Source organism: Streptomyces sp. NPDC041108, from assembly GCF_055592645.1.
On record NZ_JBVIYK010000019.1, the window covers coordinates 56,359 to 155,636 of the forward strand.

94 protein-coding genes (1 of these 94 running past the window's edge) are annotated in these 99,278 nt (G+C 71.5%); 48 read left to right on the plus strand and 46 right to left on the minus strand.

The genetic code is table 11. The annotated features are described in order from the left end of the window. Together ACZ6BB_RS35835 and ACZ6BB_RS35840 are read right to left on the minus strand one after the other, a co-directional pair. Positions 1-973, minus strand: the 5' portion of a protein-coding gene (locus tag ACZ6BB_RS35835) for an isopenicillin N synthase family dioxygenase (protein ID WP_471619307.1). 23 nt of this gene lie to the left of the window's left edge; 973 of the gene's 996 nt are visible here — the first part of the coding sequence; its start codon is at positions 971-973; its stop codon lies off the left edge, out of view. Further along, entirely contained in the window at positions 945-1,427 is a 483-nt protein-coding gene (locus tag ACZ6BB_RS35840; protein ID WP_471619308.1) for a nucleoside deaminase, read from the minus strand. The genes ACZ6BB_RS35835 and ACZ6BB_RS35840 overlap by 29 nt, the downstream gene beginning before the upstream one ends. Positions 1,428-1,676: 249 nt before the next feature. Here ACZ6BB_RS35840 and ACZ6BB_RS35845 point away from each other — a divergent pair, with 249 nt between their 5' ends. Continuing rightward, positions 1,677-2,885 carry a sensor histidine kinase gene (locus ACZ6BB_RS35845; protein ID WP_471619309.1) on the plus strand — a complete coding sequence of 403 codons (1,209 nt, stop codon included), beginning with the start codon at positions 1,677-1,679 and terminating at the stop codon, positions 2,883-2,885. Positions 2,886-3,033: 148 nt separating this feature from the next. After that, on the plus strand, positions 3,034-3,411 hold the full coding sequence (locus ACZ6BB_RS35850) for an SH3 domain-containing protein (protein ID WP_471619310.1): 378 nt from the start codon (positions 3,034-3,036) through the stop codon (positions 3,409-3,411). Between the two features lie 130 nt (positions 3,412-3,541). On the opposite strand, the gene ACZ6BB_RS35855 is transcribed toward ACZ6BB_RS35850, so the two are convergent. Beyond that, positions 3,542-3,844, minus strand: a complete 303-nt coding sequence (locus tag ACZ6BB_RS35855) for a hypothetical protein (protein WP_471619311.1) — start codon at positions 3,842-3,844, stop codon at positions 3,542-3,544. 214 nt (positions 3,845-4,058) lie between these two features. On the opposite strand from ACZ6BB_RS35855, the gene ACZ6BB_RS35860 reads away from it, so the two are divergent. Beyond that, positions 4,059-5,219 (plus strand): sensor histidine kinase, encoded by a 1,161-nt coding sequence (locus ACZ6BB_RS35860; protein ID WP_471619312.1) that lies wholly within the window; start codon positions 4,059-4,061, stop codon positions 5,217-5,219. Beyond that, on the plus strand, positions 5,216-5,899 hold the full coding sequence (locus tag ACZ6BB_RS35865; protein WP_471619313.1) for a response regulator: 684 nt from the start codon (positions 5,216-5,218) through the stop codon (positions 5,897-5,899). The genes ACZ6BB_RS35860 and ACZ6BB_RS35865 overlap by 4 nt, the downstream gene beginning before the upstream one ends. A 47-nt stretch (positions 5,900-5,946) precedes the next feature. Here ACZ6BB_RS35865 and ACZ6BB_RS35870 read toward each other — a convergent pair whose 3' ends face one another. The 11 genes from ACZ6BB_RS35870 to ACZ6BB_RS35920 form a co-directional block, all read right to left on the minus strand. Further along, a complete protein-coding gene (locus ACZ6BB_RS35870; protein WP_471619314.1) occupies positions 5,947-6,372 on the minus strand; it encodes a gas vesicle protein K in 426 nt (141 codons plus the stop codon). Beyond that, the gene (locus ACZ6BB_RS35875) at positions 6,347-6,634 is read right to left on the minus strand and encodes a gas vesicle protein (protein ID WP_471619315.1); all 288 of its coding nucleotides are present in this window, start codon (positions 6,632-6,634) and stop codon (positions 6,347-6,349) included. Before ACZ6BB_RS35875 ends, ACZ6BB_RS35870 begins: the two co-directional genes overlap by 26 nt. 2 nt (positions 6,635-6,636) lie before the next feature. Further along, positions 6,637-7,152, minus strand: coding sequence for a gas vesicle protein (locus tag ACZ6BB_RS35880; RefSeq protein WP_471619316.1), 516 nt, complete (start codon positions 7,150-7,152; stop codon positions 6,637-6,639). After that, positions 7,149-8,291 (minus strand): SRPBCC family protein, encoded by a 1,143-nt coding sequence (locus ACZ6BB_RS35885; RefSeq protein WP_471619317.1) that lies wholly within the window; start codon positions 8,289-8,291, stop codon positions 7,149-7,151. Before ACZ6BB_RS35885 ends, ACZ6BB_RS35880 begins: the two co-directional genes overlap by 4 nt. Further along, complete coding sequence (locus ACZ6BB_RS35890) at positions 8,284-9,015, minus strand: ABC transporter substrate-binding protein (RefSeq protein WP_471619318.1); 732 nt, start codon at positions 9,013-9,015, stop codon at positions 8,284-8,286. The genes ACZ6BB_RS35885 and ACZ6BB_RS35890 overlap by 8 nt, the downstream gene beginning before the upstream one ends. Next, a complete protein-coding gene (locus ACZ6BB_RS35895; RefSeq protein WP_471619319.1) occupies positions 9,012-9,275 on the minus strand; it encodes a gas vesicle protein GvpG in 264 nt (87 codons plus the stop codon). The genes ACZ6BB_RS35890 and ACZ6BB_RS35895 overlap by 4 nt, the downstream gene beginning before the upstream one ends. Positions 9,276-9,296: 21 nt before the next feature. After that, positions 9,297-10,010: a GvpL/GvpF family gas vesicle protein gene (locus tag ACZ6BB_RS35900; protein WP_471619320.1), complete on the minus strand. Its 714-nt coding sequence runs from the start codon at positions 10,008-10,010 to the stop codon at positions 9,297-9,299. A gap of 8 nt (positions 10,011-10,018) precedes the next feature. Continuing rightward, positions 10,019-10,471, minus strand: a complete 453-nt coding sequence (locus ACZ6BB_RS35905) for a gas vesicle structural protein GvpA (protein WP_471619391.1) — start codon at positions 10,469-10,471, stop codon at positions 10,019-10,021. Between the two features lie 121 nt (positions 10,472-10,592). After that, positions 10,593-10,919, minus strand: a complete 327-nt coding sequence (locus ACZ6BB_RS35910) for a gas vesicle protein GvpO (RefSeq protein WP_415923805.1) — start codon at positions 10,917-10,919, stop codon at positions 10,593-10,595. Between the two features lie 77 nt (positions 10,920-10,996). Beyond that, a complete protein-coding gene (locus ACZ6BB_RS35915; protein WP_471619321.1) occupies positions 10,997-11,731 on the minus strand; it encodes a MerR family transcriptional regulator in 735 nt (244 codons plus the stop codon). A 49-nt stretch (positions 11,732-11,780) separates the two neighbouring features. Beyond that, positions 11,781-12,188, minus strand: a complete 408-nt coding sequence (locus ACZ6BB_RS35920) for a PLD nuclease N-terminal domain-containing protein (protein ID WP_471619322.1) — start codon at positions 12,186-12,188, stop codon at positions 11,781-11,783. Positions 12,189-12,281: 93 nt separating this feature from the next. Between ACZ6BB_RS35920 and ACZ6BB_RS35925 the strand changes: the two genes are divergently transcribed. Beyond that, entirely contained in the window at positions 12,282-13,739 is a 1,458-nt protein-coding gene (locus tag ACZ6BB_RS35925; RefSeq protein ID WP_471619323.1) for a menaquinone biosynthesis decarboxylase, read from the plus strand. After that, positions 13,736-14,638, plus strand: coding sequence for a menaquinone biosynthesis prenyltransferase MqnP (mqnP, locus tag ACZ6BB_RS35930; protein ID WP_471619324.1), 903 nt, complete (start codon positions 13,736-13,738; stop codon positions 14,636-14,638). Before ACZ6BB_RS35925 ends, mqnP begins: the two co-directional genes overlap by 4 nt. Before the next feature lie 220 nt (positions 14,639-14,858). Here the strand turns inward: mqnP and ACZ6BB_RS35935 are convergent, their stop codons facing one another. Continuing rightward, on the minus strand, positions 14,859-15,482 hold the full coding sequence (locus ACZ6BB_RS35935) for a rhomboid family intramembrane serine protease (RefSeq protein ID WP_471619325.1): 624 nt from the start codon (positions 15,480-15,482) through the stop codon (positions 14,859-14,861). A gap of 91 nt (positions 15,483-15,573) precedes the next feature. Between ACZ6BB_RS35935 and ACZ6BB_RS35940 the strand changes: the two genes are divergently transcribed. The 6 genes from ACZ6BB_RS35940 (at position 15,574) to ACZ6BB_RS35965 (ending at position 20,020) form a co-directional block, all read left to right on the plus strand. Then, on the plus strand, positions 15,574-16,272 hold the full coding sequence (locus ACZ6BB_RS35940) for a UbiX family flavin prenyltransferase (RefSeq protein ID WP_471619326.1): 699 nt from the start codon (positions 15,574-15,576) through the stop codon (positions 16,270-16,272). Positions 16,273-16,366: 94 nt separating this feature from the next. After that, positions 16,367-16,825: an Lrp/AsnC family transcriptional regulator gene (locus ACZ6BB_RS35945; protein WP_471619327.1), complete on the plus strand. Its 459-nt coding sequence runs from the start codon at positions 16,367-16,369 to the stop codon at positions 16,823-16,825. 84 nt (positions 16,826-16,909) lie between these two features. Beyond that, the gene (gene mqnE, locus ACZ6BB_RS35950) at positions 16,910-18,073 is read left to right on the plus strand and encodes an aminofutalosine synthase MqnE (RefSeq protein ID WP_471619328.1); all 1,164 of its coding nucleotides are present in this window, start codon (positions 16,910-16,912) and stop codon (positions 18,071-18,073) included. Positions 18,074-18,290: 217 nt separating this feature from the next. Further along, positions 18,291-18,815 carry a GNAT family N-acetyltransferase gene (locus ACZ6BB_RS35955; RefSeq protein WP_471619329.1) on the plus strand — a complete coding sequence of 175 codons (525 nt, stop codon included), beginning with the start codon at positions 18,291-18,293 and terminating at the stop codon, positions 18,813-18,815. Between the two features lie 112 nt (positions 18,816-18,927). After that, positions 18,928-19,323: a DUF4229 domain-containing protein gene (locus ACZ6BB_RS35960; protein WP_471619330.1), complete on the plus strand. Its 396-nt coding sequence runs from the start codon at positions 18,928-18,930 to the stop codon at positions 19,321-19,323. A 37-nt stretch (positions 19,324-19,360) separates the two neighbouring features. After that, on the plus strand, positions 19,361-20,020 hold the full coding sequence (locus ACZ6BB_RS35965; RefSeq protein WP_471619331.1) for a TetR/AcrR family transcriptional regulator: 660 nt from the start codon (positions 19,361-19,363) through the stop codon (positions 20,018-20,020). 202 nt (positions 20,021-20,222) lie between these two features. Here the strand turns inward: ACZ6BB_RS35965 and ACZ6BB_RS35970 are convergent, their stop codons facing one another. Further along, a complete protein-coding gene (locus ACZ6BB_RS35970) occupies positions 20,223-21,365 on the minus strand; it encodes a MaoC family dehydratase (protein WP_471619332.1) in 1,143 nt (380 codons plus the stop codon). 293 nt (positions 21,366-21,658) lie between these two features. On the opposite strand from ACZ6BB_RS35970, the gene ACZ6BB_RS35975 reads away from it, so the two are divergent. Continuing rightward, the gene (locus ACZ6BB_RS35975) at positions 21,659-23,617 is read left to right on the plus strand and encodes an AMP-dependent synthetase/ligase (protein WP_471619333.1); all 1,959 of its coding nucleotides are present in this window, start codon (positions 21,659-21,661) and stop codon (positions 23,615-23,617) included. 31 nt (positions 23,618-23,648) lie between these two features. Here the strand turns inward: ACZ6BB_RS35975 and ACZ6BB_RS35980 are convergent, their stop codons facing one another. Then, complete coding sequence (locus ACZ6BB_RS35980) at positions 23,649-24,152, minus strand: hypothetical protein (RefSeq protein WP_471619334.1); 504 nt, start codon at positions 24,150-24,152, stop codon at positions 23,649-23,651. A gap of 106 nt (positions 24,153-24,258) precedes the next feature. On the opposite strand from ACZ6BB_RS35980, the gene ACZ6BB_RS35985 reads away from it, so the two are divergent. Together ACZ6BB_RS35985 and ACZ6BB_RS35990 are read left to right on the plus strand one after the other, a co-directional pair. Next, positions 24,259-24,750 carry a hypothetical protein gene (locus ACZ6BB_RS35985; RefSeq protein WP_471619335.1) on the plus strand — a complete coding sequence of 164 codons (492 nt, stop codon included), beginning with the start codon at positions 24,259-24,261 and terminating at the stop codon, positions 24,748-24,750. A 282-nt stretch (positions 24,751-25,032) separates the two neighbouring features. After that, a complete protein-coding gene (locus ACZ6BB_RS35990) occupies positions 25,033-25,554 on the plus strand; it encodes a DUF4115 domain-containing protein (RefSeq protein WP_471619336.1) in 522 nt (173 codons plus the stop codon). Positions 25,555-25,669: 115 nt separating this feature from the next. Here the strand turns inward: ACZ6BB_RS35990 and ACZ6BB_RS35995 are convergent, their stop codons facing one another. After that, on the minus strand, positions 25,670-25,873 hold the full coding sequence (locus tag ACZ6BB_RS35995) for a cold-shock protein (RefSeq protein ID WP_007490911.1): 204 nt from the start codon (positions 25,871-25,873) through the stop codon (positions 25,670-25,672). A 378-nt stretch (positions 25,874-26,251) separates the two neighbouring features. Here ACZ6BB_RS35995 and ACZ6BB_RS36000 point away from each other — a divergent pair, with 378 nt between their 5' ends. The 5 genes from ACZ6BB_RS36000 (at position 26,252) to ACZ6BB_RS36020 (ending at position 31,687) form a co-directional block, all read left to right on the plus strand. After that, a complete protein-coding gene (locus ACZ6BB_RS36000; protein WP_471619337.1) occupies positions 26,252-27,097 on the plus strand; it encodes a menaquinone biosynthetic enzyme MqnA/MqnD family protein in 846 nt (281 codons plus the stop codon). Positions 27,098-27,305: 208 nt separating this feature from the next. Then, positions 27,306-29,039: a serine/threonine-protein kinase gene (locus ACZ6BB_RS36005; protein ID WP_471619338.1), complete on the plus strand. Its 1,734-nt coding sequence runs from the start codon at positions 27,306-27,308 to the stop codon at positions 29,037-29,039. 96 nt (positions 29,040-29,135) lie between these two features. After that, positions 29,136-29,918 (plus strand): prepilin peptidase, encoded by a 783-nt coding sequence (locus tag ACZ6BB_RS36010; RefSeq protein ID WP_471619339.1) that lies wholly within the window; start codon positions 29,136-29,138, stop codon positions 29,916-29,918. 112 nt (positions 29,919-30,030) lie between these two features. Beyond that, the gene (gene mqnC, locus ACZ6BB_RS36015; RefSeq protein WP_471619340.1) at positions 30,031-31,230 is read left to right on the plus strand and encodes a cyclic dehypoxanthinyl futalosine synthase; all 1,200 of its coding nucleotides are present in this window, start codon (positions 30,031-30,033) and stop codon (positions 31,228-31,230) included. Positions 31,231-31,237: 7 nt separating this feature from the next. After that, entirely contained in the window at positions 31,238-31,687 is a 450-nt protein-coding gene (locus ACZ6BB_RS36020; protein WP_471619341.1) for an imidazolonepropionase-like domain-containing protein, read from the plus strand. Positions 31,688-31,708: 21 nt separating this feature from the next. Here the strand turns inward: ACZ6BB_RS36020 and ACZ6BB_RS36025 are convergent, their stop codons facing one another. Next, a complete protein-coding gene (locus ACZ6BB_RS36025) occupies positions 31,709-32,752 on the minus strand; it encodes a chitinase (RefSeq protein ID WP_471619392.1) in 1,044 nt (347 codons plus the stop codon). A 382-nt stretch (positions 32,753-33,134) separates the two neighbouring features. Between ACZ6BB_RS36025 and ACZ6BB_RS36030 the strand changes: the two genes are divergently transcribed. Continuing rightward, positions 33,135-33,833 carry a demethylmenaquinone methyltransferase gene (locus ACZ6BB_RS36030; RefSeq protein ID WP_471619342.1) on the plus strand — a complete coding sequence of 233 codons (699 nt, stop codon included), beginning with the start codon at positions 33,135-33,137 and terminating at the stop codon, positions 33,831-33,833. A gap of 197 nt (positions 33,834-34,030) precedes the next feature. Continuing rightward, a complete protein-coding gene (locus tag ACZ6BB_RS36035; RefSeq protein ID WP_471619343.1) occupies positions 34,031-35,941 on the plus strand; it encodes a zinc-ribbon domain-containing protein in 1,911 nt (636 codons plus the stop codon). 81 nt (positions 35,942-36,022) lie between these two features. On the opposite strand, the gene ACZ6BB_RS36040 is transcribed toward ACZ6BB_RS36035, so the two are convergent. Both ACZ6BB_RS36040 and ACZ6BB_RS36045 read right to left on the minus strand, forming a co-directional pair. Beyond that, the gene (locus ACZ6BB_RS36040; RefSeq protein ID WP_013001520.1) at positions 36,023-36,346 is read right to left on the minus strand and encodes a PASTA domain-containing protein; all 324 of its coding nucleotides are present in this window, start codon (positions 36,344-36,346) and stop codon (positions 36,023-36,025) included. 219 nt (positions 36,347-36,565) lie between these two features. Next, positions 36,566-37,072: a GNAT family N-acetyltransferase gene (locus ACZ6BB_RS36045; protein ID WP_471619344.1), complete on the minus strand. Its 507-nt coding sequence runs from the start codon at positions 37,070-37,072 to the stop codon at positions 36,566-36,568. A gap of 146 nt (positions 37,073-37,218) precedes the next feature. On the opposite strand from ACZ6BB_RS36045, the gene ACZ6BB_RS36050 reads away from it, so the two are divergent. Further along, entirely contained in the window at positions 37,219-38,511 is a 1,293-nt protein-coding gene (locus ACZ6BB_RS36050) for a geranylgeranyl reductase family protein (protein ID WP_471619345.1), read from the plus strand. 351 nt (positions 38,512-38,862) lie between these two features. On the opposite strand, the gene ACZ6BB_RS36055 is transcribed toward ACZ6BB_RS36050, so the two are convergent. Beyond that, positions 38,863-39,699: a C40 family peptidase gene (locus tag ACZ6BB_RS36055; RefSeq protein ID WP_471619346.1), complete on the minus strand. Its 837-nt coding sequence runs from the start codon at positions 39,697-39,699 to the stop codon at positions 38,863-38,865. A gap of 719 nt (positions 39,700-40,418) precedes the next feature. On the opposite strand from ACZ6BB_RS36055, the gene ACZ6BB_RS36060 reads away from it, so the two are divergent. From ACZ6BB_RS36060 to recQ, 15 genes are all read left to right on the plus strand, one after another. Further along, positions 40,419-40,778 carry an NADH-quinone oxidoreductase subunit A gene (locus ACZ6BB_RS36060; RefSeq protein ID WP_005476348.1) on the plus strand — a complete coding sequence of 120 codons (360 nt, stop codon included), beginning with the start codon at positions 40,419-40,421 and terminating at the stop codon, positions 40,776-40,778. 15 nt (positions 40,779-40,793) lie between these two features. Beyond that, positions 40,794-41,348, plus strand: a complete 555-nt coding sequence (locus tag ACZ6BB_RS36065) for a NuoB/complex I 20 kDa subunit family protein (RefSeq protein WP_007383964.1) — start codon at positions 40,794-40,796, stop codon at positions 41,346-41,348. Beyond that, on the plus strand, positions 41,345-42,106 hold the full coding sequence (locus ACZ6BB_RS36070; RefSeq protein ID WP_471619347.1) for an NADH-quinone oxidoreductase subunit C: 762 nt from the start codon (positions 41,345-41,347) through the stop codon (positions 42,104-42,106). Before ACZ6BB_RS36065 ends, ACZ6BB_RS36070 begins: the two co-directional genes overlap by 4 nt. Then, on the plus strand, positions 42,103-43,425 hold the full coding sequence (locus ACZ6BB_RS36075; RefSeq protein WP_471619348.1) for an NADH-quinone oxidoreductase subunit D: 1,323 nt from the start codon (positions 42,103-42,105) through the stop codon (positions 43,423-43,425). Before ACZ6BB_RS36070 ends, ACZ6BB_RS36075 begins: the two co-directional genes overlap by 4 nt. Before the next feature lie 29 nt (positions 43,426-43,454). Next, positions 43,455-44,285, plus strand: coding sequence for an NADH-quinone oxidoreductase subunit NuoE (gene nuoE, locus ACZ6BB_RS36080; protein ID WP_471619393.1), 831 nt, complete (start codon positions 43,455-43,457; stop codon positions 44,283-44,285). Beyond that, entirely contained in the window at positions 44,285-45,640 is a 1,356-nt protein-coding gene (gene nuoF / locus ACZ6BB_RS36085) for an NADH-quinone oxidoreductase subunit NuoF (protein ID WP_471619349.1), read from the plus strand. Before nuoE ends, nuoF begins: the two co-directional genes overlap by 1 nt. Next, on the plus strand, positions 45,637-48,141 hold the full coding sequence (locus ACZ6BB_RS36090) for an NADH-quinone oxidoreductase subunit G (RefSeq protein ID WP_471619350.1): 2,505 nt from the start codon (positions 45,637-45,639) through the stop codon (positions 48,139-48,141). The genes nuoF and ACZ6BB_RS36090 overlap by 4 nt, the downstream gene beginning before the upstream one ends. Continuing rightward, complete coding sequence (nuoH, locus tag ACZ6BB_RS36095) at positions 48,138-49,502, plus strand: NADH-quinone oxidoreductase subunit NuoH (RefSeq protein ID WP_471619351.1); 1,365 nt, start codon at positions 48,138-48,140, stop codon at positions 49,500-49,502. Before ACZ6BB_RS36090 ends, nuoH begins: the two co-directional genes overlap by 4 nt. Continuing rightward, a complete protein-coding gene (gene nuoI / locus ACZ6BB_RS36100) occupies positions 49,495-50,097 on the plus strand; it encodes an NADH-quinone oxidoreductase subunit NuoI (protein ID WP_471619352.1) in 603 nt (200 codons plus the stop codon). The genes nuoH and nuoI overlap by 8 nt, the downstream gene beginning before the upstream one ends. After that, on the plus strand, positions 50,094-50,930 hold the full coding sequence (locus tag ACZ6BB_RS36105) for an NADH-quinone oxidoreductase subunit J (RefSeq protein WP_471619353.1): 837 nt from the start codon (positions 50,094-50,096) through the stop codon (positions 50,928-50,930). Before nuoI ends, ACZ6BB_RS36105 begins: the two co-directional genes overlap by 4 nt. Further along, positions 50,927-51,226, plus strand: coding sequence for an NADH-quinone oxidoreductase subunit NuoK (gene nuoK, locus ACZ6BB_RS36110; protein ID WP_005481399.1), 300 nt, complete (start codon positions 50,927-50,929; stop codon positions 51,224-51,226). Before ACZ6BB_RS36105 ends, nuoK begins: the two co-directional genes overlap by 4 nt. Positions 51,227-51,241: 15 nt before the next feature. Beyond that, the gene (gene nuoL, locus ACZ6BB_RS36115) at positions 51,242-53,137 is read left to right on the plus strand and encodes an NADH-quinone oxidoreductase subunit L (RefSeq protein ID WP_471619354.1); all 1,896 of its coding nucleotides are present in this window, start codon (positions 51,242-51,244) and stop codon (positions 53,135-53,137) included. Positions 53,138-53,142: 5 nt separating this feature from the next. Next, complete coding sequence (locus tag ACZ6BB_RS36120) at positions 53,143-54,714, plus strand: NADH-quinone oxidoreductase subunit M (RefSeq protein ID WP_471619355.1); 1,572 nt, start codon at positions 53,143-53,145, stop codon at positions 54,712-54,714. After that, complete coding sequence (nuoN, locus tag ACZ6BB_RS36125) at positions 54,711-56,360, plus strand: NADH-quinone oxidoreductase subunit NuoN (protein ID WP_471619356.1); 1,650 nt, start codon at positions 54,711-54,713, stop codon at positions 56,358-56,360. The genes ACZ6BB_RS36120 and nuoN overlap by 4 nt, the downstream gene beginning before the upstream one ends. Positions 56,361-56,621: 261 nt before the next feature. Then, positions 56,622-58,673 (plus strand): DNA helicase RecQ, encoded by a 2,052-nt coding sequence (gene recQ / locus ACZ6BB_RS36130; RefSeq protein ID WP_471619357.1) that lies wholly within the window; start codon positions 56,622-56,624, stop codon positions 58,671-58,673. Between the two features lie 40 nt (positions 58,674-58,713). On the opposite strand, the gene ACZ6BB_RS36135 is transcribed toward recQ, so the two are convergent. The 9 genes from ACZ6BB_RS36135 to fahA all read right to left on the minus strand — a co-directional run bounded on the left by ACZ6BB_RS36135 (position 58,714) and on the right by fahA (position 70,161). After that, the gene (locus ACZ6BB_RS36135; RefSeq protein ID WP_471619358.1) at positions 58,714-59,232 is read right to left on the minus strand and encodes a hypothetical protein; all 519 of its coding nucleotides are present in this window, start codon (positions 59,230-59,232) and stop codon (positions 58,714-58,716) included. Between the two features lie 119 nt (positions 59,233-59,351). Next, positions 59,352-60,077: a Crp/Fnr family transcriptional regulator gene (locus ACZ6BB_RS36140; RefSeq protein ID WP_471619359.1), complete on the minus strand. Its 726-nt coding sequence runs from the start codon at positions 60,075-60,077 to the stop codon at positions 59,352-59,354. Positions 60,078-61,372: 1,295 nt separating this feature from the next. Further along, on the minus strand, positions 61,373-64,225 hold the full coding sequence (locus ACZ6BB_RS36145) for a fumarate reductase/succinate dehydrogenase flavoprotein subunit (protein ID WP_471619360.1): 2,853 nt from the start codon (positions 64,223-64,225) through the stop codon (positions 61,373-61,375). A 35-nt stretch (positions 64,226-64,260) separates the two neighbouring features. Next, positions 64,261-65,112 carry an ABC transporter ATP-binding protein gene (locus tag ACZ6BB_RS36150; protein ID WP_471619361.1) on the minus strand — a complete coding sequence of 284 codons (852 nt, stop codon included), beginning with the start codon at positions 65,110-65,112 and terminating at the stop codon, positions 64,261-64,263. Then, positions 65,096-66,043 carry an ABC transporter permease gene (locus tag ACZ6BB_RS36155; RefSeq protein WP_471619362.1) on the minus strand — a complete coding sequence of 316 codons (948 nt, stop codon included), beginning with the start codon at positions 66,041-66,043 and terminating at the stop codon, positions 65,096-65,098. The genes ACZ6BB_RS36150 and ACZ6BB_RS36155 overlap by 17 nt, the downstream gene beginning before the upstream one ends. After that, positions 66,040-67,392 (minus strand): ABC transporter substrate-binding protein, encoded by a 1,353-nt coding sequence (locus ACZ6BB_RS36160; protein WP_471619363.1) that lies wholly within the window; start codon positions 67,390-67,392, stop codon positions 66,040-66,042. Before ACZ6BB_RS36160 ends, ACZ6BB_RS36155 begins: the two co-directional genes overlap by 4 nt. 27 nt (positions 67,393-67,419) lie before the next feature. Further along, the gene (locus ACZ6BB_RS36165) at positions 67,420-67,647 is read right to left on the minus strand and encodes a 4Fe-4S dicluster domain-containing protein (RefSeq protein WP_010986276.1); all 228 of its coding nucleotides are present in this window, start codon (positions 67,645-67,647) and stop codon (positions 67,420-67,422) included. Between the two features lie 34 nt (positions 67,648-67,681). After that, on the minus strand, positions 67,682-68,485 hold the full coding sequence (locus ACZ6BB_RS36170; protein WP_471619364.1) for a GntR family transcriptional regulator: 804 nt from the start codon (positions 68,483-68,485) through the stop codon (positions 67,682-67,684). A gap of 431 nt (positions 68,486-68,916) precedes the next feature. After that, entirely contained in the window at positions 68,917-70,161 is a 1,245-nt protein-coding gene (fahA, locus tag ACZ6BB_RS36175; RefSeq protein ID WP_471619365.1) for a fumarylacetoacetase, read from the minus strand. 521 nt (positions 70,162-70,682) lie between these two features. On the opposite strand from fahA, the gene ACZ6BB_RS36180 reads away from it, so the two are divergent. Next, the gene (locus ACZ6BB_RS36180) at positions 70,683-71,489 is read left to right on the plus strand and encodes an HAD family hydrolase (protein ID WP_471619366.1); all 807 of its coding nucleotides are present in this window, start codon (positions 70,683-70,685) and stop codon (positions 71,487-71,489) included. Between the two features lie 63 nt (positions 71,490-71,552). Here ACZ6BB_RS36180 and ACZ6BB_RS36185 read toward each other — a convergent pair whose 3' ends face one another. Next, positions 71,553-72,305 (minus strand): LysM peptidoglycan-binding domain-containing protein, encoded by a 753-nt coding sequence (locus tag ACZ6BB_RS36185; protein WP_471619367.1) that lies wholly within the window; start codon positions 72,303-72,305, stop codon positions 71,553-71,555. Positions 72,306-73,237: 932 nt separating this feature from the next. On the opposite strand from ACZ6BB_RS36185, the gene ACZ6BB_RS36190 reads away from it, so the two are divergent. The 4 genes from ACZ6BB_RS36190 to ACZ6BB_RS36205 all read left to right on the plus strand — a co-directional run bounded on the left by ACZ6BB_RS36190 (position 73,238) and on the right by ACZ6BB_RS36205 (position 78,425). Continuing rightward, complete coding sequence (locus tag ACZ6BB_RS36190; protein WP_471619368.1) at positions 73,238-74,248, plus strand: polyprenyl synthetase family protein; 1,011 nt, start codon at positions 73,238-73,240, stop codon at positions 74,246-74,248. Positions 74,249-75,019: 771 nt separating this feature from the next. Next, a complete protein-coding gene (locus ACZ6BB_RS36195; protein WP_471619369.1) occupies positions 75,020-76,393 on the plus strand; it encodes a LolA family protein in 1,374 nt (457 codons plus the stop codon). 69 nt (positions 76,394-76,462) lie between these two features. Continuing rightward, positions 76,463-77,470: an ABC transporter ATP-binding protein gene (locus ACZ6BB_RS36200; RefSeq protein WP_471619370.1), complete on the plus strand. Its 1,008-nt coding sequence runs from the start codon at positions 76,463-76,465 to the stop codon at positions 77,468-77,470. Beyond that, on the plus strand, positions 77,457-78,425 hold the full coding sequence (locus ACZ6BB_RS36205; protein ID WP_471619371.1) for an ABC transporter permease: 969 nt from the start codon (positions 77,457-77,459) through the stop codon (positions 78,423-78,425). Before ACZ6BB_RS36200 ends, ACZ6BB_RS36205 begins: the two co-directional genes overlap by 14 nt. A 7-nt stretch (positions 78,426-78,432) precedes the next feature. Here ACZ6BB_RS36205 and ACZ6BB_RS36210 read toward each other — a convergent pair whose 3' ends face one another. The 11 genes from ACZ6BB_RS36210 to ACZ6BB_RS36260 form a co-directional block, all read right to left on the minus strand. Beyond that, positions 78,433-79,035, minus strand: a complete 603-nt coding sequence (locus ACZ6BB_RS36210; RefSeq protein WP_471619372.1) for a flavodoxin family protein — start codon at positions 79,033-79,035, stop codon at positions 78,433-78,435. A 205-nt stretch (positions 79,036-79,240) separates the two neighbouring features. Continuing rightward, positions 79,241-80,434, minus strand: a complete 1,194-nt coding sequence (locus ACZ6BB_RS36215; protein ID WP_471619373.1) for an amidase family protein — start codon at positions 80,432-80,434, stop codon at positions 79,241-79,243. Between the two features lie 776 nt (positions 80,435-81,210). Beyond that, positions 81,211-81,597 (minus strand): DUF4913 domain-containing protein, encoded by a 387-nt coding sequence (locus ACZ6BB_RS36220; protein WP_471619374.1) that lies wholly within the window; start codon positions 81,595-81,597, stop codon positions 81,211-81,213. Beyond that, a complete protein-coding gene (locus tag ACZ6BB_RS36225; protein WP_471619375.1) occupies positions 81,594-83,348 on the minus strand; it encodes a type IV secretory system conjugative DNA transfer family protein in 1,755 nt (584 codons plus the stop codon). Before ACZ6BB_RS36225 ends, ACZ6BB_RS36220 begins: the two co-directional genes overlap by 4 nt. 151 nt (positions 83,349-83,499) lie before the next feature. Next, positions 83,500-84,978 (minus strand): ATP/GTP-binding protein, encoded by a 1,479-nt coding sequence (locus ACZ6BB_RS36230; protein ID WP_471619376.1) that lies wholly within the window; start codon positions 84,976-84,978, stop codon positions 83,500-83,502. Then, positions 84,975-86,468, minus strand: coding sequence for an SCO6880 family protein (locus ACZ6BB_RS36235; RefSeq protein WP_471619377.1), 1,494 nt, complete (start codon positions 86,466-86,468; stop codon positions 84,975-84,977). The genes ACZ6BB_RS36230 and ACZ6BB_RS36235 overlap by 4 nt, the downstream gene beginning before the upstream one ends. A 113-nt stretch (positions 86,469-86,581) precedes the next feature. Next, on the minus strand, positions 86,582-87,772 hold the full coding sequence (locus tag ACZ6BB_RS36240; protein WP_471619378.1) for a hypothetical protein: 1,191 nt from the start codon (positions 87,770-87,772) through the stop codon (positions 86,582-86,584). Position 87,773: 1 nt separating this feature from the next. Beyond that, positions 87,774-88,562, minus strand: coding sequence for a DUF8175 domain-containg protein (locus ACZ6BB_RS36245; RefSeq protein WP_471619379.1), 789 nt, complete (start codon positions 88,560-88,562; stop codon positions 87,774-87,776). A gap of 31 nt (positions 88,563-88,593) precedes the next feature. Beyond that, on the minus strand, positions 88,594-88,890 hold the full coding sequence (locus ACZ6BB_RS36250; RefSeq protein WP_005481354.1) for a hypothetical protein: 297 nt from the start codon (positions 88,888-88,890) through the stop codon (positions 88,594-88,596). Positions 88,891-89,385: 495 nt separating this feature from the next. Next, positions 89,386-89,646, minus strand: coding sequence for a hypothetical protein (locus ACZ6BB_RS36255; protein WP_318814202.1), 261 nt, complete (start codon positions 89,644-89,646; stop codon positions 89,386-89,388). Then, entirely contained in the window at positions 89,643-90,191 is a 549-nt protein-coding gene (locus ACZ6BB_RS36260; RefSeq protein ID WP_471619380.1) for a DUF6668 family protein, read from the minus strand. The genes ACZ6BB_RS36255 and ACZ6BB_RS36260 overlap by 4 nt, the downstream gene beginning before the upstream one ends. Positions 90,192-90,467: 276 nt before the next feature. Between ACZ6BB_RS36260 and ACZ6BB_RS36265 the strand changes: the two genes are divergently transcribed. The 4 genes from ACZ6BB_RS36265 to ACZ6BB_RS36280 all read left to right on the plus strand — a co-directional run bounded on the left by ACZ6BB_RS36265 (position 90,468) and on the right by ACZ6BB_RS36280 (position 95,439). Beyond that, positions 90,468-91,502: a peptidoglycan DD-metalloendopeptidase family protein gene (locus tag ACZ6BB_RS36265; protein ID WP_471619381.1), complete on the plus strand. Its 1,035-nt coding sequence runs from the start codon at positions 90,468-90,470 to the stop codon at positions 91,500-91,502. A gap of 104 nt (positions 91,503-91,606) precedes the next feature. Continuing rightward, the gene (locus tag ACZ6BB_RS36270) at positions 91,607-92,386 is read left to right on the plus strand and encodes a hypothetical protein (protein ID WP_471619382.1); all 780 of its coding nucleotides are present in this window, start codon (positions 91,607-91,609) and stop codon (positions 92,384-92,386) included. Positions 92,387-92,393: 7 nt separating this feature from the next. Next, positions 92,394-94,676 (plus strand): hypothetical protein, encoded by a 2,283-nt coding sequence (locus ACZ6BB_RS36275; protein ID WP_471619383.1) that lies wholly within the window; start codon positions 92,394-92,396, stop codon positions 94,674-94,676. Beyond that, a complete protein-coding gene (locus ACZ6BB_RS36280; protein WP_471619384.1) occupies positions 94,666-95,439 on the plus strand; it encodes a hypothetical protein in 774 nt (257 codons plus the stop codon). The genes ACZ6BB_RS36275 and ACZ6BB_RS36280 overlap by 11 nt, the downstream gene beginning before the upstream one ends. A gap of 142 nt (positions 95,440-95,581) precedes the next feature. Here the strand turns inward: ACZ6BB_RS36280 and ACZ6BB_RS36285 are convergent, their stop codons facing one another. The 3 genes from ACZ6BB_RS36285 to ACZ6BB_RS36295 all read right to left on the minus strand — a co-directional run bounded on the left by ACZ6BB_RS36285 (position 95,582) and on the right by ACZ6BB_RS36295 (position 98,621). Next, the gene (locus ACZ6BB_RS36285) at positions 95,582-96,535 is read right to left on the minus strand and encodes a M28 family metallopeptidase (protein ID WP_471619385.1); all 954 of its coding nucleotides are present in this window, start codon (positions 96,533-96,535) and stop codon (positions 95,582-95,584) included. 118 nt (positions 96,536-96,653) lie between these two features. Further along, positions 96,654-97,613 (minus strand): EamA family transporter RarD, encoded by a 960-nt coding sequence (gene rarD / locus ACZ6BB_RS36290; protein ID WP_471619386.1) that lies wholly within the window; start codon positions 97,611-97,613, stop codon positions 96,654-96,656. A gap of 153 nt (positions 97,614-97,766) precedes the next feature. Continuing rightward, complete coding sequence (locus tag ACZ6BB_RS36295; protein WP_471619387.1) at positions 97,767-98,621, minus strand: SDR family oxidoreductase; 855 nt, start codon at positions 98,619-98,621, stop codon at positions 97,767-97,769. A gap of 144 nt (positions 98,622-98,765) precedes the next feature. Between ACZ6BB_RS36295 and ACZ6BB_RS36300 the strand changes: the two genes are divergently transcribed. Further along, complete coding sequence (locus ACZ6BB_RS36300) at positions 98,766-99,122, plus strand: winged helix-turn-helix transcriptional regulator (protein WP_471619394.1); 357 nt, start codon at positions 98,766-98,768, stop codon at positions 99,120-99,122. Positions 99,123-99,278: the final 156 nt, after the last annotated feature.

Consider the following 99,278-nt stretch of genomic DNA (forward strand, 5'->3'; position numbering starts at 1 on the left):
GCTGCGCCCGCAGATGGACGTGCGAATCCACCGGCGGGTGCGCCACCCGCCCGATCGGCGGCGGCACGGACTCGACGATCGTGCCCGGGGTGCACTCGCCGAAGTAGACCAGCGACATCAGCTCCTCGGTGGGTTCGTCGGCCGGGGGCGGCAGCACCCGGTGGCGCCCGGAGCGCCAGCGGTCCCCGGTCCAACGGGCCAGCAGATCACCGACGTTGATGGTGAAGGCGGCGGGGTCGTACGGGGCGTCCTCCCAGCCGCCCTCGTCCGTGAACACCTGGAGACCGCCCTTCCCGGCCTGCCGGTCGAGGATCGTGACCGTGCCGAAGTCGGTGTGCGGGCCGATGCGGAACTGGCCCGGCGCCGGGTCGCCGATGACGTCCGTGCCCGGGTACCAGTTGATGTTGAAGCCGTAGGTGGGGTGGCTCATGTGCCGGGAGAAGAAGTCCGGCTCCAGACCGAGCGCCTCGCCGAGGAGCGTGAGCAGCAGGTTCTCCAGCTCGCCCATCCGCGCCAGGTACTCCTCGCAGAGCGCCCGCAGTTCCGGCACCTCCGCCGGCCAGACGTTCGGCGCGTACCACTCGGCGTTCACGGCCGGGTCGTCGAACGGCTCGTGCGTCGCGAACGTCAGCGACTCCTTGAGGTCCGGCGGGGTCTCCGTCCCCTCCGCGTACCCGTTCGCCTCGGCCCCCGGCCCGAGCCAGCCCCGCCCCCCGACCTTCACCTCGTACGCCCGCTTGGCCTCGACGGGCAGCACGAAGAAGGCCCGGGCGGCCTCGCGGATACGCCTCCGGAGCGACGGATCGACCCCATGACCGGTCACGAGCAGGAAACCGGCGGTCTGGAGCGCCTCGTCGACGGTACGGGCGATGCCGGCGCGGGCCTCGGGGCCGCCGTCGAGCCAGGGGCGCAGATCGATGGTGGGGATGCGGGGCGTTCTGGGCCTACTCACCGATGTCACCGATGTCCTCATTCCACAGTGCCGGGTTGTTCTCGACGAAGTCACGCATCAGGGACACACACTCAGGGTCGTCCAGCACCAGGACCTCCACGCCGTGCTCGGCGAGCCAGTCGTGCCCGCCGTGGAAGGTCGTGGCCTCCCCGACCACCACCCGCGAGATCCCGAACTGCCGCACCAGGCCGGAGCAGTACCAGCACGGCGAGAGCGTCGTCACCATCGTCGTACCGCGATACGTCCGCTGCCTCCCCGCCGCGCGGAACGCGGCCGTCTCGGCGTGCATGGAGGGATCGTCGTCCTGGACGCGCCGATTGCGACCGCGCCCGAGGAGGCTGCCGTCCGGCCCGTAGAGCGCGGCCCCGATGGGGATGCCGCCCTCGGCGAGCCCGGCACGCGCCTCCTCGACGGCGGTGGCGAGCCATGCGCGTGCCTGTGCGCCGGACTGAGTCGGTGACTGCGGCTGGTCCATGAGCCCACTCTGCCCTCGAATCGGCGGGGCTACGACTGTGGCCCGCGCCGTCGCCCGAGCCGGGCCTGTCTGGGACACTCCGGCACAGCGCTGCGCGAGGGGCCGCAGCCGGCCGGAAGGGCCGTTCGCTCTCGCCCCGGACATGGGTTGAACCACGCCCGAGACGAGGGCGATCGCCGACGTACCACCAGGGGTGTGGCTGTGGTTGAGAACCGGGGGGAGCGATCGCTCCGGACCCAGGCTCGGACGATGTCCGCGCAGCACCCGTGGAGCACAGCGGTGCGCAGGGTCTTCCCGCAGGTGGCGGACACCGTCTACGCGGTGGTGTCGGTCTGGATCTCCAGCACCATGCTGCACAACTGGCCCGACCCGCACGGTTACTGGCGGCCCGTCGACGCATGGGCGTATGCCCTGATCGCCCTGGTCTACCTCCCGCTGGCCGTGCGCCGCCGGGCTCCCCTGACCGTGCTGGTCGGTACGGCGTCCTGCACGCTGTGCTATTTCACCCTGGGCTACTACCACGTGGTCGTCGTCTGCGGACTGGGTCTCGCGTTCTACACCGTCGCGGCTCTGTGCCCGCGCAGGACCGTGGCGAAGTGCGCGGCCGTGTCGCTGCTCGTGCTGCTGTGGGGCACGCGGCTCGCCGAGCCCGGCATCGGCCCGCTCAGCGTCGTCTTCGTGACCGTGATGGTCGCCGTGCTGTGGGTGACCGGCGACCGGGCCCGGCGGCTCGCGGAGCGCGGCGAGCGACTCGCCGTGCTCACCGAGCAACTGCGACTGGAGCAGGAGGAGAAGGCTCAGCGGGCCGTCATCGCCGAGCGCATGAAGATAGCCCGTGAACTGCACGACGTGATCGCCCACCACGTGTCCGTGATCTCCGTCCAGACCGGCCTGGCCGGATACGTCTTCACCTCCGATCCGCGGACCGCCCGCAAGGCTCTCGACACCATCGCGGGCAGCGCCCACGAGGCGATGGCGGAAATGCGCCGCATGCTTGTCGTGCTCAGGGAAGGGCTGGAACGCGTCGAGGAAGGGGAGGGCGCGGGAGACTACAACGCGCCGCCCGGACTCGGGCGGCTGGACCGGTTGGCCCGGCGCGTCAGAGCCGCGGGCGTCCCCGTCGACGTCCGGATCACGGGCACTCCGTTCACGCTGCCGCCAGGCGTCGACCTGTGCGTCTACCGGGTCATCCAGGAAGCCCTCACCAACGTCATGAAACACGCGTCGGCCGCGAACGCGAGCGTCACGGTGCACTACGACGAAGCCACGGTCCGCGTCCGTGTCACCGACGACGGACAGGAGCCGGTGCCGACCGGTACCACCGCGGGGCCCGCCGCCCATGGCTTGATCGGCATGCGCGAGCGGGCCGGCATCTACGGCGGGACGGTGACCGCCGGCCCCGGCCCGCGGGGCGGGTTCGAAGTGGGACTGACCATTCCGGTGCCCGGCGGCAGGTGAGGAGGGGCGACCGCGGCTACCGCGAGGGTTTACCCGGAGCCAACCCTTGGGTTGACGTGCACAGGCCGGGGCTCCGCGTAACTTCCTGCAGGTCCATGACCGAGTCGCCCGCACCTGGCGGGACGTACCGACATCGCAGGAGAACCCGATGAGATCTTCACGCACGCAGGCAGCCGTCGTCGCGACCGGAGCCGCCGCGATCCTCGCCGCCGGAATGGCCTTCGCACCCGCGGCCGGCGCCGACGCGTTCCGATGCGGATCCTTCGGGAGCGACTCGCGGGCGATGTGCGCATACGTGCAGAGCGCGCCCAACGGGCTGACGGTGCGCACCGGCCCCAGCTCCCAGGCCTCCCCGCTGTACACCCTCGCCAACGGCACCAAGGTCGAGGTCGACTGCTGGACCACCGGCAGCTCCGTGAACGGCTACAACATCTGGGCCAAGCTCTACTCGCCCAGCGGATCCCGGTACGTCAGCGACTTCTACCTGTCGACGGGACACATCCAGAGCTACGTGAACCACTGCTGACACGCCCAAAACCGGCCCGGCGGCCCGTCCTCACCCCCGGGGAGGACGGGCCGCCGAGTGTCCGGCGCCGTGCCGTCGTGGCCGGCCGAGCGTCAGTGAACTCCTGCGCCCGGGTGAACCGGATGAGAGGTCACCACTGGTCGATCCAGCGGTGGGTCATCGTGCCGCTGCCGCAGCGGGCGTACTTCGTTTCGCGAACGCTGCTGATCTCGGAGTAGTAGTTGTGGCCGCCGCACCGGACGCCGACGCGCCAGTCCCTGCCGCCGGAGCACCAGCCGGACGCGCGGTAGTCGCCGAGCCTCGTGGTCGAGCAGGACATGGCTTGGGCGGCGGTCTCGCCGCCGGAGGCCGCGGAGGCGGCGGGGGCGAGTGCGAGCCCGCCACCGAGAGCGACCGCCGCAGTGGTGAGGGCGAGGGTTCTACGTATCTTCATGAGTTCCGGTTCCCCTTCTCGGAAGCGAGGCCGACGGTCAGCCGGCTCGTCGTGGTGCTGGTCCAGGACGCTACGGGCGGGCCACTCACGGCGTCGTCCCACGCCGGGTGGAACTCCGGGTCGACGCAGGGCGGTAGACGCGCGGTTCCTGCAACTTGCCCTGTACCGCAGAAGGTTGACGCCGCGTCGACGGGCGCGGCGCTACGCTGCGGCGATGCGGATCCGGGCGCCTCGCGCCTCAGTCGTCGACGTGCTCATCGCCATGGCGTTGGCCGGCGTGGCCCTGCTGCTCGGACAGGAGGCCGTGAGCCAGGGGAAGGACCCGCTCGACGAATCCGGCTACACCTTGGTGCTCCTGGTCCATCTGCCGCTCACGGTCCGCAGCCGGGCACCGGTCGCCGTCTGCTGTCTGGTGCATCTCATCTGGTGCGCGTACGTCACCGCCGGCTACTGGCCCGTGGTGGGCTCCTACGGCCCCATGCTCGCCGTCTACACGGTGGCCTCACTGCGGCACCCCCGCGTCTCCGTGCCCTGCGCGGCGCTGATGAGCGCCACCTGGGTCTACGCGGGCGTGGTGAGCCACTCCGACTCGATGGCGTCCGTGGTCGGGCAGGCCGTCGTCTACCCCACGATGCTCTGGCGGTTCGGCCTCGTCGCCCGCAGACTGGACGGACTCGCCCGCCGACTGCGTCAGGAGCAGGCGCAGCGCGCCCGGCGGGAGGTCGCCGAGGAGCGCGGCCGTATCGCCCGCGAACTGCACGACGTGGTCGCCCACCACATGTCGGTGATCTCCGTGCAGAGCGGTCTCGCCCGGTTCGTCTTCGACTCCGACCGGGACACCGCGCGCACCGCGCTCGACACCATCGACGCCACCGGCAGGGAGGGGCTGGAGGAACTGCGGCGCATGCTGACGGTGCTGCGGGCTTCCGACGACGGGGCGCCGACCGCGCCGATGCCCGGCCTGGCCCGCCTCGGCGAGATGGCTGAGCGCATCCGGGCCGGCGGCACCCCCGTGACGCTGCGGATCGAGGGCACCCCGCGCCCGCTGGCCCCCGGCGTCGAACTGTGCGCGTACCGGGTCGTCCAGGAAGCGCTGACCAACGTACTGAAACACGCTCCGGGGGCGAGCGCGCAGGTGGAACTCTCCTACCGGCCGCACGAGGTGACCGTTTCGGTCACGGACGACGGACAGGGGGCGGTTCCGGACAAGCCTCCTGCGGTTGGCGGGAATGGCTTGATCGGTATGCGGGAGCGGGCCAAGCTCTACGGCGGGACGATCAGTATCGGCCCGGGGGATGACGGGGGGTTCGCCGTGCGGTTGAGCCTGCCGACTTCCCCGCAGGCCGTACGCCGGGAGGACGACACCGCGGAATGACCGGACGACGCGATACCAGGGTGCTCGTCGTCGACGACCAGTTCCTCATCCGTGCCGGCCTGGTGGGGCTGCTGCACGCCGCGCCCGGCGTCGAGGTCGTCGGGGAGGCGGCGGACGGCGCGGAGGCCGTCGAGGTGGCGGCACGAACCCGGCCCGACGTGATCCTGATGGACATCCGAATGCCCGGCATGAACGGCATCCAGGCCACCGAACACATCCTCGCCCAGGCCCCCGATCCAGCGCCCAGGGTCCTGGTGCTGACCACCTTCGACCTCGACGAGTACGTGTACGGGGCGCTGCGGGCCGGGGCGTCGGGGTTTCTGCTCAAGGACTCGGGGCCCGAGCGGCTGCTCGCCGCGGTGGCCGCGGTCGGCGGCGGCGACGCGCTGTTCGCGCCCAGCGTCACGCGGCGACTGGTCGAGGCGTTCGCCCGGCAGGGCGGGGCCGTCGGCGCCGGTGAACAGCCGCCCGACCTGGCGGCCCTGACCTCGCGTGAGGTCGAGGTCCTGAAACTCATCGCGCGGGGCCTGTCCAACCTGGAGATCGCCGACCGGCTCTACATCAGTGAGGCGACCGTGAAGACGCACCTCAACCGCACCATGACCAAGCTGGCACTGGGCAGCAGGGCCCAGGCGGTCGTGGTCGCGTACGAGACGGGGTTGGTGACGCCCGGTGGCTGAGGGCGGCTTCGCGCTTTCGTGTCCTCGCGTTTTCGTGCCTTCGCGGATCAGGGCGGCGGGAGGAGGGGGCCCAGGGGGCCGAGGTCGAGGTTGAGGTCGTCCAGGGTGAGGCCGTAGCGGTCGCAGAGCTCGGTCATCCGGTCGTGCAGGACCATCAGGGTCATGCCGAGCCGTTCCTCCTGGTCCTCGGTGAGGCCGCCCCGGTCGACGCGGTGCAGGGCCTGGCGTTCCATCAGCTGGCGGAGCAGTTCCACGATGGTGAGGACCAGACGGACGAGGTCCCGCTCGACCGTGTCGGGGTCGGTGCGCAGCCGCCGGGCGACGGTTCCCGTGCCGGCCCGGCCGGTGGGCGGCGGGGGGAGGTCGTCCGGCCGCGCGGGGAGCAGCGAGAACGCGCGGCTCGCGGCGTCGGCGACCTCGCCGAGACGGTCGGTGCGGGGGCCGCCGTCAGACCGGGGGTCCGGGACTGTCATCGGTGCCGTCTCCCTCCAGGGGCGTCCGCTCGGGCAGGTCCAGCGCCCACTGCTCGTCCATCTGTTCGCGTACGGCGACGATCACTGCCCGCAGCGACACTCGCACCAGGTCGATGTCCGCCACGCTGAGGACGAGGTCCCCGGTGAGGACCACACCGCCGCTCAGGAGCCGGTCGAGGAGGTCGATCAGCGCGACCTGCCGCCCGCTGATGGGGCGGTCGTCGTCGCCGTACACGGCGTGGCCGTCGGGGTCGCCGTACATGCTCAGGACCGGTCCTCGTCGGTGTCGTCGCCCTCGTCGCTCACCGGTCCGCGCCGCTTGCGCGGGGGCTCGGCCGGGCGGCTCTCGGTACGGCTCACCTTGCGGCCCGTACCGCGACGCTCGGCGGATCCGGCCGGTCGCGGCTTCCTCGCGGGCAGCTCAGGCGGCGCCTCGACCCGTTCGCGCAGCTCCTTCACCTCGGCGCGCAGGCGCTCGTTCTCGTCGGCGAGCGAGCGCCGGCCGTCGGAGCGGGACGCGCGGGAGGAGAGAGCGGGGTCGTGCTCCCACCAGTCGATGCCGATCTCCTTGGCCTTGTCGACGGAGGCCACGAGGAGGCGCAGTTTGATGGTGAGCAGCTCGATGTCGAGCAGGTTGATCTTGATGTCGCCGACGATCACGATGCCCTTGTCGAGCACACGTTCGAGGATGTCGGCGAGGTTCGCGCTGGAGCCCTGACCGCCGCCGTACGGGTACGGGCTCCGCGTCGGCGAGGGAACGGGGGAGTCGGACGGGGTCACGACTGGCTCGACCTCCTCGACCTCACCGGTTCCTCCTCGTCGTCCTCGCCCTCAGCCTCCTCGTCCCGCTCCTCGTCCTCGTCCTCGTAGTCGGCTGTGGCCTCGTCGTCGTCCTCCCACTCGTCTTCCTCGTCCTCGTCCTCCGCCCGGGGTTCCTCGTCCTCCGCCCGGGGTTCCTCGTCCTCGTCGTCCTGATCGTCGTCGTACCGGTCCTCGACGTCCTCGACGTCCTCGTCGTCCTCGTCGTACCGGTCCTCCGCGTCGTCCTCGTCCTGCTCCTGGACCTCTCCGTCACGGATCTCTCCGCGCCAGCCACCGGTGGCCTCGCCGCGCATCATGACGAACGTGCGGTACAGCTTGAGGTCGAGGCGGGCACGGCGGCCCTGGGCCCGGAAGAGTCCGCCCGTCTTCTCGAAGAGCCCCTGGGGGAAGTACTCCAGGACGAGCAGCACCTTGGTGAGGTTGTCCCCCAGGGGATGGAAGGTGACGACGCCCCTCGTGGTGCCCTTGTCGCCTTCGGAGGTCCAGGCGATGCGTTCGTCGGGTACCTGCTCCGTGATGGTGGCGCGCCAGTGCCGGTTCGACTTCGCGACCTTGACGTGCCACTGGGTGCTGGCCTCGTCCTTCTGCTCGACGCCGATCACACCCTTGGCGAACCGCTGGAACTCCTCGAACTGCGTCCACTGGTCGTACGCCTCGCGCACCGGAACGCCCACATCGATGTCCTCGATGATGGTGTGCCCCTTGCCGCTGCCGCCCGAGGGATCCTTGCCGTGGCCCTTGGTGAGGGCCTCCTTGGCCTTCTCGGTGACGTCCCCGGCCTTCTCGCCGACGCTGTCCTTCGCCTTGCCCGTGACACCCTTCGCCTTGTCGACCAGCGCGTCCTTGGCGTGGGACGCGGTCGACCTCACCGCTCCCGCGCTCATGTCGCCCAGTTTGCGCGCGCCCGTGCCCAGGCCGTGGCCCATGCCCTGGAGCATCACCGAGAGCCGGGCCTGGATGTAGTCCTCCAGCTCCTCCTTCAGCCGGCTCGTGCCCGCGTTGCCGTTCGGGTGCCCGTTCCCACCGGCGTCCTCGTCCGTCCTGCTGAGGGTGCCGGTACCAGCCGAGCCGCCTTTCGCCGTTCTGCCCTCAGCCATCGTCCTGCCTCCTCGACCGTGAGCCGCTGCCGCTCTTGGAGCGGCTCGCGGCGGCGGTCTTCTTCGTCGCGCGCGGTGCGCTCTTGCGCGTCGTGGACCCGCCGCGCTGAGTCGTCGAACGTCCGCCGCTCCTGCGAGCGGTGGTGGTGCCGCCGGACCTCTTGGCCGGCCGCTTCCGGCCCTCGCCGCCCTTCTCGTCCGCTTCGCCCTTCTCGTCCGCTTCGGCCTTCTCGTTCGCTTCGGCCTTCTCGTCCTCTCCGTCGTCCTGTTCGTCGGCCTGTCCTTCGTCCCGGCCCTCGTCGGGGCCGTTCCCCTCGTCCTCCTCGTCGCGGTCGCCGTCGTCGGCCTCGTCGTCGGCCTCGTCGTCGGCCTCTGCGTCGGCCTCGGCCTCGGCGTCCGCGTCCGCATCCGCTTCGTCCTGTGGGCCGTTCCCCTCGGCCCGCTCCCGCAGGCCCGCGGTGCGTTCATGCAGGGTTCCGGCCAGGCTGTCGGCCTTCGACGACAGCACGGAGGTCGCCGCGGCCTTGCCCGCGCCCGTCAGTTCGGTGCGGATCTGCCGGGTGAGGTCGCCGAGGAACGGGGCGTCGATCGCCTTGCCCAGCTGTCCGGGTCTGACCTGGGAGCCGGCCAGCAGCCCGCCCAGGCCGAGGGCGAGTTTGGCCTTCTTCGTCCGCCCCAGCAGATATCCGCCGAGGACGGCGGCGCCGATCGTGGCGTTGTTCATGACTGTGCCTCTCTCTGCTGGAGCCGGTAGGCGCTGATCTCCTCCAGCCGGTGCAGCAACTCCTCCTCGCGCCGCGCGAACTCCTCCTCACCGATCTGCCCCTCGCCCCGCGCGCGCTCCAGCCGCACCAGCTCCTCCTGGACGGGGGCCGGGTCGTAGTACTCGTCCTCGGCGACCTGCCGCACCTTGTCGACCACCCATCCGACGCCCCGCACGGGAGCGAACGGCAAGGTCAGAATGGTTCCGACCAGTCCCACCACAGCGCCTCCTCAGGTAATGCGTCAGACGAAGCTGTACGGCGGCAGCGGTCCGCGCAGCCGCAGCTCCACCCCCTCTCCCAGGGCCTCGGCCAGCTCCCCGCCGGCCTCGGCGAACTCCTCGGACCGCTCTCCGTCCACCAGGAAGGAGGCGTTCACGAAGTACTGCTGGGAGGGCGGCGAGAGCTGCTCGGCCCGGGCGTACGGCCGCAGCGCGGCGAGGGCCTCCTCGCCCAGCGCCTGTTGCCGGGCCTGCACCTCCCCGGCCACGAGTTCGCCGAGGGCGAGGCGGTCCTCGTACGTACCGCCGCCCTCGCGGATCGTCTCGTTCAGCTCACGGGCCTGCGGGGACTCCGTCAGGATGGCGCGCAGGAGGGTGTCCTCGTCCGCCACGCCCTTGACGTTGAACTCCGCGCACCCGGTGAGTTCGTCCAGGCGCCGGGAGTACGCCTCGGCCCGCTCCTGGAGCAGCGCCTCGACGGCGGACTCGTCCTCGGCGACGAACCCGAAGCTCAGCGGGAGGATGGCGCCGTCGGACCAGAGCTGTTCCTGGACCTCGTGATGGGCCTCCACGTCCCGGCGGCTCACCGAGAGCACCTCGGGGGCCTCGCTGACGACGGCGCTCAGGCCGGCGCTGCTGACGGCCCGCAGCTCGGCGGGGTCCTCGCCGACGCCCTTGACGTCGTCCAGGCCCAGCGGATGCGCCTGCTTGGTGATGGCGTAGACGTACACCGACATCGGCTCGCTCACTCCTCACGCTCTCGGGAGGAACGGCGGCTCGCGCCCCGCTCGGAGCGCACGCGCTGCCTCTCGCGGCCGGACTCGCGGTCCTCGTCTTCCCCGCGCCCCTTGTGGAGCGAGTCGGTGACGGCCTCGACCGCGCCCGTCAGGGCGCCCTTGCTCTTGCCCTTGGCGCCGGACTCGGTGGCGTCCCCGACGATGTCCGTCAGCTGGGAGGGGGCCTTGCGTCCCGCCTCCAGGTCCAGCCGGTTGCACGCCTCGGCGAAGCGCAGGTACGTGTCGACGCTGGCCACCACGACCCGGGCGTCGATCTTCAGGATCTCGATGCCCACCAGGGACACCCGTACGAACGCGTCGATGACCAGGCCCCGGTCGAGGACCAGTTCCAGCACGTCGTAGAGGTTCCCGGAGCCACCGCCGCGGGCGGCACCGGCGCCGCCCTCGCTCTGCGGCACCACAGTCACGATCTGTTCCCTTCCGGTACGGGAAGCCGTACGCCGGAGGGCTTCGGGCCGCGGCCGTGTCGAGGGCCACCGGTTTCCGCGAGGCGGTGTCAGCGGTGGCCGCGACCTCGGCGGCTCAGCGGGAGCCCCGGTCGACCTGTGCGCGCGTGTACCGCCGCCCGCGTTCGTACGCCAGCAGCTTGCCCGCGGGATCCAGGGCGACCCGGTAGGCGGCCATCACACTGGTCGTCTGCGGGACGCGCTCCAGCTCCAGGACCTCGACCTGCGCCTCCCAGCCCTCCTCGGTCGGCTTCAGCGCGGAAACGGACTCGGGAGCGCGGCCCAGCAGCTCGGCGAGCTGCTCGATCGCGTTCCGCATGGCTTCGGGCGCGGAGACGCGCTCCTCGGCGGGCTCCGACTGCCGCGACGAGGAACGGCGCTTCTCCGACTCCCGACCGTTCATCACTGTCACCTGCTTCTCCGTATACCCATCATTGCCCCTTTAAGCGGCATATGTGAATTTCTAGGGAACGGATGCCTTCAGCCGGAGGTCACGCCGTCGGGCGGCGTGAGATACGTGTGCAGGTGGCCCGCCCCCTCCAGCATCGCCGCCGTACGGGCGGTCAGCGTCGCGTGACGGGTCGTGACCGCGGTGCGGAGGGCCTCGGTGCCGCCCTCGTCGCGGAGGTCCTCCAGGACGGGGCGGATCTGGTCCAGGAGGTAGTGGTTGCGGCGCAGGGCGAGGATGAAACGGGCGTCGCGCACCTCGTCGGGGGCGTAGTGGCGGTAGCCGGTGCCGTACTCCCGGCGGGGCGCGAGGAGACCGGCGGCCTCCCAGACGCGGAGCGTCGAGGTGCGGACCCCGAGCAGGGCCGCGACCTCCCCGATCAGCAGGTCGGTGGCGGGGACGTCCTCCTCCGGCGGCTCCCCGGCCAGCGTCCGCAGCGCCTCAGCGGTCGCCCGTAGCGCCACCCGCTCCGCGTGCAGCGCCGCGTGCGCCTCGTCCACCAGCGCCAGCGCCCCCGGCACGTCCCCCTCGTGCACGGTCCGCATGATCCGGGTGGCCGCCACCGCCCCGTAGCCCTTCGACAGGGCCCGGTACGTCAGCAGGGCCCGCCGGTGCGCGTCCCCGAAGACCCGGTACCCCGACTCCGTGCGCGGGACGGGCGGAAGCACCCCGGCCGCCTCGTAGTTGCGGATCTGCTGGGTGGAGACGCCGGACAGGCGCGCGAGGTCGACGGGGCGCAGGCGGGGCGGGTGACGCCGGTGCGGCACGGGGGCTTCCTCGTCGTACGCCGGTCCTCGTCGTCCTCTTCCCCGGACGTCAGTCCTCGCTGTCCTTCTTGTCCCGCTTCTCGCCCTTCTCCTGCTCCTGGCGCCTCAACTCCTCCTCGCGGCGGCGGAGGTCGGCCTCCCAGCTCTTGAGGAGGGACTCGTCCTTCTTGTTGTCCTCGGCGAGGGACTTCAGGAACTCGGGGTTGTCGTCGGGGGCGACGTACTCGGTGCGATGGTTGCGCTGCCACTCGGAGGGCGTGCGCCCGCCCCCGGGGACGCCCCGCAGTTTTCCGGCGACGAGCCAGGCGATGGGGCCGACGATCCAGAAGAGCAGGATGATGAAGACCCAGGCGATCTTCGGCAGGTGCTTCGCCTCGTCCTCGGGGGTGTTGAGGCAGTCGATGAAGGCGTAGATCGTCAGCGCCAGCGGCACGAGGTACATCAACACCCTGAGCATGGAACAGCCCCCTGGAAGCGGTGGTGGTGACTCGGGGCGGTGCTCGGGGCCCCGTGACGGGGTCAGGGTAGCCCCTCGGGGATACTTGACCCCATGGCTTACGACGATCTTCGCTCCCTGCTCCGCGCACTGGAGCGCGAGGGCGATCTCAAGCGCATCAAGGCCGAAGTCGACCCCTACCTGGAGGTCGGGGAGATCGTCGACCGGGTCAACAAGGCCGGCGGCCCCGCCCTGCTGTTCGAGAACGTGAAGGGCTCCTCGATGCCCCTCGCGATGAACGTCTTCGGCACCGACCGCCGCCTGCTGAAGGCCCTCGGCCTGAAGTCGTACGGCGAGATCAGCGAGAAGATCGGCGGTCTGCTCAAGCCCGAGCTGCCGCAGGGCTTCGTGGGTGTGCGCGAGGCGTTCGGGAAGCTCGGCGCGATGACGCACGTCCCGCCGAAGAAGGTGAAGGCGGACAGCGCGCCCGTGCAGGAGGTGGTCCTCCAGGGCGACGACGTCGATCTGGACCAGTTGCCCGCGCTGTTCACCTGGCCCAAGGACGGCGGCTCCTTCTTCAACCTCGGCCTCACCCACACCAAGCACCCCGAGACCGGCATCCGCAACCTCGGCCTCTACCGCCTCCAGCGCCACGACAGGCGCACCATCGGCATGCACTGGCAGATCCACAAGGACAGCCGCAACCACTACCAGGTGGCCGCCAGGCGCGGCGAGCGCCTGCCGGTCGCCATCGCCTTCGGCTGTCCGCCCGCCGTGACGTACGCCTCCACGGCCCCGCTCCCCGGGGACATCGACGAGTACCTGTTCGCCGGGTTCGTCTCGGGCAAGCGGATCGAGATGGTCGACTGCAAGACCGTGCCGCTGCAGGTGCCGGCGCAGGCGGAGGTCGTGATCGAGGGCTGGCTGGAGCCCGGCGAGATGCTTCCCGAGGGTCCGTTCGGCGACCACACCGGCTTCTACACCCCGCAGGAACCGTTCCCCGCACTGAAGATCGACTGTGTGACGATGCGGAAGCGGCCGCTGCTGCAGTCGATCGTCGTGGGCCGTCCGCCTACGGAGGACGGGCCGCTCGGCCGCGCGACGGAACGCTTCTTCCTGCCCCTGCTGAAGATCATCGTCCCGGACATCGTGGACTACCACCTCCCCGAGGCGGGCGGCTTCCACAACTGCGCGATCATCTCGATCGACAAGAAGTACCCCAAGCACGCGCAGAAGGTCATGCACGCGATCTGGGGCGCCCACATGATGTCCCTGACCAAACTGATCGTGGTCGTCGACTCCGACTGCGACGTCCACGACCTCCACGAGGTCGCCTGGCGCGCCCTCGGCAACACGGACTACTCCCGCGACCTCTCGATCGTCGAAGGCCCGGTGGACCATCTGGACCATGCCTCCTACCAGCAGTTCTGGGGCGGCAAGGCAGGCATCGACGCGACGAAGAAGTGGATCGAGGAGGGCTACACACGGGACGGGGGCTGGCCCGACATGGTCGAGTCGGACCCGGCCACGGCGGCGCTCGTCGACCGCCGCTGGAAGGAGTACGGCCTGTGACCAGCGCCTCCGCCGCGATCCCGCAGCCGGGCCGCACCAAGGCCTTCCTGCGCCTGGTGATGATCGAGCACTCGATCTTCGCGCTGCCCTTCGCGTACATCGCCGCGCTCACCGCCATGTTCCGGCTGGACGGCAACATCCACTGGGTGCGGCTGCTCCTGGTCACCGTCTGCATGGTGGGCCTGCGCACCTTCGCGATGGCGGTCAACCGGATCATCGACCGGGAGATCGACGCCCGTAACCCGCGTACGGCGCACCGCGAACTGGTGACCGGGGCGATGTCGGTCAGGCACGCGTGGACCGGCGCCCTGATCGCGGTCGTGATCTTCCTCGGCTCGGCGGCGCTGCTCAACCCGCTCTGCCTCGCCCTGGCCCCCGTCGCCGTGATCCCGATGGTGGTCTATCCCTACGGGAAGCGTTTCACGAACTACCCGCAGGCCATCCTCGGTCTCGCCCAGGCCATGGGGCCCATCGGCGGCTGGCTCGCCATCACGGGGGAGTGGTCGTGGGAGGCGGTCGTCCTCGGTCTGGCGGTCGGCATCTGGATCGGGGGCTTCGACCTCATCTACGCCTGCCAGGACATCGACTCCGACCGCGAGTCCGGCGTGCTGTCGGTGCCGGCCCGCTTCGGCGTCCCGGCGGCGATCTGGGCGGCGCGGGTCTGTCACGCGCTGACGACGGCCCTGTTCGTCTGGTACGCGGTCCTCACCGAAGCGGGCGCGTTCCTGTGGCTGGGCCTGGCGATCGTGGCGGGCGCGTTCGTGTACGAGCACTCGATCGTGCGCCCGCACGACCTGTCCCGCCTGAACCGGGCGTTCTTCTCCGTCAACGGGTTCATCGGCATTGCCCTGTTCGGGTGCGCGCTGCTGGATCTCCTGGTTCGGGGTCTGACCGTGTAGCTACGGTGCGGCCTGCCATCGAGAGCAGGACCCCAGGGAGACAGGCGTGACCGTCTCGGGCATCGACCGCCTGCACTCGCAGCTCAGCAGACCGGAGGAGCAGCTTCCGCCGGGCTGGGCGCCGGTGAGCGATGCGGTGGTCCCCACCTGACCGTCGGTGCTCCCCTCGGCGAGCCCACGATCGCCACCGGCCGTCTCCCCGTGGACCCGGAGGCGCGCCCTACGCGTCGAGCCCCCTGCGGGGTTCGCGCCGCCGGAACAGGAACGCCGCCACCACTCCCGTCACCAACCCGATCAGATGCCCCTGCCAGCTGATGCCCGTCTCGGTCGGCGCGACCCCCGCCAGGATCGACCCGCCCCAGACGGCCGCGACGAGGACCCCTACCGCCACCCCCATCAGCCGCCGCTCGACGAACCCGCTGACGACCAGGAACCCGAAGAGCCCGAAGACCACGCCGGACGCCCCCGCCGTGTTCGTGTTGTCCGGGGATATCAGCCAGACACCCAGCCCGTCCGCGACGATGATCAGCGCGCAGACGGCGGCGAAGCGCCGCAGCCCCCCGAGCGCCGAGAGGAACCCCAGGACCAGCAGCGGCACGCTGTTCGCCGCGACATGGGCGAAGCCGAAGTGGATGAACGACGCGGGCACGACATCGGCCAGCTCGGGCACCGAGCGCGGGACGATCCCGAAGTCGTCCAGCGCGTGACCCGTCGCCACGTCGATCACTTCGAGCAGCCACAGCAGCGCCACCCAGCCCACCATCAGCCTGGCCGCGGCCTTCGCCCGGTCCCCGCGCGACCACTCCCGCTCGGGACTCAGCGCCCCACGCACTCCACCCGCCATGTCCAACCCCCGACTCGACTCGTCCCTCCAGGAAAACGGTCATGCCCCCTTGACCGGTTCCCGCCCCGCGACGCCGGATAGGCTCGGGGTCGTGAACCCAGTCAAGCCAGGAGAGACGCCGCGTACGCCTTGGATCGTAGGGGTGTCCGGCGCATCCGGCACCCCATACGCCGCGGCGGTGCTGCGCGCGCTCCTCGCCGCGGGCGAGAGCGTCGACCTCGTGGTGTCCCGGGCCTCGCGGCTCACCCTGCTCGACGAGACGGGTATCTCCTTCCGGGACGCCCACTGGCGTGACGACCTGCGGGAATGGCTGGCCCGCGGTGCCGACGGCAAGCCCGGCACGTTCGCCGTGCACCTCGACGGCGAGCGCGTGCGGTACTGGAGCGCCGGGGACCTGGCCGCCGGACCGTCCTCGGGCTCGTACCCCGTCAAGGGGATGCTGATCGTGCCCGCGTCGACCGCGTGCGTCGCCGGCGTGGCCCTGGGGCTCTCCAAGGACCTGCTGCAACGGGCGGCGAGCGTGACGCTCAAGGAGGGCCGGCGCCTGGTGGTCGCCGTACGCGAGACCCCGTTGAACGGGCAGACCCTGCGGCACCTGGTGACCCTGGACGAGGCGGGCGCGACCGTACTGCCCGCGTCCCCGGCCTTCTACGCGGGAGCCACGCACATCCAGGACCTGGTGGACTTCGTCGCCGGACGGGTGCTGGACGCGGCGGGCGTCCCCCACACCCTGTACCGGCGCTGGGAGGGCGAGGTGGGCGGCGCGCGCCCCGCGCACACGACCACCTGAGCGCCCCGCACGCTCAACCCTCGCGACGCACGACCCCGTACGACCTCACGCATCACTCACCACGCAAACTCTTCAGCGGAAGGCAACCGATCGTATGGACGCGGTGGACAGGCAGCTCATCCAGGCCCTGAGGGAGAACGGCCGGGCCTCCTACGCGGAGCTGGGACGCCTCGTCGGTCTGTCGGGACCCAGTGTCACCGACCGCATCAACCGGCTGGAGGCGGCCGGGGTCATCACCGGCTATCGCGCCACCGTCAACTCGGCCTCCCTCGGCCTCGGCGTGACCGCGCTCATCGGCATCTCCCTCTCCGACGCGGCCGACCACGAGGACGTGGCGACGCGCCTGCGGGACCTGGCCGAGATCGAGGACTGCTGGTTCATCGCGGGCGACGACTCCTTCATGCTCAAGGTGCGCGCCCCCGACGTGGACGGCCTGGAGAAGACCATCCGCCGGCTCTCCGGCACCAAGGGCGTCTCCCGGACCCGTACGACGATCGTGCTCTCCACGAAGTGGGAGAACCGGGTGGGTGAGCTGCCCGAGGAGGAGCAGTAGGGCGGTGGACGTAGGGTTGACGAGGCCCTCGCATCAGGCAGTGGCCAACGGATGGCAGCAGGTCGGTCGGTGAAAGGTGTGGGCATGGACGTCGGGCTCAAGCGCGAGCTGGAGGAGAAGGTCCGCTCCGGCGAGCGGCTGACCCGCGAGGACGGCATCGCGCTGTACGAGTCGGACGACCTGGCCTGGCTGGGCGGTCTGGCGCACGAGGTGCGGACGCGGAAGAACGGCGACGTCGTCCACTTCAACGTCAACCGCCACCTCAACATGACCAACGTGTGCACGGCGTCGTGCGCGTACTGCTCCTTCCAGCGCAAGCCGGGGGAGAAGGACGCGTACACGATGCGCATCGAGGAGGCGGTGAAGCTCGCCAAGGCGATGGAGGGCGAGAACCTCACCGAGCTGCACATCGTCAACGGGCTGCACCCGAACCTGCCGTGGCGCTACTACCCGCGCTCCCTCAAGGAGCTGAAGGCCGCCCTCCCGAACGTCTCGCTGAAAGCCTTCACGGCCACGGAGATCCACCACTTCGAGACGATCAGCGGCCTCACGGCCTCGGAGATCCTCGACGAGCTGATCGACGCGGGCCTGGAGTCGTTGACGGGTGGCGGCGCGGAGATCTTCGACTGGGAGGTCCGGCAGCACATCGTCGACCACCGCACCCACTGGGAGGACTGGTCGCGGATCCACCGCCTGGCGCACGAGAAGGGGCTCAAGACCCCCTGCACCATGCTCTACGGCCACATCGAGGAGCCGCGCCACCGGGTGGACCACGTCCTGCGCCTGCGTGAACTGCAGGACGAGACCGGCGGTTTCCAGGTCTTCATCCCCCTGCGCTACCAGCACGACTTCGTCGACATGCAGGACGGCAAGGTCCGCAACCGTCTCCAGGCCCGTACCCAGATGGCGACCGGCGCGGAGGCGCTGAAGACCTTCGCGGTGTCGCGGCTGCTGTTCGACAACGTCCCCCACGTCAAGGTCTTCTGGGTCATGCACGGCGTCCAGACGGCCCAGCTGGCGCTGCAGCACGGCGCCGACGACATGGACGGCTCGGTCGTCGAGTACAAGATCACCCACGACGCGGACAACTACGGCACGCCGAACAAGCTGACCCGCGAGGATCTGCTGGACCTCATCCGCGACGCGGGCTTCCACCCGGTGGAACGGAACACGAGGTACGAGGTGATCCGCGAGTACGACGGCCCCGACCCGGCGCGGAGGGAGTCCCCGCAGCCGATGCGGGTCTGAGGAGCCGGCCGCCCAAGGGCCTACGCCCCTTCAGGGCCGAAGAAGCACGGGGCGCAGCCCCTGCTTCTCCGGGGACGGTGGGGAGCTGCGCGACCAGCCCCCACCGGACCCGCGGCCGGGGTTCGTAGAGGCGCAGCCCCTGGAGGAGGGGACGGGCCGGGTCGGCGGGGGCGAATCCCTCTTGAGGCGAGTCGCACGTAATGGCTACGGTCACCCCATGCCCCTTACGTTCCACCTGGACCCACCCCTCACCCCCACCCTCCACGAGAACATCCTCACCCTCTGGTCGGACGTCTCCAACGCCGGCGGAGCCGTGGGCTTCGTCCCCCCGGTCACCCCGGATGACATCCGCCCGGAACTCCGCAAGCACCTCACCGCCATGGCGGACGGCAGACACCGCCTCCTCCTCGGCCTCGACGACCACGGCACCCCCGCCGCCACCGCGTTCTTCGCCTTCAACACCCACCGCCTGATGACCCACTGGGTCTGGCTCTACACGGTGATGGTCCACCCCGCCCACCAGGGCAGGGGCCACGGCCGCGCCCTCATGGCGGCGGCCGAGTCCGCGGCCCGCGGCTTCGACGGCATAGACGCCGTCCGCCTCGGCTGCCGGGGCGGCCACGGCCTGGAGCACTTCTACGCCTCCTGCGGCTACAAGGAGGTCGGCCGGGTCCCCGGCGCCATCCGCGTCGCCCCCGGGGACCACCGCGACGACATCACGATGCTCCTGTCCCTGACCTGACCCCCGACAACCCCCGTGCAAGATCGCACGCCGACCGTGCTTCACTGGAAGGCGCCTTCGGCAGACGCGCCCCTCGGCAACGTCCGGAACGGAAACGGAAGAGTGGATTGAGATGCTCCGCTACACACTGATGCGCCTCGGTATCTTCGCGGGCTGCTTCGTGGTCGTCTGGGGCCTCGTCTACTTCGGCGTCGCGCCGCGCGGCCTCGGCGCCTCCAACGGCATGTGGATGATCATCCTCGCCCTGCTCGTCTCCGCGCCGATCAGCTTCGTCGCCCTGCGCAAGGAGCGCGACCGGGCCTCCGAGCGGATCGCCCCGCGCCTCGACCGCTCCATCGACCGCGTCAAGTCCAACCTCGCCGCCAACCGCAGCCAGGAGGACGAGGCCGACGACGAGGCGCGGACGCCGGTGGCGGCCGAGGGGACGAAGACGGACGACGCCGTCGGGAGCACCGAGGCGGCCGAGACCGCCAAGACCGCCGAGCCGACGTCGAGCCAGGCTTCGTAGAGTCCGTCCCCGCCGCCGGAACCGTACGCTTGCCCGCATGGGTGCTGTGAAGAGCAAACGGATGCCCCGCGCGGTGCGGGAACAGCAGATGCTGGACGCGGCGGTGCGGACCTTCGGGCAGCGCGGCTACCGGGCCGCGTCGATGGACGAGATCGCCGAACTGGCGGGCGTGTCCAAGCCGTTGGTGTATCTGTACCTGAACTCCAAGGAAGACCTCTTCACCGCCTGCATCCGCCGCGAGGTCACGGCGCTCACCACCGCCGTACGCGCCGGCGTCGATCCCGAGCTGCCCGCCGACCGTCAACTCTGGGAAGGGCTGCGCGCGTTCTTCACGCACACCGCGCGCAACCCGGACGCCTGGGCCGTGCTGCATCTGCAGGCGCGTACGCACGGGGAGCCGTTCGCCGCCGAAGTGGCGGCGATGCGGGAGGAGATGGTGGCGTTCGTGACCGGGCTGATCCTGGTCGCGGCCCGGGAGGCCCGGCGTGATCCCTCGCTGCCCGAGCGGGAGGTGGCGGGTCTCGCCGAGGGCCTCGTGGGCGCCGCCGAGGCCCTGGCGGCCTGGGCCAACGCGACTCCCGGCATCACCGCCCGCCAGGCCGCCGCGACCCTGATGAACTTCGCGTGGGCGGGTCTGGGCGACCTCATGGAAGGCCGCCCTTGGGCTCCGCCGCCCGCTGAGGAGTCCGGGGAGTAGCGACTGTCGTCAGCCGCGGGCCCGGTGGGGGCTGTTCGCGCAGTTCCCCGCGCCCCTGAAGACCGGGCCCCTGCGGCCCTGCGAGCGACGGCTTCGCGGGTCCGGACGCGACCGGCCTCGCGGGTCTGGAAGGCGGCGGCCTGCGGGCCCGTAAAGCACGGGGCGCAGCCCCTGCTTTCGTTCGAGCGATGTTCACGTGTGCTCAGACGACGAGCGGGTGGACGTGGCCGCTCACATGGACCCTCGGCCGGACCCGCTGTCCGCCCGGCTCCGAGGTGTCGCCGCCGCGCAGCTCGAAGCCGCCCCAGGTCCGTCCGTCGGCCGCGTACGTCACCGTGCCCGGCAGCGGTACCGGGGCCCGGAACTCCGCGCGGACCAGGGTCGCCGGGGGCGCGCCGTGCTCGGCGAGGCAGCGGGCCACGGTCCACATGCCGTGGGCGATGGCCCGGGGGAACCCGAACAGGCGGGCACCGAGCGGATGCAGATGGATCGGGTTGCGGTCCCCGGACACCGCCCCGTACCGCCGCCCGACATCCCCGCCCAACCGCCACTCGACCACTCCGGGCAACACCGGCTCCCCCTCCGGCTCCCCCTCACGAGCGACCCCCGTTCCCTCGCGTCCGGCCCCCGTCCCGTCTCGGTCGGCCGGCGCCCGTCCGGTCCCGCCGATCCGGGCCGCCCCGCTCGCGTCACCGGGAGCCTGTTCCGTCTCCCCGGTCGGCGCCGGCCCGCCCGCGCCGGTGGACGCCTCTTCCGCCCCGTCGGTCCGCGCCGGCCCCCTCCCGGTGGTCGCCGCCTGTCCCAGCCCGTCCCCCCGTCCGTGCCGGGCGAGATACGTGCTCCGGGACTCCCACGCGACCCCCACCCCCACCCCGAAGCCGCCCTCCGCCTCGTTCCCGTCGCGTACCTCGGTCACCACCGTCGCCTCGGTGCCCCGGCGGTGGGGCGACAGCCCGTCGACGTACACGGTGATCTCGTACTCCCCGGTGGCGGGCAGACGTCGGCGTCGGGTGATCTCGATCGACGTGTGCACGAGGCCGAGGAGGGGCAGCGGGAAGGCGCGGCCGGACATGATCCGCATGGCCAGCGGAAAGCCGAGGACGTGCGGGTACGTCAGCGGGACGGCGTCCTCCCCGGTGGGGAACCCGCAGACGCGCTCGTACGCGGCGAGACGGGCGAGGTCGATCCGGACGCCGCGAAGGACGAGCCGGGGGAACCCGCCGGGAGGCATGGCCGGGGGGCCCGCGCCCGCGAGCCCGCGGCTCTTGCGCGGCGAGAGGAGGGCGCCCCTGGCGAGGGCGGGGCCGAGGGCCGGTGGGGCGGCGAGGACGTGCGTCGGCTGCATCGAACGGTCTCCCCTTCCTCGCGCCGGGCTCCACTCCCCGCGCCGGACCCGCTTCTTACTGAAACATCAGGTTACCTGAGGTAAGGGCTGGGCGGACCTCTCCGTGCCCCCAGGACATGAGCGACCCTCAGGTAACTTGGCGCGCCCTTGACCTGCGCATGAGCCGTGCACCGGCGGTCGGCGACACTGCACATCCCCGGCCCCGTTCCATCTCCGGACCATCGCTACACTCACACGCACCTCACACACCAACCCCGTACGATCCGGGCACAACGAACGCCCAGGAGCCGCCCGTGTCCAGCCTCGAACACACCGAACCCGCGCCGGTGGAGCCCGAGTTGAAGCGGCTGGACGGCACGGTGCGAGAGGCGTACGTACCCGCGCTCGCCGAGTCGGCGGCCTACGGATCGCTCGCGGACATCCCGTTCGACAACGCGACCCACGCGCCCGACTCGGTCGTCCTCAGCCGCAAGCGCGGCGGTGGGGCGGCGGAGGGGAACGCGGACGGGGACCCGGGCCGGGAGCGGGGCGCCGACGCGGGCGAGGGCGAGTGGCGGGACGTGACGGCGGCCGAGTTCGCCGCCGAGGTGCTGGCGCTCGCGAAGGGCCTGATCGCCGAGGGCCTGATGCCGGGCGACCGTATCGCGATCATGGCGCGGACGACGTACGAGTGGACGCTGCTGGACTTCGCGGCCTGGGCGGCGGGCCTGGTGACGGTCCCCGTCTACCCGACCTCCTCCGTCTTCCAGACCCGCTGGATCCTCCAGGACTCGGGCGCGGTGGCGCTGGCCGTGGAGACGGCGGGCCAGGCCGCCGCCCTCGGCCCCGAACTGGACCGCATACCCGACCTGCGCCACATGTGGGTCTTCGAGAAGGGCCACCTGGGCCGGCTGGCCGAGCTGGGCCGGGACGTGTCCGACCAGGAAGTCGCCGTACGGCGCGGGGTGCTGGGCCCCGACACCCTCGCGACCCTCATCTACACCTCGGGCACGACCGGCCGCCCCAAGGGGTGCGCCCTCACCCACGGCAACTTCTGCGCCGAGGTCGACAACGCCATCGACCTCCTCTACCCGATCTTCCGTGCGAAGACGGACGAGGAGGCATCCACCCTCCTCTTCCTCCCCCTCGCCCATGTGTTCGGCCGCATGGTGGCGATCGGCTGCATGCGCGCGAGGGTGCGCCTCGGCCACTCGCCGAGCTTCCGCACGGAGGACCTCCTCGCCGACCTCAAGTCCTTCCGTCCGACCTTCCTCCTGGTCATCCCCTACGTCCTGGAGAAGGTCTTCAATACCGCCCGCGCCTCCGCCGAACGCATGGGCCGCGCCTCCTCGTACGACAGGGCCGCCGCCGTGGCCCGCCGTTACGGCGAGGCCCTGGAGGCCGAGCAGCACGGCACCGGCCCCGGCCCCTCCGCCTTCCTCAGAACGGCCCGTACCTTCTACGACCCCCTGGTCTACCGCCGCATCCGCAAGGCGCTGGGCGGCAGGGTCCGTTACGTCATCTGCGGGGGCAGCCCCCTCGGCCGCCGCCTGGCCGCCTTCTACGCCGGCGCGGGCATCGACGTCTTCGAGGGCTACGGCATGACGGAGACGACGGCGGCCGTGTCGGTCACCCCGCCCAACCTGCCCCGCCTGGGGACGGTCGGCCGCCCCCTCCCCGGCACGCGGATCCGGATAGCCGCCGACGGCGAGATCCTCCTGCACGGCGGCCAGATCTTCCGCGGCTACTGGGACCCCCAGGCGGGCGGAGTCGTCCCCGCCGGCCCCGACGGCTGGTTCGCCACCGGGGACATCGGGCGGCTCGACGACGAGGGGTACCTCACGATCACCGGCCGCAAGAAGGAGATCCTCGTCACCGACAGCGGCAAGAACGTGGCCCCGGCCCCGCTGGAGAACTGGCTCCGCTCCCATCCCCTGATCGCCCACGCCATGGTCATCGGCGACCGCCGCCCCTACGTCACCGCCCTGCTGACGCTGGACCCCGAGGGCATCACCCACTGGGCCCTGATGAACGCCAAACAGGACATCCCCCTCGACCACCTCGCCACCGACCCGGACCTGCGAGCCGTCCTGCAGCGCGCGGTGGACGAGGCCAACCGCCTCGTCTCGCGACCCGAGTCCATCCGCAGGTTCACGATCGTCCCCGGTGGCTTCACGGAGGAGGCGGGCCACCTCACCCCGTCGATGAAGCTGCGGCGGGAGGTCGTGGAACGGTCGTTCGCGACCGAGATCGAGGGGCTGTACGAGAAGTAGTCCGCGGGGCCGCGGCACCCGCGGGAAGGCGTTACCGCCCGGCGGCCGGATCACCCTCCCCCAGCCCGACCCACCAGTACCCGTCGTCCCTGACCAGCAGCAACTCCTGCTTCTGGCCGGTCCTGTCGTACGTGAGCCGGACGGGATTGAAGTAGTCCACGACCCCTTCCAGCACCGTGACGTCGACATGCCCGCGGGCGCCCTCGCCGAACTCCCGGACCTGGTCGTAGGCGGCGCCCCGCGTCCCGTCGTACGCGGGCCCGGCCAGCTCCATCAGCCCCTCCACGTCACCGGCCTTGAGCCGCTGCACATACGCCCGCACGACGGTGTCGACGTCCTCGGCGGTCTCCCGGACATCGGGGTACCTCGACCTCTCCGCCCGCACGGTGACATCGACGGCGGGCGAGGAGGCGAGCGAGTACGGCGCCCGGAACCAGTTCCCCCACACGACCGCCCCGACCCCGAGCACGACGACCAGCCCTCCGCAGCCCAGCAGCACGCCCCGCTTCCGCACCGACCCCTTGACCGATCCCACGACCGACCCCACCCCGTTCCGTTGACTGCGCTCCCTGGTCCTCCGGCGAATTCTCCAGCTCAACAGCCTGTTGTACATAGTGATACTGGCGATACCGTGCGGTCACATGGACCGAAGACGCCCGACACAGCTGCTGTCCTCGAAGTGGGGCAGGATCTCCACGGCCGTCATGCTCCTGGCCGTAGGGCTGTGGGGCTGGTCCGCCGTCCGGACCTTCAGGACGCTGGGGGAGAACGATGCCTTGGCGGAAGATCTGTACTCCTGCGCACTGGCCGTCAGCGTCGTCGCCTTCCTGTTCGGCTGCCTCCACGAGCGGCACCTGCGGTGGCGGCGGGGAGAGGCCGAAGCCCTGGACGTACGGCAGGTGCTGAACGGCATGCGGTCCCTGACGGCCTCCGCCAACGGCAGGGTCGCCCTGGTGTTCGCCGCCCTCGGCATGGCCGGGTGGACCTACGCGTGGGTGTTCGTGCGGTGGCTGGACCGGGACATGCCCCTCGTCCCGCCCGGTGACGACGGAGGGCTGTTCGTCGCCGCCGGGACACTCGCCTGCGCGGCGGCGGGGATCTTCGCCGCCACGCACTTCAAGGAACGCCGCTGACGGGCCGGGGCGAGGGCGGGACCGCGGAACGAACCTTCGTTTTCGGAGCGGCACAGGCCGCCGAGGTGGTGCAGGCGTCCCTCACCGCCCTCCTCAAGGCCACGGGCCTCGGACCGGACCTGGGGCGGGGCGTCCGGCTGCGGCGGGTGCTGGAGGAGCTGCGGGACCGCCGCCCCGGGGACGGCCCGCCCCCGCACCGATTCCCCGGCCCCGTTCGGGAACGCCCCCTCGTCCCGCGCCGTCATAAAGTGCGCGGTGTCACACCGGGGGAGGCTGACAGCAGTGGAGTCGGGGACGGATCTGCCGCGGCGTAGCGGCGCCCACACCGCCGAACGCGGACTCGGCACGGGAGGCGGGGACACGGACCGCCCCCCGCGCCCGCGCGGGCCGGTCGCGGTTGTTGTCGCCCTGGTCATCGTGGGCGTGCTCGTCGCAGCCGGGGTGTACGTGGCCGACCGGGACGGGACGACCGGTTCCGCGGCGTCCCCGGCCCACGGGCCGACCTCCTCGGCGGCCGACGGGTCCCCGGGCGGCGCCGGCGCGCGGGACGGCGCGAACGAGGTCACGGTCCGCGTCACCGCGGAGAACGGCCGGAGCTGGGTCTCGGCGAAGGACTCGGCCGGCGAGCTGCTCCACGAGGGACTGCTCCAGCAGGGGGAGACCAAGACCTTCTCCGCCGAGGAGTCGATCGATCTGGTCCTCGGCGAGGCGAGCGCCCTCCGTCTCGTCGTGAACGGGAAGAAGATCGACAGGGGCTTCGCCTCCGGCAAGGTGACCCGTCTGACCTACACGAAGGACGACTGACTCCCCGCGAACCCGGAAGCGCCGGCGCCGGGGAAAAAGGCAGGAGCCCCTGCGCCGAAAGGCAAGGGGCTCCTTGGGTACTGCTCTCAGACGTCGTCAGAGGGGCATCCCTCGATCAGACGGGCGTGACGTTCTCCGCCTGCGGGCCCTTCGGGCCCTGCGTCACGTCGAAGGAGACCTGCTGGTTCTCCTCCAGCGAACGGAAGCCGTTCGCGTTGATGGCGGAGTAGTGGACGAATACGTCCGGGCCGCCACCTTCCTGGGCGATGAAGCCAAAGCCCTTTTCGGCGTTGAACCACTTCACGGTTCCGGTAGCCATAAGCCCTCCTTGGGCCCAAAGGGTTGCCCTGCTCCAGAACCCTGCAAGTGTGAAAACAAGATGCCGCACAACTGCATACGTCTGAAAAGACGAGAGCCCGCGGTTACATGCTCCGCAGGCTCTGTACTGCAAGGGAAACCAAACTGCAACTTGCGGCGAGCCTAGCACGCAGGCAGGGGAATGCAATAGAGGGCAAGATCACGTCACCCGGATGTTTGATCGGCTCGACTCGCGGGTTGACGCGTAGCCCCTTCCGCACCACCGGCCCCGCCCGCGACACGCCGCCGAAAGCGTTGACACGGGGTGTACATCCGGTGTCGGGAGCGCCTCCCGGCCCCCGGAGCCCGCACCGTACCCCATGAGGGCTAGCCTCGCGATGTGGACAATTCTCGCAACCGGCCGCGCGTCGGCCACATCCAGTTCCTGAACTGCCTGCCCCTGTACTGGGGGCTCGCGAGAACGGGCACGCTCCTCGACTTCGAGCTGACCAAGGACACCCCCGAGAAGCTCAGCGAGCAGCTGGTGCGCGGCGACCTCGACATCGGGCCCATCACGCTCGTGGAGTTCCTGCGCAACGCGGACGACCTGGTCGCCTTCCCCGACATCGCCGTCGGCTGCGACGGGCCGGTGATGTCCTGCGTCATCGTCTCCCAGGTACCCCTCGACCGCCTGGACGGCGCACGCGTCGCGCTGGGCTCCACCTCCCGCACCTCCGTACGCCTGGCGCAGCTGCTGCTGGCCGAGAGCGTCGGCGTACAGCCGTCGTACTACACCTGCCCCCCCGACCTCCCGCTGATGATGCAGGAGGCGGAGGCGGCGGTGCTGATCGGGGACGCGGCGCTGCGGGCCAACCTGCTCGACGGGCCGAACTTCGGTCTGGAGGTGCACGACCTCGGCGCCATGTGGAAGGAGTGGACGGGGCTGCCGTTCGTCTTCGCGGTGTGGGCGGCGCGGCGGGACTACCTGGAGCGGGAGCCCGAGGTCACCCGCAAGGTGCACGAGGCGTTCCTGGCCTCCCGTGACCTGTCCCTGACCGAGGTGGCGAAGGTCGCCGAGCAGGCCGCCCGCTGGGAGGCCTTCGACGAGCGGGTCCTGGAGCGGTACTTCACCACCCTGGACTTCCGCTTCGGCGGGCCCCAGCTGAGCGCGGTCGCCGAGTTCGCGCGGCGGGTCGGCCCCACCACGGGATTTCCGGCGGACGTGAAGGTCGACCTGCTTTCCTGAACATTTCCCCCGGAGTTCCCGGCGAAGTTCCGGGAATTTCGTTTGACGAATTCCACGGTCTGTGGCACCGCCCGCCGACCGGCCGCCGCCGCTCGCATTCCCATTCGGGCGTACGGCACTACGCTGCTGGGAGTCGTGCGTCGTGGAGAGTTCGTACGGGGGAACGTACGGGGTGACGCGCGGGAGACGTACGGGGGAGGTGCCGCCCATGCAACCGCTCGATGCCGGCGAGCCCACGGTCGTGGGGCCCTACCGGCTGCTCGGCCGGCTCGGGTCCGGCGGGATGGGCCGTGTCTATCTGGGGCGCAGCGCGGGCGGCCGTACCGTCGCCGTCAAGATCGTGCATCCGCACTTCGCCCTGGACGAGGAGTTCCGTGCCCGCTTCCGGCGCGAGGTCGACGCGGCCCGCCGCGTGGGCGGCTCCTGGACGGCCCCGGTCCTGGACGCGGACCCGGAGGCGTCCGTCCCGTGGGTGGCGACGGGCTACGCGGCCGGCCCGTCCCTCGCGGCGGCGATCGCGGACGGCGGGCACCTGCCGCCGCACTCGGTACGGGTCCTGGGCGCGGGCCTGGCGGAAGCGCTCTCGGCGGTGCACGCCCTGGGCCTGGTCCACCGCGACGTGAAGCCGTCGAACGTGCTGCTGACGGTGGACGGCCCCCTCCTCATCGACTTCGGCATCGCCCGTGCCACGGACGGCACGGCCTCGCTCACCTCGACGGGCGTGTCCATCGGCTCCCCCGGCTACATGTCCCCCGAGCAGATCCTCGGCAAGGGCATCAGCGGCGCGGCGGACGTCTTCTCCCTCGGCGCGGTCCTCGCGTACGCCGCGACCGGGCAGTCCCCGTTTCCCGGCGACTCGTCCGCCGCCCTCCTCTACAAGGTCGTCCACGAGCCGCCGCGGCTGGACGGTCTGGAGGGCGATCTGCGCGACCTGGTCGAGCGCTGCCTGGCCAAGGAGCCCGCGGCCCGCCCGGGCCCCGACGAGATCGCCCGCACCCTGGCCCCCCAGGGCGCGGCCCGTCTGGTGTCGGCGGGCTGGCTGCCGGGGCCGCTGGTGGAACAGGTCGGCCGCAGCGCCGTGCAGTTGCTGAACCTGGAGGCGGCGGCGGAGGAGATCCCGTCCGGGCCGGTGGGGTTCAGCAGCCCGTCGGTGGGGGCGGCCGGGACGGGCGCGTCGGTGGCGGGGAGTCCGACCGGCGGGGCGAAGGCCGACGCGGCCGCCGCGAGCGGGGTGTTCGGGCCGCCGCCGGTGATGTCGTCACACCAGGCGCCGCCCGTGACGCATGTACCGGGGCAGCGGGCCGACGCCTCGGTGGCGGACACGACGCCACCGACGCCCGGCAAGCTGTCGCTGAGTGTGGCGGCCGCGTCCACGACCGCCGCGAACGGGCGCGGCCGGAGGGTGAGTTGCTCGGTCGCCCTGGCGATCGCGGGAGCGTTCGCGCTGGTGAGCGTGGGGACACTGTTCGGGCTCGGAATACTGAAGGGCGAGGACGAGAAGGGCGACGCGGCCGGCAAGGCGCCGTCGGCCGAGGTCAGTCCGAGCGAAGGGGGCCGGCACAGCGAGGCGCCGGGGGACGCGCCCGGCGAGCTGCCCGGGACCTACGTGGGCACCTGGGAGGGCGACGGCTACGCCCTCTCCGGCAGCCTCCCCGCCGGCACCTTCACGGTCACCCTCGAACAGGCCGCGGTGGGCGAGGCGTTGGGCACGTTCCGCTCCGTCGACCTCCTCGGCGGCACCTGCGACGACAAGCTCGTCCTCAAGAAGGTCACCAAGAAGAACATCGTCGCCACGAGCATCGCCGACACCAGGAACAACCCCGGCACCTGCACGAGGAACACCCACGAGATCACGCTCACCCCGGTCGGCAAGGAACTCGACTACACCTCGACCAACGCGGACGCGGGCAAGCCGACGGCCCGGTTGGCGAAGGTGGAGTAGCGCGGCGCGGGCGGGCGGGGCCCGAGGACGGGCGGGGGCGGCAGGGGCGAGAACACCCCGGTTCACCCCGACCTCGCCCCCTCGTAGGCTGCCTCCGTGGATCCGGACCCCTGGCTGATCGCACTCACCCTGGCCGCCACCCTCTGGGGCGCGGCCGCAGGCACCCTGCTCCCCCGCCCCGCCTACCGCTTCACGGCCGACGAGGACACCCCCTGGCACCGCGCGTGCCCCGCCGGCCACCACATCACCGGCACGGCGGGCGGCTGGCTGGGCCCCGCACGCTGCACAACCGTCGCCACAGCCCCACCCCCCGCAGCCCCACCGCCCACCTGCGCCTACGGCCCCCGCACCCCCGCCGTCGCCACCGCGACCGCCCTCGTCTGCGCCACCCTCGCCCTGGCCACCGGCTTCCGCCCCGAACTCGCCGTATGGCTGCTCCTCGCCCCCGTGGGCGTCCTGCTCGCCCTCGTGGACCTCGGCGCGCAGCGCCTCCCCGACCCGCTGACGCTCCCTTTCGCGGGCCTGGCCCTCACCCTTCTGGGCGGGGTCGCGTTCGTCCCCGAGCACGCGGGGGAGTGGCGGACGGCTGCCTACGGCGCCCTCGCCCTCGGCGGCTTCTACTTCCTCTTCTTCCTCATCAGACCCGTCGCCCTCGGCTTCGGCGACGTGAAGCTGGCCCTGGGCCTCGGCGCCGTCCTCGGCTGGTACGGCTGGGGCGCGCTGTACCTCGGCACGTTCGCCGGCGCGCTCATCGGCAGCGCGTACACCCTGGTCCTGGCGGTCCGGGGCCGCGCGGTGCGCGGGCAGCTGGTGGCCCTGGGGCCGTTCATGATCGCCGGTGCGTACGTCGCGCTGCTGCTGGAGGCGTACGCGGCCTGAACAGGCCCCTGCTCCCCGGTCGTCCACAGGCGGACGGGCTGACGTCGGGTGATGCCCGGCCCTGGCGTAGGCTGGCTCGGTCCGTTCAACCCTTACGAAAGGGACGCTCCCGGTGACCGAGAAGGCCGACCTCCAGTCCGTTCTCGACCGTGCCGCCGCGGGTGGGCGGATCACACCAGAGGAGGCGCTCGACCTCTACCGCGACGCCCCGCTGCACGCGCTCGGCGCCGCCGCCGACGCCGTCCGCCGGCGGCGGTACGCGGGCACGGAGCACATCGCGACGTACATCATCGAGCGGAACATCAACTACACGAACGTCTGCGTCACGGCGTGCAAGTTCTGCGCGTTCTACGCCCCGCCGAAGGCCAAGGACAAGGGCTGGACGCGCGACCTCGACGACATCCTGCGCCGCTGCGCGGAGACCGTCGAGCTGGGCGGCACCCAGATCATGTTCCAGGGCGGACACCACCCGGACTACGGGGTGGAGTACTACGAGACGCACTTCGCCGCCATCAAGAAGGCCTTCCCGCAGCTGGTCATCCACTCCCTCGGCGCGTCCGAGGTCGAGCACATGGCCCGGATCTCGAAGGTGGGCGTCGAGGAGGCGATCACGCGGATCCACGCGGCCGGTCTCGACTCCTTCGCCGGTGCCGGCGCGGAGCTGCTCCCCGAGCGCCCCCGCAAGGCCATCGCCCCGCTGAAGGAGAGCGGCGAGCGCTGGCTGGAGATCATGGAGATCGCCCACGGGCTGGGCGTCGAGTCCACGTCCACGATGCTCATGGGCACCGGTGAGACCAACGCCGAGCGCATCGAGCACCTGCGGATGATCCGTGACGTACAGGACCGGACGGGCGGCTTCCGGGCCTTCATCCCGTACACCTACCAGCCCGAGAACAACCACCTCAAGGGCCGTACGCAGGCCACGCTCTTCGAATACCTGCGCATGATCGCCATCGCCCGGCTGTTCATGGACAACATCGCCCACATCCAGGGCTCCTGGCTCACCACCGGCAAGGAGGTCGGCCAGCTCTCCCTGCACTACGGCGCGGACGACCTCGGCTCGATCATGCTGGAGGAGAACGTGGTCTCCTCCGCCGGTGCCAAGCACCGCTCCAACCGCATGGAGATCATCGACCTGATCCGCAAGGCCGGCCGTGTCCCGGCCCAGCGGACCACGACCTACGAGCACATCGTCGTCCACGAGGACCCGGCGAACGACCCGGTCGACGAGCGCGTCATGTCCCACATCTCGTCCACGGCCATCGAGGGCGGCACGGCCCACCCCGAGCTGAAGCTGCTGAACGCCAACTAGGGCTCCTGTGCTGACGATTCACGCCGCCGACGAGGTGCGGCGCACCTGGGACGACCCGGAGCCGATCAAGGACGGTGCCGTGGTGGTGGACGGCGACCGGGTCCGGGCCGTGGGGCCGTCGGATGCCGTCCGGCAGCGGTTCCCGGACGCCCGGGTGCGGCAGTGGCCCGGCGTCCTCGGGCCCGGCCGGGTGCACGAGGGCCCGCTCCCGGACGCCCCGTCACCCCGCGAACGCGTCCACGCGGTACTGAAGTCGGGCGCGACGGCGGTCCTGGAGGAGCACGCGGGCACCCCGGAACTCCGTTCGGCCGCCGAGCGCAACCACGTGGTCGTACTGGCCCGCCCGGAGCCGTCGGCGATCGTCGAGCTGGGCCGGGCGGACCTGGTGGCCTTCGACGACTCCGGCAGCTGCGTGGCCACGGTCTGCGCGGGGCGCCTGGTCCACCGTCGCCGCTGACCGGCACCGCCGCTCCCGCGGTCAGCGGCGCGGGGAGAACGCCTCCCCGAACGCCCCGTCCGCCTGATCGACCCCACTGCAGTCGACCAGCGCGTCACGTGCCCCGCCCCCGCACTCCCGGTCCCGGAACGTCGCCCACATCGACACCCAGGCCACCCCCTTCTCCTCCGCGAACTCCCGCACCTGCGCCGCGTCCTCCAGGGTGAACGTCTCGTTGTCGACGTCGTTGACGCCGAGCATCGAGGTCAGCGCCAGTGCCCCCCACGCCGTCGACGCGCTCGTGCCGAAGACCGCGCGCAGCTGCCTGTGCGCCGACTCGGCCGCCCGCCGTGCGTAGTCGCCCATGTCACCGTCGTACGAACTGGCGTAGTTCATGGTCATGATGTTGACCGTGGTGACCTCCACGGCCTCGGCGGCGGCCGAGTCGAGCAGGGCCACGCCGTGGTCGTCGAGGCCGGACGGCATGACGGGGAGGGTGAAGGTGACGGAGAGGCCGGGGCGGTCCCGCTGGAGCAGCGCGATCGCCTCGGAGCGCAGGCCGACGGAGGCGGTGTCCTTCAGCGCGTCGCCCTCGACGTCGAAGTCGGCCGCGGTCGAGCCGGCCGCGTCCAGGGCCGCGCCGTACGCCTCGGCCAGCCCGGACGCGCTGTCGCAGACCTCGGCCAGCTCCGGCCCGGAGGCGCCGCCGAAGGAGACCCGCACCGACGCCCCGGAGGCGGTGAGCGCCGCGATCCGGGACCTGACCGCCGGGTCGTCGACGGCCTTCGTCCCGTTCCACGCGGGCGTGCACGCGTCGCCGTCGGCGATCACGAACGCCAGGTTGTAGGCGGCGGCCGACCCGGCGCCGTCGAGGACGGAGGCGTCGGTGGCGCTCACGTACGGCGCGTACTCCGTGGACGTACCGGGCGCCGCCGCCGTGGCCGACCGGGGGGCCGACGGGCCGGTGGCCGAACTCGCCGAGCCACCGGGCGCGGACGCGGACCCGTCGGTCCTCGCGGTGCAACCCGCGCAGGCCAGGACCGCCAGACAGAGCAGTCCGACGGCCGTTCTCAGGGAATTCCTCACGGTGCTCACGAGGGAAAGGAAGCACACCCGACCGTGCTTCGTACGTGCTTCCTGGGAATTGCGGAACCGAAGCCAGGTCACGGAACGGTGACCGGCAAAGGGTTTGTCGATCGGGCAAACGTGGCCTTACCGGCTCCATGTGCAGCGCTGAAAGCAAACACCTTCGGCTTCGCAGTCGTTCATGGATTCTCCGAGAAAGCGGACGGGCCGAGGTGTCTCCCCCGGGCATCCCGCAGGAGATGCCGGGAATTGCCCGAACAATGACCGTCCCATGTCCAGAAGAACGCAGGACGAGTCCGTCGACGAAAACCTCGCCCCTCGAGAGCGTGCGACAGGGCCGGGTGCCGTGTGGGTGTCCCTCCCTTACTGCCACAATGGGCCCGTGACCCGCGCATCCCTGGACAAGCAGCCGCACGAAGTCGCCTCGATGTTCGACCGAGTGGCGAAACGGTACGACCTGACCAACGACGTGCTGTCCCTCGGGCAGGACCGGCGCTGGCGCAAGGAGGTCGCGCAGGCGGTCGACGCCCGCCCCGCCCAGAGGATCCTGGACCTCGCGGCCGGCACGGGCACCTCGTCCCAGCCCTTCGCGCGGACCGGCGCGTACGTGGTCCCGTGCGACTTCTCCCTCGGCATGCTCCGGGTCGGCAAGGAGCGCACCCCCTGGCTGCCGTTCACCGCGGGCGACGCCACGAGGCTGCCGTTCAAGGACGACACCTTCGACGCGGTGACCATCTCCTTCGGCCTGCGGAACGTGCAGGACACCGACACCGCGCTGCGCGAGCTGTACCGGGTGACCAAGCCCGGCGGGCGCGTGGTGATCTGCGAGTTCTCCCACCCGACCTGGACACCGTTCCGGACCGTCTACACCGAGTACCTGATGCGCGCGCTGCCGCCGGTGGCCCGCGCGGTGTCCTCCAACCCGGACGCGTACGTCTACCTCGCCGAGTCCATCCGCGCCTGGCCCGACCAGGCGGGCCTCGCCGAGCGGCTCCGCAAGGCCGGCTGGGACAAGGTGGCGTGGCGCAACCTGTCGGGCGGGATCGTCGCCCTGCACCGGGGGTTCAAGGCCCTCTCCTAGGGCCGCGAGAGCGCCCGCCACGCCCCGGTTCACCCGTACGAGGGATGGCCGCGAGGTAATCCTGTTGACGGGAACCGGTCAACAGAAACTACCGTCCGTTGATACGTCGGCACGCGCCGGTGATGTCCCCCGACGCACCGGCGCTCCTCCGGCCACGGCGCATCACGGCCCGAGTTCTCTGGATGACGGAGCGTTCCATGACGTCCTACTGCCCGCACTGCGGAACACCCGGCCCCGACGAGGCGCGCTTCTGCATGAAGTGCGGACGGGAACGCCCGCCGGTCCCGGCGGCGGCGCCCGGCACGGGCACCGGGGCGACTCCGGCACCACCGGCCGCCCCGCCGGCGGTTCCCCCGCCGGCGGGTCCGCCCTCGGCTCCGCCGGGCGCACCACCCCTCGGCCCACCGCCGCCTCCGCCCGAGTACGCCCCCGTCCCCGCCCGGCCCTCGCCCGTCGGCGCCTTCCTCGGCCGGGCCTTCCGCGGCGACTGGGCAGGTTCGGCTCTGGCCGCGCTCTGGCCGGTCGGGCTCCTCCTGGTCACGGCCGTCGCCCTGGCCGTCCCGTCGTACGGCCAGGGCGACGGCCGGAGCGAGGAGGACTTCGTCGGCTTCGGCGACCGTCTCGCCCTCGCCCTCGCGAGCCTTCTCCAGGGCCTCGGCGGCGGCTTCACGATCTCCGAGTCCGGTGGCGGCGACTACTCGGGCGAGTACCGCTCCGCCGAGGGCGCCCTCGCCGTGTCCCTGGTCCCGCTCACGGTGACCGCCCTCTTCGTCGGGGCCCTCTTCATCGGCGTACGGATGCTCCGTACGCGACTGGCGACACGGGGCGCGTACGCGAGCGCATTCGGGGGTGTGCCGGGAGGCACGTACGCCGGCGGGTACGGCGGCACGCACACCGGTGGGTACGGCGGCACGTACGCCGGGATGCCCGGGGCGGCGCCCGGTGGCAGCCGTACCGCCGGGCTCGAAGCGGCCGTGCGGGTCACCCTGCTGGTGACGGCCGCCGTTCTGGTGCTCGCGCTGTTCGGGCAGCCCGAGATCGCGGTCGTCGAGGTCTCGACGTCGGTGTGGCGCGCGGTCCTCGGCGCGCTGCTGCTCACCGCCGCCGTCTCGGCCGGTCTGCTGCAGCGCGACGACCTGGCCGCCTGGCTGGCCGTCCGCCCCGGCCCCCGGGCCCTGTTCCGGGCGACCGGGACGGCCGTACGGGCCATGGCGATCGTCCTCGTCCTCTGCTCGCTCGTCGCGTTCGTCGTCCTCGCGGCGAACGACGAGTGGCAGGCCGAGTGGGACGAGGAACTCAGCCCGCTCCTGCTCGTCCTGCTCGTCCTGCCCAATCTCGCCGTCCACCTCCTCGGCCTCTCCTGGGGCGCGTCCGTCCAGGCCGAGGCGGGCCGTACGAGCCTCGGGGACGACTCGTCGTTCGGCAGCGACTCCTCCGGGGACTACGGGCTCGTCGAGTCCAGCCCGTACGGCGGTGGCTACGAGCACCGGGCGTTCGGGCTCTCCGAACTGGGCGACGCCGTCAACTCCTGGGCGGTCGTGGGCGCGTTGACGCTCGGCGTGGTCTGCGCCCTGACCCTCGGGATCGTCGCGGCCCGCCGCTCCTCGGGCCGCGGCGAGCAACTCCTCGCCGCCGGTGTCTTCTTCGGCCTCTTCCTCCTGCTCGCCGGGGTCAGCGGCTTCGGCATGGAGGCGTCCGGTGCCGCCACGACCGAGTTCAGCAGCGAGTTCTCGGCCGCGGGACAGGTGGACGTCGGCCTCGACCTCGCCGAGGCGCTTCTCTTCGGTCTCCTGTGGATCTTCGGCGCGGCCTTCCTCGCGCCCTATCTGATCCAGATGGCGGGAGCGCGCACGGCGGTCATCGCCCCACCGATCCCGGCCATGCCCAGCGGCGGCCCCGCGGCCCACGGGGTCCCGCACCAGCCCTCCGTGCCGGCCCCGGTCACGGCGGCGTACGAGCCCCCGCTCGTCGAACTCGGACACCATCAGCAGCCGGCCGCGGCCCCGGCCGGGCCCCGCGGCCGGGCCCTCGTCTGGATCGTCACGATCGTCGCGGCCCTCGTGATCGGCGGGGGAGGCGCGGCGGCGATCCTGCTCTGGCAGAGGTAAGAGGGGCCCGGAGGGAAGTGGCGGCGACCCGCACCCGACAGGGGCGCGGACGCGCCCCGGGCCCCGGAGGCGCGCTCCGGGCTACCGGCGAGCCGCGAAGGGATCCCCGGGCTCGTCCAGCGCCCTGCGCAACCCCGGCGGCGGCCCGCCATGGCGCGGTTCGCGCACCCCGCCGCCGTCGTCGCCCGACTCGAACCACACGGTCACCGCGGCCCCGCGCGGCACCTTCACGCCCGGCGGCGGGTACTGCCGTACGACGTGGTCCACGGCGGCGAGTCGGAGGTCGGGCCGGTCGGGCGCGACGAGGGTCAGCCCGTCCGCCTCGGCCGTCTCGCGCGCGTCCACGGCCATCAGGCCGACGAACCGTGGCACACGCACTTCGAATGACTTGGGTGTTATGCGCACAGATGTTCACCCCCAGCGGTACCGGCAGGGTAGCCGCCGAGCGGGTCCGACCGGAAGCACTGCGTGGCAATCTGCGGAAAATTGCTACTCTGGGTGACGAGTTGACGAAATCCCGAACGAGCGGTTCCCGAACGAGCGGCTCCCGATCGGGCGGTTCCCGATCGGGCGGTTCCCGAACGGACGGCCCCTCGAACGGGGCGCCTCCGCGCAGGGCGCCCCTCACAACGCCAGCCGGTAGCAGTGCCCCTTCTGCTGGGTGACCGGTGTCGTGTACGTCTCCGCCAGCTCCATGCCCAGTCGCCGGGCCACCGCTATCGACCGCTCGTTGCGGGCGTTGACCATGGCGACGACGCTGCCGACGCCCGCCGCCCGCACCCGCTCCAGGGTCTGCGTGGCGGCGGCGGTCACATACCCCTTGCCCCAGTGGTCCCGCGCGAGCCGCCAGCCGATCTCGATCTCCCCGGTCGGGCCCCACTCCCGGGGCCACGGCTGGGCGCCGGTGAAACCGATGGCCCGGCCCTCCTCGTCGAGCATCGTCCACAGGCAGAAGCCGTGTTCGGCGTCGTGGCGGCGCTGGCGGGCGGTGAGCTCCTCGTAGACGGACAGCTCGGCGGACCGGCCGCCGTGGAACTCCATGACGTCGGGATCGTCGAAGATCCGGTGCCAGGCGAAGGCGTCCTCGTCGGTGGGGACGCGCAGCCGTACGTCGGGCAGAGCTCTGTTCACAGGGGCAGCCCTTCAGCCGATGATCAGTACCGCTGAATAGACTGCCCATGTCCGACGCCTGTCGGCACATGTTTTCTGGCCGTCCGCCTCCGCGGACGTCCAGCAGGCTTTGCTCCGCACCGTCTACTTCTTGGGGAGAACCCGTCGTGACCGAGCCCCAGCCCCTTACCGAACACACCGCCGATGTGATCGTCGTCGGGGCCGGGCCAGCCGGTTCCACCACCGCGTACTACCTGGCCAAGGCCGGCCTGGACGTGCTGCTCCTGGAGAAGACCAGCTTCCCGAGGGAGAAGGTCTGCGGCGACGGCCTCACCCCGCGCGCCACCAAGCAGCTGGTGTCGATGGGCATCGACATCTCCGAGGAGGCCGGCTGGCTCCGCAACAAGGGGCTGCGGATCATCGGCGGCGGCGTCCGCCTCCAGCTCGACTGGCCGGATCTCGCCTCCTACCCGGACTACGGACTGGTCCGCAAGCGCGACGACTTCGACGAGCAGCTCGCCCGCCAGGCGCAGAAGGCGGGTGCCCGGCTGTACGAGCGCTGCAACGTGGGCGCGCCCATCGTCGACGACCGCACCGGCCGGATCACCGGCGTGCACGCCAAGCTCGGCGAGGAGAAGCGGGAAGTCACCTTCCACGCCCCTCTGGTGGTCGCGGCCGACGGCAACTCCACCCGCCTCTCCCTCGCCATGGGTCTGCACCGCCGCGAGGACCGTCCGATGGGCGTCGCCGTCCGCACGTACTTCACCTCCCCGCGCCACGACGACGACTACCTGGAGTCCTGGCTGGAACTGTGGGACAAGCGCGGGCCGGGCGAGGACCGTCTCCTCCCCGGTTACGGCTGGATCTTCGGCATGGGCGACGGCACGTCCAACGTCGGTCTGGGCGTCCTCAACACCTCCGCCGCCTTCAAGGAGCTGGACTGGCGCGACGTGCTGAAGGCCTGGTGCGCGTCCATGCCCGAGGAGTGGGGCTACACCCCCGACAACATGACCGGGCCCATCCGCGGCGCCGCCCTCCCGATGGCCTTCAACCGCCAGCCCCACTACACCAAGGGCCTGCTGCTGGTCGGCGACGCCGGGGGCATGGTGAACCCGTTCAACGGCGAAGGCATCGCCTACGCCATGGAGTCCGGGCAGATCGCCGCCGACGTCATCGTCCAGGCACACGCCCGCGCCACCCCCGGGCAGCGCGAACTCGCCCTCCAGCGCTACCCGCAGGTCCTCAAGGACACCTTCGGCGGCTACTACACGATGGGCCGCGCCTTCGTGAAGCTCATCGGCAACCCGAAGATCATGAAGCTCGCGACCCAGCGGGGTCTCACCCACCCGCTCCTGATGAAGTTCACCCTGAAGATGCTGGCCAACCTCACCGACCCCACCGGCGGTGACGCGATGGACCGCATCATCAACGGCCTGAGCAAGGTGGCCCCGAAGGCGTGACGACCGGTCTGTCCTGACTGGTCGGTCCTGACCGGTCTGTCCTGACCGGGGTGTTCCGGCCCGGGTTGCAGCGCCTGCCGGGGTTGCGTTGAATCGTCCGCCGGGCCGGCATCGTCCGCCGGGCCGGCAACGCCTGCCGAGGTGTGAGGTGTACCGGCCCCGGAGGCGGGAACCCGTCAGGCGCGACGACAGGGCCCCGTGGCGGCCGGAGCCGTCCCGCACCCCCGTGCGGGTCGGCGGCGGCCCTGTGGGGCTCCTGGGGCCTTTCCGGGGGCAGCCCGGAGGGCCGCTTCCCCTCGGGGAGAGCGGCCCTCTCGAAAAGTGTCTGGGCGACCGCGCGCGGGCGTGGCCTCAGAGCACGCGCACCGCACCCGTCGCCGGGTAGCCGGAAAGGTCCTGGATGACGACGCCCTTGGAGGGGTTCGCCGCGTCCAGGTACTGGCCGTTCCCGATGTAGACACCCACGTGGTACGCGGAGCCCTTGGCGCCCCAGTACAGGATGTCGCCGACCTGCAGGTTGGACAGCGAGACCTCGGTGCCCTGCATCGACTGGTCCTGGGAGACCCGGGGGAGGTCCACGCCGACCTGCTTGAAGGCGGCCTGCACCAGCGAGGAGCAGTCCCACGCGTTGGGGCCGGTGGCGCCCATCACGTACGCGTCGCCGAGCTGCGCCTTCAGGAAGCCGATGACCGTGCCGACGCTGCCGGTGGCGGCCGTCGTCGTCGTGGTCGTGGTCGTCGCCGAGTTGGTGGTGAGGGTGGTCCGCTCGCTGTCACGCGCGGCACGCTCGGCCTCGGCCTTGCGCTCGGCCTCGGCGGCGGCCTTCTTGCGGGCCTCTTCCTTCTTCGCCTTGACCAGGTCCTTCTCGGCCTGCTTGGCAGCCTGTTCGGCGGCCGTGTCACGCTCGGCCTGCAGCTGGTAGTCGGCCGCCATCGCCTGCGTGGCGTCCGCGGACTGCGCGGCCTGCGTGGCCAGGCCGGCCGTGAGGGTGGGCAGTTCGAGCGTCTGCGTCACCGGCTCCGCCGCGAAAGCCGACGTGGACGCGCCGGCCACTGCCACGGTGCTGAGAACGCCACCGGCGACTCCGGCGCGCATCGCGATCGAGGACGCGTTGCGGCGGGGTTTCCGGTGGCTGCGTATGTGAGCGGTGTGGGACATGGGTACAAGCGGTACCAGCGACTCCTCCATACCTTCAAGAAACGTGTGCTGCGCCACAGTTGTTCAACGGAGTCCCCAAATTCCCTGTGCGTCACTCTTTATTGACGCCGTAACGGGCATAGCGGACACGGCTCACCATGCCTGTGATCATGCGCTTTCGTGAATACGTCCGAATTGCCCTGTGCTTACCATCGATCGCAGCGAGTGGCCAAGGCTCGTTGATTTGATCTTACTGTGATGTGGCGCAGGTCACAGAACTGTCGCCCGCCGACGCGGCGTCCCGCGCGGGAGGGTCCGTCCCCGGGTGCTCGTGAACGCGTGCACGCGTCCACATCCGCGCACCGGACTCCCTCCGGGGTGTGAACGCCGCGCACTACCAAGCGGCCCCCGTCCAGCACCAATTTGCATGCAGCGGAAATCTCTTGATATGGAGACGACCCTCGTGACCAGCGGTAACGAACGAAAATGTCACTTCTGGTGATCAGTCTGGCGCTTCCAGTATGAAGATCGACGGCCGTCCGACTTCATGATCCATCGTCAGGTGGTGGAGATCACAAACTCGGTGCTGCACTCCGTGTCGCAGATCACAGACCCGCAGGCATAGGATGCGGGGCAGTTGGGCTTGTGACCTGCTTCACATGTTCGCGATCTTCGTCGGGACGGGCGGAGTTCGTGGGACGGGTGGGGCCGGTGAACAGGGCCGACGCAATCCGCCAGCAGTCAGTGCCGACTGAGAGGAGCGAGGAGCGGTGAACGCCTATGCGCCCATCCTCGTACTGGGAGCCCTCGGGGCAGGCTTTGCGATCTTCTCCGTGATCATGGCCTCGCTGATCGGCCCGAAGCGCTACAACCGGGCCAAGCTCGAGGCTTACGAGTGCGGGATCGAGCCCACCCCCACGCCGGCCGGCGGAGGGCGTTTCCCCATCAAGTACTACCTGACGGCGATGCTCTTCATCGTCTTCGACATCGAGATCGTCTTCCTCTACCCCTGGGCCGTCACCTTCGACGCCCTGGGTGTTTTCGGGCTCGTGGAGATGCTGCTCTTCGTGCTCACCGTCTTCGTCGCCTACGCGTACGTCTGGCGCCGCGGCGGCCTGGAATGGGACTGAGGGGCCTTTAAGACCATGGGACTCGAAGAAAAACTGCCGAGCGGTTTCCTGCTGACCACCGTCGAGCAGGCCGCGGGCTGGGTACGCAAGGCGTCCGTCTTCCCCGCCACCTTCGGCCTCGCCTGTTGTGCCATCGAGATGATGACCACGGGCGCGGGACGCTACGACCTGGCGCGCTTCGGAATGGAGGTGTTCCGGGGGTCGCCGCGCCAGGCGGACCTGATGATCGTGGCCGGCCGGGTCAGCCAGAAGATGGCGCCGGTGCTGCGGCAGGTCTACGACCAGATGCCCAATCCCAAGTGGGTGATCTCCATGGGGGTCTGCGCGTCGTCGGGCGGCATGTTCAACAACTACGCGATCGTCCAGGGCGTCGACCACATCGTCCCCGTCGACATCTACCTGCCGGGCTGCCCGCCGCGGCCCGAGATGCTGATGGACGCGATCCTCAAGCTCCACCAGAAGATCCAGTCGTCCAAGCTCGGCGTGAACGCCGAGGAAGCGGCCCGCGAGGCGGAGGAAGCGGCACTCAAGGCGCTCCCCACCATCGAGATGAAGGGGCTGCTGCGATGAGCGACGCGAACGGCAAGAACGGCGCGGACGGGTCGAACGGGGTGAACCCCGAGAAGGACCTCGCCGCCTCCAACCTCCCCGGCCAGCGTGGCGACGGCGGTGAGGAGATCCGCGTTCAGCGCGGGATGTTCGGCGCGAACAACGGCGGCGACACCTCCGGCTACGGCGGCCTGGTCCGCTCCGTCCGGCTGCCCGGCCCGGCGAACCGCCCCTACGGCGGCTGGTTCGACGAGGTCGCCGACGAGCTGGAGGGCGCCCTGGAGGAACAGGGCCTGGTCCCCGAGAACGTGATCGACAAGACGGTCGTCGACCGCGACGAGATCACCTTCCACATCGAGCGCGAGCACCTGCCGCGCGTCGCCCGGACCCTGCGCGACGACCCGGCCCTGCGCTTCGAGCTGTGCACCGGTGTCTCCGGCGTCCACTACCCCGGCGACAAGGGCCGCGAGCTGCACGCCGTCTACCACCTGCGCTCGATCACCCACAACCGGCTGATCCGCCTGGAGGTCTCGGCCCCCGACGCCGACCCGCACATCCCGACGCTCGTCCCCGTCTATCCCACCAACGACTGGCACGAGCGCGAGACGTACGACTTCTTCGGCATCGTCTTCGACGGCCACCCCGCGCTGACGCGGATCATGATGCCGGACGACTGGCAGGGCTTCCCGCAGCGCAAGGACTATCCCCTCGGCGGCATCCCCGTCGAGTACAAGGGCGCCCAGATCCCGGCTCCGGACCAGCGGAGGTCGTACTCATGAGCACGTCGCACGCAACTCCGCGCGAGACCACCGAGGGCACCGTCTACACGGTCACCGGCGGCGACTGGGACGAGGTCGCCCAGACCGCGGCCCGGTCCGACGACGAACGCATCATCGTCAACATGGGTCCCCAGCACCCGTCCACCCACGGTGTGCTCCGGCTCATCCTGGAGATCGACGGCGAGACCGTCACCGAGGCCCGCTGCGGCATCGGCTACCTCCACACCGGCATCGAGAAGAATCTCGAATACCGCACGTGGACCCAGGGCACCACGTTCGTGACGCGCATGGACTACCTGACGCCGTTCTTCAACGAGACGGCGTACTGCCTCGCGGTCGAGAAGCTCCTCGGCATCGAGGACCAGATCCCCGACCGCGCCACGATCATCCGCGTGCTCCTGATGGAACTGAACCGGCTCTCCTCCCACCTGGTGTGCATCGCCACCGGCGGCATGGAGCTGGGCGCCACCACGATCATGATCTACGGCTTCCGTGATCGTGAACTCATTCTCGACATCTACGAGCTGATCACCGGCCTGCGCATGAACCACGCGTACATCCGGCCGGGCGGACTCGCCCAGGACCTGCCGCCCGGCGCGGTGGACCAGATCCGCGAGTTCGTGAAGAAGATGGAGAAGAACCTTCCCGAGTACGACAAGCTCGCCACCGGGAACCCCATCTTCAAGGCCCGTATGCAGGACGTCGGCTATCTGGACCTGTCCGGCTGCATGGCCCTCGGCGCCACCGGCCCGATCCTGCGCTCCGCCGGCCTCCCGCACGACCTGCGCAAGGCCCAGCCGTACTGCGGGTACGAGACGTACGACTTCGACGTCCCGACCGCCGACTCCTGCGACTCCTACGGCCGCTTCCTGATCCGGCTCGAAGAGATGCGCCAGTCCCTCAGGATCGTCGAGCAGTGCCTGGACCGGCTGCAGCCCGGCCCGGTCATGGTCGGCGACAAGAAGATCGCCTGGCCCGCCCAGCTCGCCCTCGGACCGGACGGACTCGGCAACTCCCTGGACCACATCAAGAAGATCATGGGCACCTCCATGGAGGCCCTCATCCACCACTTCAAGCTGGTGACCGAGGGCTTCCGCGTCCCGCCGGGACAGGCGTACGCGGCCGTCGAGTCGCCCAAGGGCGAACTCGGGGTGCACGTCGTCTCCGACGGCGGCACCCGCCCCTTCCGGGTCCACTACCGGGACCCGTCCTTCACCAACCTGCAGGCCATGGCGGCGATGTGCGAGGGCGGCCAGGTCGCCGACGTCATCGTCGCCGTCGCGTCCATCGACCCCGTGATGGGAGGCGTCGACCGGTGACCACCACCCCCGAGGGCGTCAGCCTGGGCATGCCCCAACTGCCCGCGCCCGACTTCCCGGACGACGTTCGAGCACGGCTGGAGCGGGACGCCGCCGAGATCGTCGCCCGCTACCCGGACTCCCGGTCCGCCCTCCTGCCGCTGCTGCACCTCATGCAGTCGGAGGAGGGGCATGTCACCCGCACCGGTGTGCGGTTCTGCGCGGACGTGCTCGGCCTGACCACGGCCGAGGTCACCGCCGTCGCCACCTTCTACTCCATGTACCGGCGCAAGCCGTCCGGCGACTACCAGGTGGGCGTCTGCACCAACACCCTGTGCGCGGTGATGGGCGGCGACGCGATCTTCGAGGCGCTCCAGGACCACCTGGGCGTCGGCAACGGCGAGACCACCGACGACGGCAAGGTCACCCTGGAGCACATCGAGTGCAACGCGGCCTGCGACTTCGCGCCGGTCGTGATGGTCAACTGGGAGTTCTTCGACAACCAGACCGTCGACAGCGCCAAGCGCCTCGTCGACGACCTGCGCGACGGGGCCGAGGTCGAGCCCACGCGCGGGGCGCCGCTGTGCACGTTCAAGGAGACCGCGCGGATCCTCGCCGGCTTCCCCGACGAGCGGCCCGGGGCCGTCGAGGCGAGCGGCGGCGCGGGCCCCGCCTCGCTGGTCGGCCTCCGCCTGGCCAGGGGCGAGACCGGACCCGCGCGCGTGGTCCACCCACGGGACGGCGGTCCGCACGACGAGCCGCGCGACAAGGTGCACGAGCCGTCACCCACCGAGCACCTCAGTTCGCACGACGCGCCGCAGGACACGTCGGCCTCGGACCCCGCCCACCCGGCCGGGCCGGCAGCCGAGGAGGGGGAGTGATGACGTTGGCACCCGAGATCAAAGGCACCAGCCCGGACAAGCTGCTCGCACCCGTGCTGTCGGCCTTCTGGGACGAGGACAGGGCGTGGACGCTCGACGTCTACCGGAGGCACGACGGATACGAAGGTCTGCGCAAGGCGCTGGCCATGTCCCCGGACGACGTCATCGCGTACGTCAAGGAGTCCGGGCTGCGCGGCCGGGGCGGCGCCGGATTCCCGACCGGGATGAAGTGGCAGTTCATTCCCCAGGGAGATGGAAAGCCGCACTATCTCGTCGTCAACGCCGACGAGTCGGAGCCCGGAACGTGCAAGGACATCCCGCTCCTCTTCGCGAACCCGCACAGCCTCGTCGAAGGCATGATCATCGCGTGCTACGCCATCCGGTCCTCGCACGCCTTCATCTATCTGCGGGGTGAGGTCGTCCCCGTCCTGCGGCGGCTGCACGAGGCCGTCCGTGAGGCCTACGAGGCCGGCTTCCTCGGCGAGAACATCCTGGGCAGCGGACTCGACCTCGACATCACCGTGCACGCGGGCGCCGGCGCGTACATCTGCGGTGAGGAGACCGCGCTGCTCGACTCGCTCGAAGGCCGCCGTGGCCAGCCGCGGCTGCGCCCTCCCTTCCCCGCCGTCGAGGGCCTCTACGCGTGCCCCACTGTCGTGAACAACGTCGAGTCCATCGCGTCGGTTCCCGCCATCATGCACAAGGGCAAGGAATGGTTCCGGTCGATGGGCAGCGAGAAGTCCCCCGGCTTCACGCTCTACTCGCTCAGCGGCCACGTCGCGAGCCCCGGCCAGTACGAGGCACCGCTCGGCATCACGCTGCGCCAGCTCCTGGAGATGAGCGGCGGAATGCGCCCCGGACACCGCCTCAAGTTCTGGACACCGGGCGGCTCCTCCACCCCCATGTTCACCGACGAGCACCTCGACGTCCCGCTCGACTACGAGGGCGTGGGCGCCGCGGGTTCCATGCTCGGCACCAAGGCACTGCAGTGCTTCGACGAGACCACCTGCGTCGTGCGGGCCGTCACCCGCTGGACCGAGTTCTACGCCCACGAGTCCTGCGGCAAGTGCACCCCCTGCCGCGAAGGCACCTACTGGCTCGTGCAGCTGCTGCGTGACATCGAGGCCGGCAAGGGCGTCATGAGCGACCTCGACAAGCTGAACGACATCGCCGACAACATCAACGGCAAGTCCTTCTGCGCCCTCGGCGACGGCGCCGCCTCGCCGATCTTCTCCTCCCTCAAGTACTTCCGCGCGGAGTACGAGGACCACATCACGGGCCGTGGCTGCCCGTTCGACCCGGCCAGGTCGACGGTCTGGGCCGACAAGGACAAGCACGCGGAGGTGAACGCATGACCGTGACCACGAGCGCTCCCTCCGGGGGCGGCGAGGCGGCGGTCCCGCCGGAAGACCTGGTCTCGCTGACCATCGACGGCATCGACATCAGCGTGCCCAAGGGCACCCTGGTCATCCGGGCCGCCGAACAACTCGGCGTCGAGATCCCCCGCTTCTGCGACCACCCCCTCCTCGACCCGGTCGGCGCCTGCCGCCAGTGCATCGTCGAGGTCGAGGGCCAGCGCAAGCCCATGGCGTCCTGCACGATCACCTGTACGGACGGGATGGTCGTCAAGACCCACCTCACCTCCCCGGTCGCGGAGAAGGCCCAGAAGGGGGTGATGGAGCTCCTGCTCATCAACCACCCGCTGGACTGCCCGGTCTGCGACAAGGGCGGCGAGTGCCCCCTGCAGAACCAGGCCATGTCGCACGGCCACTCCGAGTCCCGCTTCGAGGGCAGGAAGCGCACCTACGAGAAGCCCGTACCCATCTCCACCCAGGTCCTGCTCGACCGTGAGCGGTGCGTGCTGTGCGCCCGCTGCACCCGCTTCTCCAACCAGGTAGCCGGCGACCCGATGATCGAACTGGTCGAGCGGGGCGCGCTCCAGCAGGTCGGCACCGGAGAGGGCGACCCCTTCGAGTCGTACTTCTCCGGCAACACCATCCAGATCTGCCCCGTCGGCGCGCTGACCTCGGCGGCGTACCGATTCCGCTCCCGCCCCTTCGACCTCGTCTCCTCGCCGTCGGTCTGCGAGCACTGCTCCGGCGGCTGCGCGACCCGCACCGACCACCGGCGCGGCAAGGTCATGCGGCGCCTCGCCGCCAACGACCCCGAGGTCAACGAGGAGTGGATCTGCGACAAGGGACGGTTCGCGTTCCGCTACGCGCAGCGCCCGGACCGGCTCACCACCCCCCTCGTCCGCAACGCCGAGGGCGTCCTGGAACCGGCGTCCTGGCCGGAGGCCCTGGAGGCCGCCGCCCGCGGACTCCTCGCCGCGCGCGGCCGGGCCGGTGTGCTGACCGGTGGCCGGCTCACCGTCGAGGACGCCTACGCGTACAGCAAGTTCGCGCGCGTGGCCCTCGACACCAACGACATCGACTTCCGCGCGCGCGTGCACAGCGGCGAGGAGGCCGACTTCCTGGCCGCCCGCGTCGCAGGCCGCGGCCGTGACCTCGACGGTACGGGCGTCACGTACGCCGCCCTGGAGAAGGCGCCCGCCGTCCTGCTGGTCGGTTTCGAGGCCGAGGAGGAGGCGCCCGGCGTCTTCCTCCGGCTGCGCAAGGCGTGGCGCAAGCACAAGCAGCGGGTGTTCTCGCTGGCCACACACTCCACGCCGGGCCTGGCGAAGGCCGGCGGCACGCTGCTGCCGGCCGCGCCCGGCACCGAGACCGAATGGCTGGACGCCCTCGCGAGCGGCTTCGGGCTGGACGAGGACGGCACCCGGGCCGCCGAGGGGCTGCGCACCGAGGGCGCGGTGATCGTCGTCGGGGAGCGGTTCGCGGCCGTGGCCGGCGGTCTCACCGCCGCCGTACGGGCCGCGTCCCTCACCGGCGCGAAGCTGGTGTGGATCCCGCGCCGGGCCGGGGAGCGGGCCGCCGTCGAGGCGGGCGCGCTGCCGTCGGCGCTGCCGGGCGGACGTCCGGCGACCGACCCGCGCGCGCGCGCCGAGGTCGCCGCCGCCTGGGGCGTCGCCGAACTCCCGACGCGCTACGGCCGGGACACCGGGCAGATCGTCGAGGCCGCCGCCACCGGAGAGCTCGGGGCCCTGGTGGTGGCGGGTGTCGAGGTCGCCGATCTGCCCGACCCGGCACGCGCGCGTGAGGCGCTCACCGCGGTGGGCTTCCTGGTGTCGCTGGAACTGCGGCCCAGCGAGGTCACCGACCGGGCGGACGTCGTTCTTCCGGTCGCCGCCGTCGCCGAGAAGGCGGGCACCTTCCTCAACTGGGAGGGCCGTGCCCGGATGTTCGAGGCCGCGCTGAAGCCCGACCAGATGACCCGCCGGGTGGCACCCACCGACGGACGGGTCCTGCAGATGCTGGCCGACGCCATGGACGTCCACCTGGGACTGCCGGATCTGACCACCACGCGCGCGGAGCTGGACCGCCTCGGCGGCTGGGACGGCGCGCGGGCCAACGAGCCGGTGGAGGTCGCGGCCGGACTGCCGCGCCCGGCCGCCGGGGAGGCCGTCCTCGCCGGACACCGGCTGCTGCTCGACCAGGGCCGCCTCCAGGACGGCGACGAAGCCCTCGCCGGCACACGGCACGCCGCCCACGCGCGCGTGTCCGCCGCCACGGCCGCCGAGGCGGGCGTCAAGAACGGCGACGTCCTCGCGGTCACCGGCCCCGCCGGGGTCGTCGAACTGCCGCTGCAGATCACCGAGATGCCCGACCGCGTCGTCTGGCTGCCGCTGAACTCCACCGGCTCGGGCGTCGCCTCCGACACCGGGGCGCTGCCCGGCGCACTCGTCCGTATCGGCCCCGCGACGCTCGCCGCCGAGGCCCCCGAGGAGGTGGAGGCATGAGCGCGTACTACCTCGCCGCGGAAGACCTCTCGATGTTCGGCCGCGACCCCTGGTGGCTGGTCGTCGTCAAGGCGGTGTTCTGCTTCGCCTTCCTGATGGTGACCGTGCTGTTCTCCATCGTGTGGGAGCGCAAGGTCGTCGCCTGGATGCAGCTGCGCATCGGCCCCAACCGGCACGGCCCCTGGGGCATGCTCCAGTCCCTCGCCGACGGCATCAAGCTGATGCTGAAGGAAGACGTCATCGTCAAGCGCGCGGACAAGGTCGTCTACGTCCTCGCACCGATCGTCGCGGCCATCCCGGCCTTCATGGCGATCGCGGTGATCCCCTTCGGCCCGGCCGGCAACGAGGTCTCGATCTTCGGCCAGCGCACCACGATGCAGCTCACCGACCTGCCGATCGCGATGCTCTACGTCCTCGCGGTCGCCTCGGTCGGCATCTACGGCATCGTGCTGGCGGGCTGGAGCTCCGGCTCCACCTACCCGCTGCTCGGCGGCCTGCGGTCCGCCGCCCAGATGATCTCGTACGAGATCGCCATGGGCGCCGCGTTCGCCTCCGTCTTCCTCTACTCGGGGTCGATGTCGACCTCCGCGATCGTGGAGGCGCAGCAGGACCGCTGGTACATCGTGCTGCTGCCGGTCTCGTTCCTGATCTACATCGTGACCATGGTCGGTGAGACCAACCGGGCCCCGTTCGACATGCCGGAGTCCGAGGGCGACCTGGTCGGCGGCTTCAACACCGAGTACTCGTCGATCAAGTTCGCGATGTTCATGCTCGCCGAGTACGTCAACATGGTCACCGTCTCCGCCGTGTCGGTGACGCTCTTCCTCGGCGGCTGGCGGGCCCCCTGGCCCGTCAGCACCTTCTGGGAGGGCGCCAACCACGGCTGGTGGCCGATGCTCTGGTTCGTGGTGAAGGTGCAGCTGCTGCTGTTCTTCTTCATCTGGCTGCGCGGCACCCTCCCGCGCGTCCGCTACGACCAGCTGATGAAGCTCGGCTGGAAGGTCCTGCTGCCGGTCTCCGTGGTCTGGCTGATGCTCGTCGCGACCGTACGGACCCTGCGCAACGAGAACTACGACTTCGCCGAGATCGCCCTGTACGTCGCAGGCGCCGTCATCGTGCTGTTCCTGCTCTCCGTCGTCGCCGACATGTTCCGCGACCGGCGCGAGGCCCAGGACCAGCCCGCCGAACCGGTCGGCTTCGACCCGATGGCCGGCGGGTTCCCCGTACCGCCCCTGCCCGGACAGACCCTCCCGCCGGTGCCGCGCAGGCGTCCGCGACGGGAGCGGGAGCTCGTTGTCAGTGGCGGGTCCGATACTGACAGTGACGGATCTTCGAATGGGAAGGAGGCGTCCGATGGCTGAGGAGCCGAAGGAGACCAAGCCCGGTTTCCAGAACCCCGTCGCCGGCTTCGGCGTGACCTTCAAGGCCATGTTCAAGAAGCGGCTGACCGAGCAGTATCCCGAGCAGCAGAAGACCACGGCCCCACGGTTCCACGGCCGGCACCAGCTCAACCGCCATCCGGACGGCCTGGAGAAGTGCGTCGGCTGCGAGCTGTGCGCCTGGGCGTGTCCCGCCGACGCCATCTACGTGGAGGGCGCCGACAACACGGACGAGGAGCGCTACTCCCCGGGCGAGCGGTACGGCGCCGTCTACCAGATCAACTACGCCCGCTGCATCCTGTGCGGCCTGTGCATCGAGGCGTGCCCCACGCGCGCGCTCACGATGACCAACGAGTTCGAGCTGGCGGACAGCAGCCGCGCCAACCTCATCTACACCAAGGAGCAGCTGCTCGCCGGGCTGGAGGAGGGCATGGTCGACTCGCCCCACTCGATCTTCCCGGGCACCGACGAGCAGGACTACTACCGAGGGCTGGTCACCGAGGCCGCGCCCGGCACGGTGCGCCAGGTCGCCGTTTCCAAGGGCGAGAAGCCAGAGGACGAGGAGGTGGACGCATGAGCGCGCAACTCGCCGCCTACACCACCTCCACCGGTGAGGCCTTCCAGTTCTGGGTGCTCGGCACGATCGCCGTGATCGGCGCCCTGTGCACCGTCTTCATGAAGAGGGCCGTGCACAGCGCGCTCTGTCTCGCCGGCACCATGATCATCCTGGCGGTGTTCTACCTCGCCAACGGTGCCTACTTCCTGGGCATCGTGCAGATCGTCGTCTACACCGGCGCGATCATGATGCTGTTCCTGTTCGTGGTGATGCTCGTAGGCGTCACCGCGGCGGACTCCCTGAAGGAGACCATCAAGGGCCAGCGCTGGCTGGCCCTCCTGTGCGGCGCCGGCTTCGGCATCCTGCTGACCGCGGGCATCGGCAACGCCTCGCTGACGGAGTTCAACGGCCTGGGTACGGCGAACGCGGGCGGCAACGTGGAGGGCCTCGCGGCCCTGATCTTCACCGACTACGTGTTCGCCTTCGAACTCACCGGCGCCCTCCTCATCACGGCCGCCGTGGGCGCCATGGTCCTCACCCACCGTGAGCGCACCGAGCGCGCCAAGACCCAGCGCGAACTGGCCGAGGAGCGCGTCCGCGAGGGCAAGCACCTCCCGCCGCTGCCGGCCCCGGGCGTCTACGCCCGGCACAACGCGGTCGACATCCCGGGCCTGCTGCCCGACGGCACCCCGTCCGAGCTGACCGTCAGCAAGACCCTCCGGGACCGGGGCCAGGTCCGTGACGTGTCGACCGAGGCGCTCAACGACCTCAAGGCCCTGGAACAGCGCGCCGAGGACCGCCTGGAGCGCACCCCCGGCGGAACCGGCGGCAAGAGCGGGGAGGCATCGAAGTGAATCCCGTCAACTACCTGTATCTCGCCGCCCTGCTCTTCACGATCGGCGCCACCGGCGTCCTGATCAGGCGGAACGCGATCGTGGTGTTCATGTGCGTGGAGCTGATGCTCAACGCCTGCAACCTCACCCTGGTCGCCTTCTCCCGGATGCACGGCAATCTCGACGGCCAGATCATCGCCTTCTTCACGATGGTCGTCGCCGCCGCGGAGGTCGTGGTCGGACTCGCGATCATCGTGTCGCTGTTCCGGTCCCGCCACTCGGCCTCGGTCGACGACGCCAGCCTGATGAAGCTGTAAGGGGTCGGAAGAATCGTGGAGAACCTGATTGCGCTGCTGATCGCGGCGCCCCTGCTCGGAGCCGCGGTCCTGCTGTGCGGCGGCCGGCGGCTCGACGCCGTCGGCCACTGGATCGGCACGGCGCTGGCCGCCGCCTCCTTCGTCATCGGCGTCGTCCTCTTCGCCGACATGCTCGGCAAGGACGCCGAACACCGCGAGATGGGCCAGTACCTGTTCAGCTGGATCCCCGTCGAGGGCTTCCAGGCGGACGTCGCCTTCCAGCTCGACCAGCTGTCGATGACGTTCGTCCTGCTGATCACCGGAGTCGGCTCGCTCATCCACGTGTACTCCATCGGGTACATGGAGCACGACGAGCGCCGCCGCCGCTTCTTCGGCTATCTGAACCTGTTCCTCGCGGCGATGCTGCTGCTCGTCCTCGCCGACAACTACCTGCTGCTCTACGTCGGCTGGGAGGGCGTCGGCCTCGCCTCGTACCTGCTGATCGGCTTCTGGCAGCACAAGCCCAGCGCCGCCACCGCCGCGAAGAAGGCGTTCCTGGTCAACCGCGTCGGTGACGTGGGCCTGTCCATCGCCATCATGCTGATGTTCACCACCTTCGGGACCTTCGCCTTCGGGCCGGTCCTGGAGGCCACCGGTGAGACGAGCGAGGGCAAGCTCACCGCCATCGCGCTGATGCTGCTGCTGGCCGCCTGCGGCAAGTCCGCCCAGGTGCCGCTGCAGTCCTGGCTCGGGGACGCGATGGAGGGCCCGACCCCGGTCTCCGCCCTCATCCACGCCGCGACCATGGTGACCGCGGGCGTCTACCTGATCGTCCGCTCCGCCGCCGTCTTCGACGGCGCCCCGGACGCCCAGCTCGTCACCACCGTCGTCGGCGCGGTCACGCTCCTCTTCGGTGCGATCGTCGGTTGCGCGAAGGACGACATCAAGAAGGCCCTCGCCGGCTCGACGATGTCGCAGATCGGGTACATGGTGCTCGCCGCGGGCCTCGGCCCCGTCGGCTACGTCTTCGCGATCATGCACCTGGTGACGCACGGCTTCTTCAAGGCCGGCCTCTTCCTCGGCGCCGGCTCGGTCATGCACGGCATGAACGACGAGGTCGACATGCGCAAGTACGGCGGCCTGCGGACGTACATGCCGGTCACCTTCGTCACCTTCGGCCTCGGCTACCTCGCCATCATCGGCTTCCCCGGCCTGTCCGGCTTCTTCTCCAAGGACAAGATCATCGAGGCGGCGTTCGCCAAGGGCGGCACCGAGGGCTGGATCCTCGGCGGCGTGGCCCTGCTCGGCGCTGCCATCACCGCGTTCTACATGACGCGCGTGATGCTGATGACCTTCTTCGGCGAGAAGCGCTGGCAGCCCGACGAGCACGGCCACGAGCCGCACCCGCACGAGTCGCCCAGGGTCATGACGATCCCCATGATCGTCCTGGCCGTCGGATCGGTCTTCGGCGGCGCGTACTTCAGCATCGGCGACCGGTTCGTGAACTGGCTGGAGCCCGTCACCGGCCACAAGCACGGAAACCCGCCGATCGGCGCCGCCGCGGTCACCACGGCCACGGTCGCCGTGATGATCATCGGCGTCGGCCTCGCCTGGCTCCAGTACGGGCGCAGGCCCGTCCCCGTCGTCGCCCCGCGCGGATCGCTGCTCACCCGGGCCGCCCGGCGCGACCTCTACCAGGACGACTTCAACCACGTCGTCCTCGTCCGCGGCGGAGAGCACCTCACGCGCTCCCTCGTCTACGTCGACCACACCCTGGTCGACGGTGTCGTCAACGGCACGGCGGCCTCGATGGGCGGCCTCTCCGGGCGGCTGCGCCGGATCCAGAACGGCTATGCCCGGTCGTACGCGGTCTCGATGTTCGGCGGTGCTGCGATCCTCATCGCCGCGACCCTGCTGATGAGGGCGGTCTGATACCGATGTCCTTTCCTCTGCTGACAGCGACGGCGGCGCTCCCGGCCCTCGGGGCGATCGCCACGGCCGCCGTACCGGCCCAGCGGCGCAACGCCGCGAAACTGCTGGCGCTGACCGTCTCGCTGGCCACGCTCGTGCTCGCCGCGATCGTCCTGTTCCGCTTCGACCCGGACGGCGACCGCTACCAGCTCACCGAGTCCCACGCCTGGATCGCGGACTTCGGGGTGCGCTACGAACTGGGCGTGGACGGCATCGCGGTGGCGCTGATCGCGCTCACCGCCCTGCTGATCCCGTTCATCATCCTCGCGGGCTGGCACGACGCCGACCCGCTGGAGACCGGCAGCAAGCGGTGGCGGCCCACCCAGGGATTCTTCGCCCTGATCCTGGCCGTCGAGGCGATGGTGATCATCTCCTTCGAGGCCACCGACGTCTTCCTCTTCTACATCTTCTTCGAAGCCATGCTCATCCCGATGTACTTCCTCATCGGCGGCTTCGGGGACCGTGCCCACGAGCACGGCGAGGAGGCGGCGTCCACGCAGCGCTCGTACGCCGCCGTGAAGTTCCTCCTCTACAACCTGGTCGGCGGCCTGATCATGCTGGCCGCGGTGATCGGCCTGTACGTGGTCGCCGGGAACTTCTCGCTCCCGGAGATCGCCGAGGCCCGCGCCAACGGCACGCTGGAGATGGCCACCAACACCGAGCGGTGGCTGTTCCTCGGCTTCTTCTTCGCCTTCGCGGTGAAGGCCCCGCTGTGGCCGCTGCACACCTGGCTGCCCAACGCCATGCAGGAGTCCACCGCCCCGGTCGCCGTCCTCATCACGGCGGTCGTCGACAAGGTCGGCACCTTCGCGATGCTCCGCTTCTGCCTCGGGCTGTTCCCCGAGGCCAGCGAGTGGGCGACGCCCGCGATCCTCGTCCTCGCGCTGATCAGCATCATCTACGGGGCGCTGCTCGCGGTCGGCCAGCGGGACATCAAGCGGCTGGTGGCGTACGCGTCGATCTCGCACTTCGGGTTCATCATCCTGGGCATCTTCGCGATGACCAGCCAGGGCCAGTCGGGCGCGACGCTCTACATGGTCAACCACGGCATCTCGACCGCCGCGCTCATGCTGGTGGCGGGCTTCCTGATCTCCCGGCGCGGGTCCCGGCTCATCGCCGACTACGGCGGCGTGCAGAAGGTCGCCCCGGTGCTCGCCGGCACCTTCCTGATCGGCGGCCTCGCGACCCTGTCGCTGCCCGGACTCGCCCCGTTCGTCAGCGAGTTCCTGGTCCTGGTCGGCACCTTCGCGCGCTACCCGGTGATCGGGATCATCGCCACCGTCGGCATCGTCCTGGCCGCGCTCTACGTCCTCGTCCTCTACCAGCGGACGATGACCGGCCCGGTGAAGGCCGAGGTCGAGGGGATGCCCGACCTGAGAGTGCGGGAGCTCGTGGTGGTCACCCCGCTGATCGTCCTGCTGCTCTTCCTCGGCGTCTACCCGAAGCCGCTCACCGACATCGTCAACCCGGCGGTGGAGCACACCATGTCCGACGTCCAGAAGAAGGACCCCCAGCCCGAGGTGGAGGCGGCCAAGTGAGCGCATCAGCCGTCCACGGCCTGTGGACAACCGCGGCCGACCCGATCACGAAGATCGACGCGCCGAAGATCGAATACGGGCAGCTGTCGCCCACCCTGATCGTCATCGCAGCGGCGATCCTCGGGGTGCTGATCGAGGCCTTCGTCCCCCGCAAGTTCCGCTACCACGCGCAGGTGTTCCTGTCCGTCGTCGCCCTCGCCGCGTCCTTCGCCGCGGTCGTCGCCCTCGCGGCCCGCGGCTACGGCACCACCAAGGCCGGTATCGCCGCCATGGGCGCCATCGCCGTGGACGGACCGGCCCTGTTCCTCCAGGGCACGATCCTGCTGGCCGGCATCCTCGGCGTCTTCACCTTCGCCGAACGGCGCCTCGACCCCGAGACGCACGGCAACAAGGTCGACTCCTTCGCCGCGCAGGCCGCCTCCGTACCCGGCAGCGACAGCGAGAAGGCGGCCGTCAAGGCCGGGTTCACCACCACCGAGGTGTTCCCGCTGCTGCTGTTCGCGATCGGCGGCATGCTGATCTTCCCGGCGGCCAACGACCTGCTGACCCTGTTCATCGCCCTGGAGGTCTTCTCCCTCCCGCTGTACCTGCTGTGCGCCGTGGCCCGCCGCAAGCGGCTCATGTCGCAGGAGGCCGCGGTCAAGTACTTCCTGCTCGGCGCCTTCGCCTCCGCCTTCACCCTCTTCGGCATCGCCCTGCTGTACGGCTACGCGGGCTCGGTGAAGTACGCCACGATCGCCCAGGTCGTCGACGGCACCATCGGCGACATCAACCCCGCCCTCGCCGACACCATGGGCAACGACGCGCTCCTGCTCATCGGCGCCGCCATGATCGTCATGGGCCTGCTGTTCAAGGTCGGCGCGGTGCCGTTCCACATGTGGACGCCCGACGTGTACCAGGGCGCGCCCACACCGGTCACCGGCTTCATGGCCGCGGCGACCAAGGTGGCCGCCTTCGGCGCGCTGCTCCGGCTCCTGTACGTCGTCCTGCCGGGCCTGCGCTGGGACTGGCGGCCGGTCATGTGGGCCGTCGCCGTCGTCACCATGCTGGGCGGCGCGATCGTCGCCATCACCCAGACCGACATCAAGCGACTGCTCGCCTACTCCTCGATCGCCCACGCCGGGTTCATCCTCGCCGGTGTCATCGCGGCCTCGCCCGACGGCGTCTCGTCCGTGCTGTTCTACCTCGGCGCCTACTCGTTCGTGACGATCGGCGCGTTCGCCGTGGTGACCCTGGTGCGGGACGCGGGCGGCGAGGCGACCCACCTGTCCAAGTGGGCCGGGCTCGGCCGCAGATCTCCCCTGGTGGCGGCCGTGTTCGCGGTCTTCCTGCTCGCCTTCGCGGGCATCCCGCTGACCTCCGGGTTCGCGGGCAAGTTCGCCGTGTTCAAGGCGGCGGCGGAGGGCGGCGCGGGCGCGATCGTCGTGGTCGGTGTGATCTCCTCGGCCATCGCCGCGTTCTTCTACATCCGCGTCATCGTGCTCATGTTCTTCAGCGAGCCGCGCCCCGAGGGGCCGACCGTCGCCGTGCCGTCGCCGCTGACCATGACCGCGATCGCGGTCGGTGTCGCCGTCACGCTGGTGCTCGGCATCGCCCCGCAGTACTTCCTGGACCTCGCGGGACAGGCGGGGGTGTTCGTGCGGTAGCGCTCCGCTCGGGCTGTTCGGACGTGGCGGGACCCGGCTCCTTCGGGGGCCGGGTCCCGCCGTCCGTACCGGGCCGGAACGCCCCGCACGGGTGGAGCCTGTGGATAACTCTGAGGCTGTCGGTGCGGGCGCCTATGGTGGCAGGGGCTGGAGGAAGCACGGACGGCCCGGGCGCGAAGGCGCGGGACGCAGGGCGCAGAGGCGCAAGGACGCAAACGCGCAGAGACGCAAGGGCGCGGACGCAAGGCGCGGGGACGGGCGATGATCGGGACGGGCGGGACGAGTGTGATGGCGGACGAAGGCAGGACCACCGAGACGGACAGCGAGGCGCTGGCCGTACTCCACCGGGTCTTCGGGTACGACGCCTTCCGGGGCGAGCAGGCAGCGGTCATCGAGCATGTGATCGCGGGCGGCGACGCCGTCGTGCTCATGCCGACCGGCGGCGGCAAGTCCCTCTGCTACCAGATCCCGTCCCTGGTCAGACCCGGTACGGGCATCGTGGTCTCCCCGCTGATCGCACTGATGCAGGACCAGGTGGACGCACTGCGGGCGCTGGGCGTCCGTGCCGGGTTCATCAACTCCACACAGGACTTCGACGAGCGGCGCCTGGTGGAGGCCGAGTTCCTCGCGGGAGAGCTGGACCTGCTGTACCTCGCGCCGGAACGGCTGCGGCTCGACGTCACCCTCGACCTGCTGGGGCGCGGCAAGGTCGCGGTGTTCGCGATCGACGAGGCGCACTGCGTCTCCCAGTGGGGCCACGACTTCCGTCCCGACTACCTGTCCCTCTCCCTGCTGGGCGAGCGCTGGCCGGACGTGCCGCGTATCGCGCTCACCGCCACCGCCACCCGCGCGACGCACCGCGAGATCACCGAGCGGCTGGCCATGCCCGGGGCCCGCCACTTCGAGGCCAGCTTCGACCGGCCCAACATCCAGTACCGGATCGTGCCCAAGGCCGACCCGAAGAAGCAGCTCCTGTCCTTCCTGCGCCAGGAACACCCGGGTGACGCGGGCATCGTCTACTGCCTGTCCAGGAACTCGGTGGAGCGCACGGCGGAGTTCCTGAGCAAGAACGGCGTCGAGGCGGTGCCGTACCACGCCGGCCTCGACGCCGGCACCCGCGCCGCTCACCAGTCGCGGTTCCTGCGCGAGGAAGGGCTCGTGGTCGTCGCCACGATCGCCTTCGGCATGGGCATCGACAAGCCCGACGTCCGGTTCGTCGCCCACCTGGACCTGCCGAAGTCGGTGGAGGGCTACTACCAGGAGACCGGCCGCGCCGGCCGCGACGGACTGCCGTCCACGGCATGGATGGCGTACGGCCTCAACGACGTCATACAGCAGCGGAAGATGATCCAGAGCAGCGAGGGCGACGAGGCGTTCCGTCGCCGGGCCGCCGGCCACCTGGACGCGATGCTGGGGCTCTGCGAGACCGCCCAGTGCCGCCGGGGCCAGCTCCTGCAGTACTTCGGCCAGGAACCGCAGGCCGAAGGCTGCGGCAACTGCGACACCTGCCTCGTACCGCCGGAGACCTGGGACGGCACGGTCGCCGCGCAGAAGGTGCTCTCCACGGTGGTGCGGCTGCAGCGGGAGCGCGGGCAGAAGTTCGGCGCCGTGCAGATCGTCGACATCCTGCTGGGGCGGCGGACCGCGAAGGTCATCCAGTTCGACCACGACCAGCTCTCCGTCTTCGGCATCGGCGAGGAACTGTCCGAGGGCGAATGGCGGGGCGTCGTCCGGCAGCTGCTCGCGGAGGGGATCCTCGCGGTCGAGGGCGAGTACGGCACGCTCGTGCTCACCGAGGAGAGCGGGGCGGTGCTGCGGCGGGAGCGGGACGTGCCGCTGCGCAAGGAACCGAAGAAGCCGGTGACCACGCGGTCGGCGTCCTCCGGCTCGGGCACCTCCGGCTCGGGCCGGGGCGACCGCAAGCCGAAGGCGGCGGTGGAACTCCCCGACGAGCTGCTCCCCGTCTTCGAGGCCCTGCGCGCCTGGCGCGCCGACCAGGCCCGCGAACAGGGCGTCCCGGCGTACGTCATCTTCCACGACGCCACCCTCCGCGAGATCGCGGCCACGGCCCCCACGTCCGTCGCCGAACTCGGCACGATCAGCGGGATCGGTGAGAAGAAGCTGGCCACGTACGGGGAGGGGGTGCTGGGGGTGCTGGGTTCGCTGGCCGGGGCGGCCGGGGCGGCTCCCGCTTCCGAAGGGGAGAGTGCCCCGGCGCACGGGGCGGGCGCCGGGCATGGGGACACGGACACGGACGGTGGCCTGGACTGGCCCGACGACGAGCCGGAGCCCGAGCCGGACCCCTGGGCGTGACGCTCCGAGAAGGCTGTCGGCCGAGCCGCCGAGCCCTCAGTCAGGTCCGCCGCAGCGACCGGATGCGTTGCTGCGCCCTGTTCACGGCACGTTCGAGTTCGATGCGGGCGTGCTCCTGCCGCATGGCGCCTTCCAACTGGCTGAGGTGCTGCGCGTACGGCACCCGTGCCGTGACGCTCGGTTCGGGGAGGGCGGTGGCGAGGTAGGTGTCGAGGTGCTCGACGACGGCATGGAGTTCGGGGTGGAGGACGTCCAGTTGGTCGGCTGAGGCCCTGATGAGGTGGCGCAGCCGTTTCAGCGGGGCGAGTTCGGCGGCCTGGCAGGGCTTCTGGGCGAGCTCGCACAGCGCCTCGAAGGTCTCCTTGACGTAGCTGAGGGCGTCGTCGAGGTCCTTGGCGGTCTCGTCGTCGGCGCGGGTCTGCTTCATCCACGCGAAGACCAGCGCGTGGTGGCGGACTCCGAGGTGGCCGATGGTGAGCGTGAGTGCCCCGACCAGGGCTGCCACCAACAGGGAGCCCGCACTGGTTCCGATCGCCAGGGCGGTCGAGCTGAGGTTCATCGAGGTCCGATCCGTTCGGGCGCGGGCGCGTGTGACCCTCATGGGTCCCTGCGACGCCGCAGGAATCTGTCGTGGGTGGGGGCGGGAGCCGACGGACGCGCGGCGGAGTGCGGGTACGGCTAGGCGCTGGTGACGAGGGCGCGCAGTGCGGGGAGGTCGGTCACCACGAACTGCCGGTACTTGCTGGTGATCACGCGGTGGGTGTCGCGGAGGAGACGGAGGACGTTCTCCACCGTGGACATCCCCATCAACAGGGCGTCGGCGATGTCCCGTTGGGTCGGTCCGAGAATGGTGTGGTGGCCGGGCTCGACGCCGCTCCCGGTGCCGGCGACGGCGGCGAGGTGCAGCAAGAGGCCCCCGACGCGCTGCAGCGGTGTACGGGTGGCGGTGCCGTAGACCATCTCGTCGCTGCGATGACGGTGCTCCAGGCTGCGCAGCAGGGCGAGTTGAGCGTCGGGCTGCTGGTTCAGCAGGACGTTCATGCGTCGTACGGGGCAGGGCATGACCCAGGTCGTGGTGAGGCAGACGGTTTCGACCGAGGCTTCGGGTTCGATGAGCTTGGCCTCGCCCAGGAATTGGCCCACGCCGCGGAATCGGGCGATCCGGGTGCCGAGCGGACGGCGTTCCTGGAGGACGCAGCCGCCGAGGACGATGTACACATGCTGGTCGCCCGGTCCGAGGGCCAGCTTCTCGCCTCGTTCATGGACGCGTGCGTCCAGGCCCCAGGCCCGCACGAACAGCTGCCAGATGTCGGCGGGGAGGAGGTCCAGAAAGCTGCCGTCGGGCATCCTCTGGCGGCCGTTGAGGACATCGACGGTGCGGAATGTGTCGACCTTGGGAGGCAACGGTCAACCCTCCGTCCCGGACGTGGTGCCGGACGGTACGGAGGCGTACGAGGGCAACAGCGCGTGACGGTGACGGTCTGTCAGTCGGCGGACGCCGACGCCCATGGGCATGGGCCTGCGCGGTATGCCGACGCCATCGGAGACGGCGGTCTGCATCAGGGTCTGAGTCCTTCCCGAGGGGGGACGAAGGAGGTCCGGGTGCGCCTGCCGACGACAGGCACACCCGGGTTGGTGGGTCCAGCGCCCTCTCCATCGCATGATCACCGACTGGTTTAGGTCCGGTTGCGACACGAAGACGTCAGGCCGACAACGCTACCTCTCTGTGAGAGGAAATCGCCAGTCGCACATGCGCGGGAGTGCGGAATTCAGCGCGGCTCGCGGTATCCGTCCGAGGAGAAAGCGAAACCCTCACGGTGGGGGTTTGCTCTGGGTTCGCGCAACCGACTGCTGTCACGGTCAGTATTCTTTTCTTTACGCCAAGTTGACCGTGTGGCATCGGAAAGTCCGGTGCGAGGGCGCGGGTAATTGCGTTGTGCACCGGTGGGGTGAGGTGTGGAGAGGGGCGCGGCAAAAGCACGGAGGCCCCGGGGAACCACCCCCGAGGCCTCCAATGAAAGGGCCTGGACCCACCAAGGCTCAGACCTGCTGCCAGTAAACACCATGAGCTGCGAAAAGGTAACTGCGGCAAGGGATGTCCCGTCCGCTTCTCCCTACGGCGAGGGGTTCGAGGGCTTGATGTGGCGGCCCCGATGCCGGAGACGAGACGTGCCGTACCGGTGGCCGTTTCGTGTACGTTTCCGCGCTGCGCCCCTTTTGTGGGACCGTTTGACGGCGTTCATCTTTCGTGCGGGCGCGAGAAAAGTGAGCAGGGAGTGCCTCTGGGGCGCTGTTTGACCGGACAATCCATGGTGGGCGTGCGCGGCAGGGCAGGCCATCAAGCTTTCAACCAACGGGAAAGCGTGCGATAAAGTGCGCAAAACTGCGCCGCTTAATCATTCTTGCAGGTTCCGGCGGTGTGGTGATGCGGGGTGTTCCTCATGGCTCCGTGGTGAATATCCGGCATGCGGGTGGTTGTGTGCGCGTGTATTGGCCGTGCGAAAGTCCGGCGCGCACGTCCCGGGCGCCGCTCGGGGAATTGATTATCGACTAATCAATAAGGGGAGCTCTTGCGTGCTTCCCGGCCGTCGGCGGGTCCGTCATGTCTTACGCCCCGTCAACCATGTTGACGGGGCGCGTAGTTGGGCTCACCCCGGGCCGCCGCACGATGTGTGACGCGAAAGGAACTCTGGGTGAAGTCACAGCGCGCGGGACGCGTACGCCCTCACATCGGCATCGGAGTCCTTGGTGGCTGTGGTGAGGGCTGTGCGGGCCTCCTCGGCGGCGGTGTGGTGGGTGAGGGAGAGGACCGTGGCCTTGCGGACGTCGGCGTTGGGGTCGGTGAGGGTGGCGGTCAGGGCCGGCACGGCCACGGGGGAGGGCGCGGTGGACAGGGCCGTGGCGGCGCCGGCGCGGACCTGCCAGGTGGGGTCGGTGAGGGCGGTCACCGCGCGGGCGGCGAGCGGAGGGGGGCAGCCGACGGTGCCCAGGGCGGCGTAGGCGGCGGCGCGGACCAAGGGGTCGGGGTCGGAGGTCAGGGCCGTGAGGGCGGGGAGAACGGTCGGGGGCAGGGGGTGTGAGGTGTCCGCCGCGACCGTGGCCAGAGCCTTGGCGATCGTGACGCGGACCTCGCGGGAGGGGTCGGTGGTCGCGGCCCCGGCCAGTTCGGTGGCGGCGTCGACCGAGACGAGGGCGCGTACGGCCTCGATGCGGACGGCGATGTCGGAGTCCGTCAGGGAGGCCGCGTACAAGGCGGTGTCGCCGAGGCTCAGGGCGCGGAGCACGTCCAGAGCGGCGGCGCGGACGACCGGGTCGGGCTCGGCCAGCGCGGCGGCGAGGCCGTCACGGAGGGCGGGCTCGGGCGGGAGTGTCTCGACGAGTTCCCGGAGCGAGGCCGCGGCGGCGGCGCGGACCTCGGCGGCGGAGTCGCGGAGTGCCTCGGCGAGCGCGGAACCGGTGCCGGGCGGGAGTGTCTCGGTGAGGACGGCGACCGCTTCACGGCGGACGGCGGGCGCCGGGTCGGCCAGGTAGGGCTGCAGCGCGGTGAGTTCGGGCTGCTCCTCGGCGAGGGCGACCAGTTCGAGGAGGCGGGTGGAGGAGGTCTGGGGGGTGGGGTGGGAGGAGGGAGGGAAGGCGCCCTCCTCCGACCCGGCACTCGCCCCGCTCTCCGAGACGGCCCCTGCGGCACCCGCCGCCCCCGCGGCCCCCGTGGCACCGGCCGCCCCCGGAACCCCCGCAGCCACCGGGGCCACCTCTCGGGACCCCGCCGTCGCCACGTTCTCCGCGTGGATCTCGCCGAGGTGGCGGGAGGGGCCGCCGACCGGGGTGAACTCCTCGACGGGGACGAGATAGGGGGCGACGGGTCGGGCGGTGAACTCCATGGCGCCGGACGGGGACTTGCGCAGGTCGAGGTGGTGGAACCAGGAGGTGTCGTCGCGGTGGGGGTGGTCGAGGCGGTCGTGGTAGAGGCCCCAGCGGGACTCGGTACGGGCGAGGGAGGCGCGGGCGGCCATCTCGGCGCAGTCGCGGATGAAGGAGACCTCGGCGCAGCGCATGAGTTCGTGCGGGGTACGGGCGCCCATCTCGGCGATGTCGCCGCGCATCCGCTCGAACGCGTCGAGGGCGAGGGAGAGCCGGGAGCCGGACTTCGGGGGCGCCACGTAGTCGTTGACGAAGCGGCGGAGCTTGTACTCGACCTGGGGCTGCGGGGGACCGTCCGGGTTGCGCAGCGGACGGTAGATCAGGTCGTGCGCCTCGCGGAGCTGGTCGGGGGGCAGCTCGCCCTCGTACGGGGTGTACCGGGAGGCGTCCGCGCCCGCGAGGTCGCCGAAGACGAAGGCGCCGATCATGTAGTTGTGCGGGACGCAGGCGAGGTCGCCGGCCGCGTACAGGCGGGGGACGGTCGTGCGGGCCTGGTCGTCGACGCGTACGCCCGAGGCGGAGTGGCCGCCGCACAGGCCGATCTCCGAGATGTGCATCTCGATGTCGTGGGTGCGGTAGTCGTGGCCACGGCCGGCGTGGAAGGTCCCGCGCGTGGGGCGTTCCGTGGTGTGCAGGATCGACTCCAGGGCGGAGACGGACTCCTCCGGGAGGTGGCTCAGCTTCAGATAGACGGGGGCGCGGTCGGAGGCGATCTCGGCGGCGAACTCGGCCATCATCTGGCCGGACCAGTAGTCGGAGTCGACGAAGCGTTCGCCGTGCCGGTTGACCTGGTAGCCGCCGAAGGGGTTGGCGACGTATGCGCAGGCGGGGCCGTTGTAGTCCTTGATCAGCGGGTTGATCTGGAAGCACTCGATGCCGGTCAGTTCGGCGCCCGCGTGGTAGGCCATGGCGTAGCCGTCGCCCGCGTTGGTGGGGTTCTCGTAGGTGCCGTAGAGGTAGCCGGAGGCGGGCAGGCCGAGGCGGCCGCAGGCGCCGGTCGCGAGGATCACGGCTCCGGCGCGCACGGTGACGAACGCGCCGGTACGGGTGTTGAAGCCGACGGCTCCCACCGCACGCCGGGCCTCGCCCTCGCCGGCCGTCAGCACACGCACGGGCATCACCCGGTTCTCTATGCGGATCCTCTCGCGCATCTCGCGCCGCCGCAGCTGCCGGTAGAGGACCTTCTTGACGTCCTTGCCCTCCGGCATCGGCAGCACGTAGGAACCCGAGCGGTGCACCTGGCGGACCGCGTACTCGTTGTGCTCGTCCTTCTCGAACTTCACCCCGTACGACTCCAGCCGCCGCACCATGTCGAAGCCGCGGGTGGCGGTCTGGCGGACGGTGGACTGGTCGACGATGCCGTCGTTGGCGCGGGTGATCTCGGCGACGTAGTCGTCCGGCTCGGCACGGCCCGGGATGACGGCGTTGTTGACGCCGTCCATGCCCATGGCGAGGGCGCCGGAGTGGCGGACGTGCGCCTTCTCCAGGAGCAGGACGTCCGCGCCGTGCTCGGCGGCGGTCAGGGCCGCCATGGTGCCGGCGGTGCCCCCGCCGATGACGAGGACGTCGCAGGTCAGCTCCTCGGCGTCGGCGAGCGCCGGGATCGTGAGGGGGGTCTCCACCGTGTCCACCGGGATGCCTTTCGGGTGCTCGGGTATGCGATCGCTCAGGCGCTGAGCGAGGTCAGGACGTCGCGGCGCAGGGCCACGCGCGCCGGGTCGTCGTGGGCCGCGCGGTCGCGGGGGCGCGGAACGTCCCGTACGGCGGTCAGCCGGCCGGAGCCGAGGAGGGCGACGCGGTCGCCGAGGAACAGGGCCTCGTCCACGTCGTGGGTGACGAAGACGACCGTGGCGCCCGTGCCCCGCAACACCTCCACCAGCAGGTCCTGCATCCCGGCGCGAGTCTGTGCGTCGAGCGCGCCGAACGGCTCGTCCATCAGGACGGCGCGGGGGCGCCCGGCGAGCGCGCGGGCCAGCTGCGCGCGCTGGCGCTGTCCGCCGGAGACGCGGTGCGGGAGCTGCCGGGTGTACTCGGCGAGCCCGACCCGGGCCAGCCACGCCTCGGCCTGGCCGCGGCGTTCGGCGCGGGGCAGGCCGCGGATGGCGAGCGGGAGTTCGACGTTGGCACGCAGGGTGCGCCAGGGCAGGAGGGCTTCCTCCTGGAAGACGAGGGCGCGTTCGGCGGAGGGGCCGGTCAGCGGGGTCCCGTCCTGGGTGATCTCTCCGGCGAGCGGCGGCAGCAGGCCCGCCAGGGTGCGCAGGAGGGTCGACTTGCCGCAGCCGGACGGGCCGACGACGGTGAGGATCTCGCCGGGGGCGATGTCCAGGCCCACCTCCGACAGGGCGACGGCGTCGGGGCGGCCGAGGTCGGCGCGGTGGAGGGCGAGGCGGGTGCCGCGCCCGGCAGCGGGCGCCCGCCGTTCCTCGGCGGCCTGTGCCGGCGTCCGCGTACTCTCCCCGACGGCCGGTGCCGGTGCCCGCGTACGGACCTGGGCCGGGGTCTCAGACGAGGTGCTCATCACGTGCCTCCTCGGGGTCGGCCGCGGCGGGGGCGGTGGTCGCGGGGGCGGCCTGCGGTGCGGCGGTTCGCGGGGTGGTGGTGCGCGGTCCCCGGGCTCGGGCCGCCGGGGCCGCGGACGTGCGGGGCAGCCAGTGGGTCAGCCGGCGGCCGGCCAGTTCCACGGCGGTCGACGTCAGCCAGCCCAGCACCCCGATCGTGGCCATGCCGACGAAGACACCGGGGTAGTTGACGACCGTGTAGTCCTGCCATGTGCGGTAGCCGACGCCGTACTGCCCGGAGATCATCTCGGCGGAGATCACACAGATCCACGACACCCCGATACCGACCGACAGGCCGCCGAAGATGCCCGGCAGCGCGCCCGGCAGGACGACCGAGGCGAGGATCCGCCACCGGCCGCCGCCCATCGTGCGGACCGCCTCCTCCCACACCGGGGTCAGGGCCCGTACGGCGTGCCGGGTGGAGACCAGGACCGGGAAGAACGCGGCGGTGAAGGTGATGAAGACGATGCCCTGCTCGTTGGAGGGGAACAGCAGGATCGCCACCGGGACGAGGGCGATCGCGGGGATCGGGCGGATCACCTCCAGGACCGGCCCGAGCAGGTCCTCGGCCAGGCGGCACCGGGCGACGAGGATGCCCACCGCCACACCCAGCACCGCCGCCAGCAGGAAGCCGGTCAGGATGCGGGTGAGGCTGTCGGTCAGGTCGGTCCAGTAGTCCGGCCCGGTCACCCGGTCCGCGAAGGCGTGCGCCACGTCGGTGGCGGTGGGGAACTGCGAGAAACGCAGCCACACGTCGACGTCGAGGCTGGTCAGCAGCTGCCACAGGGCGAGCGCCGCGACCAGGGACAGGGCGCGCAGGGCGTAGCGGGTGGCGGGCCGGGGGCCGGGGGGCCGTACACGCCGGGCGCCGGTTTTCGCGGGGCGGCTCACGATGCCCGCTCCAGGGCGGCGGCGTAGGTGATGACCTCGGCGCCGTCATGTCCGGCGACGTACGCCTTCGCCGTGGCCGGGGCGACGAAGGGCAGGAGCCGGTCGCCGTCGGCCACCCACACCGCCTTGTCGGCGAACCACTGGGTGCCGGTGGTGGCGTCCGGGACGTACGCGGCGCGGACGCCGTCCTTGCGTCCGGCGACGTAGGCGAGGAGTTCGGCGGGTGTCTCGAACGACTTGGTCTCGTCGGCGTTCTTCGGCCACACCTCGCTCGCGGCCGGGGCCGGTTCCGCCGCGAGCTGCTTCGCGTAGGAGGCGCCGAGCGCCTTGCGGACGTACCGGTCGTCGACGAAGGAGTCCACGTCCACGTCGCCCGTCAGCTTCGCGGCCTTGAGGATCGGCACGTCCTTCTTCAGGGCGGCGATCAGCGCGGGCTTGAGCGCGGGGCCGAAGGTCGCGATGCCGTGGGCGCCGTTGTAGAGGTACACGACCTCGGCGGGCAGGCCGGTGGCGTCGGCGACCTTCTCGGCGGCCTCGACGGGGTGCTCGTGGAGGTAGTCCGTGGCCTTGGCCTGGGCCTTGAGGAAGGCTTCCAGGACGGCCGGCCGCTGCTGCGCGAAGTCCTCGCGGGCGGTCACGCCGTGGAAGGTCGGCAGGTCCAGCTGGGCCCCGTCGTACAGGGCCTTCGCCTTGCCCTGGTACGTGAGCAGTCCGGGCCAGGCCACGAACTGCGACAGCGCGTCGGTGCTGCCGGCGGAGAGGGCGGAGGCGCCGACGGCCGGCTGCTGGTTGAGCTTCTCGATGTCCTTGTCGGGGTCGAGGCCGGCCTCGCGCAGCGCTCGTACGAGGGTGCCGTCGGCCGCCGACCCGATGCTCGTCGAGACCTTCCTGCCCTTCAGGTCCTTGAGCGTGCTCAGCTTCGAACCGGGCGCCGTGACGATGGTGTTGAGGCCGCCCCGGAGGTTGTACCCGGTGGCCGCGACGAGCCGGGTGGGCTTGCCGAGCTGCTTGCCGCGGGCCGCGTTGAGCAGCAGCGGGAAGTCGCCCATCGAACCGATGTCTATCTTCCCGGCCGTCATCTGGGCGGTGATGGGGGCGCCGGTGGCGTAGTCCTGCCAGTCGACCTTGTACGTGGTCTTCCCGCCCAGCGCGTTCAGCTCGTCCTCGAAGTAGCCGAGGGAGCGCAGGAGGGTGCCTGCCGTGACGGTGTTGATGGTCTTGGACTGGTAGCCGACGGTGACGGTGACCGTCCCGCCGTCCGCCGCGGTGTCACTGCCGTTGCCGCAGGCGGTCAGCGTCAGGGGCAGCAGGAGGGCTGTGGCCAGGGTGACTGCTGTGGTGGTCTTCATGGGAGTTCGGGCCTCTCACCGGAGCGTTCAGCGGAGCAGGTAGGGCATGTTGACCGTGACGGCGCCGGTGGGACAGCGGGCCGCGCACGGGCCGCAGTACCAGCACTCGTCGACGTGCATGTACGCCTTGCCGTTGCTCTCGTCGATGGCCAGGGAGTCCAGCGGGCACATGTCCACGCAGAGGGTGCAGCCGTCGATGCACTTCGACTCGTCGATGGTCACGGGCACGTCGGCCCGCTGGGGCGCCAAAGGCATGGCTGTCTCCAGGGAGGGGCGGAACAGGGGGCTGTTACAGGGAGCGGTGCAGCAGACCGCTCATCGAGATGCGGTCGCCCCGGAAGCGGATGAACTCCAGGTCGACGGGCCGGCCGTCGGCGAGGTGGGTGAGCCGTTCCAGCATCAGGACGGCCGAGCCGCGCGGGGCTTCGAGCACGGCGGCGGAGTGGGTGTCCGCGTTCACCGCCTCCAGGGTGATCTCGGCGTGGCCGAGGCGGTGGCCGGTGATCGTCTCCAGCAGGCGGAAGACGTCGGTGTTCTCCAGGTCGGCGCCGAGCAGTGCCGTGCCGAGGTCCAGGGAGCCGAGGGTGAGGGGGATGTAGGTGAGGTCGAGGGAGAGGGGGAGGCCGTTCAGCCGGCGCAGGCGTTCGATGTAGAGGACGTCGGTGCCGGGCGGGAGCTGGAGGCGGTCGGCCACGGGGGCGGGGGCCGGTGCGGGGCCCATGGTGCGGACCTCGTTGGTGACCGTGCCGTGTTCGCGGAGGGTTTCCGCGAGGCCCTTCAGATGGTCGAGCCCGTGGGGGTACTTCCGGGCGACGACGACGGTGCCGACGCCGGGGAATCGTTCCACCAGGCCCTCGGCGCGCAGCAGGTCCAGGGCCTCGCGGACCGTGTTGCGGGTCGCGCGGTAGTCGGTGGCGAGGATGGACTCGTGGGGGAGGGTGCCGTCCCCGAAGCCGCCGGTGAGGAGCTGACGGCGCAGGAGGTCGGCGAGCTGCCGCGCCCGGTCCGCACGCAGCCGACGGCGCGCACGGTGGGCCGCGACGGTGGTCGCGCCCTGGCCGGCGTGCTCTCGGACGCGGTCGGTGGGTGGCATGTTTCGAACCATACCGAAATGGTGGGGAAGGAAATGTTGCCGGAGTATTGCGCCATGTTGCCGACCTGGCCCGGCGGTTCTGAGCTGGGGTTTTGCGGTGATGTGACGAAGATCTGCCACCGGCTTGTCCAGTGGGTGGGATCCGAGGGCCAGTGGCTGGACTCGGGGTCGGTGGCTCGGGCTCGGGGCAGTGGCTCGGGCTCGGGCTCGGTGGCTCGGACTCGGGATCGGCGGCTGGCACGCGTCGGCGCGCGTGGCCGACGGTGGCGGTGGCGGTGACGGTGGCGGTGACAGGGACGGTGACGGTGCGCCGACGCCGTACGGTGACGGCGGCGGCCACCGCCGTGCGGTGGCGGCGGCGCCCCCGGCGTCCGAAGGCCCCGCCCCCGCCCCCGACCCTGCCCCCGCTCCACCGCCGTCGCAGGCGCCTCCTAGTCCTGCCCCCGGATCCGCCCCTTGACCTCGCCCAGCTCCACCCGCGTCCCGCCCGGGCCCGGTGCCCAGGCCGTGAGGGTCACCTCGTCGCCGTCCTCCAGGAACGTGCGCTTGCCGTCGGGGAGGTCGAGGACGTCCCGCCCGTTCCAGGTGAGTTCCAGCAGCGAGCCCCGCTCACCCGCCTCCGCCCCGCTGACGGTGCCGGACCCGTACAGGTCGCCCGTACGCAGGGACGCGCCGTTGACGGTCATGTGGGCCAGCTGCTGCGCGGCCGTCCAGTACATCGTGGAGAACGGCGGCTCCGAGACGACATGCCCGTTGATCGCGACGCTGATCCGGAGGTCGTACCCGCCGAGGTCGACGTCCGGCCCGGAGTCGTCCAGATAGGGCAGGAGGGGGTGCGTGCGCTCCGGCGGTGACACCCGCGCCTCGTCCAGGGCCTCCAGCGGAGTGACCCACGCCGACACGGACGTCGCGAAGGACTTCCCGAGGAACGGGCCGAGCGGAACGTACTCCCAGGCCTGCAGGTCGCGGGCGGACCAGTCGTTGAGCAGGCAGAGCCCGAACACATGGTCGCGGTAGTCCCGCAGGCCCACCGGCCGCCCCATCTCCGAGGGGACGCCCACCACGAACCCGACCTCCGCCTCGATGTCCAGGCGCACGGACGGGCCGAACACGGGCGCCGGATCGGCGGGCGCCTTGCGCTGCCCGGACGGCCGCACCACCTCCGTGCCGGAGACGACCACCGTGCCGGACCGGCCGTGGTAACCGATCGGCAGGTGCTTCCAGTTGGGGGTCAGCGGGTCCGGGGAGTCGGGACGGAAGATCCGGCCCACGTTCCGTGCGTGGTTCTCGGAGGCGTAGAAGTCGACGTAGTCGGCCACCTCGAACGGCAGATGCAGGCGTACGCCGGACAGCGCGTGGAAGTGCGGTGCGATCGTCTCCCGGTGCGAGGGCACCGTGAGCCACGCGGTCAGTGCCCGGCGGAGGTCCGACCAGGCGGTGCGACCCGCCGCCAGCAGGGGGTTGAGCGTGGGGTGGGCCAGGAGCGCCGCGTACGGGGAGCCGAGGGCGTGGGCCGCCGCGGCGGCGTCCAGGACGTGGTCGCCGAGGCGGACACCGACGGTACGGGCGTCGGAGCCGGTGGGGGAGAAGACGCCGTAGGGGAGGTTGTGCGGCCCGAAGGGGTGGCCCTCGGGGACGTCGAAGGGATCGCCTTCGGGGACATCGAAGGGGGGCATCGGGTGCTGCCTCGCTCTCGTGCTTTCCGTCGTTCCTGGGTCGCGGCACACGTTACGGGGCGGTGCGAAGATCGGGGAGTGCCTGAAGAGTTCGCAATGTCTTCGTAGATGTCTTATGGGGGGGAAGGTCGCTTACCGGGTGTTTTCCTGTCGATTTGGGTGAACTGGGTCCGGGTTCGGGTTCGGGTTCGGGGCCGGATCCGGGTGTGGGCCGGATCCGAGGCCGGCGCGCGGTTGCGTGTGCTGGCGTGCGGCCGGGGCGTGGTGGCCGTCGGCGCGCCCCTGTGGAATCGGCCGCGGCCGCGCCCCGAGCCGCCGTCGGGGGCGCGGGGGGCCGGTCACGGGGTTCGTGTGCGGGATCGGCGGGTGGGCGGCACCCGGGCCCGCAGGCCGAGAGCGGACCGCAGAACTACCGTTCGGGAAAAGGGTGTTGACGTGAGAGTCGGTGACGGTGGTCGAGATGCCGGACGTCGTCCGGTTCCCGTCGAACCGATGGGGTGTGGCATCCGTATTCTCTGATCATGGCCGCTCCCACCGCATATTCACTCATCGCCACTGACCTGGACGGAACGCTCCTGCGCAATGACGACACGCTCTCCGACCGGTCCCTCGCCGCGCTGGCGCGGGCCACGGGGGCGGGTGCCCGGCACCTCGTGGTGACAGGACGGCCGGCGCCCAGAGTGCGCCCACTGCTGGAGGATCTCGGCGGCAGGGGGCTCGCGGTGTGCGGACAGGGCGCGCAGTTGTACGACCACGGCGCGGACCGGCTGCTCTGGTCCGTCACTCTGGACCGGGAACTCGCCGAGACCGCGCTCGGCAAGATCGAGGCCGAGGTGGGCCAGGTGTACGCCGCCGTCGACCAGGACGGGGTCGACGGCCTCACCCTGATCGAGCCCGGCTACCTCATGCCCCACCCCACGCTGCCCGCGGTACAGGTGCCGCGCCGGGACGACCTGTGGGGCGAGCCCATCAGCAAGGTGCTGCTGCGGCACCCCTATCTGTCGGACGACGAGTTGGCGTCGGCGGCGCGGATGGCGGTCGGCTCGCTGGCGACGGTCACCATGTCGGGGCCCGGCACCGTCGAACTCCAGCCGTGCGGCATCACGAAGGCGACGGGGCTCGCCCTGGCCGCCGACCATCTCGGTCTGACCGCGGACCGGACCATCGCCTTCGGCGACATGCCCAACGACATCCCGATGTTCGACTGGGCCGCGCACGGGGTCGCCATGGCCAACGCCCACCCCGAACTCAAGGCCGTCGCCGACGAGGTGACCCTCTCCAACGAGGACGACGGCATCGCGGTGGTGCTGGAGCGACTCTTCCCGTGAACGGGCTGTTCCCCTGGGCCCGCCGGCCCAGGGGAACAGATGGAGAAGGGGGAGCCGCAGGGCTCAGTAGGCGCCGAAGACGTTGTCGATCGAGCCGTACCGGTCGGCGGCGTAGTTGCACGCCGCCGTGATGTTCGCGACCGGGTCGTACGGGTCGTACGGGGTGCCGGACACGTGGTACGCGGCGAACGTCGGGTCGATGACCTGGAGGAGGCCCTTCGACGGGGTGCCCGCGGCGGCGTTGGAGTCCCAGTTGTTGATGGCCAGCGGGTTGCCCGAGGACTCGCGGATGATGTTGCGGTAGATCCCGTTGTACGTCCCGGGAATTCCCTTTTGCGCCATAATGTCCAGCGACTCGCGGATCCAGCCGTCGAGGTTGTTCGCGTACGTCTTGGCCGACGCCTGCGTGGCCGTGGACGCCTTGGGCGCGGTCGACGACTTCTGGGCCGTGGCCGACTTGGCCCCGTTCAGCTTCAGCTTCAGGCCCGGCCGGATCAGCGCCGGGTTGTCGCCGACGGCCGCGCGGTTGTTCTTGTAGAGCTGCTGCCAGCCGCCCTTGGTGTGGTGCTTGCGCGCGATGGAGGAGAGCGTGTCACCGGAGACCACGGTGTACGTCGTGGCCTTGGGCACCACCGCGGCGGGCGCGGCCTGCGGGGCCGACTGTACGGAGGTGGCGGCCTGGGCCGGGACGGCGGCGTTCGCGGTCGTGGCGACCGTGAGCGGAAGGGCCAGCGCGGCCCCGCCGGTGCCGGCGGCGACGATGCCACGGGTCAGCGCGTTGCTTCTGGGACGACGGTGTTTGCCTTGTGCGGGCATGCTGAATTCCTCTCCGTCGCCTGCGAGGTGAGCTGTCGGGTTCGGGCTGGAGATGCCCGGCCTCGCGCGTCGTCCCGGCGGTCGCTGTGCGTGCCGCGTCCGCTGGGCGTACTGCGCGTGGCTTCACCCCTAGCCGGTCCGAATGGGGTTCTTCGGACCGACGGCTTACCTGGGTCCCCCGCTCCTGCCGTGCGTGGATGAGTGGTGATGGGTGGGGAGTCCGGGGCGGCGGCAGGATTCGGCGGTCCGTCCGGACGAGGTGTGAACGTATGCGAGAGCACACGACCGGAACAAGTCCTGGTTTGGCGCTTTGGTCCAGTTGACCTTGAGTTTGCTGTGATTCGACCCAAGATCGGCTATTCGTTTCGTAGCTCAACTTGCCTACCGCAAAGGGAAAGTCGATGGCGTGGCGTGAGGGTGTCGCGCGGGGGGCCGGAGGTGGCTGGTGACTCAACTCACGGGAGAAGTCGGGTGAAATGAAGTTAAGTTGCAAATCGGTCAACTCGGGCCGAGGAGGGTGGGGGTAAAAGGGGTGAAATCGACGGATGTGCGGAGGGGGGTGGTCGGCCCAAGCTGCGATCCGGGGTGTGGCAGGGGTGGGGGCGGGGGTGTGAACGGGGACGCGGAGGCGTTCCACGGGGGAGAGCGGGTATCCGTCGCGGGTGGGCGCGGGCGGGCGCGCGAGTGGGCGCGGACGGGTGCGGCACGCGCGTCGATGGATATCGGCGTGTATCAGTTGATCAAGAATGGGAGGAGTGCGGTCCCATACCACTCCAGGCGAAGCCGTGGGCGCTCGCGGTGATCGAAAGGTGACCGGATACGCTGACTCGGGTGATGACAGCGACAGATCGACAAACTGTGTCATCGACCGTGAGAGCGACCTAGACCGACCGTGTGACCGTCATCAGACGTCAGCAGACAGGAGAACCCTCGTGACCGTCGTCGAGCCGTTCGGGCTGAGCGCGCGGGACCAGGCTCTCGAAGCCGATGTCCAGGCCGGAATGGCGGCCGTCGAGGAGGGTCTGCTGGAGGCGACCAAGAGCGAGGTCCCGTTCATCCAGGAGGCCGCCCAGCATCTGCTGCGCGCGGGGGGCAAGCGGTTCCGCCCGCTGCTGGTGATGCTCGCGGCGCAGTTCGGCGACCCCTACGCGCCGGGTGTCGTGCCCTCGGCGGTGGTGGTCGAGCTGACGCATCTCGCCACGCTGTACCACGACGACGTGATGGACGAGGCCGAGGTGCGCCGGGGTGTGCCGAGCGCCAACGCACGCTGGGACAACTCCCTCGCCGTCCTCACCGGCGACTTCCTCTTCGCCCGCGCCTCGCACGTCCTCGCCGACCTCGGTCCCGACGCCGTCCGCATCCAGGCCGAAGCCTTCGAGCGGCTGGTCACCGGGCAGATCCTGGAGACCGCCGGGCCGCGCGACGGGCGCGACCCGATCGACCACTACCTCGACGTGCTCGGCGGCAAGACCGGATCGCTGGTCGCGGTCGCCGGACGGCTCGGCGCACTGATGGCGGGCGCCGACGAGACCGTGGTCGACGTGCTGACCCAGTACGGGGAGCGCCTCGGCGTGGCCTTCCAGCTCGCGGACGACGTCCTCGACATCGCCTCCGACTCGCACGAGTCCGGCAAGACGCCCGGCACGGATCTCCGCGAGCATGTGCCCACCATGCCGGTGCTGCGGCTGCGCGAGCGGGCGGGGCGGCTGGGGCTGGCGGACGACATCGCCCTGTGCGAACTGCTCGACTCCGACCTGACCGACGACGCCCGCCACGCCGAGGCCCTGGCCCGCCTCCGCGTCCACCCCGCGCTGGAGCAGGCCCGCCGCGACACGATCCGCTACGCCGAGGAGGCCCGGGCCGCCCTGGCGCCGCTCCCGGAGTGCGACGCGAAGGCGGCCCTGGTGGAACTGTGCGACGCGGTGGTGCACCGGGCCGGTTAGCCCCTCTGCGGGCCGTGGTCAGGCTCGCCGGTCAGTCCGTCTGCGGGCCGTGGTCAGGCCCGCCAGTCAGCCCCTCTGCGGGGCCCTGCTCCGGCCCGCCGGCCGGGCCCTTCGCGCGCGCCCTCGTCCGCGCCCGGCCGGGCCCTTCGCGTGCCCTCGTCCGGCCGCCGGCACGGCCCCTCTGCAGGGCTGGGTTCGTGCGGTCGGGCGCCGGTGGGGTGCTGCGTTCGTGGCGGTCGGCCGCCCGTGGGGTGCCGGGTTCGGGAAGGACGGCCCGCCCCCTGTTGCCCACGCCCTCGCCCAGGCACTCGCCCACGCCCTCCCCGGGCCCAATCCCGGCCCTTCCCCGCCTTGCCCCCCAGCGCGGACGCATCCGGCGTCGGCGTCGCGAACGCGTCCGCGCGACCCGGTCCCGGCACCCCCGCCCCCGGGGTGCCCTGCGCCGTCGTACGCCACGCGGCGCTCCTGCCCGGCACCGGCCCGAGTGGCCTTCCCGGGCGCGCGGCCCGTGCCGGTCGGCAGGCGTGGGCCGGGGGCCGTCGGGGTACTCCGACCGGCACCACCGGCGGCGTCTCCCCCTGACGACCCCTACGGGTCGGGTGGACGCTCCGGCCCGTTGTGTCATCCCGTAGCAGTACGCCGAGTTGAGCCCGGAGTCTGACGCTTCTCCCGGGCCGATTTGGTCAGATGGGTATCACCACTCCTCACCGATTCGGGTGAGAATGGCGGCTCCTAGAAGATGCCGCCGCCGACGACGGAGGTAAGGCACACATGGCACCGTACGAAACCGACGACAGCGCCCGGTCCGGCGACGCCGCCGCGTTCGCGGCCGAGGCCGAGGAGACGCGCTCGGCACGGCGACGCAAGGCCGCGCGGTACGTCGTCCCGGTCACCGTGCTGGGCGTGGCCGCCGCGACCATCGGGCTCGTCCCGGCCTTCGCCGGCTCCGGTGACCCCGATCTGCCGAAGATCAGCGCACAGGAACTCATCGAGAAGATCGCCGCGTCGGACGTCGAACAGGTGTCCGGCACGGTGAAGATCACCACGGACCTCGGTCTCCCCGACCTGGGCGGCCTCGCGGACGGCCTCGTCTCGCAGGCCGCACCCTCCGGCGGAGACGGCGGATCGACCGCCGACCCCTCCGCCAAGCTCCTCGAACTCGCCACCGGTACCCACACGTTGCGGGTCGCCACCGACGGCCCCGACAAGCAGAAGCTGTCACTGCTGGACGACGCCGCCGAGTACAGCGTCATCCACAACGGCGACGACCTGTGGGCGTACGACAGCGCCTCGAACGAGGTGTACCACGCCACCGACGCCGGGGAGGGCCAGGACCAGCGGGGGCCCAAGGGCGCCCCCGACGGGTCGGAGGACATGTCGGCCACGCCTCAGCAGCTCGCCGAGGAGGCCCTGAAGGCCGTGGACGACACCACGTCCGTGACCGTCGACGGGACCGCGCGGATCGCCGGGCGGGACGCGTACAAGCTGGTGATCGAGCCCAAGCAGTCCGGTTCGACGGTCGGGGCGATCTCGATCGCGGTCGACGCGAAGACGGGGCTGCCGCTGAAGTTCACGCTCACCCCGGCGAGCGGCGGCTCGGCCGTCGTGGACGCGGGCTTCACGAAGGTCGACTTCGGCAAGCCGAGCGCCTCGACGTTCGACTTCACCCCGCCGAAGGGTGCCAAGGTCACCGAGGCCGACGAGGCCGGCAAGCAGAGCGACCACGAGTCCGGGTTCGGTGACTCCATGTTCGGGGAGCCCGGCAAGGGCGAGGGGTTCAAGGACGGGAAGAACGCCGAGTCCCGCAAGGAGAGCAAGGGCCCCCGTGACTCCGAGAAGGGTCCCGGGGAGGAGTTCGCGAGCGGGCGCGACGGGTTCAAGACGATCGGCAAGGGCTGGAGCACCATCGCCGTGTTCGACGACGGCGCCGAGGGCGGCGGCATGCCCACCGGCGGCGAGTCCTCCGGCGACGCCCGGGTCGACGGCTTCCTGAACTCCCTCGGCGACCCGGTCAAGGGTGAGTTCGGTTCGGGTACGGTCTTCAAGACCCGGCTGATCAACGTCCTGTTCACCGAGGACGGCACCGTGTACGCGGGTGCCGTCACCAAGGACGCGCTGGTGAAGGCGGCCGACGCGGCGAAGTAGCGACGCCGGCCGGTGGGCCGGGACGGCGACACCGCCGCCCCGGCCCACCGGCCGTACCCGAGGGGAGCCATGACCGACGCAGCCATTCACACCCAGGGGCTGACCAAGACCTTCCGCGGCGGCCAGGTGGCCGTGGACCACCTGGAGCTGACGGTGCCCGGCGGCAGCGTCTTCGGCTTCCTCGGCCCGAACGGCTCGGGCAAGACCACCACCATCCGCATGCTGATGGGCCTGATCGAGCCGACCTCGGGCACGGCCCGGGTCCTCGGCCTGCCCATGCCCCGCTCCACCCGGGCGGTGCTCCCGCACGTGGGCGCCCTCATCGAGGGCCCCGCGCTCTACGGCTTCCTCTCCGGCCGCGACAACCTGCTGCGCTACGACTCCGCCGACCCCACCGCCGACCCGCGCACCCGGAGCGCACGGGTCGCAGCCGCGCTCGACCGGGTCGGGCTCGCGGCCGCCGCCGGCAAGAAGGCGAAGGCGTACTCGCTGGGAATGAAGCAGCGCCTCGGGCTCGCGGCGGCGCTGCTGCAGCCGCGCCGCCTTCTCGTCCTGGACGAGCCGACGAACGGCCTCGACCCGCAGGGAATGCGCGAAATCCGTTCACTGGTAAGGGAGTTGGCGTCCGACGGCACCACCGTCTTCCTCTCCTCGCACCTGCTCGACGAGATCGAGCAGGTGTGCACCCACGCCGCTGTCATGGCCCAGGGCCGGCTCGTCGTACAGGGCGCGGTGACCGAACTGGCCGCAGGCGCGCGCGGCCGTCTCGTCGTCCTCACCCCCGACACCGCGGACGCGGCCCGAGTGCTCAAGGAACAGGGCATCGGGGACGTGGTCGTGACGGAGGACGAGGGAGCCGGGGGCGGGAGCCCCGGGGGCGACGGACCCGCCGCGCAGCGGACCGGCGGGGGAGGCCGGGTGACGGCGGAACCACCGCCCCCCGACCGGGACCTCGCCGAACTGAACGCCGCACTGGTCACCGCCGGCGTCCGCGTCCGCGGCTTCGCCCTCGAACGCGCCTCGCTGGAGGACGCGTTCGTGGCGCTCACGGGGGAGGGCTTCGATGTCGCGGGTTGATACGCCGGAGCCGTCACCGGCGGCCAGTGCCAGTGCCAGTGCCAGTGCCACTGCGAATGGGGCAGCCTCTGTCACGGCTACGTCCGTCGCTTCCGCCGCCCGTAAGCCCGGCCTCCTCTGGACCTTCGGGCTGTTCCGCAGCGAGTTGGTGACCACCTTCCGCCGGTGGCGGACCATCGCGCTGCTCGGTGTGCTCGCGGCGGTGCCGGTCCTCGTCGGCATCGCGGTGCGGATCGAGACGGGAGACGGGGCGTCGGCGGGGGGCGGCCCGGACGGCGGCGGCGGGCCCGCGTTCATCGCGCAGATCACCAACAACGGGCTGTTCCTGGTGTTCACGGCCCTGGCCGCGACCCTCCCCTTCTTCCTGCCGATGGCCGTGGGCGTGATCGCCGGAGACGCGATCGCGGGCGAGGCGAACGCGGGCACCCTGCGCTATCTGCTGGTCTCACCGGCGGGCCGTACCCGACTGCTGCTCACCAAGTACGCGACGACCATGACGTTCTGCCTGGTAGCGACCCTGGTCGTGGCCGCCTCCGCGCTGGCGGTCGGGGCACTGCTGTTCCCGCTCGGGGACCTGACGACGATCTCCGGTACGAGCATCAGCTTCTCCGAGGGCCTGCTGCGGGCGCTGCTGATCGCCCTGGCGGTGGCCGCCTCACTGACCGGGGTGGCGGCTCTCGGCCTGTTCGTCTCCACCCTCACCAACAGCGGTATCGCCGCGATGGCCACCACGGTCGGGCTCCTCATCACCGTCCAGATCCTCGACCAGATCCCCCAGCTCGACGCCCTCCACCCGTACTTCTTCTCCCACTACTGGCTCTCCTTCGCCGACCTCATGCGCGAGCCGGTCTACTGGGACGACCTCCAGCGCAACCTCGGCCTCCAGGCCCTGTACGCGGCGGTGTTCGGGTCGGCGGCGTGGGCGAGGTTCACGGCGAAGGACATCACCGCCTGACACCGCTTCAGGCGACGGCGGCTTCCGTGTCGTAGGGGAAGCGGGCGTACGGCGGCTCGTCGGGCCCGGTGAAGAACGTCTTCGCGCGGGTGAGGGCCGCCGTGTCGTGGAGCACGTCACCGGGCTTGCTGCCGTTGCCCAGCAGGACTCCGCCGAACCGCATGCCCAGGTACGCGGCGGAGTGGTTGAGCGTGCCGATGAGCGGCTCGGCGACCTCCTCCTCGTGGTGCGCGAGGGCGGTGACGCCCCAGAGGGTGCGGCCGGCCATCGTCGCCTTGAAGTCGACCCCGGGGGTGCGCAGCCAGCCCGACCAGTGGTCGAGGTACCGCTTGACGTGGGCGGACACGGAGTACCAGTACAGCGGCGACACGATCACGAGGTCCGTGGCGGCGAGCGTGGCGTCCAGCAGCAGTGCCCTGTTGTCGCCGCGCGGCCGTACGTGGTCGCTGTCGTGCCGCAGGTCCGCGAAGTCGGGCAGCGGGTGCTCCGCGAGGTCCAGCCAGTGCTGTTCGACTCCTTCGGGCAACTGCTCGGCGGCCGCGCGGGCCAGCATCTCGGAGTTGCCGTCCGACCGGCTGCTGCCGAGGACGAACAGGAAACGTCGGGTCATGGGGTCCCCCCGGGTCGGTGGCGCACGACGACTACATGCATGGACAATATATGCACATGCATGGAATGTCGAGGAGGGGAGAGGAGAGTGGAGGAGAGCGGGCGGAAGGGATGGTGGGCGCGGGTCCCGCGCCGCCGTTCGGCTGAGCGAGACCCGCGCCGCCGAACGACGGAACCCGCGGCGGAGCGGCGGTGGCGTCACATCATCAGGACCCGCTGCCGGGCGTCCACGGCCTCGGTGACGGCGAGGTCCCGCGGCCGGACCGACATGCCAGATCCTCCGCGTCCGGTCCGGGCCAGGTCCGCGCGGCCTCGGCGGCTTCCGCCACCCGAAGCAACAGCGCCTCTTCGCCGTGACGCGCGACCAGGTGGAGACCTAGCGGGCAACCGTCGGCGCCGAATCCGGCGGGGATGCTCATGGCAGGGTGCCCGCTGAGATTGAACGCCCAGGTCAGGGCCGTGGAGTAGCGGTCACCGGGGCCCTCGTGACCGTGGGGTGCGTTGGGTGTGGTGGGGGTGAGGATCAGGTCGGTCTCGGCGAAGAGGGCGGCGAGCCGCCGGTCGTTCCCGGCGCGGAGCTCCTCGGCGGCGCGGAGGGGGGCGCCCCCGGCGTCGGACACCGGCGCGGAACGGAGGGCCGACCAGGCCGGGGCGGGATTCTCCAGGCGCGGGGACGAGTCCGGGCGTACGAGCCGGACGAGGCCGGCGTCCACGAGGCGCAGCGCCGCGCGGTGGGCGACGGCGGCGGGTTCGGCGTCGGTGTCGGCGAAGCCGAGGTCCGCCGACCAGACGGCGGCGGGCGGCCGGTACGTGCCCTCGGCGGTCTCACCCGCCACGCACCGCCAGTACGCCACCGCGTCGGAGGCGTGGCGGGCGAGGACGCCGGGGGCCGCGAGGCCGGTGCGGTCGGCGGAGGGCAGACGGCCGTTCGTGGCCTTCAGGCCGAAGACGCCGCACCAGGCGGCCGGGATGCGGACCGACCCGGCACCGTCCGTGCCCGTCGCCATCGGCACCAGGCCCGCGGCCACCGCCGCCGCGGACCCGGCGGAGGAGCCGCCCGGCGTCCGGTCGGCCCGCCAGGGGTTGACGGTCCGGCCACCGGCACCGAGCCCCCAGGTCTGCCAGGGGGTACCGGGGCCGGGCACGGAGGTGGCCCCCACGGGCACGCACCCGGCCGCGACCAGCGCCCGCGCCGCCGCCGAACGCAGCCCGCCCCGCCCCTTCACCCCGATCGGCACCCCGGCCAACGGCAACCACTCACCGTCGGCGACCCGCGCATCGACCTCCGCCGCCGACCGCAGCGCGTCCTCGGCCCACACCTCGGCGAAGGCACAGAGGACGGGGTCGGCTCTTTGTATGCGTTCCAACGCCGCCGCCACCTCGTCGACGGCTGTCGTCACGCGGGCTCGGACGGCTTCGGCGGTCTCTGTTGCGGTGCGTGCCGGCCCTTTCACCGGATATCGCCGGAATCTTCAGCGTCCAGGCGCCCCTGACGCGTTTCCCGGCTGTGGAGGGAGCGCGGAATGCGCGGAGGCCGGTTGGCGGCGCCGGTTCCCGGAGCCGGCCCTGAGAGCGAACTCGGAGTGGGGGACTTGCGGCCGGACTGGAGGCGGGCCGTCCGTGGCTGTGATGACGGTCTCCACGGGATGTTTGTTGTCATCATTGTCCTGGACCACCGACGTCTCTCCTCCGATGATGCCGATCCGTAGGATCATGCCACGTTGATCGCTCGTTCGATTTCCGTATGTCCGAGGAATTGCCGTCCGCGCCTCCGGCGTTCGGCGGCTCCGGGCCGTCGAGAATCATCGACCCCGGTGAGTCGATGTGGGTCGGCGACCGGGCAGCGACCGATTCCGGGCTCAGTCTGTTGAGCACGCCGCCCGCCGCCCGCCGCCCGCCGAACACCGGGAGATCCGTCCGCGGACCGAATACGCGATCGCCGCGTTCGAGGAGGTTGCCACATTCCTCCCCCAGCACGGGACCGCATCCCGGAGGACCTGTTCACCTCGCGGCGCGGCCGGGAGCTGTACATGAAGGACCCGGAGCGGTTCACGCGCGATGAGATCGCTGCCGCGCTGGAGCTGAAGCGGTTTCTGTTCCTTCTCGTCATGGGGGCCCCGTCGTCACCGGCTGCCGGGAACGACGGCGGTGGTCTCACGTCGAGCGTCCTCGAACGTCAGCCGTCGTACGCCTCGACCGTCGGCGCCGCCTTCGCCCGATGGTGGCCCTGCTTGCAGCCCGCGAACGGCCCGACGGGTGAGCGAAGTTCGGCGAGTACGGGGCCGAGGTGGTCACGATGCCAGACGGCGGGGCCGGAGGCACCAGCGGCTGGGTCGGTGCACTCCTGCCAGGCCAGCCAGAGGGCGTGCAGCCGGGCGATCGCCTCCAGATGCTCCCACCAGCGGGGGCACCACGGCTGCTGCGAGGTGACCTCGCGTCCGTAGACGGGCAGAAGGAGATCCGAGACCCACAGGGCGAGGTTGCGCATCTCCTCGGCGTAGTTCTCGCCGTCCAGGTAGAGAATGAAGGGTGGGGCTCCGGCCTGTTCCTGGGCAGTGGTCATCGGACGGCCTTCTCCACGGCGCGGGCGGTGATGGCCTTCACCTCTGCCTGGGCGGCGGCCTGGATGCGGTCGGCGCCCGGTTCGGCGTACCAGGGGCGGAGCCGGATCATGGCGGGTTTGACGCCGGTGGCCAGGAGCAGCGCGGTGCCCTTGGGGAGGGCGCGGATGCGGTCGGCGGGCAGGATGCGTTCCAGCCGGTAGGAGGTGGATCGGGAGCGGCCGTCCCTGCTCCTGGAGTAGCTGACCGTGGAAACGTCGTGCTCGCCCACCAACCGGGACATCTTCTCCACGAAGTCCGCGTCGTCGAGACCGGCACCCAGCAGCTTGATGGTGGCTGCCCCCCACAGGGCGTCCATGCCGGCCTCGCCCCAGACACGTACGCCCTGGCGGTAACTCTGCAGCAGAGTCACGATGTTGATGCCGCGGGAGCCGAGGTGCGAGTAGAGGTCGGGCAGGTCGGAGATGCGGCAGACGTTGGCGGCCTCGTCCAGCACCGCCGTCATGGGCGGGTCGAGGCGGCCGCCCATACGCTCGGCGGCGACCACACCCGCGCGCAGCACCGAGTCCGCGGCCGCTGCGATCACACCCGCGGCAGAGCCGCCGCCGTCCTTCGACAACAGGTACAGCGTGTCGTGGGAGAGCACGTGCTGTTCCGGCAGGAACTGCGGTAGTTGCGGGTCCGGCGTCACCCAGGCGGCGATCGCCGGGTCGAGGAGACAGGCCGCGCACTGGCGGGCCGTCTCGTAGATGCCGTCCCGGGTCTCCACGGCACCCTGGACGGTGCCTTGCAACTGGTCGGCGAGGGCGGGCATGGCCGCGTCGCGGAGCAGGTCGACGGGGGTGCGGTCGGCCGGGTCGGCGAGCCAGGCCAGCACTTCGTCGATGCCGCGCCCGCCACGGTTGGCGGCGTGGAAGAGCGCGGTGAGCGTGTTCTGCGCCGCGGAGATCCAGAAATCGCGTTTCGTCGCGTCGTCGTTGACCGCGCCGACGAAATGGCCCGCCAGCCGCCTGGCGCCCTCGATGGTGGCGGCGTCGGCGAGCATGTCCCACCACATGCCGCGCGAGGTGTGCGCGATGCCCTGCGGGTCGAACACCCAGACCTGGCCGACGCGTTCGCGCTCCGCGCGGGTCACGCTGTAGACATCCGCCTTGTTGGAGGTCAGCAGCACGCTGCCCCGGGCACGCAGCACCCGGGGCACGGCGATACCGGTGGACTTGCCGGCCCTCGGGGCCATCAGGTCCAGCTCCACGTCCTCGTAGCTGCTGCGGAGTTCGGGGCCGCCGGGGTCGAGGTCGCCGAGGAGGTTGCCCGTGTCGTCCGGGGCGAGCCGGCCCGACTTCGGCAGGGACGGGCGGAGTTGGCGGGCCCTGGCGGCGGCGCCCTTCGGGAGGAGCCCGGTCAGTTCGCGGCGCCCGGCGAGGCCGGTGGGTTTTCCACCTCGGCGCCGGAGGAGGACGACCGGGACGATGAGCAGGGTGAGCGTGGCGCCGAGGACGGTGCCCATGCCGGCGGTGAGCGTGCCGGGGGAGGTCGTCGGCCAGATGGCCGCGGGGCCCTCCGTGACGAGGGTCTTCATCGTGGTCAGGGCGAAGGGGGGCGGGTTCCAGCCGGCGCCGGTGAGGGCCGCGGCGAGGGTGCCGCCGAGCCAGGCGCCGAGGAAGAGGGTGCCGACGAGCAGGGCGGTGCCGGGGATGATCCAGGGCAGGAGGTCGTCGGCGGTGGTGTGCTGTTGCTGCTTGCGTGTGGCCATCTCTGTTTCCCCCGTCAGCTGATCGAACTTCTTTCGCCCCCGCCGCCCCTTCGGGGCGCGGGAGGGCTCGGGGGTTCGGGTGCGATGGCGACCGCGGCTCCGGTGAAGCCCCCCGTACCCGCACTCGCCGACGCGACCCGAACCCCTGAGCTCATGGGCGCCCGGCCTTCGAAAGCGTCGGCGTCCACCGCGTGTTCGTGTTGTGCAGCTCCCTCTCCGTGTCCGTGATCGACACCTTGATCGGGATACCCGGCCGTCCGCCCACCTTGATCAGGAAGCGCCCACGCCCCGGTGGCTCCTCGTTGCCGCCGGTGCTGGCCCAGCCCGGCGGGGACGACCACGACGACACGAGGTCGATCTCCCGCTCCGACAGGCCGACGATCTCGCCGAGTTCCCTCATCTCCGTACGGGGAAGACCGGCGCACACCACCATCCCGGCCCGCTCCACGAAGCCTCGCGCCTTCGCCCGGTCGGCCGTGCTGCCCAGCGCCTCCGCGTCCTTGAGGGTGTGGGTGATCTTCGCGTCGCCGAGGCCGAGGGAGCGGTTGAGGCGGGTGAGGGCGTCGATGCGTTCCACGATGCCGGAGGCGGCCCGCAGAGGGCGCCACAGCTCGTCCAGCACCGTGAAGAACCAGCGCTGCGGAGCCAGTCCCGCGTCCGCGAGGGCATGGGCCGCGGCGACCGTGCCGAGACCGTCCGACCAGGCCGCCAGCATCGCCGCGGCCGTGAGCTGGGTGTCCGCCTCGCCGATGCGGGAGATGTCGACGCACACGGCCGGCGAGGCCGGGTCGATACGGGTGGAGGTCTCGGAGGCGAAGGTGTCGCCGAGGGGACCGTCCAGCACACCGAGCAGCGAGCGGTGGAGCGGATCCACCGCCTCCTGGTAGCGGGTCATGTCACCCCGGTCCAGGGTGACCGCGCGGACCCGGTCCGGGCCCTCGTCCAGAACCTTCAGCAGGTCGGGCAGCAGCGGGGCGCGCCCCGGCTTCGCCCGCTCCGTCAGATGGTGCAGACAGGCCGAGAGGACGGACTGCTCGTGGTCGTCCATCGGGCGGCCCCGGACGATGGTGATCAGCGCCGCGACCATGTTCAGGACACGCCCGTGCGCCTCCGCCGCCAGCACCCGGCCCCGTTCGCCGCCGATGCGCAGCGCCGCCTCGCCCATCGCGCCGGGGTCGAGGACGTTGATGCCGCCCACCCCTCGCCCGATGGAGATCACCTGGCCGCCGAGCGCCCGGACGGTGTCGGCGTAGTCCGGTTTCAGGTCGCCGAGGACCAGCGGCGTGATGCCGGTCGCCGCCATGCCGATCAGCATGCGGTTGACCAGGGTGGACTTGCCGAGGCCCGGCATGCCGAGCATGAAGAGGGACGGGTTGGAGATGTAACGGGCGCGGGTGAACCAGGAGATGGGGTCACCGCAGACCGTGGCGCCCGTGTGCAGGTGCTGGCCCAGCGGCACCCCGGTCATGGGGGCGCCGGAGCCCGCCGCGAACGGCCACAGACCGCACGCCTGGACCGTCGTCGCCCGCCACATCGCGGGCGGGTCGACATGGCCGACCTGGCCGCCGCCGGGGCCGAACCACCCGCGAGGGGGCGCGGTCTGGGGACGTACAGCAGCGCGCTTGCTCACAGCGCCTCCCGGAGCTGGTACGGAACGAGGGTGTGCTCCCACGGCAGCAGGCCGACGGGAAGCGTGCAGGTGAACGCCGAGGCCTGCATACGGTCGGCGGGGCGCATCAGGATGCGGGACGACGCCTGGAGGTTGCGTACGGTGATCGCCGCGTCCGGCAGCTGCTCCTCGCCGTCCACGGTGACCGTCACCATCAGCGAGAACTCCACGAGCCCGGCACCCGCCGCCTCCTCGGCCGCCGTCTGCTCGGCCGCCTGCATCTCGGAGCTGGCCCGTGCCTGGACCAGTCCCCGCTTCGAGCCCGCCATGAAATGCGCGGTACGCCGGTCGGCCTCCACGATGCGGGCCGAGGTCGCCGGGTCGATCGGCCGGTACACCAGCGAGACCCGCTTGCGGCGCGTGCCGGAGGCGGGCTCCAGCAGACCCCGCAGCACGCTCGACCGGACCGTGCCGCGCGGCGCCAGCGTCAGCATCCACGTCCGCGAGACACCCGAGTCGTGCTTGTACGCCTGCACCGTCTCCACGGCGGCCGCCGGACCCGCGTCCGCCCAGTCGAGGCCGGTCGTGGACTGTTCGGCCCGCGCGCTCAGCACGTCCGGGGCGACCGCGGGATCGTACGCCACGCGGACGATCTCCGAGAGCCGCTCGGCGGACAGCGGGTACGCGGAGCCGCCGCCGGCCGCGACCAGGCCGGACAGCAGACCCGGCAGCCGCATGGACAGGTCGGTGATGACGTCCTGGACGTCCCGCTTGGGGCCACCGGTGGGGCCGTAGGTGAGGGCTATGTACGTGTGCATCTCCGAGGAGGCGGAGGGGTAGCGCGACACGACCTCCTCCATCACCGCCCGGGCCGCCGCCGGGGCGTCCGGAGCGATGCGCGGCAGGACCTCGGCGGCCAGCCGGGTCCCGGTGTCGGGCGCCGTCTCCACGACGACCTGCGCGCCGCGCAGACCCGGTTCGTGCGAGAGCCGGGCGAGCCAGTCGCCCCAGGACGCCACCCAGATGTCGACCTGCTCGGGGTCGACCAGCGACCCGCCGTCAGGCTCGCAGGCCAGGACCACCGTGCAGAGGTTGCGGCCGGGGTGGTGGAGCACTCCGAAGGCACGGTTGTAGGCGTCCCGGCCCTCGTACATCCTGGTGCGGGCCAGCAGGCCCGGCGGGTGGTGGCGGCCACCGGGCCGCTTGGAGAGCGGGCCGGAGACGTAGGTGGTCGAGCCGTTCGCCTTGCGCCTGAGCCAACCGATACGCACCGCGACCACCTGGTAGATGTTGCGGCCGTCCACCGTGCGCAGCGCGAGCGGCGCGAGGAAGAGGCCGAGGGGGATGAGGACGAGGATCGCGGCCGACAGCGAGACCAGCGAGGCGAGCAGTGCGACCAGGAGGCCGCCGAAGGCGACGACGGTGCCGAGGAGGCCGAGTGGGCCGAGGCCGGGGCGGCGGGGCCTGCGCCAGTTTCCGTAGGTGGGACGCGTGAGGGCGTCGGTGGACATGGGTTTCCTTCTTCCGGCTGAGGTCGCTGGGGCGAGTGCCTTCGAGCTCGGGTGGGTCTGTGTCGGCCGTGGCCGCGCGGCCCCCGCGCCCCGTCGGGGGTGCGGGGCCCGGCCTACTGGTTGTGGCCCTTCATCCCGTCGTTGTCGTCCAGGGAGCCGGCGACCTCGGACGCCGCCTGCATCCCGGTCTGGACGACGACCGCGGCGGCCTGCACCGCGACGGCCGCGCCCGCCGTGGCCGCGCCCGCGGCCGCTGTACCGGCGGCCGCTCCGGCGCCTCCGGCGGCGCCACCGGCACCGCCCGCCGAGGAACCCGCGCCCGCCGAGGGCGAGCCCTGCGGGCCCGCGGAGCCACCGGCCCCGCCACCCCCGCCGCCTCCGCCGGCGACGGAGGCGCCCGCGATGCTGACCGCGCCCGACGCCATGTTGTTGGCGGCGCCCATGGCGACCGTGCCGCCGGAGGTGCCGCCCAGGGCGGCCGTGGCGGGAACGATCAGCTTGAGGAGGGCCGGCAGCGCGAACACCGCCATGATCAGCATGCCCATGCCCGCGATGATCGAGTTCAGGTCCTTGGTGCCCTTGGTCATCGCGGTGGCCGAGTAGATGATCAGGGCCGCCGCCGGCTTGTACAGCAGCCAGGCCGCGAGCCATCCGACGTGCTTCTTCCACCAGCCCTCGCCCCACCCGGTCATCGAGGAGACGGCGGCCAGCGGCAGCGTGCCGACCAGCATGATCAGGACGCCGATGCGGATGTACATCAGCACGATCTGCACGAAGCTCGACAGCATCACCAGCAGACCGAAGATCAGGACCAGACCCGGCTGATTGAGCGTCAGCACACCCAGCATCGTGGAGGCGTTGTCACCGAGGTCGGAGCGCGCGTACACGTCCTTGGCGTACGCGTCCGACGCCGCCATCAGGGCCGTGACCACGGGGACGGAGGCCGCACCGACGAGGATGACCTTCCACATCCCCATGAACGCCTGCTTCATGGACTGGCCCTTGCGGTCCACCGCCATGCGGATCGCGGCGATCAGCAGCGAGGCCACCGCCACATAGGCGACGATCCAGTTGACCTCGGCGGTGATCTGGCCGATGGGACTGCCCGCGGCCGCCTGGCCGTGGCCTCCGCCGTTGCCCGCCGGGTCCTTCACGTCGACGCTCAGCCAGACGCCGTTGAGTGCCTTGAGCACCTCCGCCGCGCCGTCGCCGATCGCCTTGGCGAAGACGACCACGGCACCCTCGGTGAACTGCTTGCCGCCCTCTTCGATCACGCAGTCGTAGAGCTTCCAGGAGCAAGCCATCTCACGCCTCCCAGGTGACGAAGCCGTCGGTGCCGCTGACCTGCGACACTCCGCTGTAGACCGTGCCGTCCGGGTCGGGGCTGAGCTTCCAGTCGCCGTCCTGCCAGCGCATGGTCACCGAGGCGGAGCCGAAACCGCCGTCGCCCATGCCGCGCACCAGGACCATCACGGTCGCCCGCGTCTCGTCGTACGACAGGACGGTGAAGCCGGCGTAGCCACCGGCGTCCGGCGAGCCCGTGGTGGACTTGTCGGCTTCCTGGGAGCGGCTCGCGATCAGCGCGTCGCGGCCCGCGCCCGGCACGACCTGCTTGTTCACGACCTTGCGCCAGCCGTCGTAGCTGAGGTGGTCGGTGATGGAGTGGGCCGCCATGACGGCGCCCAGCGGGGTGTGCGCGAAGCAGGACCAGACCGGCCCGTCGTACTTCAGTGGGCCCGCCGCCTCGGAGACCGGGACCAGGCCGGTGCCGTTGGCCTTCCAGTGGAAGTCGCCCGGCGCCTCGGTGGGCTTGGCCTGGTCGCGGTCGTCGGTGCGGCAGCCGGCGGGCCGGGTGTCCGAACCGCCCTCTTTCGAGCCGGACTTGCCGTCCGGGGACGAGGTCGAGGTCGGCGCCGGGTCCGGGTCGCCGGACGCGCCGGCCGGCCCCTCCCCGCCGTCGCCCGTCACCGCGAAGAGGACCGCGAGGACGAGCAGCACCACCAGGAACCCGGCCGACAGGATCCAGCCCCGCTGCTGCCAGAACGGCTGCTCCCACTCTCCGCTGCCCCCGTGGGCCCGGCCGGAGTTCAGCATCGTCGCTCCCCCTTTCGACGTGCTCGGACGGTCAGAAGACGAAGTTCACGAGCGGTCCGGCGGTGGCGACCAGGACACAGCCGCCGAGGACCATGCCCAGCCGGCCCATGTGCTCCGAGCCCTCGCCGCGGCGCATGGAGATCGCCATCATCGCGCCGGTGATCAGCACACCCGCGACGCCCGCGGCGGTGCCGGCCCAGGCCACGATGCCGAGCACGGTGTCGACCTTGCCGGTGAGTTCGGCGGGGGCGTCGCGGTTGGGGTTGGGGACCGTGCCGTCGGCCAGGTAGAGGGACTGATGCGCTTTGGCGGCTATCGCGTGCAGCATGTGGTTTCTCCCCGTGGTCTCGATCGGTCCGTCGTGGGCGGCGGTCCGACGTCGACTGATGTGAGCGGATGGGACATTGGGATGCTTTCGGGGCCGGCGCGACGTGCCCGGGTTCCCGGCCGCCCTGTGAGCTTGGCGACTCCTGTGGGGCGAAACCAAGCGATGTAGTGATCCAGCACTAGCCGGTGACGTGCTCGTGACAGACGGGAAGCTCTCGTCATGTCCGGGACAGTGACGTGCCGTCAGAAAGGGTCGGACCTGCGGAGAAGCGGAGTGGTTCGCACCGGTGTTCGTCCCCGAGGTGGTTCACATACGGCAACGGCCCGCCGGTCCACGAGGAACCGGCGGGCCGTCGCCCCTCTCCTGCTCACGGTCTGCCAGGCGTCCTGCTCGCGGGTCCGCCGGGTGTCCTGCTCACGGTCCACCGGGCGTGTTGTCCGAGCGGTCCACCGGGCGTGCTGTCCGCGTCCGCCGGGCGTGCCGTCCGCGCTTCGCCTACAACACGAACGCCACGATCGGACCCGCCGTCGCCCCGATGACACAGGCGCCCAGCACCATGGCGAACTGGCTGAGGTGCTCGTCGCCCTCCCCGGACCGCAGGGAGACGGCCATCCGCGACCCGACGAGCAGCAGCCCGCACACCCCGGCCGCGGTCACCAGCCAGGCGAGGATGCTCAGCACGTAGTTCAGCTGGTTGGTGACCGCCGCCGGAGGCCCGGCCAGTGTCGTGGCGACGTCGTACACGGTGCTGCTCATGGGGTCCTCCCGGTCAGTCGGGCCAGTGCCGCGCTCTCCCGCGGCGGCGGGCCGGTGAGATCACCGGTGCGCCAGGCGGGCACCCAGGGCACGCGGTAGACGTCGATGACGGAACCGATCACCTTCATCCGCTGCACGAGCTGCCGGGGCAATCGGCCGGGCGCGTCCGCGACCAGCACGATCGCGTCCAGGTCCAGTCCGGGCGGCGCGTCGCCCCGCCGGAAGATGTCCAGGGTGTGCGAGACCGCGTCGAGCCCGGCGGCGTGCGTACGCCCCACCAGCAGGACCGACGCCGGCTCGCCCTGTTCGGGGCGTGGCCAGTTGCGGCCCGTGTCATGGCCGCCGAAGACCGCCGCGAGGGTGGTTGACCCGGCACCCCCGTGCGTGGCGACCCACGAGAACCGCCGTGTGCTCGCGGCCGCGCGGGACGCCGGGTCCTGCGGCCGCGCCTCCGGTTCCCCGACCGGCCCGCGCACCCAGATCTCCGGCCCGGCCGCCGCCTGTCCCGTGCCCGGCTGCATCACCGCATCACCGCTCTCCACCACTCCCCGTTTCCACCGCTGATCCCAGCAGTCTTCCTGAGTCCCGGCGTGCCCGTCGCACCCCGGCGCGGTGCCTGCCGCCGGTTCCGAGTCCGGCGAGCCGCCCACCACCGATCTTCACGGCGTACGGACGGCTTGGGAATCGGGGCGTGAGTTCCTGCGACGAGCCTGTGACGCGGTGGTGACGCGCGCAACGAGGGGGAGCGGCGAGACTCGTCGACAGGACTCAAGTGGCAGGAACATGACTGGACTTCGCCACTGCGGCGCTGAGGGGAGCAGATGTCCAACGGGGGAGGGTCCGTCACGACCTGGGTCGTCGGCGGCTGCGTGGCGGCCGTGCTGATGCCGGTGGTGATGATGGTCGCGGTGAGCGGTGGCGGTGAGGCCGAGGCCGAGGAACAGGGCGTCGGCGGCGGCCTCAAGGCCGGTCAGGTTCCGGCGGAGTACGTGCCCTGGGTGCTCAAGGCGGGCGCCATGTGCGACGTCATCAAGCCGGCCGTGATCGCCGCGCAGATCGAGGCCGAGTCGGGGTGGAACCCGAACGCCAGGTCCCCGGTCGGCGCCGAGGGGCTGAGCCAGTTCATGCCCGGCACCTGGCCGAGCTGGGGCAAGGACGACGACGGCAACGGCCGAGTCTCCCCTTACGACCCCGGTGACGCGATCATGGCCCAGGGCCGCTACGACTGCGCCCTCGCCCGGCAGGTCCAGGGCTACAAGGACAGCGGCCAGGCGACCGGCGAGACCCTCGACCTGGCGCTCGCCGCGTACAACGCCGGGCCGGGCGCCGTGCAGCAGTACGGCGGCATCCCGCCCTACACCGAGACCCGGAACTATGTCGTCCGCATCAAGTCCCTGATCTCCAAGTACGAGTCGGTGGACGACCCGCCGGGCAAGCTCCCGGACGGCAGGCAGATGGCCATGCCGGTCGCCGGCAACCCGCCCGTGACCTCCCCGTACGGCTGGCGCATGCACCCCATCCTCGGGGTCCGCAAGCTGCACACCGGTACCGACTTCGGCGTGGCCGAGGGCAAGCCGGTCCTCGCCGCCCGCGACGGCGAGGTCACCTTCGCGGGCTGGACCAACGGTTACGGCAACCGCGTCGTCATCTCCCACGGCACCATCGACGGCGACCGCATCTCCACGACCTACAACCACATGCTCTCCGGCCTCGGCGTCAGCGCCGGCGACAAGGTGAAGGTCGGCCAACGGGTCGGCCTGGTCGGTTCGACGGGCTATTCCACGGGCGCCCACCTCCACTTCGAGGTGATGCGGAACGGCGCGTACGTGGATCCGGCGCCCTGGCTGGGGCTGTAGTGCGGGCGCGGGAGACACGAGGGACACGGGTCACGCGAGCACGGCGCTCGCGGTGGACGACGCGATCGGCGAGGAAGGACACTGAGGTGAGGAGGGGGACGAGGGTGAACGCGAAGCACGATGCGCGCGGCGGGCGCGCGGGGCGTGACGAGCGCACCGGGTGGCACGCGAGCGCGCCCGTGACCGGGGCACGCGGCGGCGCGCGCAGGGCGTGCGCGGTGGTGCTCGCGACGGTGACCGGTGTGGTGGTCCTCGCCGCCTGCGGCCTGGAGGACCACCGCGAGACGGCGGGCGGCCCCGCGGCCACGTCTGCACCGCCCTTCACTCCCAAGGCGCCCCTGCCCTCCGGCCGGCCGCTGGGCGCGGACGCGCACGTCCCGAGCCCCACCGGTGTCGACGGCACCGACGCGACCGCCGTCGCGGAGGCATGGGTGCAGGTCGCGTACGGCCACGACACGAAGTACGACACCGGCCCGCACGACGCCGTCCTGCGCTCCGCCCGCTGGTTCACCGCCGCCAAGGCGAAGGCCGAGCGCTCGTACCGGCCCGCGAGCGGTGCCGGTGAGCAGTGGAACTCCTGGGCCGCGCACGAGGCGTGGACGACCGTCGAGGTGGAAGCCGACGACGACGGCGACGCGCCCGCCGACTCGGCCCGGGACGCCTACCGTGCCCTCTTCGTCGACGGCACGGCGCACGGCCGTGACGGCTGGACGGGGACCGGGCCGCAGGCCACGGTGTACGTGAAGCTGGTCCGCCCGGGCAAGGGCGAGCCATGGCGGGTGGACGGGGTGCGTACGGTGGAGGCAGCGGTGTCGGCACCGGACCCGTCCGGCCCGGACTCCGCCGCCCCGTCCACGACTTCTCCTTCTGCCCGACCCGAGTGAGGGAACGATGACTCGACTCAGCCGCGAACAGAAGCGGGAACTCAAGCGCGCGGGACGCGCGTCGGCCGGGCTCACCCCGATCGACGTACGCGTCTCCGCCGAGACCGGTGCGACGGTCGGCGGCATGCCGGTTCCCCCGGCCGCCGGGGAGAGCCTGCAGAGCGCCGCCCTCGACTACCTCCACCGCCTGGCCCTCGCCACCGGCCACCCCGTGCTGGCCACCGTCCACGACGAACGCATCGGCTACGTAGTCCCCCTCCAGGTCCACGTCGACGGCTCCAGCCACTACGCGGGAGAACCCGTGCGGGTGGGCGAGCCGCGGGGGTTCGCGGGAGCGCCCGCGGGCGGGCCCGTGCCGGGTACGGCCGCGGCGCCGCACCTCGGCGGGGCGGCGCCCCGCTGGGCTGCCCCGGAGGCGTCCGAGCAGCCGGCACCCGAGGGGGGCCCTCGTCGCGACAGGTCGACGCATGTCCTGCGCGCGGTGCCCGAGTCGGCTGTCGCCGAGCCGGAACTGCCGCACGGTCGGGGCCAGTCGCCCCAGCCGACCGGCACGGCACCCCACGCGCGGTCCGGACCGGGGGATGTCCGTCCTGCGCACCACGTCCCGCCGGAGCCGCACCGCCAGCCGGAGCCGGCCGGACAGGTACAGGCCCAGGCCCAGGCCGAGAGCCGGCAACGGCACGAGGTACGGCCGGAGGCGCGAGCCGAGTGGCAGCAGCACCCGGACGTTCGGCCGGAGGCCCAGACCCCGCCGCAGGCCACGGCCCAGCCGCAGTGGCAGGCTCAGGCCGGTCCGGAGCCGTCGGGCCACCCCGGGCCGGAGCCGCGGCCGCCGGTCCCCGCGCAGCCGAAGCGGGAGCCCAGGACGCTCCCGCTGTCGGCTGCGAAGCCCGCCCCCGCGCCCCCGCACGCGCCGGAGCCGACCGCTGCCGAGGCGACGCCGGAGGGGCCCTCGGCGCAGCCCGTGGCTCCGCAGGAGAAGCGGGAGCCCCGGACGATGCCGCTCACGGCGGCGAAGGAGAAGCGGGAAGAGCCGGCGCAGCCCGCGCCGGGCAGGGTCGCGCCGTCGACGTTCGTGCTGCGCGCGGTGCCGGAACCGACGGAGGGCCCCCTGGCCCGCCCGCAGGCGCGGCCACCCCGCACGCCTGACCTCCCGCTGACCCCGCCGGGCAGCGCGTCGGACCCGGACAGCACCCCGCCGGCACCCGAGCCCACCCACGCCCCCGCCCCGGCCGCCGGTACCGTCTCGCCGCCGACGGGAGAGTTCGGCCCGCTCATGGACGCGGAGGTGTCGCCGGCCCCGGCGGGGACGGCCTCCCCGTCCTGGCACCCGGACCGGGCCGCCACCCCGCCGGCCCCTGCCTCCCTGGAGCCGCAGCCGTGGCCTCCGGGCCGATCCCCGGAGCCCCTGGGGGACATGGGGCAGACGCCGGACGCCCCGGAGCCGGGGCACGCCTCGCTCGCTCCGCAGCCCTGGCCCCCGGCCCCGGCCGACGACCCCGCCCCGGAGCAGACCTACGACGCGTCCGCGCCCGTCGACTCCGTGCCGGACGCGGGGCCCCCCTCGCTGGAGCCCCAGCCCTGGCCGCCGACACCGCCTCCGATGCCGCCCCGCGCGACGGCGACCGCGCCGGCCCCGGAGCCCGCGCCTCCCGCGCCGGTCCTGCCGGAGGAGCCCGCGACGGACACCTACTCCGCTCCCGAGTGGAAGGTGCTGGAGGAGGACAGCGAGCCCAAGCCCGCGCCGGTGCGGGAGTTCGACGCGGTGGCCGAGGCGGTGCTGGAGACACCCGAGGAGGACGGCGGTGCGGCGTCACCGTTCGCGGAGCCCATGTCCCGCATCAACGAGGCGGTGAAGCTGGGCCGTATCCAGGAGGCCACGGAGATGGCCGAGCAGACCGTCGCCCAGGCGACCGTCGCGCTGGGCCCGCTCCACCCCGAGGTGCTCAAGCTCCGCGAGCTGACCGCCTACATCGCCTACCTGGCCGGTGACGCCCTCCGCTCCTTCCACGTCTCGCTCGACCTGGCGGGTGTGCGCCACCGCCTGCGCGACGAGCGCGCCGCGTACGGCAACATCCAGAGCGCCGCGGCCGCCTGGCGCGCGGTCCGTGATCCGCTCCAGGGCCTGCACCTGGGCCGGGACCTGATCGCCGTCTGGACCGACCTCGCCGCCGACGAGGGGCCCGCCGCCGACGACCTGGAACAGCTGGAGAAGGCCCGCACCCGGATGACCCGCCTCACCGAACGGGCCCGCGCCCTCGACTCCGCCCCCTACGCCCATGGCCAGTGACCCTGGCGGACACCAGCGGGACGGAGGGCCGGCGGGGGACGCCGCCCGGTTCCGACGCGCCCGGACGGACGGGGTCCGGGCCGAGGCCCCCGCCCGCCGCACCGCCGGCGGCGGCGTCCCTCACCCGGCCGCTCCTCCGGTGCCCGCCCGCTCTCCGGACGCGCCGCGCGACCCGGCCGTCGCCCGGAGCGCCCGGGCGGCGCGCAGCCGCTCGCCGTACCCGTCGTCTCCCGCACCGTCCAGCTCCCGCCCCCGGGCCGAGGTCACCTTCAACGAGCTGACCGGCACCATGAGCTGGCGCACCCTCGACCGGGCGGCGCCCGCCTCCGGCGCCGACGGCACCTCACGCACCCCGTACCGCCGTACACCCGGGACCGTGCCCTGGAGCGCCCGCGCCGCGGCCCTGCGGTCCGCCGGTCTGGACCCGTCCCGCGCCCCCGCCGCGGGTGCCGCCCCGATCCCGACGCACCCCGCGGCCGTACGGTCCGCCCTGAGCGTCGACGTGGCCGCGCTCACCCCGGAGGGCCGGCGGAGCCATCTGGCCCGGCTCGGCGCCCTGCGCTCCGAGGCGGCCGCCGGTCTCGCCCACGGCACCGGAATGCCCACCGCGGTCGCGTCCCGCCTCAGGTCGACGAGCGCGACCCCGGCCCACACCCACGCCCTCACGGCACACCACACCTCGGCCGCGACCCGCCCGCCGGCCTCCGCGGCCACCACCCGCCCCCGGACCCCCGACGCCCCCACGCACCGGCCAGGCCGCTGACCCGCCCACGCCCGCCCACACCCGGGAAACGCCCCAGGCCCGCAACCGCCCACACCCGGGAAGCGCTCCCGCCCGGGACCGGCCACGGCGCTCCCCGCCGACCGGCCGACCCCAGGCATGCACCACATGGAGCTCAGGCGGCCTACTCCGACAGCTCCCACACCGCGTACGCCGCCGCGTCGCTGTTCCGGTCGAGCGCCGTGTCGTTGATGTTCGACGTGTTGTCGCAGGACGAGTGGTAGCAGCGGTCGAAGGCCTGGCCGGACGTACCGCCCCACTTGGTGGCCTGCGCGGCGGTCTTCGCGCGGCTGGCTCCGGTGAAGAGGCCGCCCACGGGGACACCCGCGCTCTTGAAGGGCGCGTGGTCGGAGCGGCCGTCGCCCTCGGTCTCGATCTCGGTCGGGACGCCGATCCCGGTGAAGTAGTCCTTGAAGGTCTGCTCGATGACACGGTCGTCGTCGTAGACGAAGTACCCGGGGTTCGGCGAGCCGATCATGTCGAAGTTGAGGTAGCCGCTGATGCGGGCCCGGTTCGCCGAGGACAGGTTGTTGACGTAGTAGCGGGAGCCGACGAGCCCCAGCTCCTCCGCGCCCCACCAGGCGAACCGCAGGTGCTTCGTGGGCTGGTAGTTCGCGCGGGCCACGGCCAGCGCGGTCTCCAGCACGGCGGCGGAGCCCGAGCCGTTGTCGTTGATACCGGCGCCCGACGTGACGCTGTCCAGGTGTGAACCGGCCATGACAACCTGATTCGTGTCGCCGCCGGGCCAGTCCGCTATCAGGTTGTAGCCGGTGCGGCCGCCGGACGTGAAGGACTGCGTGGTGGTGACGAAGCCCGCCGCGTCGAGCTTGCCCTTCACGTAGTTCAGCGACGCGGTGTAGCCGGCGCGGCCGTGGGCTCTGTTGCCGCCGTTGGCCGCGGCGATGGACTGGAACTGGGTGAGGTGGGCCTTGACGTTGGCCAGGGGGAGGTCGGGGGCGGCGGCGAGCGTGTCGCGGGCGGGCGCCGCCCCGGCCATGGACCCGGTGGTGAACAACGTGGCCACCGCGACGGCGGCGGCGAGGGTGGCGCGTCGTGCGGCTGGAACGGAGAGCTTCATAGTGGGGGCTCCGAATTCCATGGGATCGCCCTGGACCACACTGTTGATGTGTCCATGGCAATTCCGGTGAATGAGGTGCCTGGATGGTGCGGGCGGGACTGACTCTCCGTCAAGGGTGCTATTTGGCCAGTGGGGTTCGCGCCTCGGCCACCTCGGCGACGGTGGTCAACTCCTCCAGCCGTCGCCGCGCCGCCCGCGCCGTCCGCAGCGCGTCCCAGGTCAGCAGCGACAGCGCCAGCCACACCAGCGCGAACCCGGCCCACCGCTCGGGCGGCATCGCCTCGCGGAAGTAGACAACTCCCAGCAGGAACTGGAACACCGGCGCCAGATACTGCAGCAGCCCCAGCGTGGACAGCGGCACCCGGATCGCGGCCGCCCCGAAGCAGACGAGCGGCAGCGCGGTCACCAGTCCGGTCGCGGCGAGGAGCAGTGCGTGCCCCGTTCCGTGCGCGCCGAAGGTGGCGTCCTGGCGCGACCCCAGCCACAGCAGATAGGCCAGCGCGGGCAGGAACTGGATCGCGGTCTCCGCGGCGAGCGACTCGACGCCGCCCAGGTTGACCTTCTTCTTCACCAGCCCGTACGTGGCGAACGAGAAGGCGAGGCAGAGGGAGATCCACGGCGGGCGTCCGTACCCGACGGTGAGCACGAGGACGGCCGCGAAGCCGACGCCGACCGCCGTCCACTGCACGGGCCGCAGCCGTTCCTTCAGCAGCAGGACGCCGATGGCGATCGTGACGAGCGGGTTGATGAAGTACCCGAGGGAGGCCTCGACCACCTGGTGGGCGTTCACCGCCCAGATGTACACGCCCCAGTTGACGGTGATCACCGCCGCCGCGACCGCGACCAGGGCCAGCTTGCGCGGCTGCCGCAGCAGCTCACCGGCCCAGGACCAGCGCCGCAGCACCAGCAGGGCGACACCGACGACCGCGAGGGACCAGACCATGCGGTGGGCGAGTATCTCCACCGCGCCGGAGGGCTTCAGCAGCGGCCAGAAGAGCGGGACGATCCCCCACATCCCGTACGCGGCGAAGCCGTTCAGCAGCCCTGTCCGGTGTTCGCCCCTCGACTGCGCCGCCACGGCCCCTCCTTCTCACCGGCCGCACCACCGCGACCCCAGCCCTCAAGAAGGTAACGCCGAGCACCCCCGGCTGTCATGCCCGTATCGGCATACGGTCATGACAGCCGGGGGTGGCCCCGAGGGGAGTCGGAGGGGCTGCGGCCGCCTCGGCGGTCAGCCCTTCAGGGCCGTCGCGATCGAGTCCGCGATCGGAGTGGTGGGGCGGCCGATGAGTCGGGAGAGGTCGCCGGAGGAGATGGCCAGCTCACCCTTCTCGATGGACGCGTCCACGCCCGCGAGGATGGCGGCGAAGCCCTCGGGGAGGCCGGCTCCGGTGAGGATGCCCACCAGCGCGTCGGCGGGGACGGGGTTGTTCGCTATCTCCTTGCCCGTCTGCGCGCTCAGCTCGGCCGCGTACTCGGCGAAGCTCCAGGCGATGTCGCCGCCCAGCTCGTACGTCTGGTTCTCGTGGCCCTCACCGGTCAGTACGGCGACCGCGGCGGCGGCGTAGTCCGCGCGGGCCGCGGAGGAGACCCGGCCCTCACCGGCGGCGTGCGTGACGGCGTTGTACTGCAGCACCGGCGCGAGCTGCTCGGTGTAGTTCTCGTTGTACCAGCCGTTGCGCAGCAGGGCGTACGGCAGTCCGGAGGCGAGCAGCGCCTCCTCGGTGGCCCGGTGGTCGTTCCCGAGGGCGGCCGTCAGGCTGCCGGGCGCGCTGGTGTAGGCGAGGAGCGCGACCCCGGCCGCCTTGGCGGCGTCGATCACGACCTGGTGCTGGGCGGTACGGTCCTTGTCGACCTCACTGCTGGAGATCAGCAGCACCTTGTCACCGGCGGCGAAGACGCCGTCGAAGGTCTCGGGGGCGCTGTAGTCGGCGACGGCGATCTTCACGCCGCGCGCCGCGAACCCGGCGGCCTTCTCCTCGCTGCGGACGACGGCCGTGATCTGCTCGGCCGGAACCTTCTCCAGCAGCCCCTCGACGACGAACTTGCCGAGGTGTCCGGTCGCTCCGGTGACGACGATGCTCATGGTGAAACTCCTCCAGGGGGCGGGTACGCCACTAACCCTAGGGAGTGCGCTAACTCTGCGAAAGTACCCACTTTGAAGTAAGGTACTGGCATGGTCGTAAGTAAGGTGTCGACGCAGTCCGTGACCACGAACGACGTGAACGACATGAACGGCGGCGAGGGGATGTGCCCCCACCGCCTCGTTCTCGAACACGTCACCAGCCGCTGGGGCGTCCTCGTCCTGATCGCACTCCTGGAGCGGTCCCACCGCTTCGGCGAGCTGCGCCGGGCCATCGGCCGGGTCAGCGAGAAGATGCTGACCCAGACCCTCCAGACCCTGGAGCGCGACGGCCTCGTTCATCGCGACGCCAAGCCCGTCATCCCGCCCCGCGTCGACTACTCCCTCACCGACCTCGGCCGCGAGGCGGCCGAACAGGTCCGCGCCCTCGCGAGCTGGACCCAGGACCGCATGGACGAGGTGCAGGCGGCCCGTCAGACGTACGACGAGGCCCGCCAGGCGTAGGACGGAGCCCGGGCCTGCACCCGACCCGGGCCCGCGCGCTCAGCCGCCCGCCCTCAGCCGACGACCGTCCAGGTGTCCTTGCCGGCGAGCAGGGCGGACAGGTCGCCCTTGCCGAACTGGTCGATGGCGGTGTCGAGTTGGTCGGCCATCTGGGTG

Bases quoted from the DNA above. Each gene is read 5' to 3' on its own strand.
- ACZ6BB_RS35840 (WP_471619308.1), bottom strand. From the start codon at position 1,427: ATGGACCAGCCGCAGTCACCGACTCAGTCCGGCGCACAGGCACGCGCA.
- ACZ6BB_RS35845 (WP_471619309.1), top strand. From the start codon at position 1,677: ATGTCCGCGCAGCACCCGTGGAGCACAGCGGTGCGCAGGGTCTTCCCG.
- ACZ6BB_RS35850 (WP_471619310.1), top strand. From the start codon at position 3,034: ATGAGATCTTCACGCACGCAGGCAGCCGTCGTCGCGACCGGAGCCGCC.
- ACZ6BB_RS35855 (WP_471619311.1), bottom strand. From the start codon at position 3,844: ATGAAGATACGTAGAACCCTCGCCCTCACCACTGCGGCGGTCGCTCTC.
- ACZ6BB_RS35860 (WP_471619312.1), top strand. From the start codon at position 4,059: ATGCGGATCCGGGCGCCTCGCGCCTCAGTCGTCGACGTGCTCATCGCC.
- ACZ6BB_RS35865 (WP_471619313.1), top strand. From the start codon at position 5,216: ATGACCGGACGACGCGATACCAGGGTGCTCGTCGTCGACGACCAGTTC.
- ACZ6BB_RS35870 (WP_471619314.1), bottom strand. From the start codon at position 6,372: ATGACAGTCCCGGACCCCCGGTCTGACGGCGGCCCCCGCACCGACCGT.
- ACZ6BB_RS35875 (WP_471619315.1), bottom strand. From the start codon at position 6,634: ATGTACGGCGACCCCGACGGCCACGCCGTGTACGGCGACGACGACCGC.
- ACZ6BB_RS35885 (WP_471619317.1), bottom strand. From the start codon at position 8,291: ATGGCTGAGGGCAGAACGGCGAAAGGCGGCTCGGCTGGTACCGGCACC.
- ACZ6BB_RS35890 (WP_471619318.1), bottom strand. From the start codon at position 9,015: ATGAACAACGCCACGATCGGCGCCGCCGTCCTCGGCGGATATCTGCTG.
- ACZ6BB_RS35900 (WP_471619320.1), bottom strand. From the start codon at position 10,010: ATGTCGGTGTACGTCTACGCCATCACCAAGCAGGCGCATCCGCTGGGC.
- ACZ6BB_RS35910 (WP_415923805.1), bottom strand. From the start codon at position 10,919: ATGAACGGTCGGGAGTCGGAGAAGCGCCGTTCCTCGTCGCGGCAGTCG.
- ACZ6BB_RS35920 (WP_471619322.1), bottom strand. From the start codon at position 12,188: ATGCTCAGGGTGTTGATGTACCTCGTGCCGCTGGCGCTGACGATCTAC.
- ACZ6BB_RS35925 (WP_471619323.1), top strand. From the start codon at position 12,282: ATGGCTTACGACGATCTTCGCTCCCTGCTCCGCGCACTGGAGCGCGAG.
- ACZ6BB_RS35935 (WP_471619325.1), bottom strand. From the start codon at position 15,482: ATGGCGGGTGGAGTGCGTGGGGCGCTGAGTCCCGAGCGGGAGTGGTCG.
- ACZ6BB_RS35945 (WP_471619327.1), top strand. From the start codon at position 16,367: ATGGACGCGGTGGACAGGCAGCTCATCCAGGCCCTGAGGGAGAACGGC.
- mqnE (WP_471619328.1), top strand. From the start codon at position 16,910: ATGGACGTCGGGCTCAAGCGCGAGCTGGAGGAGAAGGTCCGCTCCGGC.
- ACZ6BB_RS35955 (WP_471619329.1), top strand. From the start codon at position 18,291: ATGCCCCTTACGTTCCACCTGGACCCACCCCTCACCCCCACCCTCCAC.
- ACZ6BB_RS35960 (WP_471619330.1), top strand. From the start codon at position 18,928: ATGCTCCGCTACACACTGATGCGCCTCGGTATCTTCGCGGGCTGCTTC.
- ACZ6BB_RS35965 (WP_471619331.1), top strand. From the start codon at position 19,361: ATGGGTGCTGTGAAGAGCAAACGGATGCCCCGCGCGGTGCGGGAACAG.
- ACZ6BB_RS35970 (WP_471619332.1), bottom strand. From the start codon at position 21,365: ATGCAGCCGACGCACGTCCTCGCCGCCCCACCGGCCCTCGGCCCCGCC.
- ACZ6BB_RS35985 (WP_471619335.1), top strand. From the start codon at position 24,259: ATGGACCGAAGACGCCCGACACAGCTGCTGTCCTCGAAGTGGGGCAGG.
- ACZ6BB_RS35995 (WP_007490911.1), bottom strand. From the start codon at position 25,873: ATGGCTACCGGAACCGTGAAGTGGTTCAACGCCGAAAAGGGCTTTGGC.
- ACZ6BB_RS36005 (WP_471619338.1), top strand. From the start codon at position 27,306: ATGCAACCGCTCGATGCCGGCGAGCCCACGGTCGTGGGGCCCTACCGG.
- ACZ6BB_RS36035 (WP_471619343.1), top strand. From the start codon at position 34,031: ATGACGTCCTACTGCCCGCACTGCGGAACACCCGGCCCCGACGAGGCG.
- ACZ6BB_RS36055 (WP_471619346.1), bottom strand. From the start codon at position 39,699: ATGGAGGAGTCGCTGGTACCGCTTGTACCCATGTCCCACACCGCTCAC.
- ACZ6BB_RS36065 (WP_007383964.1), top strand. From the start codon at position 40,794: ATGGGACTCGAAGAAAAACTGCCGAGCGGTTTCCTGCTGACCACCGTC.
- ACZ6BB_RS36070 (WP_471619347.1), top strand. From the start codon at position 41,345: ATGAGCGACGCGAACGGCAAGAACGGCGCGGACGGGTCGAACGGGGTG.
- ACZ6BB_RS36075 (WP_471619348.1), top strand. From the start codon at position 42,103: ATGAGCACGTCGCACGCAACTCCGCGCGAGACCACCGAGGGCACCGTC.
- nuoE (WP_471619393.1), top strand. From the start codon at position 43,455: ATGCCCCAACTGCCCGCGCCCGACTTCCCGGACGACGTTCGAGCACGG.
- nuoF (WP_471619349.1), top strand. From the start codon at position 44,285: ATGACGTTGGCACCCGAGATCAAAGGCACCAGCCCGGACAAGCTGCTC.
- ACZ6BB_RS36090 (WP_471619350.1), top strand. From the start codon at position 45,637: ATGACCGTGACCACGAGCGCTCCCTCCGGGGGCGGCGAGGCGGCGGTC.
- nuoH (WP_471619351.1), top strand. From the start codon at position 48,138: ATGAGCGCGTACTACCTCGCCGCGGAAGACCTCTCGATGTTCGGCCGC.
- nuoI (WP_471619352.1), top strand. From the start codon at position 49,495: ATGGCTGAGGAGCCGAAGGAGACCAAGCCCGGTTTCCAGAACCCCGTC.
- ACZ6BB_RS36105 (WP_471619353.1), top strand. From the start codon at position 50,094: ATGAGCGCGCAACTCGCCGCCTACACCACCTCCACCGGTGAGGCCTTC.
- ACZ6BB_RS36120 (WP_471619355.1), top strand. From the start codon at position 53,143: ATGTCCTTTCCTCTGCTGACAGCGACGGCGGCGCTCCCGGCCCTCGGG.
- recQ (WP_471619357.1), top strand. From the start codon at position 56,622: ATGATCGGGACGGGCGGGACGAGTGTGATGGCGGACGAAGGCAGGACC.
- ACZ6BB_RS36135 (WP_471619358.1), bottom strand. From the start codon at position 59,232: ATGAACCTCAGCTCGACCGCCCTGGCGATCGGAACCAGTGCGGGCTCC.
- ACZ6BB_RS36150 (WP_471619361.1), bottom strand. From the start codon at position 65,112: ATGAGCACCTCGTCTGAGACCCCGGCCCAGGTCCGTACGCGGGCACCG.
- ACZ6BB_RS36160 (WP_471619363.1), bottom strand. From the start codon at position 67,392: ATGAAGACCACCACAGCAGTCACCCTGGCCACAGCCCTCCTGCTGCCC.
- ACZ6BB_RS36165 (WP_010986276.1), bottom strand. From the start codon at position 67,647: ATGCCTTTGGCGCCCCAGCGGGCCGACGTGCCCGTGACCATCGACGAG.
- ACZ6BB_RS36170 (WP_471619364.1), bottom strand. From the start codon at position 68,485: ATGCCACCCACCGACCGCGTCCGAGAGCACGCCGGCCAGGGCGCGACC.
- fahA (WP_471619365.1), bottom strand. From the start codon at position 70,161: ATGCCCCCCTTCGATGTCCCCGAAGGCGATCCCTTCGACGTCCCCGAG.
- ACZ6BB_RS36180 (WP_471619366.1), top strand. From the start codon at position 70,683: ATGGCCGCTCCCACCGCATATTCACTCATCGCCACTGACCTGGACGGA.
- ACZ6BB_RS36185 (WP_471619367.1), bottom strand. From the start codon at position 72,305: ATGCCCGCACAAGGCAAACACCGTCGTCCCAGAAGCAACGCGCTGACC.
- ACZ6BB_RS36195 (WP_471619369.1), top strand. From the start codon at position 75,020: ATGGCACCGTACGAAACCGACGACAGCGCCCGGTCCGGCGACGCCGCC.
- ACZ6BB_RS36200 (WP_471619370.1), top strand. From the start codon at position 76,463: ATGACCGACGCAGCCATTCACACCCAGGGGCTGACCAAGACCTTCCGC.
- ACZ6BB_RS36205 (WP_471619371.1), top strand. From the start codon at position 77,457: ATGTCGCGGGTTGATACGCCGGAGCCGTCACCGGCGGCCAGTGCCAGT.
- ACZ6BB_RS36210 (WP_471619372.1), bottom strand. From the start codon at position 79,035: ATGACCCGACGTTTCCTGTTCGTCCTCGGCAGCAGCCGGTCGGACGGC.
- ACZ6BB_RS36220 (WP_471619374.1), bottom strand. From the start codon at position 81,597: ATGACCACTGCCCAGGAACAGGCCGGAGCCCCACCCTTCATTCTCTAC.
- ACZ6BB_RS36225 (WP_471619375.1), bottom strand. From the start codon at position 83,348: ATGGCCACACGCAAGCAGCAACAGCACACCACCGCCGACGACCTCCTG.
- ACZ6BB_RS36235 (WP_471619377.1), bottom strand. From the start codon at position 86,468: ATGTCCACCGACGCCCTCACGCGTCCCACCTACGGAAACTGGCGCAGG.
- ACZ6BB_RS36240 (WP_471619378.1), bottom strand. From the start codon at position 87,772: ATGGCTTGCTCCTGGAAGCTCTACGACTGCGTGATCGAAGAGGGCGGC.
- ACZ6BB_RS36245 (WP_471619379.1), bottom strand. From the start codon at position 88,562: ATGCTGAACTCCGGCCGGGCCCACGGGGGCAGCGGAGAGTGGGAGCAG.
- ACZ6BB_RS36250 (WP_005481354.1), bottom strand. From the start codon at position 88,890: ATGCTGCACGCGATAGCCGCCAAAGCGCATCAGTCCCTCTACCTGGCC.
- ACZ6BB_RS36255 (WP_318814202.1), bottom strand. From the start codon at position 89,646: ATGAGCAGCACCGTGTACGACGTCGCCACGACACTGGCCGGGCCTCCG.
- ACZ6BB_RS36265 (WP_471619381.1), top strand. From the start codon at position 90,468: ATGTCCAACGGGGGAGGGTCCGTCACGACCTGGGTCGTCGGCGGCTGC.
- ACZ6BB_RS36275 (WP_471619383.1), top strand. From the start codon at position 92,394: ATGACTCGACTCAGCCGCGAACAGAAGCGGGAACTCAAGCGCGCGGGA.
- ACZ6BB_RS36280 (WP_471619384.1), top strand. From the start codon at position 94,666: ATGGCCAGTGACCCTGGCGGACACCAGCGGGACGGAGGGCCGGCGGGG.
- ACZ6BB_RS36285 (WP_471619385.1), bottom strand. From the start codon at position 96,535: ATGAAGCTCTCCGTTCCAGCCGCACGACGCGCCACCCTCGCCGCCGCC.
- ACZ6BB_RS36295 (WP_471619387.1), bottom strand. From the start codon at position 98,621: ATGAGCATCGTCGTCACCGGAGCGACCGGACACCTCGGCAAGTTCGTC.
- ACZ6BB_RS36300 (WP_471619394.1), top strand. From the start codon at position 98,766: ATGAACGGCGGCGAGGGGATGTGCCCCCACCGCCTCGTTCTCGAACAC.